The sequence below is a fragment of the Arthrobacter sp. 10T416 genome, from assembly GCF_056394165.1.
Window position 1 is genome coordinate 1 of sequence record NZ_JBFTHI010000009.1, and the last position, 112,413, is coordinate 112,413.

The window sequence follows — 112,413 nt, forward strand, 5'->3', positions numbered from 1 at the left end:
GGGGTGACCTTACCGACCAGGATGTCGCCGGCCTCAACCTCGGCACCGATGTGGATGATGCCGCGCTCGTCCAGGCCTGCCAGGACTTCCTCGGACACGTTCGGGATGTCACGGGTGATTTCCTCGGCACCAAGCTTGGTGTCGCGGGCATCGATCTCGTGCTCCTCGATGTGAATCGAGGACAGGACGTCCTCGGCCACGATCCGCTGGGACAGGATGATGGCGTCCTCGAAGTTATGGCCTTCCCATGACATGAATGCCACGAGCAGGTTCTTACCGAGGGCGAGTTCACCCTGGTCCGTTGCCGGGCCGTCGGCGATGATGCCGCCGACTTCCAGGCGCTGGCCTTCGTTGACCAGGACGCGGTTGTTGTAGCAGTTGCCCTGGTTGGAACGCGCGAACTTGTTGATCCGGTAGTTGGTCTCGGTACCGTCGTCGTTGAGCACGATGACGAGTTCAGCCGAAACCTCGGTGACCACACCGGCCTTCTTGGCGATGGTGACGTCACCGGCGTCGACAGCGGCGGCGCGCTCCATGCCGGTGCCGACGAACGGCGCCTCGGAACGGACCAGCGGCACAGCCTGGCGCTGCATGTTGGCACCCATGAGTGCACGGTTGGCATCGTCATGCTCGAGGAACGGGATCAGGGCGGTAGCCACAGACACCATCTGGCGCGGGGAAACGTCCATGAACTCGACGTCGGCGGCGGGGACCAGCACGGGCTCGCCTCCACCACCGCGGGCGCGGACCAGGACGGTCTCTTCGGCGAAACGCTTGTTCTCGTCGAGCGGCGCGTTGGCCTGAGCGATCAGGACCTCGGCCTCGTCGTCGGCGGTGAGGTACTGGACCTCATCGGAGACGACACCTTCGGAAACAAGGCGGTACGGGGTTTCGATGAAACCGAACGGGTTGATGCGTCCGTAGGAAGCCAGCGAACCGATCAGGCCGATGTTCGGGCCTTCAGGGGTTTCGATGGGGCACATACGTCCGTAGTGGGACGGGTGCACGTCACGGACTTCCATGCCGGCGCGGTCACGGGACAGACCACCCGGGCCAAGCGCGGACAGGCGGCGCTTGTGGGTCAGACCCGAGAGCGGGTTGTTCTGGTCCATGAACTGGGACAGCTGGGACGTTCCGAAGAACTCCTTGATGGCTGCCACGACGGGGCGGATGTTGATCAGGGTCTGCGGCGTGATGGCCTCGACGTCCTGGGTGGTCATCCGCTCGCGGACAACGCGCTCCATACGGGACAGGCCGGTGCGGACCTGGTTCTCGATGAGCTCGCCGACGGCGCGGATGCGGCGGTTGCCGAAGTGGTCGATGTCATCGATCTCGACGCGGAGTTCGTGGTCCTGGCCGTCGCGCTTGCCCGTGAGGGTCTTCTCACCGGCGTGCAGGGCTACCAGGAACTTGATCATGGCAACGATGTCTTCAACGTGCAGCACGGAGGCTTCCTTGTCACCAAGGGAGCGGTCGATGCCGAGCTTGCGGTTGATCTTGTAACGGCCAACCTTGGCCAGATCGTAGCGCTTGGAGTTGAAGTACAGGTTGTCCAGCAGGGACTGGGCAGCCTCGACGGTGGGCGGCTCGCCCGGTCGCAGCTTCCGGTAGATGTCCAGCAAGGCGTCTTCGCGGGTTTCGGTGGCGTCCTTCTCCAGCGTCGCGCGCATGGAGTCGTACTGGCCGAATTCCTCGAGGATCTGGCCTTCGGTCCAGCCGAGGGCCTTCAGCAGCACCGTGACGGACTGCTTGCGCTTGCGGTCGAGGCGGACACCGACCTGGTCGCGCTTGTCGATTTCGAGTTCGAACCAGGCGCCGCGGGACGGGATGATCTTCGCGGTGAAGATGTCCTTGTCGCTGGTCTTGTCGGCGGTGCGCTCGAAGTAGGCGCCCGGGGAGCGGACGAGCTGGGACACGACGACACGCTCGGTGCCGTTAACGACGAAGGTGCCCTTCTCGGTCATCAGCGGGAAGTCGCCCATGAACACGGTCTGCTGCTTGATTTCGCCCGTGTTGTTGTTCATGAACTCGGCCTTGACGTACAGCGGAGCCGAGTACGTAGCGTCCCGGTCCTTGCACTCGGCCATGGTGTACTTCGGGTCAGCGAACTCCGGCTCGGAGAAGCTCAGGGACATGGTGCCCTGGAAGTCCTCGATCGGGGAGATCTCTTCGAAGATGTCAGACAGGCCCGACGTGGTGGCGACGCTGAGGTCGCCCTCTTCGACGGCCTTCGCGACGCGTGCCTGCCAGCGTTCGTTTCCGACCAGCCAGTCGAAGCTGTCCGTTTGCAGGGCAAGCAGATTCGGAACGTCAAGCGGTTCGTGAATCTTTGCGAAGGAGAGCCGGCGGGTTGCACCGTCGGTGCTGTCGGCATTGATAGCGGTAGCGTTGTTTACATTAGAGGTGCTCGAGGCGACCAAGAGGGATCCTTCCACAGACCTTCAGGCGTTTTCAGATCTCCCCCGTTATGCACCCTGCGAAAGTGACTCCGCAGTGCTACCAATCCGGTTCCGCTATATGACCCGGGAACCCACGCTGACCATGCTGGTGCACGTTGTAGACGGCACATTGATGGAGCAGCTGTCAGGCTAAGCCCACCGCTATATGAAGGCTGAAGGTAAACAGGGAAGACGCAAATATCTACGATACGGCAAAGCAACCTACTTGTCTACCCCACTTGCGGCGTGAATGCAAGCACGTCCCCCGGCGCCGGCGCTCCCGCCCTCCCTGCCGAATAGCACCGTGACGGGGCTCACGATAGCCTTGAAGAACATCGTTAGAGATCGGAAGAGATAACCATGAACAACTCCGCGGACAACAATGATGTTGTCATCCTCGCAGCCGCCCGCACCCCCCAGGGCCGGCTCAACGGGCAGCTGGCCAGCTTCACCGCCGTCGAACTCGGTGCCCACGCAATCCGCGCCGCCCTTGCTGCCAGCGGAGTCAAGGCTGACCAGGTCGATTCAGTAATCATGGGCCAGGTCCTGCAGGCCGGCGCCGGGCAGAACCCGGCCCGGCAGAGTGCCATCGGGGCAGGCATCGGCTGGAACGTTCCCACCGTCACCATCAACAAGGTGTGCCTTTCCGGCCTTACCGCCGTGATCGACGCGGCCCGGCTGATCCGCAGCGGGGATGCCACCGTGGTGGTCGCCGGCGGCCAGGAGTCCATGACCCGGGCGCCGCACCTGCTGCCCGGCTCCCGGCAGGGCTGGACGTACGGTTCCATCCAGGCGCTCGACGCCGCCGCCCACGACGGCCTCACCGACGCCTTCGACGGCCAGTCGATGGGACTGTCCACGGAGAGCAAGAATGTCACCCTCGGCATCGACCGCGCCTCCCAGGACGAGGTGGCCGCGGCCTCGCACCAGCGCGCCGCATCGGCTGCGAAGGATGGCGTCTTCGACGGCGAGATCGCGCCGATCAGCGTCAAGCAGCGCAAGGGTGACCCCCTGGTGGTCAGCGCCGACGAGGGCATCCGTCCGGACACGTCGGTTTCCTCCCTGGCCGGGCTGCGTGCCGCGTTCGCCACGGACGGCACCATCACGGCCGGCAACTCCTCGCCGCTCTCCGACGGGGCAGCCGCCCTGGTCCTCACCTCGCGGCAGTTCGCCGAGGACCACGGACTGGAGTACCTGGCCGTGGTCGGCACGCCCGGACAGGTCGCCGGACCGGACAATTCGCTGCACTCCCAGCCGTCCAACGCGATCAAGAGCGCACTGGATAAGGCCGGATGGTCAGCCGCGGACCTGGACTTCATCGAGATCAACGAGGCCTTCGGCTCCGTGGCTGTGCAGTCCCTCAAGGACCTGGACTACCCGCTCGAACAGTGCAACATCCACGGCGGCGCGATTGCCCTGGGCCACCCGATCGGCGCATCCGGAGCACGGCTGGCCCTGCACGCGGCCCACGAGCTGAAGCGCCGCGGCACCGGCAAGGCCGCCGTGTCCCTCTGCGGCGGCGGCGGGCAGGGCGAGGCCCTCCTGCTGTACCGCGACTGATGACCGAACCCACGGCACACCCGGCTGCGGGGCAGGCTTCCGGCCCCGCAGCCGGTCTTCCTTCCGGGCACCACCACGGCGGGAGCACCGGCAGGAAACGCTTCCTCGCCGACGCCGCCGCACGCGGGATCACGGTGGAACTGGTGGAGCGGATGGCCGCGAGCAGCCTGGAGGAGGCCGCGGCCATCCTCGGCATCAGCCCCGGCGACATCGTGAAGTCCCTTGTGGTCAAGCACAAGGACGGCAGCTTCCTCTTCGCCCTTGTCCCCGGCGACCGCCAGATCTCCTGGCCCAAACTCCGCCAGCTGGTCGGAGTCAACAAGCTGTCCCTGCCCAGCGCCGACGTCGCCCTCGCTGCGACCGGCTACGAGCGGGGCACCATCACCCCGCTCGGCAGCACCACCGCGTGGCCTGTGTACGCGGACAGCACCATCGCCGGCCGCCGGATCTCGATGGGTGCCGGTGAGCACGGCTACAGCGCATTCGTCCACCCGGACGCACTGACCGCCGCCCTCGGCGCCGTCGTCGCGGACATCACCGATCCGGTCCAGTAACGACGTAGCCCAGCCCGGTTAACACGTGCCTGGCGCATCGACTGCTCCGTAGGTGCCGTTCTGGGCGCTGAAAACGGCGGTTACGGAGCAGTCGATGGGAGCTCAGTGCGTCAGGCTGTGACTGTCAGGGCTTGCCCGTTGACCGTGAGCCGCCAGTTGTCCTGGCTGAAGACCGAGGCGTCGAGCGTCCCACGGGCCACGACGTAGTCGATGATGCGCTGCCGGATCTCCTGCTGGCTGTTGGAGAGGACCGGAGCTGTCTTGACCGCGGGGAAGTTGCCGCCACCGCTCTGGCGGTAGTTGTTGATGGCCATGGCAAATTCCTTGTCCGCCGGCACGGGGGCGCCGCCGTAGGTGAGATTCATGATCCTGTCCCCCACCGGGCGGCCCAGGTCGATCTCGTAATTCAACGGCGCGTCCAGCCCGTACACGACGTCGTAGTTGTAATCCGGGGTGCCGTTCGGCGCGATGGCGGTGGCCGCGTTCGTGACGTCCTGGGCGCGCGCGGTAGTGCCGCTGACCGGCTTGAAGTACTGGGCCGACCACTCCAGGTAGGCCTTGACCTGCGCGCCCGTGACCTTGATGGAGAGCAGCGTGTTGTCGAAGATGTAGAGGCCCGCCACGTCGCGGATGGTCAGCGGGCCGGCCTTCACATCCACCGACCGGGAGAAGGCCGCCGCGATGGACAGCACCGGGAGTGCCGCTGCCGGGCCGTTGGCGAGTTCGGCTTTGATGGTGGCCGCCTGGACGTAGTTGATCGCATCGATCGCGGCGGAATCGCCCCAGCAGGCGGTGGCCGTGGACAGCGGCGCGGTGGAGGTGCCAATGACCTGGTTCACGTACTTCACGGTGGCCTCGTGCCCGGCCTGCACCGCGTTGACAACGGCGGGGTCCGGGTCCACGGTCTTGGCATCCAGCAGGTGTGAGTGGGCCGAGGCCACCTTCCACTCTCCGCGGTCCTTGACGAGGTCCAGATCGATGACGGCGACGCGCATGCCCCATTTGAGCGGCTCGGTCAGGAGAACCTGCCGGCCGGTGGCTTTGTTGGTGACGAACCGCTCTGGGATCTCCAGGTGCGCGTGCCCCACCAGGATGGCGTCAATCCCTGGAACCTCTTCGGCGAGCTGGGTGGACGCGTTCTCGGGGAACGGCAGCGCATCCCCGTAGGAGGAACCCGGGGTGGCGCCCGAGTGGCTGGAGACGATAACGACGTCAGCCCCGGCCGCCTTCATTTCCGGGATGACCGTCTTGGCTTCCTCGACGATGCCGTTGAAGTCGAGCTTGCCCTGCACGTTGTCGCGGTCCCAGAGCGCGCACCCGGGAGTCACGAAGCCGACCAGGCCCACAGTCACCCAGCCGTTCCCTGTCTTGACCCGCTTGAGGACGTACGGCGTGAATGCCCGCCCGCCGCTGACGGCGTCGTGGACGTTGGCGCCGAGCAACGGGAAATCAAGCTGCTTCTCCCAGGTCCGCAGCATGGGGATCCCGTAGTTGAACTCGTGGTTTCCGAGGGCGACGGCGTCGTAGCCCACGGCGTTCATGGCCAGGGCCATGGGGTGCTTGACGGTGTCGGAAATGGGGTTCACCTTGGCGAAGTAGTAGGCCAGGGGCGTGCCCTGGATGGTGTCACCGGAGTCTATGGTGAGGGTGTTGCCGGCGCCGCGTTCGGCCCGAACGGCCTTGATCAGGGTGGCCGCCTGGGCGATGCCGATCTTGTTGCCCGAGCTGTCCGAGTACGGAACGTCCTTGAAGTAGTCCCAGTTGAAGACGTTGTTGTGCAGGTCGGTGGTGCCCAGCACCGTGAGGGTGAACTGCTTCTTCCCGTTGGCGGGTGCTGCGTGGGCGGCCGGGGCCCCGGAGAGCGTCGCTGCGGCGGCGCTGCCGCCAACGAACGCCGCGGTGAGCATGGCGCGGCGGGAGAACGACGGGTTGGGATCGGTCATTGTATGAGCTCCTCAGGGGTTTCGCGGCCGGTCGGCACAAAGCCAAAGTCTAGGGCGGCTGCTGCGTCCTGAAAAGGAGAGCCCGCCATCATTTACGCAGGATTCACCTTCGGGCCGCCGTCTGCGCGGCAGTCCCGCGAAGCCTCCGGAACGCAGGAAACCCCGCCCACCGAAGTGGACGGGGTTTCCCGGGTGGAAAGCGTGAAGCCTTCCGGAACTGCGAGTGTTACTTGAGGGTAACGGTGGCGCCGGCAGCCTCGAGCTGCTCCTTGGCCTTCTCAGCAGCTTCCTTGGTGGCGCCTTCGAGGACAGCCTTCGGTGCGCTGTCAACCAGGTCCTTGGCTTCCTTGAGGCCGAGGGAGGTGATGGCGCGAACTTCCTTGATCACTGCGATCTTCTTGTCGCCAGCAGATTCGAGGACGACGTCGAAGTCGGTCTTCTCTTCGGCTTCTTCAGCAGCTCCGCCACCGGCCGGGCCGGCAACTGCGACAGCAGCAGCGGTAACTTCGAAGGTCTCTTCGAAGAGCTTGACGAACTCGGAGAGCTCGATGATGGTCAGTTCCTTGAAAGCTTCAATGAGCTCTTCGTTGCTGAGCTTCGCCATGGTGTGGCGTCCTTCCTATAGGTGGTGCTGGGCGGCCTGGGCCGTTGCTTCGCACCGGAGTCTTGGTTGAAAGAGAGTTAGTTCTCTTCGGTTGCTGCGGCCTCGGCCGGAGCTTCGGTCTCTGCTGCTTCTGCGGCCGGGGCTTCTTCAGCGGCGGGTGCTTCGGCAGCTGCCGGTGCACCGTTCTCTTCTTCAAGCTTGAGGCGCAGGGCGTCAATGATGCGTGCAGCAGCGGCAGCAGGAGCCTTGAGGATGCCTGCAACCTTGGCGAGCTGCAGCTCGCGGGACTCGAGTGCTGCCAGGGCAGCAACTTCGCTGGCGTTCAGTGCCTTGCCCTCGAAGTAACCGGTCTTGATGACCAGCTGCTTGTTAGCCTTGGCAAAATCCGTCAGGCTCTTGGCAGCTGCAACAGCGTCACCCTTGATGAACGCGATTGCAGTGGGGCCGGCAAGCTGGCCGTCGAATGCTTCGACGCCGGCTTCCTTGGCTGCAATGGCGGTCAGGGTGTTCTTGACGACCGCGAACTTGGTGTCCTGGCCGAGAGAAACACGCAGCTGCTTGAGCTGTGCAACGGTGAGCCCACGGTATTCGGTCAGGACAGCGGCGTTCGATTCCTTGAAATCGTTAGTGATCTCAGCTACTGCTGAAACCTTGGTAGGCGTTGCCATAACCCTCCTTCCGGGGATAGTGCCGGTATTCCGGGTCCCCTCAGGATCGCTAAAACTAAAAACGCCCCGCGCAGATGCACGGGGCTTGTCTCAACGCGGGTCAGCCGCGGAGCTTTGCTTCGTTCACCTGCGCCGGCCGCCCTGCGATGGGGGTCCTTCGTCCGGAAATCTACTTTGATCCCCCGCACACAACTGCAGAAGTGAGCGATGCTCAGGAGAGTGGATTTCCAACAACCGACGGTCTTTGGTTCCCCCAGCTTACGGGAAGGACCCCGGCAGCTCCAAATCGGCTCAGCTGACACTGGGCCCGAGGTCGGGGAGCTCCTTTTGCCAGATACCGGTGACCCCCGCGGTGGTGAAGCCGAGCTGCTGGTTGACGGTCAGCAGATACCGGTTCTCCGGCGCGTTCCAGGTGTACAGGACCCGGGCGTCCGGGAACTGTTCCGTGAGGCGTTCCATGTTGGCGACCTTGATCAGCAGCCCCAGTTTGTTCCCGCGGTGCTCGGCCAGGACCACGGTGTCATCCTGGAAGACGACGTCGGGGCGCAGCGCCAGCACGCTGATGGTGGTCAGGCCGGCCAGCGACCCGGTGGCAATGTGCTCGACGGCGGTGACCACCGTCCGGCGGCCCTGCGCGATGGCGACCTCTTCGGCCTCCCGGAGGATGCCGCCGTCGAAGACCAGCTCCTCATCGCCGGCCCCGGGAGAGCTGCCCTCCCCGGCCCGGTTTTCGAGGGCGACGACGGCCTCGAGCCACTGGTCCGGGCAGCGGTCCGTCCAGTGGTGCAGCCGGTACCGTCCGGCGTTGGCTTCCTCGGCTTCGGCCTGCAGGTCCGCGACCACCTTGCTGTCCAGCGGAAGGGCGCAGGAGCTGAACTGCTCGATGTGCTGGAGCGTGTACCCGGTGTGCTGCGCGAACTCCACCTCCCGGCTGTTCAGCGGAACAAACCCCATGCCGGAGCCGGGGATGAGCTGCCCGGCCGCGCTGTCCGCCAGGCTCGCCCCAGGGTGGTTTGTATCAATCAGGATGGTCCGCCGTCCCTCGTCCCGGGCCAGGTGCTCCGCGGCTTCCAGCAACTGCCGGCCCACGCCGCGGCCCTGGAACTCGGGCAGGATATCCAGGGTGAATTCGGCGAGGTCCAGGTTGTCCGCCAGGGGCAGGGCCACGTCAGCGGTGCCGACAATGACGCCGTCGACCTTGGCCACCAGGATGACCTGTCGCTCGTAGGGGTCCGCCATCTCCAACAGCTTCTCCAGCGGGGAGTAGGCGAGATCGTCGCTCCCCCACGTCTGCATGCGGACTTTGCGGCCGACTTCGACGGCGGCAAGGAAGTCCGCGGCATCCGGTCCGTCCAGCGAATCGGGGATCCAGAGCTGCTCGACCCGTACTTCCTCTGCCTTAGCGGGCATGTTCCCAGCCATCCTGCCGCCGTGCGTTCCGCCCGGCTTCCACCGGGCTGTCAAGCGTCAGCATATGCCCGTTGGGGCCCGCATTCCATGCCCCACGCGGGCCAGTTGCGGGCCGGGCCCGGCCGCGGGTTGTCACCCGGCTTGGGAAGCATTCTCCGGGGCGACGGAGCGTTGCCATTCCCCGTCCCAGCCCGCGGGCCGGAAGCCGAGGGCGATGTTGATCGCCAGCATGTGGCTGTTCTCGGCAGCGTTGAAGGTGGTCACCCGCTCCACGTCCGGAAAATCGGCCAGGCGCCGCAGATTGGCGATCTTGACCAGCATCCCCAGGCGGTGCCCGCGATGGCTGGCTGCCACCAGCGTGTCATCCTGTTCGGCGAGCCACGGTTTGCTGGGCGCGAGCTCCAGCACCGAGTACGCCGCGAGCTCTCCGGTCTCCACGTGCCGGGCCGCCGCCACCAGGGAGGTGTTGCCGGCCCGCTGCCAGGTGTCCTCCACGTGCCGGACGCGCGCGACGTCCCACGTCTCGGCGTCGAAACTGAGGCCGCCCATCGGGGCGTCCGTGCTCATTCGCGACATCAGTACGGCCAGCTGGGCGACGTACTCATCCGGGCAGCGGTCGGTCCAGGTCAGGAGCTCGTATCCGGCGGCCCTGGCCTGCGCCCCGCTCTCCAGCCCGTCCAGCCCTGGTGCCGCGGCGGCCACGTCCAGGCTGCTGAACCGTTCGACCTGCTCCAGCCGGTAGCCGGTGGCGGCCGCGAACCGCACGCCAGGCGCCGTTGCCGGCAAGGCGCCGGTGCCCGTCAGGGGCACGACAACGTCCGGACCGTCGGCGTCGAAGTCCGCCGGGTGTTCCGTGAAGGTCATCAGGGTGGTGCGGCCATCGCCGGCCGCGAGGGCCTCGGCATGTTCCAGCAGCGCCCGTCCAATACCGCGGCCGGTGTACTCGTTGAGTACGGCCACGTGCAGGAGTGCACTGCCGAGGTTTTCCTGCTGCTCGAACCTGACCCAGGACTTCGCTGCCATCTTGCCGTCGACGCGGACGAAGAACAGCCGCGTCCGCGTGTAGGCGTTGTCCCGCCAGAAACGCAGCCGGGCCGCGGCCGCCGACGCACGGTCCAGATTCCCCCACGTTTCAAGGGTCAGGGCGTCGCAGAGTTGCCCGAATTCCAGGAACTCCGCCGCGCCAAGTCCTTCAAGGGACTCGGGCAGGACCAGTGGCTCGATCAGATACGTCGATGCAGTCACCGGCCCAGCCTAACTGGCGCCCGAAAAGCAGAAAAGACCGCCCCGCGTGAGCGGGACGGTCTTTTCGTTACTTGCTGCTGCAAGCGGGTGAGGACTAGACCTCGGTCAGGACCTTGGTGACGTTGGGGTCAACCGAGATGCCCGGGCCGAACGTGGTGGCCACGGTGGCCTTCTGGATGTAGCGGCCCTTGGAAGCGGACGGCTTCAGGCGAAGGACCTCTTCCAGTGCTGCTGCGTAGTTCTCGGCCAGCTTGACGGCGTCGAAGGAAACCTTGCCGATGATGAAGTGCAGGTTCGAGTGCTTGTCGACGCGGAAGTCGATCTTGCCGCCCTTGATGTCGTTGACAGCCTTGGTGACGTCAGCGGTCACGGTGCCGGTCTTCGGGTTCGGCATGAGGTTACGCGGGCCGAGGACCTTACCCAGGCGGCCAACCTTACCCATGAGGTCCGGGGTGGCGACGGCGGCGTCGAAGTCGGTCCAGCCGCCGGCGATCTTTTCGATCAGGTCGTCGGAACCAACGAAGTCGGCGCCGGCTGCGATTGCGGCCTCAGCCTTGTCGCCGGTGGCGAAGACGAGGACGCGGGCGACCTTACCGGTACCGTGCGGCAGGTTGACGGTGCCGCGGACCATCTGGTCGGCCTTGCGGGGGTCGACGCCGAGGCGGAAGGCAACCTCAACGGTGGCGTCGAACTTGGATGGGTTGGTGTCCTTGGCGAGGGTCACTGCCTCGAACGGCGCGTAGAACTTCTCCGCGTCGATCTTGGCGGCGGCTGCCTCATATGCTTTGCTGCGCTTTGCCATGCTGCTTATTCTCCTTGTGCAGGTGTGGTCTGCGGACCGCGCTGGGCCCTGCCACAGTCGGGTCTCGGCCAGATGTTCCCGGCCGGGTTCCCGCTATTCAATGTTTAGGTGGTGCCGGCTGGCCGGCGGTGCTGACGGCGTCGTGATCGGTTTCCCGTCCCGTCGCATCAGCAAAAGGGAATTAACCCTCGACGGTGATACCCATGGAGCGGGCGGTGCCGGCGATGATCTTCGCGGCGCCTTCCAGGCTGGTGGCGTTGAGGTCTTCCATCTTGGTGGTGGCGATCTCGTTGACCTGGGCCTGGGTCAGCTTGGCAACCTTGACGGTGTGCGGGGTAGCCGAACCCTTGGCGACGCCTGCAGCCTTCTTGATGAGCTCTGCAGCCGGCGGGGTCTTGGTGATGAACGTGAACGAGCGGTCCTCGTAGACCGTGATTTCAACCGGAATAACGTTGCCGCGCTGGGCTTCCGTCGCAGCGTTGTACGCCTTGCAGAATTCCATGATGTTGACACCGTGCTGGCCAAGCGCAGGACCGATCGGCGGGGCCGGGTTAGCGGCACCTGCCTGGATCTGCAGCTTGATGAGGCCGGTGACCTTCTTCTTGGGAGCCAATGTAGGTCCTTCTCTCAAATACGTCCTGGGGCACAGGAGCGTGCCTCAGGTTGGTGGCCGCCATGGCGAGGCGGCCGGCCGCTCCGGGGCTGCTAAGCGGGCAGCCCGGGGCGAATTCTGTGGGTGGAGCTAGATCTTGCTGACCTGGTTGAACGCCAGGGTGACAGGGGTTTCGCGCTCGAAGATGGAAACCAGGACCACCAGGGTCTGGGACTCCGGCTTGATCTCGGAGATCGTGGCCGGAAGGGTCTCGAACGGACCTTCCTTGACGATGACGGATTCGCCGACTTCGAAGTCAACGGCCACGGGAACCTGGCTCTGCTTGTTGACCGGCTTGCCCTTCTCGGCCTGCTCTTCTTCGAAGACCGGGGCGAGCATGGAGAAGACCTCGTCGAGGCGCAGCGGCACGGGGTTGTGGGCGTTGCCCACGAAGCCGGTGACACCGGGGGTGTGGCGGACGGCGCCCCAGGAGGCGTCCGTCAGATCCATGCGGACCAGGACGTAGCCGGGGATGCGGACGCGGTTGATGACCTTGCGCTGAGCGTTCTTGATCTCCACGACTTCCTCCATCGGGACCTGGATCTCGAAGATGTAATCTTCCATGTCCAGGGTCTGGATGCGGGTCTCAAGGTTGGCCTTGACGCGGTTTTCGTAGCCGGCGTAGGAGTGTATGACGTACCAGTCACCCTCCTGGCGGCGGAGCTTGGCCTTGAACTCGTCGGCGGGGTCGACGTCGGCCGCGGCGGCTGCCGCTGCGAGGGCGTCGCCCTCTTCCTCGGTTTCGGCTTCCCCGGCGTCTACGGACTCGTCAGCAGTCTCGTCGGCGGCGTCGGATTCGGGCGCAGCAGATGCAGCCTCGGACTCGTCGCTGGCTTCCACCGCGGCGTCCTGGCTCTTATCCAGCTCAGTCTCAGTTACCTCGAGCTCCTGCTCAGACACTTGGTCTCCTGCTTCCTCATTGCCTAACATGCCTATTTAAATGACTCAATTCCGCACACCCCGCAGAAGCTCCGGATTTCCGGAGGTCCACGCGGTCTGCGGACCGGTCGCCTTAGCGGTCCGTGGCGCCTGTTCCGCCGAAGACCCAGCTCACTCCGGTCCCGAAGGCCAGGTCCAGCAGGGTGACGATCACCATCATGATGACCACGAACACCAGCACCACGAGCGTGTAGTTGATCAGTTCCGTGCGGGTGGGCGCGACGACCTTCTTCAGTTCGCCGATGACCTGGCGGACGAAGAGTGCGATCCGGGCGAAGAATCCTGCCTTGGGGGCATTCTTGGCGGGGCGGCCTTTGGAGCTGCTGGCAGCTGTTTCGGTCACCTGATCCTCACTCATCCTCGCAATGTCGGATACCCGGCTCTGAACTGAACCATGGTTGCTGCGCTGGTTCCGGTCATTCCCGGAACAGCTTGCGCAGGGCAGACAGGACTCGAACCTGCAACCTGCGGTTTTGGAGACCGCTGCGCTACCAATTGCGCCACTACCCTATGGATCGAAAACGGGTCAGACTGCCTTGTTCCGCAGGCTTCCCTGAGGCGCACGCCATCATCGTGTTTTCAACACCGGAGAACCAGTCTACGCAACAACTGCGTCCACGTCGAACCGGCTCCGTCCGGACCCCTGGCTGCGGGCTGAAACAACGTCCCGGAGGTCGCTTTCGCGCCTCGGGTCACATTCATACCCGGCACCCCGGAGGATCCGCTGAACAGCATAGAGTAGATTTCGTCGAATCCCACATCCAGCCACGAGCTGTACGCGAAGAACGGACCCGCAATGCCTGCCGCCCGCATTTCCCAGCGCATTTCCGCCATAGCCGAATCCGCCACACTGGCTGTCGATGCCAAGGCGAAGGCGTTGAAGGCGGCCGGCCGCCCGGTCATCGGCTTCGGGGCCGGCGAGCCCGACTTCCCCACCCCCGGCTACATCGTCCAGGCCGCCATCGAAGCCGCAGGCCAGCCGAAGTTCCACCGCTACTCCCCCGCCGGCGGCCTGCCCGAACTGAAGCAGGCCATCGCCGAAAAGACGTTCCGGGACTCCGGCTACAAGGCTGAGGCGTCCCAGGTCCTGGTGACCAACGGCGGCAAGCAGGCCGTCTACAACACCTTCGCCACGCTGCTGGACCCGGGCGACGAGGTGATCGTCCCGACACCGTTCTGGACCACCTACCCCGAGGCCATCCGGCTTGCCGGCGGCGTGCCGGTGGAGGTTTTCGCCGGTCCGGACCAGGGTTACCTCGTCACGGTGGACCAGCTGGAAGCGGCCGTCACGGACCGCACCAAGATCCTGCTCTTCGTGTCCCCATCCAACCCGACCGGTGCCGTGTACTCACCGGAGCAGGTCAAGGAAATCGGCCAGTGGGCGGCCGCCAAGGGCCTGTGGGTGGTCACCGACGAAATTTATGAGCACCTGACGTACGACGGCGTCCCGTTCACCTCGATCGCGACCGCCGCCCCCGAACTGGGCGACAAAGTGGTCATCCTCAACGGCGTCGCGAAGACCTACGCCATGACCGGGTGGCGGGTTGGCTGGATGATCGGCCCGGCAGACGTGATCAAGGCCGCCACGAACCTGCAGTCGCACGCCACGTCCAACGTCTCCAACGTTCCGCAGATGGCCGCCCTCGCTGCGGTCTCCGGTCCGCTCACCGCAGTGGATGAGATGAAGGTGGCCTTTGACCGCCGGCGGAAGGCCATCGTTGCCGGCCTTAACGCGATCGAGGGCGTGGACTGCCCCACCCCCAAGGGCGCTTTCTACGTCTACGCCGACATCCGCGCCCTGTTGGGCAAAGAGTTCCCTACCGCGAACGGCCCGGTCCGGCCTTCGACGTCGGCTGAACTGGCCGCACTGATCCTCGATGAGGTGGAGGTCGCCGTCGTCCCGGGTGAGGCATTCGGTCCGTCGGGTTATCTCCGGCTCTCCTACGCGCTGGGCGACGAGGACCTGGCTACCGGCGTCGGCCGTCTCCAGGACTTCCTCGGCAAGGCCAAGTAGCCGCCCCAAATCCCTGATGCGCTATCACTTTTGGTCCCTAAACCGCCGGAATAGGGACCAAAAGTGATAGCGCATCTTTGGGTTAGAGGAGGCGGCGCTGCGCGGCCCAGCGGGTCAGTTCGTGCCGGCTGGAGAGCTGGAGTTTCCGCAGGACCGCCGAGACGTGGGTTTCCACCGTCTTGATCGAGATGAACAGCTCCTTGGCCACTTCCTTGTAGCTGTAGCCGCGGGCGATCAGCCGCATAACCTCCAGTTCGCGGGCCGAGAGGCGGTCCAGCTCGTCGTCGGCGATGTCCGCGGGCGCCGTTCCGAAGGCATCGAGGACAAAGCCGGCCAGCCTCGGCGAAAAGACAGCGTCGCCGCCCGCGACCCTGCGCACGGCGTCGCTGATCTCGGCCCCGGAGATGGTCTTCGTGACGTACCCCCTGGCTCCGGCGCGGATTACCGAGACCACGTCCTCGGCGGCATCCGAGACGCTCAGCGCCAGGAACTTGGTGGTGGCCAGCAGCGGCGCCGAGCCGGCCAGGACGTCGCGGCCGCCGCCGCCCAGTCCGCCCGGAAGGTGGACATCAAGGAGCACGACGTCGGGGCGCGCCGCCGCGATAACGGCGACGGCTTCTTCCACTGTTCCGGCCTCGCCGACGACGTCGATGCCGGCGTCCAGGTCGGCCTTCAGTCCGGAGCGGAAGATGGCGTGGTCGTCAACGATCACCACACGCGTGGCCGCGGGCGGGTCCGCCGCCCCGTAGGTGCCCATGGGCTGGCTGCTCACTGTGTGTCCTCTCCGTTGGTTCCGGGCGCAGTGGTGCTGCTGCCGGCAGTTGCTCCGGTGCCCGCCGGGCCGGTGGCCGCGAGCGGCAGCCGGAGGCGCACCTCGGTGCCGTCGGCGCTGCTGGCGATGGCGGCCGTCCCGCCGTGGCGGCGCATCCGGCCGATCATGGATTCCCGGACGCCCAGCCGGTCGGCGGGAATCGATCCGGGGTCGAAGCCCGGGCCGCGGTCCTTGACGAAAACTTCCGCGGCTTCATCGGTGACTTCCAGGTAGACCGAGACCGCTCCACCGCCGTGGCGCGCGGCATTGAGCATGGCTTCACGCGCAGCCTGGACCACGGCTTCGAGGCGCTCGGTCATGGCGCAGTCCCCCACCGTGACGACGTCGACGGCGTGACCGAGGGAGTCTTCGACCTCGGCGGCCGCAGCCTTGATCCCGTCCGACAGCTGGCCCGCCCCCTGCTCGGGATCCCGGTACAACCAGCCCCGCAACTCCCGTTCCTGGGCGCGGGCCAGCCGGACGACGTCGTGCTCATTGCCGGCCCGGCGCTGGATCAGCGCGAGGGTCTGCAGTACGGAGTCGTGCAGGTGCGCCGCGATCTCGGCCCGCTCGGTGGCCCGCACACGGCCGGCGCGCTCGGCCTCGAGGTCGCGCCAGAACTTCAGCCCCCACGGCAGCAGCACCAGGGCAACACCGCCCAGCACGGCGACCGAGGCGAGGAGGGCCAGCCAGGTCTGTTCCCAGGACCCCGAACCGGAGACCATCAGCAGGACGCCCGCGATGACCAGCCCGAGTCCGGCTGCCAGCCGCGCCCAGCCGCCGGCCTGGTCCGCCTTGGTCTTATCCACGATGCCGGCTCGCCGGGTCTCGTCCAGCTGCATCCAGGCGATCGCGGCGCCGCCGAGGATGGCGGCCACGGGAATGAGCGTGCCCAGCGGGACGTCCACGCCCAGGAGCCGGGCAATCAGAATGGCCGCCGCCAGCAGGAGCCCGGCGCCGAGCAGGATTTCCTTGCCGTATTGCATGCCGGGGAACCGGCCGCGCCGGACGCCGGTGCCCCCGGCGCCTACGCTTCCCACCCCGGCGCTCCGGCCAGCGGCCGGTCCCTCCGCCACGGGTCCGCTCACGGCCGGGGCGATGGGCGACGCCGGCCGGCTGGCGTTGCGCTTGGCGCTCTCGTCCGCGGTGGGGACCATGATCCATAGCCACGCATAGAACGCGACGCCGGCCCCGCCGGCGAGCGCCGCCACCACCATGCCGATCCGTACCATCCGCACCGGCCAGCCCAGATGGACGGCCAGGCCGGCACAGACGCCGGCAATCACGCGGTCGCTGCTGCGGGCCAGCGGCGGGCGGGAAACGACTGTTGTCATGGATCAATCCAAACACGGACGGGGGTTTTCCGGAGCCGTTTTCCGGCCGAACCGGGGCCTACTCAGGGGCCGTTCAGGGTCTTCCCCAGTAGAGCCGGAACCGCGCAGGCGGCAGGATCGAAGTATGAACCCGCACAGTCCGCACCCAGATGAGGACCCGAACGCATCGGGCCGCCCGGACAGCTCGCCGGGCACCACTCCGGACGGCTCACCGGAATCCCCGCCAGCCGGCCCCCCGGGCGCGCCCGGCAGCGACTCCGCCACCGGACACACCGCCGGCCCCGCCGGCGATCCTTTCAGCAGCCCGACCGCTTCCGGCCCGGCCGCGCCCGGCGGCGCCTCCGGCGAGGCGCCACCCCTCTACCCGCCGGGCGGCCCGTACCCTGCGGCTCCCGGCAGCACCCCGCCGGCGTCGGCAGGTCACCCGCAGAATTTCTTCGACTGGATCCGCAGCCATGGGATGCACCGGGGCCGCGAGCGGTGGATCGGCGGAGTCGCCAGCGGGATCGCGCAGCGGTTCGGCGTCGACCCCCTGATCGTGCGCGGCATCCTGATCGTCCTCACGGTGTTCGCCGGCATCGGCGTCTTGCTCTACGGCCTGGCCTGGGCCCTGCTGCCCGAGCCCGACGGGCGTATCCACGTCCAGGAGGCGGCCGCGGGACGGTGGAGTTCCGGCATGACCGGCGCCCTGATCACCACCCTTCTCGGATTTCCCGGCCTGGGCGGCGGGGTCTGGGGCTGGAGCCACGGCGGCTTTGGCGGCTTCGCCTGGACAGTATTTTGGGTCGGCGGCGCCATCTACCTGATCTACTACCTCACCCAGCGCAACAAAGCCCGGCACGGCGGCACCCCCATGTACAGCCGCCCCGGGCCGGGCTGGGCGCCGGGCCCGGACGCCCCCGCCGACGGAACGGTCCACAGCGCCTACGGCCAGGCCCACCCGACGCTCCCGCTGGACGGACTGCCCGCACACACCCGGGCAGAGGCACCCGCTGGTGCCTCCGGCTGGTCGGCGCCTCCGGCTGGCGCCCCACAGCCGGCCGCCGGGAACTCCGGCGGCTACGGCGGCGGCTACGGAGCGGGGGGCTACGGCGGCGGAGCGTACGGTTCCGTTCCCCCCGTCCCGGCACCGGCCCCGAAGCCACGCCACCCCGGCCCGGGGGCTCCGGCCGTCGCGATCGCGGCGGGCCTGGCACTCCTGGTCGGCGGCGGCATCAAGGCGCTGGATGCCGTACACGCCATCAACCTCGGCACCGCCGGCAACGCCGTCGTCTGGGCCAGCGGAGCGGCCGTCCTGGGACTCGGAATCGTGGTCTCCGGGCTCCGCGGCCGGAGCGCAGGGATCCTCGGATTCTTCGCCGTCGTCGCACTGATCATCGGCGGGGTCTTCAACCTGGCCCCCAACGCCGACCGGGCACGGTTCCAACACGTCGACTGGAGCCCGACGAGCCTCGCCCAGGCAGCGGACGGCTTCGACATCACGGGCGGCAGCGGCACCGTTGATCTGACGCAGCTGAACCTGACCCCGCCGCTGGCCTCCGACGTCGTGGTCCGGCTCGATGCCACAGCCAGCAACGTCACGGTGGCCATCCCCGCCAACGTTCCCGTGCAGGTCCAGGCGGACCTGACCATGGGCAACCTGAACGACGGCGGGGGCAACCACGGCGGTATGACCACCCAGCACAACGACTACAACACGGACAAACCCGGTGGACGCCTGATCGTCAAAGTCTCGGGAACCCTGAGCAACATCACCGTGAAGGAAGGGAACTGACATGAGCGACTTCGACAGGCCGGCGGACGTGCCGGCCACGACGGCCGTTGATTCCGGCGCTCCGCGGGCGCGGGTGGGGACCGTGGTCTGGGGACTGATCGTGCTGGCCCTGGCCGCGCTGATCATCATCTCCCGGCTGGGCCTGGTGGCCCTGAATGGAACCTACGTGCTCATCGGGCTGATGATCGGGGCCGGCGCAGCCCTGGTGGTCGGCGGCCTCCTGTCCGCCCGCAGGCGTGACAAAGACCTGACAACAAGGAAGTCTTGAACCATGGATAAGTTCTTCAGCATCGTCCGGGGCTTCGGCCTGAAGCGCGGCCCGCAGCGCTGGGTTGGCGGCGTCTGCGGCGGGATCGCCGCCAAGCTGAACGTCGACGTCGCGTTCGTCCGGATCGCGTACCTGCTCTTCGCCCTGATCCCCGGGCCCGCATTCGTGTTCTATCTGGCGGCCTGGCTGATCCTGCCCGACCAGCGGAACGCAATCATCCTCGAGATCTTCCTCGAACGGCGCGCCGGCCGGCCCTGAGCCCCTCCCCGCGACCGAGCACCTGCGCACACGCACACCCGCGCACACAACAGTGCCCCCGCCATCCGGCGGGGGCACTGCCGCGTCAGGCGGGGGCACCGCTGGTCACGGTTTGTGTCCTTCCCCACATCCGCCAGTAGACTTCTACGTGAGCTCAGCGTGGCGCTCTGCCTGTAAACACCTTCGAACCAGGATTTGAGCCGAGACATGAAAATTGGAATCCTCACCAGCGGCGGAGACTGCCCCGGACTGAATGCCGTGATCCGCGGCGCCGTCCTGAAGGGCATCGCCGTCCACGGCCACGAGTTCGTGGGATTCCTCGACGGCTGGCGCGGCGTGGTCGAAGGCGACATCATCGACATCCCCCGCACCCTGGTCCGCGGCATCGCCAAGCAGGGCGGCACCATCCTCGGCACGTCCCGGACCAACCCGTTCGAGAACAATGGCGGTCCCGAGGTCATCAAGGCCAACATGGACCGCCTCGGCATCGACGCGATCATCGCCATCGGCGGCGAAGGCACCCTGGCGGCTGCCAAGCGGCTGACCGACGCCGGCCTGAAGATCGTCGGTGTGCCCAAGACGGTCGACAACGACCTCGACGCCACCGACTACACCTTCGGGTTCGATACCGCCGTCGAGATCGCCACCGAGGCCATCGACCGGCTGCGCACCACCGGCGAATCCCACCACCGGACCATGATCGCCGAGGTCATGGGCCGGCACGTGGGCTGGATCGCCCTGCACGCCGGGATGGCCTCCGGCGCCCACGCCATCCTGATCCCGGAGCAGCAGGCTTCCATGGAACAGATCACCGAATGGGTCGTCTCCGCCCACGAACGCGGCCGTGCACCCCTCGTGGTGGTCGCGGAAGGCTTTGTCCCCGAGGGCCAGGTGTCCCCGCACTCCGAGCGCGGGCTCGACACCTTCGGCCGGCCCCGCCTCGGCGGCATCGCCGAGCTGCTGGCCCCGGAGCTGGAGGCCCGGACCGGCATCGAGACGCGGGCCACGGTGCTGGGGCACATCCAGCGCGGCGGCGTTCCAACCGCCTTCGACCGGGTCCTGGCGACCCGCCTCGGCATGGCGGCCATCGACTCGGTCGTGGAACAGCGCTGGGGAACCATGGTCTCCCTGCACGGCACGGACATAGTCCACGTCGGGTTCGATGCCGCGCTCGGAAACCTCAAGAGCGTGCCCGCGAACCGCTATGAGGAAGCAGCCGTCCTCTTCGGCTAGGTCCCCGTCGCGGGGGCGCGCACCGCGGCTGGGTAGGGTTGAGGCATGACTCTTTCGCCCGGCTCCGCCGACATCATCCAGCTCGCGTGGGCCCGGCGGCTGGGGCTCGACGACGGCGCATTCGCCGCCGCCGCCGGCACCCGCATCAGCCGGGCCGATGACGCGGCGCGTTCACTGCAGTTTGTCCGCCTGTTTGGCAGTTCGGTGCTGGTCGGCCCCCAGTGGGCGCTGGACGCCGCTGCCGGGTACTCCGACGAGGAGCTSGCSCAGCACGTSACGCTGCTGACCATCACSCGCGGGCACGGCGGCCACGGGCTGGGCGCCGCCGCACTGTTTTTCGCCGACGACCTGCCATTGCAGCAGCCCTCCGAGGAACTCAACGTCTCGCACGGGAATCCCGAGGCGATCGAGCTTGAATCGCTGTGCCCGCCGGATGACGTCAACGAGGTGGGCCTCGCTGACCTCGAGCACCGCTTCACGATCATGCACATGGAGGACGGGCAGCGTACCCCGGTGGCGTGCGGCGCCTACACGGAGTGGGAGGGCATCCTGGCCCAGCTCGGTGTGCTGGTGGCCCCGGACTGGCGACGTCGCGGCGTGGGCGCCCTGGCCGCCTCGATCGCGGCCCATGAGGCGCTGGCTTCGGGCCTGACGCTGCAGTGGCGCTCGGATGTCAGCAACCAGGGTTCGCTGGCGCTGGCCCGGCACCTGGGCTTCACCCCCGGCGGCATCCAGACCAGCGTATTGCTGGGCTAGCCCCGGTTGGCCTCCGCGCCGTCGGCTACGCCGGCGTTGTCCGCGGCCGGGACAGACGCCGGGGCAGCGGCGGGGGCACCCCAGCCGCCCTGCGGCTGCGGTTTGGCGAAGAACAGCGCCACCGCCGCACCCAGCAGGATGACGGCCGCCGGCAGCATGATCGACTGGCCCATCGCCGTCGAGAACCCGGCATGCAACGCTTCGGGCAGCTGTCCGCCGAATTCCATGGGGCTCGACTGCCGGCCCGCTCCGCCGGGCGCCGGCGGGAGTTCCGCCGCGAGCCTGGACTGGATCAGCACGGCGATGGCTGCGCTGCCGAGCACCGCGCCGATCTGCCGCGTGGTGTTGTAGACACCGGAACCGGCGCCGGCCTGCCGCGGGGGCAGATTACGGGTGGCTGTGGAGCTCAGCGGCGCCCAAATGCCGGCGTTCGCGAACCCCAGCACCGCGCTGGGCAGCAGGAACAGCCAGATGGGGGTGTCCGGGTGCATCAGGGAGGAATTCCAGAACAGGGCCACGGACATCAGGACCAGACCGGACGCCGTAATGTACTTCGGGTTGACCCGGTCGATGATCTTGCCCACCACGGGTGCCAGGCCGCCGGAGATGACGGCCATCGGGACCATCATGAGGGCGGACTGCGTGGGGGTGAGGCCGCGCACGATCTGGTAGTAGAAGATCAGCGGCAGGCTGAAGGCGGTAACGGTGAAGCCGACGGTGGTGATGCCGACGTTGGCCAGGGAGAAGTTCCGGTCCTTGAAGAGACCCAGCGGGAGCAGCGGCTCGCCCTTGTTGAACCGCTGCCAGGCGACGAACGCGACCAGGACCACCAGGCCACCGATGATCAGGCCCCACACGGTGATAGGTCCGGTGATGGTGCCCCAGTCGTAAGTCTCGCCTTCCTGGATGCCGAACACCAGGAGGAACAGCCCGACGGCGCTGAGCAGGACACCGGGGATGTCGAACTTGTGCGGGTGCGTGCTGAGGCTGGGGACGAACCGCAGGGCAAGGATGAACCCGACGATGCCGACGGGGATGTTGATGAAGAAGATCCACTCCCAGCCCAGCCCGTCCACCAGGACGCCGCCGAGGATCGGCCCGACCAGGGTGGCGACACCGGCGGTCGCGCCCCAGATGCCCATCGCGGCACCGCGGCGGTCCGGCGGGAAGATCCGGGTAATGACCGCCATGGTCTGCGGCGTCATCATCGCGGCGCCCAGTCCCTGCAGGACGCGGGCCCCGATCAGCGTGTGCACGTCTCCGGAGAGGCCGCACCACAGCGAGGCGAGGGTGAAGACCACCAGGCCGGCGAGGTAGAGCTTCTTCGGGCCGAAGCGGTCACCGAGCCGGCCTGTGATGAGCAGCGGCACGGCGTAGGCCAGCAGGTAGGCGCTGGTCACCCAGATCACGGAGTTGATGTCCGCGTTCAGGCCTTCCATGATCTTGGGGTTCGCCACCGAGACAATGGTGGTATCGATCAGGATCATAAAGAACCCGATCACCAGGGACCAGAGGGCGGCCCACGGCCTGGCTACGTTTTCCATGCGGTTCCTTAAAGTGCGTGTTGCCTGGTTAAGAGTCGAAAACCGGCGGTTCGTGCCGGCCGGGTGGTGCCGGTCTAGCCGAGAAGCGTCAGGATATCGTCGCGGCCAAACATCTGCGCGGCTGCCCGCGCGGAGGGGCTGCCGGCGTCGGGATCGGCACCGGCGTCCATAAGCAGCTCCACCACGTCGGCGTAGCCCTTGAAGACGGCGCCGGCGAGCGGGGTCTGGCCGCGGTCGTTGGCCGTGGTGGCGTCGCCGCCGTGGGCCAGGACCAGCCGGACCGTGTCCGCATGGCCGTGGTAGGCGGCGAGCATCAGCAGCGAATCGCCTGCGGCCGTGGTCAGGGTCGCGGGGGCGCCGGCAGCCAGATAGCTGCCGAGGAGGGCGGAATTTCCCTCCCGTGCTGCGTCGAACAGCGTGTGGGCGAGGGCGACGGCCTCGTCGTCGGGGGCGGCCGTTGCGGAGTCCGGTGTCTCCCGGGCGCCGGTCATCGGGTCCCCCGCAGGAATCCGGTCTGCCGGCCCACAACCTGCCCGGCGTCGGGCGCAACGATCGGCTCCTGGGCCGCGGCGTACGGTTCCTCGCCGTCCATAACCGTCAGCTGCTCGTCCGGTGAGACGGAGCGCTTGATGACCGCCAGGGCCACGGGGCCCATTTCGTAGTGCTGCCCGACGGACGTCACGGTCCCGACCTTCCGGTCACCGGCGCGGACCTCGCTACCGACGGCGGGCAGCGTGTGCTGCGAACCGTCCAGCTGCAGGAAGACCAGCCGGCGGGGCGGGTGGCCCAGGTTGTGCACCCGGGCGATGGTTTCCTGTCCCTTGTAGCAGCCCTTGGCCAGGTGGACAGCGGTGCGCAGCAGGTCCAGTTCGTGCGGGATGGTCTTGTCGTCGGTCTCGGCGCCCCATCGCGGCCGCCACGCGGCGATGCGCAGCGCCTCGGCCGCGAGGACACCCGCCAGGGGCCGGTCCGCCACTGTCGCCCCCAGCGCGTCGGCCGGCACGAGGTACTCGAACCAGGGCCGCTCGAGTCCCGGGTGGGAGTCCTCCCCCACCACGGCGTACGAATAGCCGCCGGCTCCGACGTGCGGCCACGGGTCTTCCCAGACCAGCAATCCGGACCACTCGGGTACCGGCCGCGTGGATCCCACCACGGCCCACTCGGCGGAGACTTCGGCCACCTCGACCCGGAGCATGAACTTCATCCGGGTCAGCCACTCAGCCAGGGGCGCGGCCTCCGCGGCTTCGACGATCAGCCAGGTGGTGGCGCCATCGTCGAGCACCCGGGCGTCAAACTCGATGCGGCCTTGGACGCTCAGCAGCAGCAGCTCGGTGGACTGGCCCGGCGGCAGGGCCGTGAGCTGCTGCGAGCTCAGGGTGTTCAGCCAGCTGAGCCGGTCGGGGCCGGCCACGGTCACCACGCCGCGCTGGGAGAGGTCGACGACGGCGGTGCCGGCGGCCAGCGCGCGCTGTTCGCGCAGCGGCTCGCCGTAGTGGGCTGCGACGCCGGCATCCGGGCCCGCCCCTTCGACGGCTCCAGGGCGCGACAGCAGGGGGCTTTTGGTAGTCATATGAAGTAGAAGTCCTCAGCGCTCAGCGGTATTCCGGATTTTCGAAGTCGAATCGTGTCCCGGCTTTCCATGCCTCGGGCAAGTTGCCGTAGGCCGGGATGCCGCCGGCGTCCTTGAGCATCCTGGCCAGGTGCAGGAGGTTCCAGGTCATGAAGGTGGTGTTGCGGTTGGTGAAATCGCTTTCCGGTCCGCCGGAGCCGTCGTCCAGGTAGCTGGGTCCCGGTCCCACGGCACCGATCCAGCCGGCGTCGGCCTGCGGCGGAATGGTGAAGCCGACGTGTTGAAGGCTGTACAGGACGTTCATGGCGCAGTGCTTGATGCCGTCCTCGTTGCCGGTAATCAGGCATCCGCCCACCTTGGGGTAGAACGCCCATTGGCCTTTGGCGTTCAGCTGGCCGGAGTGTGCATAGAGCCGCTCGATAAGTTTCTTGGTCTGCGAGGAGTTGTCGCCGAGCCAGATGGGTCCGGCCACCACCACGATGTCCGCCTCCTGCACGGCCGGGTACAGCTCGGGCCACTCATCCGTGGCCCAGCCGTGCTCGCGCATGTCCGGGTAGACGCCGCTGGCGATGTCGTGGTCCACGGTGCGGATGACCCGGGTCGCCACGCCCTGTTTCGCCATGATCCGCCGGCTGACCTCGATCAGGCCTTCGGTGTTGGACGTTTCCGGGGACTTTTTGAGGGTGCCGTTGAAGAAAACGGCTTTCAGGTCGCTGTAGTCGGCCGGCTGGGCCGTTCGGGCGGCGGTGCCATTCGCTGTGTCATTCACTGTGGTGCTCCCTGCGTTAGCTGCGGACAACGGAAATCCAGTGAGACCCCGGCGCCTGGCCGGTCGGGGGTTTAGCCGATCTTGCTGAGGATGGCTGAAGCGTGGGCCTCGAGCCCGCCACCCGGTGTTGCGCCCTTGCCTGCGGCGACGTCCCAGCGCCACAGCAGCTTTCCCTCCACCAGCCCGAAGATCCGGGTTGCCGCGGTGTACTCCTTGGAGTGGCTGCCGCGCATCACCATGTCGGTGCTGAGCTGGATCTGCGGGCCCTTGATCTGGCCGTAGTACAGCTCGGAGATGCCGCCCGGGTGGGAGATGGAAACGGAAATGTCGAACCCGCCGTCGCTGTTGCGCAGTTCCTCGACCTCGTCCGCGCTCTTGAGCACGGGGACGATGTCGGCCGGGATGAGCCCGGGACCGCCGTCCTCATCGCGCTGCTTGCGCTCGAGCGCCCAGAATCCGGTCTCGACAGTGAGCGGACGGAGCTTGGTGCCCTGATCGTCCGTCAGCCACGATTCGGCCCGGTACTGCAGGTAGGGCAGGCCGTTGTGCGTGAAGGACACATGCTGGCTGAAGTGCTCCGAGTCCTCTTCGCCGGCACCTAACCGGCCGGTGCCCTCCCACTCACCAATGAGCCAGGACAACGGGACAATCTCGGGTGTCAGATCTGTAGGAATTTCAATCGGCACAGCAGCTACCTCTGGAAACTACGGGTTCTGGACGGGTATCGGGGAAGGTGTGTCTACTTCTGGCCCTTGAAAAGGCGGTACACCACAAAGCCGGCGAACCAGGCCATCGAGAGGCCGGCGACGGCGAGCAGGACAAGGAAGAAGATCTCAAATGCAAGTACGGACATGATGCCATCCTAACCCGTTAGTGAATGAGTAGTTTGTCTATGAAGTAGGCCAGCGAACCGACGGCGGAGACGGGCCCCAGACCCATGCCCAGCACTGCCCGAAGGTTCAGGGCCGAGCCGCGGATGATCACCAGCCGGCGGAAGCTGACCAGGACGGCGCCGATGACGATTCCGACCAGGGCGGCCGGCAGCACGGCAATGTCGGAGAGCACCAGGCCGGCCAGCGGACCCGCGAGGCCCGCACCTACGATGCCCAGTGGGGCGACGATCCTGTCGGGCCAGCGGATCAGGCCGGCCATGAGGGCAATCGCGGCGCTGATGGCGGCGATGAGCAGCATTTCCCGGACCCCGTTGAACCGCGAACAGGCGATCCAGCCGGCCCCCAGGCAGGACAGCAGGACGCCGGCGCAGGAGCCGAGGGTGGATTCCAGCCGCTGGGCCTGTCCGGTGCCGCGGATCAGTTGCATCACGAATATCGCCATCACCCCGGCGGCGACGAACGCCGGCGTCCAGTCCAGGAAGCCCGGGGCGGGCAGGTAGGTGGCTGCGACGGCTGAGCCGATTCCGGGCAGTCCGATCAGTGCGGCGAGGGTTTTCTTGGCGGGGATGCCGAGGAAGTGCGGCCAGCCGATACCGACGCACGCGGCTGTGATGACCGCGACGGCGAGCAGGACTTCCGGGCTGGAGTACGCCCCGGCGATGATGGCGGCCACCCCGGCGAGCCCGATGACGCCGACGCTCCACGACTTCATGGGTGCTCCCCCGGGTTTGCCCCCGGGGCATGCCCCGGAATGCGCCCCATCAGGGCGCCCTCGACGCGGTCCCCCACGATCACTTCAGCCACGATCAACCGGTACCTTCGCTCACTGCGGACCCACTCGGCCTGCTCGACTCCGCCGGGCTGTTGGCCCGACGGGTCAATCCTGCCTTATATGAACGATTTGTGTCGGAGGGGAACCAATTCGGAGCAACGGAACAGTGTCCGCAGGGGGTCATTTGGGTATACTCAAAGCTCAGCTACGCTTCCTCCGGCTGCCGCGGTCCAGGGCACCAACCGGAAGTCCAGTACCGGCCGGTGGAAGCCCGGCTCAGACGCCCAATGATGCGCGGACACCCCTTGGAGGAACCATGTCGCACATCCTGCTACTGACGAACAGCACCGGATCATCGGTGGACGTCCTGCCTGCGCTTGAGTTGCTCAACCACCGCGTGCACATCCTCCCGGCCGAACCCACGGCCCTGCTCGAAACCGACCCGTGCGACATCGTCCTGCTGGACGCCCGCAAGGACCTGGTGGGCGCCCGTTCGCTGACCCAGCTGCTGAAGGCCACTGGGCTTAGCGCTCCCCTGATGCTGATCCTGACCGAGGGCGGCATGGCTGCCGTGTCCTCGGCCTGGGCAGTAGACGACATCCTGCTCGAATCGGCCGGCCCGGCGGAGGTCGAGGCCCGTATCCGGCTCGGCGTCGCCCGGGCGCAACCGGACCAGGACGACACCCCCACGGAGATCCGGGCCGCCGGCGTCGTGATCGATGAGGCCAGCTACACGGCGAGGGTCAACGGGGCGGCCTTGAACCTGACGTTCAAGGAATTTGAACTGCTCAAGTATCTGGCCCAGCATCCCGGCCGGGTGTTTACCCGCCAGCAGCTCCTCACGGAGGTCTGGGGCTACGACTACTACGGCGGCACCCGCACCGTGGACGTCCACGTCCGGCGGCTGCGGGCCAAGCTCGGCGCGGACCACGAGAACCTGATCAGCACGGTCCGCAACGTCGGGTACCGCCTGACGCTGGTCCGGCAGCCGGATGAGGAACTCACGGAGGCCTAAGGCCACGGCTGATCCACAGGCGGTTCGCGACACGAAAAAGCCCCGGACCAATTGGTTCGGGGCTTTTTTGCGCCGCTTGGCGCTGCAGTGGAGGACATACGGGTCGAACGTATCGAGGCCACCCCAGTGGTGGATCCCCCTCAAACCAACTCAGCGTTTCGAAGCGCTCAGCCGGATCAGATAATGACTATACGTGCCCCGGGCGGATGCATCAAATCGGCCCGGGACCCACGCGCGTCGGCCCGGCTGGCGTATAGCCTTGCAGCATGAGTCCCGCGAACCCGGCAAACTGGCCCGTACTCACCTCGCAGGGGGCTGTCGATGAACAGCTGCTGCGGGACGTCACAACCCTGGTGGCGGCCGCCGAGGAGTCCGACGGCAACCCGCCGCTCTCCGAACAGACCCTCGTCACGCTCCGCGCCCCGCAGGCGGGCCCGCACACTGTCTTGGCGCTCGCCCTCTATTCCCCCGATTACTCCCGCGAGGATGCAGGGGCGTCCGCGGGGGGATCCGCGCCGCGGGGCAACGACCTGGCCGGGGTCGCCGTCGTGGTTGGGGAAGCGGACGGGACCGGGGTCCTGGAAGTTGCGGTCCACCCCAATTACCGCAACCAGGGCGTCGCGGACCGGCTGGTGGGGGAACTGCAGGAGGTGCGCGGCTTCGCGGGCCTGAAGGCCTGGTCGCACGGCAACCACGAGGCCGCCGCGGACCTGGCCGCCCGCTACGGCTACGGCGCCGTCCGCGAACTGTGGAAGATGCGGCTCGCCACGGCGGCCTCGGAACTTCCCGACGCGGCGCTGCCCGACGGCGTCGCCCTGCGCAGCTTTGTGCCCGGCCGCGATGAGGAGGCGTGGCTCGCGGTCAACCGGGCGGCTTTCGCCCACCACCCCGAGCAGGGGAACATGAGCCGCGCCGACCTCGACGCGCGCATGGCCGAGCCGTGGTTCGACCCGGCCGGGTTCCTGCTCGCGGTCGACGCCGGGGACAGGATCCTGGGCTTCCACTGGACCAAGGTGCACCCGCGGCACGGCGAGCACCCGGCGATCGGCGAGGTGTACGTCGTCGGCGTCGCCCCCGAGGCGCAAGGCACCGGACTCGGCAAGGCCCTGACCGTCGCCGGCATCAAACACCTGCAGCACCAGGGCCTGCACGCCGTCATGCTGTACGTCGACGCGGACAACATCCCCGCCGTCGCACTGTACCGGCGGCTGGGCTTCTCGCGCTGGGACGTCGACGTTATGTACGCCCCGCTCGAGGGCCGGTAGCCGCACCGGCGGCCGGCTCCCCGGCACGGCCGAAACCTGGGCTCGCCGGGAGCCGATTCCTTGTAAGGTTGAAGCTAAATCGCGCCAGCATTAGGAGAGACCATGCAACGGGAATCTGCCCGGACAGCCACGTCTGAAGCCGCTACGCGGGACAAAGCTGCGCGTCCTGTGCGTGCGCGGTTCGGTTCCTCCGAAGTGCCCGCCTCACGCGCCACCCAGGACCGGATCGACATCCCGGAGTTCGCGCCGAACCTGGAACCGGAAGGTGACATCAGCCCGGACCGATTCCTGGACCGGGAGCTGAGCTGGCTCGCGTTTAACTCGCGTGTGCTGGAACTCGCCGAGGATCCCAACTTGCACCTGCTCGAACGCGTCGGCTTCCTGTCCATTTTCGCGTCCAACCTCGATGAGTTCTTTATGGTGCGCGTGGCCGGCCTGAAGCGCCGCATCGCCACTGGCCTCGCCGTGCCCTCCCCCGCCGGCCAGAGCCCGATGCAGGTCCTCGAGCAGATCGGCGAGGCCGCACACCGGCTCGCGCAGCGGCACGCCCGCGTCTACGCCGAACAGATCCGCCCGGCGCTGGCCTACGAACACATCCACCTGATGCACTGGGAAGAACTCGACGACCAGGCCAAGGACCAGCTCAGCGCCATGTTCGCGGAGAAGGTCTTCCCAATCCTGACCCCGCTGGCCGTGGATCCGGCCCACCCGTTCCCGTACATTTCCGGGCTCTCGCTGAACCTCGCCGTGGTGGTCCGCAACCCGGTCAGCGACAAAGAGCTCTTCGCCCGCGTCAAGGTCCCGGACCAGCTTCCCCGGCTGATCTCCATCGACGGCCCGCGCGCCGGCTCCGTCCCCGGCCGGGTGGCACGCTTCATCGCCCTCGAGGAAGTCATCGCGGTCCACCTGGACCAGCTTTTCGCCGGTATGGAGGTCCTAGAGCACCACACGTTCCGAGTGACCCGCAACGAGGACGTCGAGGTTGAAGAGGACGACGCCGAGAACCTGCTGCAGGCGCTGGAAAAGGAACTGCTGCGGCGCCGTTTCGGGCCGCCGGTGCGCCTTGAGGTCACCAACGACATCAACCCCAACATCCGGGCGCTGCTGATCCGGGAGCTCGGCGTCGAGGAATCCGAGGTCTATTCCGTGCCGGCCCCGCTGGACCTGCGCGGCCTCTCCGTCATCGCCGGGATCGACCGCGCGGACCTGCACTACCCCAAGCACGTGCCGCACACCTCCCGGTACCTCAACGAGTCGGAGACCTCGAAGGCCGCCAACGTCTTCGCGGCCATGCGGCGGCGGGACATCCTGCTGCACCACCCCTACGATTCCTTCTCCACCTCGGTGCAGGCCTTCCTTGAACAGGCCGCCGCGGACCCGAAAGTGCAGGCCATCAAGCAGACCCTGTACCGCACCTCCGGCGACTCGCCGATCGTGGACGCCCTGATCGACGCCGCCGAGGCCGGCAAGCAGGTGCTGGCCCTGGTGGAGATCAAGGCCCGCTTCGACGAGCAGGCCAACATCTCCTGGGCCCGGAAACTGGAGCAGGCCGGCGTGCATGTGGTGTACGGCATCGTGGGCCTCAAGACCCACTGCAAGCTCTCCCTCGTGGTGCGCCAGGAAGTGGACGGGCTCCGCCGCTACTGCCACATCGGCACGGGCAACTACCACCCGCGGACGGCCCGCTACTACGAGGACCTCGGCCTTCTGACCGCCAACGAGCAGGTGGGCGAGGACCTGTCCAGGCTCTTCAACCAGCTCTCGGGCTACGCGCCCAAGTCCACGTTCAAGCGCCTGCTGGTGGCGCCACGGTCCGTGCGTTCGGGCCTGATCGACCGGATTGAAACGGAAATCAGGAACGCCCGCGCCGGCATCGCCGCCCGCGTCCAGATCAAGGTGAACTCGATGGTGGACGAAGCCATCATCGATTCGCTGTACCGCGCCTCGCAGGCCGGGGTGCAGGTGGACGTTATTGTCCGCGGCATCTGCTCGCTGCGCCCCGGCGTGCCCGGACTGAGCGAGAACATCACCGTCCGGTCGATCCTGGGCCGGTTCCTGGAGCACTCCCGCGTTTTCGCGTTCGCCAATTCCGGCGATCCCGTGGTCTATATCGGCTCGGCCGACATGATGCACCGCAACCTCGACCGGCGGGTCGAGGCACTGGTGCAGCTGAGCAGCGGCGATGACACCACCTACGTGCTCGACATGCTGCGCCGCTACATGGACCCGGGCACCGCCAGCTGGCACCTGGACCGCAGCGGCGAGTGGATCCGGCACCACCTCGCCGAAGACGGGACCGCCCTGCAGGACGTCCAGTCATGGCTGCTCGCATCGCGTTCGCGGCAGCGCCCGGCGAGCCTGCGCTGAGGCCGCCGGTTGTGAGCAGCGATTCCCTGGTCGCGGACCAGACCGACCATCCGGGTGAGCCGATCGCCGTCGTCGCGGCCGGTGCCCTGCCGTGGCGGGTCAACAAGGACAAGCTTGAGGTCCTGCTGATCCACCGTCCCCGTTACGACGACTGGTCGTGGCCCAAAGGCAAAATCGACCCCGGAGAGACCATTCCGGAATGCGCGGCCCGCGAGGTCGAGGAGGAAATCGGCCTCAAGGCGCCCCTCGGCATCCCGCTGCCGCCTATCCACTACCACGTGGCGGCCGGCCTGAAGGTGGTGCACTACTGGGCTGTCGACGTCGACGGCGCCGCGCTCCGGCCGGACGGCAAGGAGGTGGACAGCGTGATGTGGTGCGCCCCGGAAAAGGCTGCCGCCCTGCTGAGCAACCCCGGCGACCGTGCCCCGCTGGAGCACCTTGAGGCCGCCCATGCCCGCGGCGAACTGGATACCTGGCCGCTGCTGGTGGTGCGCCACGCCAAAGCCAAGCCCCGTTCCTCGTGGTCCAAGGCCGAGGGCGACCGTCCGCTGGCCGCCACCGGCGCCCGCCAGGCCCAGGCGGTGGGGCGGCTGCTGCAGGCGTGGAGCCCGTCGCGGGTGGTGACTAGCCCGTGGCTGCGCTGCGTGGCCACGGTGGCGCCGTACGCCAAGGCCGTCGACGCCAAGGTCAAACTGCACGAGTCGCTGACGGAGCACCTGCACGGGCGGAGCCCGCATAAAACCGCCAACGTCGTCGAGTCGCTCTTCGACAAGGGCCGCGCGGTAGCTTTGTGCACCCACCGGCCGGCTCTGCCGACGGTGTTCGCACAACTGGGCAAGCACATGAACTCCCGGCTGCGGGCGGCATTGCCGGCCAACGATCCTTACCTCTCCCCGGGGGAAATCATCGTCTGCCACGTCACGCATTCCAAGGGCAAGGTGGTGGCGGTCGAGCAATTCCGGCCGTTCGACGACTAGGTCCTTGACCCCGGGCAGCGCCAGGCCTAGTTTGTATCAAGTACTTGGTACATAACTAGGAATCTTGGGGGATTCATGCCGGGCGAGTTCTATTTTCCGTCGGCGACGCTGGTCGGCCCGATCATCGGCGCGGTGGTGGTCTACCTCCTGCTCCGCTGGGTGGTCTGGGCGCCGGACACCGGGACGTCGCCGGCGTCGGTCTCGCAGCACGCCCTCTGGGTGGGCGTCATCGGCTGGATGGCGAGCTCGCTGCAGGGGTCAATGAATCTCGGCATCATCCCCGCCAACTCCTCCGCCGGCAGCGTCCTGACAACCACTTGGGCGATCCTCCCCGCTCTGGCCTGGCCGGTGCTGGGATGCCTGGGGGTGCACGCGATTGGCCAGTTCAGCTATCCAGGGCCGCGGCGGTCGCGGCGGCAGACCGTGTTGTCGGTCCGGCGGATCCGGGACTTCCTGCCGCGCCGGCTCGCGGTGGCCACCGCCGTCATCTTTGCCGCCGCAGGGGCCCTGATCGCGACGGCAGCCACGCTCCCCGGCTTCGCCCCGGTGCCGGCCACGATGGTGGTCGACGGGCCATACACCCGCCAGACGGGCGGGGCAGACGGCCGGATCCCTGGGGTGGAACTGGCCGCCTGGCTGGGCGGATCCTTGGCCGTCCTCGCCGGGGGGACGCTGCTGGTGTTGTGGCTTATCGCCAGCCGCCGCCAACTCGAGGCCCTCGACGCCGCTGACAACGCCACGCTGCGCACCATCGCCATGAACCGTCTCCTCCGGACCGTCGCCACCATCGCCGCGGGCCTGGGCATCATCGCGGGGAACTTTGCGGCACATCCGGACCCGGCGGCCGGTGTGATGTCCTGGGTCAACCCGGCAGGCCTCGGCGGCATCGCGGTGCTGCTGGTCATGTGGGGCTGGCGGCCGCCGGTGCTGGCTGCCGCCGGGCTGGGGCCTCGAAACCGGCCGGTCGAAGGCCTCCAGACCGGTGGCCGGCACCCGGCGGCCCGGCTGGTCGCGTCGCTGGGCCCCCTGCTGGGCCTCGCGGCCGCCGTGCCGCTTCTGGCGGGCGTGTTCATCGTTCCCGGGCTGACGGCCGCCGCGGCCGGTTTCGGGATGGCCGGCTTCGCTACCCTGATGGCGGCCACCGTCCTGGTGGTGGTTGCCGCCGGGGAACTGCTCCTCCAGCACAACTATGGCGACCCCCGGGCGCCGCGCGACTGGCCGCGGCAGCCGGTCAGCCCCGCAATGCTGACCACCGGCGTCGTGGCCGTGCTGGTGCTGGCGGTGGCGCTGGGCGTTACCGCGGCGGGCCAGGCACGCCTGTACGGGAATGCGGACTGGGGCCCGCCGGCCCTGCTGGTTGCGGCCGGCGTCGTGGCTTCGGTGCCCGCGCTCCTGGCCGCACGATACCGCCGCGGAGTGCCGGACCTGGCCGTTGGCATGGACGCCGCGCTGCGAGCCGTCACCGTCCACCGGATCGTGCGGACGGTGGCGGCCCTGTTCCTCGCCCAGGCCGCCGTGCTCCTGCTGAGCCAGGGCCCGGCCTGGGCTGCAGTTTTCGCGGCCGAGTCCTTTGGCGAACCGCTGAACCCCGACGCCGGGTCGTGGTGGCCGGCCACCCTCGCCGGCGCGGTCCTCGGAACTGCGGCCACCGTCGTCGCCCTCATCCCCGTCACCGGCCCGGACCGCCTGCCGGCCGGGCCTGTGGCGCGGCGGGACAAAGAACCCGCGGCATGAGCGCCGGAATCACCGTCAACCTGCGCTCCGCCACCCCGCCCTACGAGCAGATCCGGGGCCAGATCGCCGCCCTGGTTGCCGCCGGGGCGTTGCCGCCGGGAACCCGGTTGCCCGCGGTGCGGCGGCTCGCCGCGGACCTCGGTATCGCGGCCGGGACGGTGGCCCGCGCCTACAAGGAGCTGGAGCAGTCCGGGCTCCTGGAAACCGGCCGGCGCAACGGGACCAGGGTTGCCGCCGCGGCGGCTCTCCCCGCTCCGGCCGGCGGCCCGGCGTCGTCGGCCACCGCGGAGGTCAGCGAGGCCGTCGACCGCCTGGTCGCGGCCGGCCGCCGCGCGGGGATGAACGACGGCGCCCTGCTGGCAGCAGTGCAGGCCAGGCTCGCCCTGCGAGACGGATACGGCCCCGGCGCGAGGACTCAGTAGACTGGAACGGTGAGCATCCCAACGCCCTACGAAGACCTCCTGCGCGATGTCCTGGAGCACGGCACGTACAAATCCGACCGCACCGGAACGGGCACACGCAGTGTGTTCGGCCGGCAGATGCGGTTCGACCTGGGCAGCAGTTTCCCGCTCATCACCACCAAGCGCGTCCACTTCAAATCCGTGGCTGTTGAGTTGCTGTGGTTCCTCCGCGGTGACAGCAACGTGAAGTGGATGCAGGACCAGGGCGTCACCATCTGGAATGAATGGGCAGGCGCCGACGGCGAACTCGGCCCGGTCTACGGGGTGCAGTGGCGCTCCTGGCCCACGCCTGACGGCGGCCACATCGACCAGATCGCGGAACTGGTGGAGAACCTCCAGGCCAACCCGGACTCGCGCCGCCACATTGTCTCCGCGTGGAACGTCGCCGAGCTGAAGAACATGGCCCTGCCGCCGTGCCACGCGTTCTTCCAGTTCTACGTCGCCGACGGCAAACTCTCCTGCCAGCTGTACCAGCGCTCCGCCGACACGTTCCTCGGCGTCCCCTTCAACATCGCCTCCTACGCCCTGCTGACCTGCATGCTGGCCCAGCAGACCGGGCTGGAACCGGGCGAGTTCGTCTGGACCGGCGGCGACGTCCACATCTACGAGAACCACCTCGACCAGGTCCTCACCCAGCTGCGCCGTGAGCCCTACGAGTACCCGCAGCTGAAGATCACCCGCAAGCCGGACTCCATCTTCGACTACACCCTCGAGGACTTCGAGGTGGTCGGCTACCAGCACCATCCCACGATTAAGGCCCCGATAGCAGTATGAGCAACGCAACCAGCGAACCCACCCAGTTCACCGAACAACTGCGCGGCTCCGTGACCGGGCTTGGCCTGGTGTGGGCACAGAGCAGCACCGGCGTCATCGGCCAGGCCGGGGCGATGCCCTGGCACCTGCCCGAGGACATGGCGCACTTCAGCCGGCTCACCACGGGGCACCCCGTCATCATGGGCCGTAAGACCTGGGAATCCTTCCCCGACAAGTACCGGCCGCTGCCGGGCCGGACAAACATCGTCATCACAAGGACGGAAAACTGGGGAACGACCCCGGAAGCCGCGGGGGCCCAGCCGGTCAAATCCCTCGACGATGCGCTGCTGGAATCCCAGTTCGCGCCGGGCCAGGAGATGGTCTGGATCATCGGCGGCGGCGAGATCTTCAACCAGTCGGTTGACCTTGCCGACGTCGCCGTCGTCACCACGATCGACACCGCCGCCGAGGGTGATACCTTCGCGCCGGAACTCGGCTACGAATGGACCGCATCCGCCAGCCTCCCGCCGGACGGGTGGCTGACCGCTGCGAACGGCACGCGCTACCGCATCACCCTCTGGCGCCGGACGGAGTCCAACTGATGTTGCGCAAGCCCGAAACCCTCTTTGTCCTGGGCTACATGCTGCTGCCGTTGTTGGCGCTGCTGTCCGCGATCGTGGGGCTGACCATGATCCTCGGCGGCAACAAGATCGCCGGCGCCATTGTGCTGGTCATCGTCACCCAGGTCTTCGCCTTCGGCGCCGTATTCGCCCTGCGGCGGCGCAAGAGCGCACTGCTGGCAGAGTCCGACGGCGAGTAGCGGCGACGGCGGCCGGTCCAGGGCCGCGGCCTCAGCGGCCGGATGGGGAGATCACCCCATCGCGCCATCACGGCGGCCGGGTTAGATTGGGGCCGGTCAGAATAATGGCCCGAGTGCGTTTGCTCAGAATGCACGAGGTCTTGGCGGCGGCCCGTTAGGCTGTTGCCCGTGAAGGGGGATGCCACCATGGCAGGAAACTTGTGGGGCGCTGACGTCGCGCAGTTGCGGATGCTGGCGCAAAATTTCGGCCAGACGTCGGAGACATTGCTGCAGCAGTCGACCGCCCTGACGTCGGCCATCAACAACAACACGTCGTGGAAGGGCGCCGACAGTGCCCGGTTCACCTCGGACTGGAACGGCAGCCACCGCGCCATCATCCAGCAGACCGCCCGGGCCCTCAAACAGGAATCCCGGCGGCTCATGACCCAGGCCGACGAGCAGGAGAAGGCCAGCAACGCCGCTCCGGGCTCCGGCGGCGGTCCGCTGGGGCCCCTGGGCCACGGGGGCGGGGCGTGGGCGGCGGCCGGCGGCATACTGGCCGGCGGCGTCGCGGGCCTCAAGGGGTTTATGGGGGTCCAGAAGAACATCAAAGCCCCCCTCACCCTGGCCAAGACGGTGGGCCAGTACGGCTGGGTACTGAAGAACCAGCGAGAGGGACTGGTCAAGGCGCTCTTCACCAAGGGCCGGCACCGGCTGGGCGGCCCCGGCTTCGAGATGCGCAACCTCTGGCAGACCACCGCAGGGAATAAGACCCTCGAGGGGCTGCTCAAAGATTCGTCCAAGGCGAGCCGCACCCTGAACGCCATCGACAAGGCCTCGGACGCCGCGTCGTTGAAAAACCTCAACAGCTTCATCAAGCCGCTGGACAAGCTCGGCGGCCTGGTCGCCGAGAAGCCCTGGCTTGGCGCCGGGAAGAGCTGGGAGTGGCTGGGCAAATCCGGCATCGCGCGCGGACTGGGCTGGGCCGGAGTCGGTTTCAACACTTTTGACTCCGTCTCCAAGTTCGCCGACGGCGACATCAAGGGCGGCGCGTTCAGCGCCGGCAAAGCCGCACTCGGTGTGGGCTGCTTCCTGCCGCCGCCCGCAGGGACCGTCTGCCAGGTCGCGAGCGTTGGAATCGCCGTCTACGAAAACTGGGACACCATCACCAGCGTGGGCAAGGACATTGGCGAGGGTGTGGTCAACGCCGTGAAGGATCCCGGCAAGTTCGTCAGCGACACCGCCAACAACGTCAAGGATGCAGGAAAGTCCGTGGCCAAGTTCTTCGGCTTTTGAGATTAGGAGACCCAGATGACCGTCCAGCACGAAATGACCCAGGAACCACGCCTCGGCGTCGATGTCATTGGCTTTGGCGTGGGCGAACTCGCCTACCTGCTCAACGTCTTCGAGGGCCCGGCCCGTGACCGCTCCGTCGGTGTTTTCCGGGCTGAGGAGCTCGTCGAGGACTCCACCCTGAACACCGCCGGCGCGTCATCCCTTCTGGCCCGGGACCTCGCCGTCGTCTCCGACGACGACGAGGTCGGGGTCAAAGGGGTGGCCGCCGCCGTCGCGACCGCCTTGGGCCAAGCGACGCGCTGGACCGAAATATCGCTGCTGACCGAGGACAGCATGGATAACGTGGTGCTGCTCGAAGCCCCGGACGTGTCCCTGATGCTTCAGCCGCGTGCCCTGGGCACCTGGTTCGCCTTCGCCCAGGACCCCACCATCAGCTCCGCGGAGGCCAGCCTCCGAGTGCTCCGGCAGCACGTCGACGAACACCCGGGCGGCACGGCGTATCTGGTGTTCAAGACGCTCCAGGACGAGAAGCACCTGCTGATCCGCCGCGACGGTGACAGCTGGGCCACCGGGGTGCCCGACTTCGCCACCGACGAGGTCGCCGAGAGTGCTCCGCTGGACGACGCCGGCGTGCTTGCCGCCATCAAGGAGTCCCGTGGGGAGGCGTGACCGGGACGTCCCCCAGGAGCCTGGTTACACAGCGCCGCCGCCTCCGGAGACGCCCATGAAGCACCGCCTGGCCGAAAACGGCGAGATCGTCAGCTATACCGACGAGGAATACGGGGTCCGCAAGGACGACGGTCTCGGCGTGATCAAGCCGGTGAACTCCTCCGGGGGACTGCTGTTCCTGTCCGTACTGATCACGGCCCTGTTCGGGCTGATGCTCTACGGCGTGGTCCAGATGGCCCTCACCGACCAGTGGCACATCATGGGCGAGATCTGGTGGATGTACGTTCTGGTCCTCATTCCGCTGTTCGCCGGCTGGGCCGGGTATTTCAAGGAACGCCGGGCCGAGAAGCTGCGGGCTGCCCGGAATCTTCCCCGGCCGGCCGAGTAACCACCTGGCGGTCCGCGCCGTGGCGTGACGTAACCGACTGCGGCCGGGCCGCCGCGAAGTCTAAACTGGCCCAATGACTACAGCAGCTACCCCGTCCGTCGGACTGGTCGGTTGGCGTGGCATGGTCGGCTCCGTCCTGATGCAGCGCATGCAGGACGAGGGCGACTTCGCCAACATCAACCCGGTCTTCTTCTCCACCTCGAACGCCGGAGGCGCCGCCCCGGACATCGCCGGCGCTGCTGCCGGTGCGGCCGGCAAGCTCGAGGACGCGTTCGACGTCGAAACGCTGGCGAAGCTGCCGATCATCGTGACCGCACAGGGCGGCGACTACACCAAGCAGGTGCACACCCAGCTGCGGGACCGGGGCTGGGACGGCCTGTGGATCGACGCGGCGTCCACGCTGCGCATGAACGATGACTCGATCATCGTGCTGGATCCGATCAACCGCGACGCCATCGACGCCGGCCTCTCCGGCGGCGTGAAGGACTACATCGGCGGCAACTGCACTGTCTCCTGCATGCTGATGGGCCTCGGCGGCCTGTTCAAGAACGGCCTGGTGGAGTGGGGCACGTCCATGACCTACCAGGCAGCCTCCGGCGGCGGCGCCCGGCACATGCGCGAACTGCTGAGCCAGTTCGGCACGCTCAACGCCGAGGTCAGCAGTGAATTGGACGACCCGGCGTCGGCCATCCTGGAAATCGACCGGAAGGTCCTGGCGCACCAGCGCACCGCGATCGACGCGACCCAGTTCGGTGTTCCCCTGGCGGGCTCGCTGATTCCGTGGATCGATGCGGACCTCGGCAACGGCCAGTCCAAGGAAGAGTGGAAGGCCGGGGTGGAGACCAACAAGATCCTGGGCACCACCGGGGCTGACCGCGTCATCATGGACGGCCTGTGTGTCCGGATCGGCGCCATGCGGTCCCACTCGCAGGCGCTCACCCTCAAGCTCCGTGAAGACCTCTCCGTCGCCGAGATCGAGAAAATTGTGGATGCGGACAACGAGTGGGCTTCCGTGGTGCCCAACACCAAGGAAGCCTCCATGGCGGATCTCACCCCGGTGGCAGCCTCCGGCACCCTGGACATCCCGGTGGGCCGGATCCGCAAGCTCGAAATGGGCCCGGAGTACATCAGCGCCTTCACGGTCGGCGACCAGCTCCTGTGGGGCGCGGCCGAACCCCTGCGGCGCATGCTCAAGATCGCTACCGGCAACCTCTAGGGCGCCCCCTCCCCCAGGAACCGCCGGTACTTCGCGGCCTGCAGCTCAAAGGATCGACGGGCTGCAGGCCGCAGGCCGTTAACGGCGTCGAACGGTTCCGGCACCACCGTCCGGCCGCGGGCATTTCCGGGCGCCGACCAGGTGCCGACGACGGCGCCGCCGGCCACGATGGTCTTCTTGAAAACACCGTTGCCGCCGGGGACAATCCTGTCCGCGTGTTCCGCGGCCAGCGCCACGGACCGGTCCATGTATCCCAGGAGGAACTCATCGAACCCCGGCAGCGCCAGTACGGAGCGCTGGCCGGGGACGGCGGCGTCGTCGAGCAGTGCTGCCGTCTCCGGCGAGAGCCAGTACTGTGTCCCGTCGAACTCCAGGCAGACCAGCTGGTCGCGGACGGCGGCCAGCGCCGCGCGGGTTTCGGTCAGGGGTATGCCGGACCACCAGGCGAAATCCCGTTCCGTGGCAGGGCCGTGGCTCCTGAAGTAGCGCAGCAGCCACTCGGCGATGCCTTCCGCGCGCTCCAGCTGGCGGGACTCCTTGACCCAGTCATCAAAGGCCACCACCAGCTGCTGGTTGCCTGCCAGGGGTCCCTGCACCAGCCACCCCTGCTGGCAGAGCATGGCCAGCAGGTGGATGCCGCGCTGGCCCTCCATGGACTGCCCCGCCCGCTCGAAGGCCTCGAAGAGCCCGGCCCGGCTGACCGCGGCCCCGCCGGTGACCCGGTCCAGCGCTGCTGCCGCTGCGGCGTCCACATCAGCGGCGGTGATTTCCAGCTCGCGGTGCCGCCCGGCCAGGCTTTTGATCAGGCGGCCAGAGGTTATCTCGAGGATCCATTTCAGATCCTCCGGTGCCAGCAGGTGGAGGGTGCCTCTCATCGGCCACGACCGGACTATCGTGCCGCCGTCCAGCGCCGCGCGGACATCGGTGACGCGCGAGCCCGGCACACGCTGCCCCACCGCCCACAGCGCGGCCTGCAGGTCCTGCGCCTGCATGGCGGTCATGGCCCGGACCGCGGCCTCGACGGAGCCGAAGCCGGGGCCGGACAATCCCTGCGAGACCAGCCGGAGCCGGCCCATAACACCCCGGCTCAAACGTGTGCGCACCACTGCTGCCATGCCATCATCCTAGGGCCGGGGTCCGACACTGCGGACGGGATGGCGGCCGCAACCGGCCCGGCAGCTTGGCCTGCGTCCCGGTTTCGGCCGCAAGTTCCAGTGCCCAGTGCCCTCCCAGCCTGCGCCCAGCCGCGTTGATTAAAGTGGATGCATGACTTTGGGAGATGTGTGGCCGCTGCTGCGGCCCGTGTGCAGGAGGCTCGCCCTGCTGGGCTGGGCCTCCAGCGCCGCGGGCATGGCGGCCGGACTGGCCGTCGCGATCGCCAGCGGCACCCGCCTCTCCCCCATGATGACCACCTTCCAGCTGGTATCCACGGTGTGCATGGTGGTGGCAGTTGCCAGCTTTGTCACCGCGGCCATGATGCAGCGGCGCCCGGCGTCGCGGGACTCTGCGTTTCGGAATGGTGGGCGGCGGGACGTCCCGCGGCGGGACACTGACGTGGACCCCGGCGCCGAGTTCCCGGCCACAGTGCACAGCTTCCTGCTCGGGTCCTTGGCCCTGCTGGCCGGTGCCGTGGCGTTCGCCTGCGCCGGACTCATGCTGCGAAGCGGCCCCAGCGCACAGTCGGTGGCGTTCTGCCAGGTATTCCTGCTGGGCGCCGCGGCGTCGGGTTTCACCTTTATGCTCTTCAGCAAGGTAGCCCCGCGCCGCGGCAGGCACTGAACCCGGCGGCGGCCGGCGTCGGCGTCGGTGGCGACGACGGTGGCAGGTCCTAGAGTCCTACCCCGATCAGCAGCGGCTCCGGGTGCAGTTCGATGCCAAACCGGTCCACGACGCCGCGGCGCACCTCGCGGGCGACCGCCAGCAGGTCAGCCGTGCTGGCGCCGCCGCGGTTGGTAATGGCGAGCGTGTGCTTGGTGGACAGTGAGGCGCGGCCGCCGGAGACGCTGTCAGGCTCAAGTCCGAATCCCTTGCCGAAGCCGGCCCTGTCGATCAGCCAGGCCGCCGAGAGCTTCGTCAGCCCGTCGCTGCCGCCCGGGTAGCGCGGGGCGTCGTCGGGCAGCGCAGCCGCCACCTCGGCCGGGACGATCGGGTTCGTGAAGAAGGACCCCGTGGAGTAGGTGTCGCGGTCTGCGGGATCCAGGACCATTCCCTTGGCGGCTCGGAGCCTGAGCACCTCGCGCCGGACATCGTTGGAGTAGGCGCGCTGGCCGGGTTCAACGCCGAGGGCACGGGCCAGCTCGGCGTAGCGGACCGGTGCACTCATCCGGCCCAGCGGGAGCTGGAATTCCACGGTGAGCACCACGTAGCGCGGGGACCCCTCCGTAGTGGCCTGCTTGAGGATGGAGTCGCGGTAACCGAACTTCAGCTCGGAGTTGGTGAAGGTCCGCACGGCGTTGCGCTGCCGGTCCCAGGTCCGGACGGCGGCAATGGTCTGGGAGACGTCGGCACCGTAAGCACCGACGTTCTGCACCGGGGTGGCACCGGTGGCGCCGGGGATCCCGGACAGCGCCTCGACGCCGGACCAGGCGTGCTTGACGGCGTGCTCCACAAGGGCGTCCCAGTTATGGCCGGCCTGGACCACCACGGCGACGCCGCCGCAGGAGTCCTCCGCGTTGACGGTGAAACCCTCTGACGCGATCTTCAGGACGGTGCCCGGGAATCCGTCGTCGCCGACCAGCAGGTTGGAGCCGCCGCCGATGATCAGTAGCGGCTCGCCGGCGTCGTCGGCCGCCCGGACAGCGTCGATGATCTCCGGCTCGGTCCGGGCTTCGACGTAGTTCGCGGCCGGGCCGCCGACGCCGGCCGTGGTCAGGGCGGAAAGCAGAGTTTGGGTCACCCCTCCAGCCTAGCCGGGTTCGGTGCGCGCCCGGACAGGCGATGGGTGGGCCCTACGCGGCTTTGCGGGCCACCGGGGAGAGCAGGAAGCTGACCACCAGCATCACCATCACGGCCAGCAGTGAGTGCAGGATACCGACGTGCTCGGCCAGCAGACCCAGCAGCGGTGGACCGCAGAGGAACGCCCCGTAGCCGATGGTGGACACCACCGAGACGCGCGCGGCGGCCTTGAGGGGGTCGTCCGCGGCAGCGGACATGCCAACCGGGAACCCCAGCGAGGCCCCAAGCCCCCAGACCGCGAGGGCGACGTACGCCAGCCAGGGAACCGGCGCGAAGACAAAGAGCGCCAGCCCGGCGACTGCCAGTGCCGCGCACCAGCGCATCACCGGAACCCGGCCGTACCGGTCCAGGACCACGGTTCCGACAAACCGGCCCACGGTCATAAACGTGACGAACAGGCCGTACCCGGCGGCCCCGGCGGCGTCGGACTGGCCGTGGCCGTCGGCCAGCGCCAACGCGACCCAGTCCCCGGCCGCGCCCTCGGCCAGCGCGAGCCCCAGGACCAGGACGCCGAGGAGCAGGGTCCGGCGGTCCCGCCAGGCCTGAGCGATCTGCCGCTTGTTATCCAGCGGCGCCTCGGGGCCCGGGCTGGCCTGGCTGATGATGGGCAGCGGGCCGGTGGACGGGTCCTCGAACGTGTCCGTGCCGGCCGGAGCGAAGGCTTCACCCTGCTCTACCGGTGTGATGTCGGCACGGAACCAGGTTGCGGCGGTGGCCACGGAGCCTGCCACCAGCAGGCCGACGGCGGCCAGGTGCCAGAACACTGGGATACCCGCGCCCGCGGCCCAGGCGCCCGCTCCGGCGCCGGCGACGGTGCCGAGGCTGAACGCACCGTGCAGCCGGGGCATGATGTGCCGCCGCACGGCGCGTTCGACGGCGGCGCCTTCCACATTGGAGGCGGTGTTCCAGCTGGCGGTGCCGAGTCCCACCACCACGAGTCCGGCCGCAACCGCCAGCGGGTTGACCAGCACGGACGTCCCGAAGCCGGCAAGGACCAGGCCCGCGCCCACCATGATGCTGCCGATCCGGATGGTCTGCTTGGAGCCAAAGCGCAGCACGATCAGCCCGGACGCGGACACGGACACGAAGGAGCCGAGCGTCATACAGAGCAGAAGCAGCCCGACGTTGCCGGGCGTGAGGTCGAGCCCGTCACGGATGGCCGGCAGCCTCGAGACCCAGCTGGCGAAAGCTATCCCGCTGAACGCGTAGGCGGCCACCACGGCATTGCGCCACCGCGTGACTTCGGCGGATTGTGGGGCGCGCACCCTCACGGCAGCATCATGGGCTCAGGCCAGCCTGACGACGGCCTGGGCCTTCATAAGGACTTTCTGGCCGCCCGCGACAACAGTGAGGTCAACCCGGACGGTGCCGGCGTCGGCGTCGAGCGCCCCCACGGCGCCGCTGACCTCGATCACCGCACCGGCGTCGTTGGAGCCCGTAGTGTCCGCCACCGGGACCGGCTTGCTGAAGCGGGTCTGGAAATCGACGACGGCGGCCGGGTCGCCGGCCCAGTCGGTCACCAGCTGGACGGCGGCACCCATGGTGAACATACCGTGCGCGATCACGCCGGGCAGGCCGACGCCGGTGGCGAAGTCGCTGTTCCAGTGGATCGGGTTGAAGTCCCCGGAGGCACCGGCGTACTTCACGAGGTCGGTGCGGGTGACCTCGATGGTGCGGCTGCCAACGGCCTGGCCGACGGTGAGTTCTGAAAGTGTGGGGCTCATGGTTACTGTCCCTCTCCGCGGACCAGGATGGATGAGGTGGTGGTGGCGACGGCGTCCCGGGCACCGGATTCCCCGCCGGCGACGGCGAAGATCTCCGAACGTGTGGTGATCATGGCGCCTCCCCCCATAGCGCGGACGCCGTCGACGTGCAGTTCGGCCACGAGGCGGTCGCCGGCCACGATGGGCCGGTGGTGGACGAAGCGCTGGTCCGCGTGGACCACCCGGGAAAAGTCGATGCCGGAATCCGGGTCCTCGATCAGCTGCGCGTCGGCGCGCTGCGCGACGATGATCGCGAACGTGGGCGGGGCGACGAGGTCCTGATGGCCGAGCGCCCGGGCGGCGTCCACGTCGAAGTGGGCGGGGTGCGTGGCCTTGACGGCGCGGGCGAACTCGCGGATCTTCTCGCGGCCGACGTCGTACACCTCTGCGGCAGGGTAACTGCGGCCCTGCAGGTCCGGATTGATAGTCATGGTTCCAGCCTAGCGCCCTGCCTCCGGATGGATTTCCGCGTTACACGCGGGGGCGGGGCGGGGTCTTGCATCCCAGCGATATGATGGAAACATCATTTCATCAATCCATGGTGCGGGTTTTCGCCGGACCGCCAGCCAGGAAGGGCGAAGGACCGCAGTGATTTCCTCCGCGCAGACCCCCTTGTACGAAATCAAGGCCAACTTGTTCAAGGCCCTCGCCCACCCGGCACGTATCCGGGTGCTGGAACTGCTGGCGGCAGCCCCGGACACCTCGGCGCAGGTCAGCTACCTGCTGGCCGAGACCGGACTGGAGGCCTCGCACCTGTCCCAGCATCTGGCCACGCTCCGAAGGCACGGTGTGGTGACCTCGGTCCGGACGGCCAACGCCGTGACCTACCGTCTGGCCCACCCGAAGGTTGCCGAGCTACTCGCCATCGCCAGGACCTTCCTGCTGGACAGCCTGGCGGATTCCGGCGAACAGCTCCGGCTGGCGCAGGAGTTGCCGGCCGCGCCCCTCCCGGGTTCCGCATCATGACCGCCGCGACGGCGACCGGGCTGGCGCGGGGAACCCGGGGATCTCTCATCCGGCTCCTGCCCTCCCGCCGTGATTACGACGGGCTGCGGGGCTCGTGGCGGACGGACCTGCTCTCCGGCGTCACCGTGGGCATCGTTGCCCTGCCACTGGCCCTCGCCTTCGGAGTCAGTTCCGGCGTCGGCGCGGAGGCCGGGCTCATCACTGCTGTAGTAGCCGGACTGGTGGCTGCCGTCATGGGTGGCTCACACGTCCAGGTTTCCGGGCCCACCGGTGCCATGGTGGTGGTGCTGGCCCCCGTCGTCGCCGTGCACGGCACCGGCAGCATCGCTCTGGTATCCGTACTGGCAGGACTCCTGGTCATCATCCTCGGTATCAGCGGCCTGGGCCGGGCCGTCGCGTACATCCCATGGCCGGTCGTGGAGGGATTCACCCTCGGGATCGCCGCCATCATATTCCTCCAGCAGGTGCCAATGGCCACCGGCACAGCGGGGGTGCCCGGCCACAACACCGTGCTGGCCGCCGTCGAGAGCGCCACCAAAGCCACGGCGCCCGCCGTGCTGCAGACCCTGGCCGTTGTGGCAGGCGTCGCCGCAGTGATGATGTTGCTGCCCCGGCTGAACAAGGCCATCCCGGCCAGCTTGGCCGCGGTACTTCTGGCCACGGTGGCCGCCGAGCTCCTAAACCTGCCCATTCCGCGGATCGGTGCCCTGCCGCACTCCCTGGCCGCGCCGTCCCTGCCGGCGCTGGATCCTGCGTCCTTGCCCGGGTTATTTGCGCCCGCCCTGTCCATCGCCACGCTCGCGGCCATCGAGTCCTTGCTGTCGGCCCGGGTGGCATCCGGCATGGTCGGCCCCGACGGCCGGCCCACCGGCACCTACAGCCCGGACCGCGAACTTACCGGCCAGGGCCTGGCGTCGGTGGCGGCGGGGTTCTTCGGCGGCATGCCAGCCACGGGGGCCATCGCCCGGACCGCCGTCAACGTCCGTGCCGGAGCGAAAACCCGCCTGGCTGCGGTGGTCCATGCCCTGGTGTTGCTGGCCATCATCTACCTCGCAGCAGGCCTGGTGGGCCGGATCCCACTGGCGGCCCTGGCCGGAATCCTGATGGTCACGGCCACCCGCATGGTCTCCCGGCAGACCGTGGCTGCGGTGCTGCGCTCCACCCGCGCAGACGCCTTCGTCTTTGTCCTGACAGCGCTGATCACAGTGGCGTTCGACTTGATCGTCGCGATTGAGATCGGGCTGGTCGCGGCCGCCGTATTCACGCTGCGCAAGTTCGCCTCGCTCAGCGGCGTGCAGCGCGAAGACATCCCGGGACCGACGGCACCTGGAGACGGACACATTGCCGTCCTCCGGCTGGACGGTGCCATGTTTTTCGGGGCAGCGGAGCGCGTCCTGCAGGAGATCAGCCAGGTCAAGGAAATCCAGGTGGCAGTCATCCGGCTCTCCCAAGTCCGGATGCTCGACGCGACCGGGGCGCACACACTGGTAGACGTCATCTCGGCCCTTGAATTGCGCGGCGTCACCGTCCTGCTCAAGGGTGTCCAACCGCAGCACCTGGACCTCGTGACCAACGTTGGCGTGATCCGGTCGCTGCGGCACCACAAGCATCTGTTCAACACCCTGGCGGACGCCGTGGAACACGCCCGCAGCCATGTGGCGCGGAACGCTGCAGCTAGCGCTTGAGGTTCTTCCGGATGGTCTGGCCGCGGACCACGATGCCGGCGATGTGCAGGATGAGGCCGAGGCCGATGACGCCGAGGGAGGCGAACGCCAGGCCCTGGTTGCCGGTATTGTTGCCGACCAGGTTCAGGATGATGCCCGCGGCGATCAACCCCATGGCGCTAAAAACGAGCACCTTGTAGGACGTTGGCGCGGCGGCCCAGAATTCGTTCAGCACCGTGCCAGTCTACCGGCGGCCGCGGGGCACCCCTCGACGCGGGTTGTTCCTGGCGCCCCGGATATTACCTGCCGACGCGGGAATACCCGGTGCGTCAGGGATTTCGCGCGTCGCCGGGTACTCTGCGGCTCAGAACAACGCCTGCTGGACGGCCGGGACCGCCGAGCCGTGGTCGCCCAGTTCGACGTTGCGGGCCTTCAGGGCGCCGAGGTTGACGACGAAGCCGAGGTCCGAGCCGTCGAGTTCGGCCAGAGCCACGCTGCCGCTCAGCGACGCGATAAAGAACCCGTGGGCGCCGGAGTGGAGGTCGTGCGGGTAGGCGTGCCGGTCCGCCGGGGCGCAGGCCTTGTCAGCCAGCGCGGGACGCTGCCACTGTTCGTCCACCACCGAGAATCCGCCGCTGTCGTCACCGCGCAGCAGGGCCCGGACCCCGGCCGCGTGCCGGGCATTCAGCTCGTCCAGCACGACGGCGGACGGCGGCGCGGTCAGGCCGGCGGCCTTGGCCGCCGAGCGGACCTGCTGCGGGAGCCCGGCGTCGCGCGTCACCCGGTCCTCCAGGACCCTGACCACCCGGCCGTCGGCGGCGCGGGCGACGTAGCGGGCGACGACGGCGCCCTGCTCCGCGAGCCGGTACCACTTCCGCAGGTCGGAGGCGGTGCCCACCTTGCTGGCGCCGTTGGCGAAGGTCGCGATGTAGAGCCAGTGCGGCTGCATCAGGTAGGCACGCAGCCCGGGCGGGACGCGGCCGCCGCGGTGGAAGTCGTGGATCAGCCTTGAATCGTCCAGGGCGAAGCACGCTCCGCACTGGGCACCGCGCACCGCCGCTGCCCGCTCCGGGCACACCACGTGGTCCCGGTCCGCGGGTCCGTGGACTTTGTGGTGCCCCAGGCATTGCTTACCGTCGGCGGCGGAGCGGAACCCCAGCCGGGTCCCGGCGTCGAGCGCGACGTCGGTGAAGACGCCGGCAGCGTCCTGCAGGCGCAGGACGGCCCGGCCCGCACCGGACGGCCCCGCAGGCAGCGGAGGCGCTCCGGCAAGTGCCGGGTGATCCCAAAAGACCCCGTGGACCAGATAGCGGGTATCGGTCACGGGGTCTCCTTGGTGGGACAGGGAACCGGCTACAGGGCCGGCTGCACCCCAAAGGCTACAGCGAGCTTCATGATCTTCTCGGCGCGGCCCAGGCGCGGCAGGTCGGACCCGTCCCGGATGACGCGGCCGTTGGCTTCGAAATCGGCCATAAAGTCCGTGGCCCAGGCGACATCGGACGGCGTGGGGCTGATGACCTCGTTGATCACGCTGGTCTGGTCGATCGCGAGGCAGAGCTTGCCGGTCATGCCCATCATCACCGTGATGCCGGTCTGCTCACGCAGGATCGGGTGGTTGGTGCCGACGGTGGGACCGTCAATGGGGCCCGGCAGGTTGCCGACGCGGCTGGCAACAACCAGCTTGGCGCGCGGGTAGGCCATCGCCTCGGGGGTGGCCGCCATGCCGGTGTCGCGGCGGAAGTCGCCGGAACCGAAGGCCAGCCGGAAGACGCCCTGGGCCTTGGCGATGTGGTTGGCTTCCTCGATGCCGACGGCGGACTCGACGAGCGCCACCACAGGGGTCTTGCCGTCCATGCGGTGGAAGCTTTCGGTGACCTGGTCCGCGGACTCGGTCTTGGCGAGCATCACGCCGAGCAGTCCCGGGGTGCCGCGGAGGCCGGCGAGGTCATCAGCCCAGAAGGGGCTGGTGGCGTCGTTGATCCGGACCCAGGCGCTGCCGCCGGCGGTCAGCCAGTCGACTACGTGCTCGCGGGCGGCGTCTTTCTGGGAGGGATCCACCGCGTCTTCGATGTCGAGGATGATCGCGTCGGCGCGGGACTCCGCCGACTGTCCGAAGAGTTCCGGCTTCATGGCGTTGACCAGCAGCCAGGAGCGGGCGATTTCGGCCGGGACGTTGCGCTGGGGCCGGACAATCCCGGCGGTGGTGATAGAGGTCATGACTCTACGCTAGCCGCCCGGGACCGCCCGCCGCCAAGTAATACCCCCGTTAAGGGCGACCAATACGACCAAAATCACGCTGGGACCCGTGCGGCGGGCGGCGGATGCGTCCGTCGCTAGGGAATGTTGCCTAGGGAATGTTGCTGCCCCGGGCGGTGATCCAGAGCCTGTACCACTCGGCCCGCGTCATGGCTGCGGCCACCCGCGCCGCGTCCGCGCAACCACGGATCCGGTCGGGATTGGCGCTGCCGATCACCGGGCTGATGCCGGCCGGGTGCTTCATCAGCCAGCCCAGCAGCACGGCCTCGCCGGTGGTGCCGGCCGCTGCGGCCATTTCGGCCACCAGTACCGCTGTGGCTTCCGCCGCGGCGCTCGGGTCTGAGCCCGCGGCCGCCCCGGTGTAGAGCCCGCGGGACAGGGCCCCGTAGGCCTGCAGGGCGATGCCGCGCCGGACGCAGTGCTCCACGGTGCCGTGCGGGAAGCTGTAGTCGGCGCCCTCCGCGTGGTTGACCAGCACGGTGCTTTCCAGCCAGGCCCGGGCCGAGAGGCTCATTTCCAGCTGGTTGGCCACCACGGGCACCTCGAGCCGGTCCTGCAGCAGTTCGATCTGCGGGGCGGACATGTTGGACACGCCCACGGCGCGGATCTTGCCCTCCGAGAGCAGCTGTCCGACGGCGGAGGCCACCTCGGCCGGATCCAGCAGCGGATCCGGGCGGTGCAGCATCAGCACGTCGACGTAGTCGGTCCTCAACCGGGCGAGGCTGCCCTCCACCCGCTCAAGGATGCCCTCGCGGCTCAGGTCGTAGTACGCCTCGAGGCCCTGTTCGTTGAGCCGGATCCCGCACTTGGTCTGCAGCCGGATCCGGTCCCGCAGGCCGGGGGTCCGCGAAAGCACCTCGCCGAAGACGGCCTCGGACTTGCCGTTGCGGTAGATGTCGGCGTGGTCGAACAGCGTGATCCCGGCGGCCAGGGCTGCGTCGACGGCGGCGGCCGCCTCGTCCACATGCGCGGACGAGTACGGCTCCGCCGCCCAGGTGCCGCCCAGGCCCATGCAGCCGTAGATCAGCTCCTGGGCCAGGTCCGGGCCGGCTCCGGCCGTTCCGACGGCCGGCCCGGACAGCGGGCTCACCGCAGCCAGACGGTGGTGTTGCCCGGGAGCAGCCGGCCGTCGACGGGGGCGCTGCTGACCAGCACCTCGCCGGCGGGCAGCTCGACGGCGTCGTCCCCGAAGTTGGTCACGGACTGCCAGCCGTCGTGGCGGCGGAAGTGCAGCACGTTGGCGTTGGCGGACTCCAGCCACTCCAGCTCTTCGGAGGCCTGCAGTTCGCGGCGCAGCTTCAGGGCCTTGCGGTAGAACTCCAGGGTGGAGCCTTCGTTCCCGTCCTGGGCGGCCACGGCGTACCGGGCGAACCAGGCCGGCTGCGGCAGGTGGGCGCCGCCGTCGCCGAACCCGAACGAGGTCCCCTCGGCAGCCCACGGCAGCGGCACCCGGCAGCCGTCGCGGCCGATCTCCACGCCCTTGTTGCGGAAGAACGTGGGGTCCTGGCGTTCGGTGTCCGGGATCTCGGCAACTTCCTGGAGGCCGAGCTCTTCACCCTGGTACAGGTATGCGGAGCCGGGCAGCGCCAGCATGAGCAGGGTCGCGGCGCGGGCGCGGCGCAGGCCGAGTTCGACGTCGAGTTCCTCGGCGGGGGCGCCGGCGAGGAGCCAGCCCTTGCCGTCCTGGCCCTTGGCGTGCCGTCCGCCGCCCTTGGGCAGGCCGTAGCGGGTGGCGTGCCGGACGACGTCGTGGTTGGAGAACACCCAGGTGGAGGATGCGCCGGACTCCACGGCCTCGCCCAGGTTGCGGGTGATGATCTCGCGGAACTCGTCGGCATCGAAGTCGGCCTGCAGGAGGTCGAAGTTGAAGGCCTGGCCCAGTCCCTCGGGGCTGGCGTAGCGGGCCCGGCGGGAAGCGTGCACCCAGGCCTCGGCGACGGCGGTGCGCGGCGGGTTGTATTCGTTGAAGACCTCGCGCCATTCGACGTAGATCTCGTGGACTTCGTCGCGGTCCCAGAACGGGTGCGAGCCGTCATCGAAGCCGTCGGTCCCGGAGTTCGCCTCGCTGAGCTCCACCTTGGAGAGCAGGGGCTCGGTGAGGTCCTTGGTCAGGGCGTGCGCCACATCAACGCGGAAGCCGTCAACGCCGCGGTCCGACCAGAAGCGCAGGGTCTTGAGGAAGTCGTCGCGGATTTCGCGGTTGGACCAGTTCAGGTCCGGCTGCTCCTTGGCGAAGATGTGCATGTACCACTGACCGGGGGTGCCGTCCGGCTCGGTGATGCGCTCCCAGGCCGGGCCGCCGAAGACGGATTCCCAGTCCGACGGCGGGATCTCGCCGTTCTCGCCCTTGCCATCACGGAAGATGTAGCGTTCCCGCGCTGCCGAGCCCTTCGGCGCCGCGAGTGCTTCCTGGAACCAAACGTGGCGGTTGGAGGAGTGGTTCGGGACGATGTCCGCGATCAGCTTGATGCCGGCGGCGTGCAGGGCTGCGGACATCTCGTCGAAGTCCGCCAGGGTCCCGAGCTTGGGATCGACGTCGCGGTAGTCATCGACGTCGTAGCCGCCGTCGGCGAGCGCCGACGGATAGAACGGGGAGAGCCAGACGGCGTCGATCCCCAGCTCCTTGAGGTACGGGACCTTGGCGGTGATGCCCTTGATGTCGCCCAGCCCGTCACCGTTGGAATCGGAGAAGCTGCGCGGGTAGATCTGGTACACGGACGCCTGGCGCCACCAGTTGGGGTCGGCAGCGAGGTCGGAACCGGACAGGGTTGCCAGCGTGGCGGTGTTCGACAAGGTGAATCCTTCGGGGCTGGGGAGCGGTACCTGGTACAGGCAGTGATTGGTAACAGCCTGTCTGATAATTTAGATAGAAGCTAAATCTATTGCCGGAACAATTATGGGTCGGTTATCACCGGGAGGTCAAGATTCCGAAGCCGCAGGCCGCCGCCACTCCCCAGCTGCTGCGCCGGGTCAACGCCCAGTCCGTCCTGGCCGCCATCCGCAGCACGGACGTGGCCACCGGGACCGATCTGATGGCCGGAACGGGCCTCACCCGCGCCTCGGTGATTGCCGTGTGCGAGGACCTGATCCGGCGCGGCTGGATCAGGGAACTGGACGCGCCGCGGAAGGGTGCGGGAGCCGGAGCCCTGCAGAAGGGCCGGCCGGCGCGGCGGTTCGAACTGCGGGCTCGGGCCGGCGTCGTCCTGGGCCTCGACATCGGCGCAGCCACCACCACCGCGGCGGTGGCTGACCTCCGGGGCACGGTGCTTGGCCGCGCCAGCGGAAGCTTCCGTGCCGCGGACATCCCGGCCGCGGAGCGGGTCAGCGTGGTGGACCGGGCCTGCCGGGAAGCGCTCGCGGCCGCGGGCGAGTCCCCGGGCAAGGTCCTGGCCGTCGGCGCCGGCATCGCCGCACCGGTGGACCGTGGCGGCAAGGTGCTGGCCGCCCAACATTTCTGGAGCCTGTTCGACGTCGGACTCCGCTCGGCCCTGCAGGACCTGCACGGCTGGACGGTGCTGCTGGAGAATGACGCCAACCTGGCCGCGCTGGGTGAACGCTGGCGCGGGTCCGGCGCCGGGGTGGATGACCTGGTGGTGCTCCTGGCGGGGGAACGGCTGGGCGCGGGCGTGCTGGAGTCCGGCCGGCTGCTGCATGGCCGGGCCGGCGGCGCAGGCGAGATGGGCTTCCTCGACATGGTCGACGGGGTAGGGTCCAGCGACGGGATCGCCAGCCTGGCGCGGCAATGGCAGGCAGCCGATGGTGGTCCAGCCAACGGGGGCGACGCCGGCGCCCGGCAGGTGTTCGAGGACGCCGCGGCCGGAGACCCCGCGGCCCTGGCGATCCTGGGCAGGCTTTCGGAGCGGATGGCCCGGGTGATCGCCGCGATTGCGAGCCTGCTCAATCCCGAGCAAGTGGTGATAGGCGGCGCCGTCGCGGATTCGGCCGGCGCCCTCGTGCCCGGCATCACCGCCGCGCTGCCGCGTTTCACCGCCACTCCCCCGCACGTGACCGTTTCCCCGCTCGGGGACAGGATCGTCACGGTGGGCGCTGTCCGGCACGCCCTGGACTTCGTCGAGGCCAACGCCCTGGAACTGGAACTGGCCGGTTAAGAGCTCTCCGGGCGGCGCGCAGCCCGCCGGAAGGCTTCCTCAAGATTCGGCAACGATTGGATACCCAAGTCGAAAGTTTGCCGCAGGTTTCCAATTATTCCGGCATGCCCTCCGTAGACTGACTGCAATTTGGTCTCTTGCGGCCGTTCAGCTGACCCGTCGGCTGGGCGGCGGTCTCATGAAAGATAAACGTGAACTCTTTACGGATGAAGACTGCGCTCTTTGCCGCACTTGTCCTTGCCCTGGTGTCGGCTCCCGCAACCGGTGTGTTGCCCGCATATGCCGAGACGGCGTCGTCGCCCTCCGCGAGCGCTGCTGCGACGCCGCCCGCGGGAGCGTCCGCAACGGCAACAGCGGCCCCGGCGGTATCTGCGGGGCCGACCCCGACGCCGGCAGCGACCACGGCTGCCCCGGCCGGGACGGTCCAGCCCGCGCCGGCACCGTCGGTCACAGCACCCGCCAGCCCCGCACCGTCAGGCACAGCACCGTCGCAGACCTCCGCTGAGGCGCCCGTTCCGGGCTCCAACGAGCCGTTCGTCGCGCACACGTTCGTTGACCCGCTCCCCACGGGCCGGAAGGGCCAGCCCGCCTCCGCCACCCCCACCGCGGGCCGGCTGAGCACGGAGTCCTACTCGCTGGCCCGGTCCGGCGACATCAAGATCCGCCTGGTTATGGTCCAGCTGGCCGACAAGAAGGCCACCATCCCGGAGTCCTCTGCCCGGGCCGCCATCACCACCACCAGCAATTACTGGAAGACCATGTCCAACAACCGGCTGTCGATGTCGGTTGCGTCGGTCGAGAGCAAGACCAGCAAGGCCACCTCGACCCAGCGTTACCCGGACATGATGAACACCATTGCCACGGAGCTCAAGTGGACGCCCAACCCCTACACCGCCCTGGTGGTCTTCGTTTCCACGCCTACGCTTTCCGACGGCGCCTACGGTGCCGGCTGGAGCTACAGCGGTACAAGCGGCCGCGTCATTATGCCGCTCCCGGCGTCCCTGACCAACAGCGTGCTGACCCACGAATTCGGACACGTGCTGGGACTCAATCATGCCCAGAGCCTGCAGTGCGGCAGCGGCGTCCAGGATGTTGCCACCAACTCTGACGGGACCTTCGCCGACTCCTCCTGCACCATCCGTGAGTACGGTGACAGCCTGGACCTCATGGGCGTCTCCCAGACTTCCCAGCCCACCATCAGCTCCACCCTGTGGGCCTATGGCGGTTTCGGCCGCGGCGACGAAATCGTTGACACAGGCGTCGCCAAGGACGTGAAGAACTACACCCTGACGGCATGGGCCGGAACGGCTGCACGACGCGCCATGAAGTTCACCGACCCGGTCAGCGGCGAGGTCTACTTCCTGGAGTTGCGGCTGCCGGTCGGCTACGACACCGCCAAAGCCGTGAACCTGAACAGCGGCGTCAAGGTCGTCCAGCAAATGGGGGCCTACTCGCTGTTGCTCCCGCCGGACACACGGGCCTTCGCCGGATACTACAACCCCCGCCAGGCCTGGCAGGCCGGGGAGACTTTCACCACCCACGCGGGTACGCGGGTCAAAATCAACTCGATCTCCAGCACCTCCGCCAGCGTCACCGTCACAGCCGCCAACGCCGTCAGCGGAGCGTTCCGGGACGCGTGGCTGCAGGCCGGCGGCGAGCCCGTCCTCGGCTACAGCACCAGCAACGTCACCTGCCCCTACGGTGCGGCAGCTACCACCACCTGCTACCAGTCGTTCCAGCGCGGCATTGTCTACAGCACCCCGGGCGTGGGCACCTACGCGGTCAAGACGGCGTACATGTCCGGTTGGCGGGACGCCGGCTGGCAGCAGGGCATTGGCTACCCCACCGGCGGCGAGAGCTGCGGGCTGTACGGCGGCGGCTGCTACCAGCCCTTCCAGAAGGGCAACATCTATTACTCCGCCGCGTCCGGCGCGCAGGCCGTGACCGGTGTGTACTGGAACGCCTGGCGGGCCGCCGGCTGGCAGCCGGGCATCGGCTACCCCACCGGCGCACCGTCCTGCGGGCTCTATGGCGGCGGCTGCTTCCAGCCCTTCCAGAAGGGCAACATCTACTACTCCACCGCGTCCGGCGCCCACGCCGTCACCGGCTCCTACTGGACCGCCTGGCGCGACGCCGGCTGGCAGCCCGGGATCGGCTACCCCACCGGCGACCCGACCTGCGGGCTGGCCGGCGGTGCCTGCTCCCAGGCCTTCCAGAAGGGGACCGTCTATTACGTGGCTGCGACGGGCGCCTATGCCGTGAACGGTGTCTACGCGACCGCGTGGACCGCGGCGGGGCAGCAGCCCGGCATCGGCTACCCCACCGGCGCACCGTCCTGCGGGCTCTACGGCGGCGGCTGCTTCCAGCCCTTCCAAAAGGGCAACATCTACTACTCCGCGGCCTCGGGGGCCCACGCCGTCACCGGCGTCTACTGGAACGCGTGGCGTGAAGCCGGTTGGCAGCCTGCCATCGGGTATGCCACCGGCGAGCCCGTCTGCGGACTGGCCGGCGGCGCCTGCTCCCAGGCCTTCCAGAAGGGCACGGTCTACTACACCCCGGCCACCGGCGCCCACGCCGTCAGCGGCGTCTACACGAACGCGTGGGCGGCCGCGGGGCAGCAATCCGGTATCGGCTACCCCATCGGCGCACCGTCCTGCGGGCTCTATGGCGGCGGCTGCTACCAACCCTTCGCCAAGGCCAACGTCTACTACACGCCGGCCACCGGCGCCTACGCCGTGACCAGCAGCTACTTCGAGTCCTGGCGCGCCGCAGGATGGCAGAAAGGCGTCGGCTACCCGACGGGCCCACAGCAGTGCGGCCTCTACGGCGGCGGCTGCTACCAGCCCTTCCAGACGGGCATCAGCTACTACACCGCCGCGACGGGCGCCAACATGGTGGGCGAGCCCTACCGCGAGGCGTGGCGCGTGGCCGGCTGGCAGGCCGGCGGGCTGGGCTATCCGGCCGGTGCCGCCGTCGCCTACAACGGCTACCGGACGGTCCAGTTCCAGGGCGGCTCGATGATCTACAGCTCCACCGGCGTCCGGGTGGTCCGCAAGTAGCCCGTCGCCCGGACCTCAATCGCCCGGCCGCTACTCCGGCATGATCATGGTGCGCAGGTCCAGCTGCCGCAGCACCCGGTCGGCAACCTCGGGGTCCATGTCGGGCTCATTCCGGGCGGCCACCACTTCCTGACGCGCCGCGTCCAGGGCGATGGTCTGCACGGCGATGGCAAGCTCCCGGCCGCGTTTGCGCTTCTCATCGACGCTTTCGTTCCGCAGGCTGCCGTCCAGCAGTTCGGCGTGCAGCCGCGTCATCCGTGCCTTGACCAGGGCCACCTTTTCCGGCGGCAGCTCTTTCATGAGCTCGTTGTCCTTGAGTGCCGCGACGGCGGCCTGCTGCGCCCGGGCGGCCAGCAACCGGGCCGCATCGCGCTCCACCGAGCCGTCTTCGGAGGCTTTCAGGACGCGCATCAGCCACGGCAGGGTCAGCCCGGGCAGCACGAGCGTGGTGAGCAGCACCGCGCAGGCGATCACCAGCAGCTCGCTGCGGGCCGGGAACGCCGTCCCGTCGGCCAGGGTGGCCGGGAGGGCCAGGGCCAGCGCCAGGGTGGCCAGCCCGCGCATCCCGCACCATGTCAGGATCAGCACTTCCTTGGCCGAGGTGGGACGCAGGGTGTTCTTCCTGGACCGGGCCAGGCCGGACATCATGGCCAGCCAGCCGAAGCGCACGGCAAACACCAGCACGCAGACCACGGCTGCGGTGCCAGCCATCCCGATGACGGCGGTGCCTTCATCGTGGATGACCTGCCGGATCTCCAGGCCCACCAGCCCGAAGGCCAGGCCGGTCGCGAGCAGCTCCACCACATCCCAGAAGGCGGTGCGGGTGACCCGCTCGGCAGCCTCCTGCGGTTTGGAGTGCCGCTGGATTTCCAGGGCTGTGACGACGACGGCGATCACCCCGGAGGCGTGCACCTCTTCGGCGAGGATGTAGGCGGCAAACGGGACCACGAGTGTCACGGCGCTGCGGGCCACCATGGAACTCACCAGCCGGGTAATGAGCCGGGTCAGCCAGCCCATGCCGATGCCCACACCGACCGCGAGGGCCGCGCCGACGGCGAACTGCAGGACCACGCCGGGACCCACCCGGGTGCCCGACACGGACGCCGCCACGGCGGCCTGGAAGATGACGATGGCGGCGGCGTCGTTGAACAGGCCCTCGCTTTGCAGGACGGTGATCAGCCGGCGCGGCATGTGCACCCGGCCGGCGATGGAATCCACAGCCACCGGATCGGGAGGCGCCACCATCGCTCCAAGGGCGATGGCCGCCGGGATGCCGATCCCCGGGATCATCAGCCACGCCGCGCCGGCCACAACGGCGGTGGACACCACCACCAGGGCCACGGCCAGCATCAGGAGCGTCCGCCAGCGGACCTTGAACACGGCCCAGGAACTGCGCTGGGCAGTCGCGAACAGCAGCGGCGGCAGGAAGATGGGCAGGATCAGTTCCGCCGGGATGTTGACTTCCGGGAAGCCCGGGATGAAGGTCAGCGACGCCGCGAGGATCAGCATCAGGACCGGGTACGGCAGGCGGAGCCGGTCGCCGAGGCCCACCGCCACCACTGTGGCGAGAAGCAGTCCGATGATCAGGGCCAACTGGTCCATGTGCACTCTTTCCCCGGGGTTACGGCGGCCGGGACCCGGTCATCGACGCGCCGGCCGCCCCCACTACCCTACTTGGGCTCCTCCGGGAGCCCCGGTGGCGCCTACTTCCCGGTGTCGAGGGCTGCGGCCAGCGGCAGCGTCCCGTCGCGGAACTCGATGGTCCGGCCGGCGGTCTGCGGCAGGCCCAGTACCGCGGCGGCGACGAGTGCCACGTTCGAGCGCGACGTGCCGGTGCCGTCCGAGGTGTCTGCCGGGTTGACGTCCAGGAGTCCGTTGCCGGGGCCGTCGGTGAGGGATCCGGGGCCAAGGATGGTCCAGTCCAGGCCGCTGCCGCGCAGGTAGGTGTCCGCGGCGGCCTTGGCCTCGGCGTAGGCGTGGAAGCTGTTGTCCGCCGGAACGCCGTGATCCGGGCCGGCCCCGAGGTAGGAAACCATCACGTAGCGCCGCACACCGGCCTGTGCCGCGGCGTCCATGGAGCGGATGGCCGCGTCACGGTCCACGGCGTAAGTGCGCTCCGGGCTGCCGCCGCCGGCACCGGCGGACCATACGACGGCGTCGTGGTCCTTCACGGCGGCGGCGATCTCCGCCGTCGTCGACTTTTCCACGTCCAGCACCAGCGGGGTGGCGCCGGTGGCGGCGACGTCGTCGCGATGGTCCGGGTTGCGGATGATGGAGGTGACCACCGCCCCGTCCTTGGAGAGAATGCCGGACAGTTCCAAAGCCACTTTTCCGTGGCCGCCGATGATTGCGATTCGCCTCATCGTCCCATTCTGTCCCACGCGCACCGTCCCCGCATCCGGGTTAAAACAAAAGGACCCCGCAGGCGGGGCCTGCGGGGCCATTCTGTAGCGGCGGGGAGGCTCGATCTCCCGACCTCACGATTATGAGTCGTGCGCTCTAACCAACTGAGCTACGCCGCCACGAATGAGAAAAACCTGCGTCAAGCCGGTCAAAAACCGCCTTGACGCAGGCCCTCATTCAGAGCCCCCCACCGGAATCGATCCGGTGACCTCGTTCTTACCAAGAACGCGCTCTACCACTGAGCTAGGGGGGCAACGAGTAAATACTCTACCGGAAGATTCGGCTCCCAACAAATCGGGCGCCCTCCCCCGCCCGCGACGGCAAAATCCGCGCCGTTCCGTGGATCTGCGGGGTCCCGCGGCAGGCGCAGGAGCCCCCTCGGAGGGGTTCGTGCCCGCGGATGTGACGAACCCGACGTGCCCGCCTCCCCAGGGGTCCGGACGGCGGCAAAACGGTTTTAACGCAGGACGGGCCGGCTCATAAAGAGCCGGCCCGTCCTGTCACTGCCTAGGACTTAGCAGTTACCACTTGTTGCGGGGCTTGAAGCCGCCCTCGTGGCGCGGCTTGCGGGTGTCCGTGCCGACGCTGCGCTCGTTGCGGTCGCTGTAGGAGCGGCCGCCGCGGTCTGCGGAGGAACGCTCGCCGTCGTTCTTGCGGAACTCGCGCTTGAAACCGCCGTTGCCCTTGAAGTTTCCGCTGCTGCCGGAGTAACCGCCACGCTCGCCCCGGTCCCCACCACGGTTGCCCTGGTAGGCGCCGCGGTCGCTGGAGGGCTTGCGGCCGTTGTCCAACTCGAGGTGGATCAGCTCGCCGCCGATCCGGGTGCGCGACAGGGCCCGCAGCTGCTCGGGGCTCAGGTCCGCGGGGAGCTCCACGAGGGAGTGGTCCGAGCGGATGTCGATGCCGCCGATCTGGGCCGAGGAGATGCCGCCCTCGTTGGCGATGGCGCCGACGATGGAGCCCGGCATCACGCGCTGGCGGCGTCCGACGGCGATCCGGTAGGTGGCGTTGCCCTCGGTCAGGGCGCGGGTCGGGCCGCGGGAGCCGAAGCCGTCCTTGGAGCGCTCACGCTTCTGGAATTCCGGAGCAGCGGGCAGTTCCTTGACCAGGAGCGGCTGGCCGCCCTGTGCCATCACGGCCAACGCGGCGGCGATCTCGGCTGCGGGGACGTTGTGCTCTTCCTCGTAGGACGCGATCAGGTCGCGGAACGCCGAGACGTCCTCGGAGGCGAGGGTCTCGGTGATCTTCTCCGCGAACTTGCCAAGGCGCAGGGTGTTGACCGTCTCTGCGGTGGGCAGGTGCATCTGCTCCACCGGCTGGCGGGTGGCCTTCTCGATGGAACGCAGCAGGTACTTCTCCCGCGGCGTCATAAAGAGGATCGCGTCGCCGGAGCGGCCTGCACGGCCGGTGCGGCCGATGCGGTGCACGTAGGACTCGGTGTCGTGCGGGATGTCGTAGTTGATGACGTGGCTGATGCGCTCGACGTCGAGGCCGCGGGCGGCGACGTCGGTGGCGACCAGGATGTCGATCCGGCCTTCCTTGAGCGCGTCAACGGTCCGCTCGCGCTGCTGCTGCGGGATGTCGCCGTTGATGGCGGCAGCCTGGAAGCCGCGGGCACGGAGCTTGTCGGCGAGGTCCTCGGTGGCCATCTTGGTGCGCACGAAGGCGATGACGCCGTCGAACTCTTCGACCTCGAGGATCCGCGTCATGGCGTCGAGCTTGTGCGGGCCCATGACCTGCAGGTAGCGCTGGCGGGTGTTGGCGCCGGTGGTGGTCTTGGACTTGACCTGCACCTCGGCCGGGTTGTTCAGGTACTGCTTGGACATCCGGCGGATCTGGCTCGGCATCGTGGCCGAGAACAGGGCAACCTGGCGGCCCTCGGGGGTCTGCTGGAAGATCTGCTCCACGTCGTCGGCGAAGCCCATGCGCAGCATTTCGTCGGCCTCATCCAGCACGAGGTACTGGAGTTCGGACAGGTCCAGGGAACCCTTGGCGATGTGGTCGATGACGCGGCCCGGGGTACCGACAACCACCTGGGCGCCGCGGCGCAGGCCGGCCAGCTGCGGGCCGTAGGCGGAACCGCCGTAGACGGGCAGGACGGTGAAGTCGTCAATGTGCTTGGCGTACGAGGTGAACGCCTCGGCGACCTGGAGCGCGAGCTCGCGGGTCGGGGCCAGAACCAGGGCCTGGGTCTTGCGGGACGGGCCGTTCAGGTCGTGGAGTTCGGCCAGGCGGGACAGTGCCGGCACTGCGAATGCTGCAGTCTTGCCGGTACCGGTCTGGGCGAGGCCCACAACGTCGCGGCCCTCAAGGAGCAGCGGAATGGTGGCGGCCTGGATCGGCGAGGGCTTCTCGTAGCCGACATCCTGCAGGGCTGCGAGGATGCGGGCATCGATGCCGAGGTCGACGAAGCGGATGCCGCCCTCGTCGTCGTCGTTCGTGGCGGGCTGGTCGGCTGCAGCAGCCGGTTCGGTCATCTCGACGTCGGCCGGGGTGTTCTCGGTGTCGACGGAGTGGTCCTGATTTTCGGGCATAGGGGAATCTTCCTCATCCATAGGGGCCAGGCGGCACAACCCGAGGTGAGCGGAGCCGCAGTACGCGTGACAGTAGGCGCCGGGCAAACGTTGACCGGCCGGTCACATAGAAGTCCGGCGCTTTCGCAATCCCATGGCAGGACTTCCCGCTGCAACTCTTGGCTGCTATCCCAGCAGTCTGTACAGCGTTTTCTTTAGCCGGCTCTCCCTATGAAAATGCCCGCATCACAGTAGCGGGCCCCAACACTTACCAGTCCTGCCTCAAAAATTGGGCAGGAATAAGGGATTTCCGGAGTGGGGGATGTTTCAAGTGTAGGGCATGCGGCGGCATAGGTGCCAACCGGGAGGCCCGACGGCGGCGGTGAGCTTGCGCACACCGGCCCGTGCCGCAGGGCTAGCCGCGCGCCTGGACCTTGGCGAATTCCTGCTGGTACTCCGGCTGCAGGCGGATCAGGCCGTCGGCGTCGGCGTCGCGCAGCGCTTCCATGTCCTGGACGGTGGGGGCGGTGAACCATTTGCCGATCGTTACCCCGTGGGCCGGGACGTACAGCCGGTGGATGTGGTCCCCGGCCTGGACGGATCCGGTGCGGACCACCCGCAGGTAGGTGCCCACCCGGCCTGCCTCGGTGAACCGCTTGACCCAGTGGGGTTCGTCCACCCGCCGCTGGAACGTGCTGCACGGCCGGCGGGGTGAGGTGACCTCGACCTCGAGGTCCAGGCCGATCTTCCAGCGTTCGCCGATCACCGCGTTGGTGGCGTCGATGCCGGCGACCCGGAGGTTCTCGCCGAAGTAGCCGGGCGGGACGTCGCGGCCGAGCTCCGCGGCCCAGTAGTCGGCGTCGGCCTGGGCGTACGCGTAGAGCGCCTGGTCCTCACCGCCGTGGTCCACCCGGTCCGCCTGGACGTCCCCGCGCAGGCCCAGCCGGTGGACCTTGACGGGCCCCTCCACGGGACGCTTGTCGATGGCGGTCACGCCCAGCCGGCCCTCGTCACTGAGCAGCTGGTGCACCCGGCAGACGGCGAGAACGGTAGCGGTGTCCATGGCACCAGTGTAGGCCCGCAGCGGTTGACGGGCTGGAGGCCGTTTCCGGGGCGCATGCGGCGCCGTTGCGGCGCGGGAGCCAGCCGCCGCGGAACGTAGGATGCTCCCATGAGCAGTGGTGGAGCAACAGACGTGTCCGATGTCCTGGCAATCGATTCCCTCCTGAGCGCCGCGGAGCTGGACGTGCGCGAAAAGGTCCGCGATTTCACCCGGCAGCGGATCCGGCCCGGCATCGCGCGCTGGTACGAGGACGGGGTCTTCCCGCTCGAGCTGGCTGCGGAACTGGGCGAGCTCGGTGTGCTCGGCATGCAACTGGAGGGCTACGGCTGCCCGGGCCGCTCCGCCGTCGAATACGGGCTGGCCGCGATGGAGCTCGAGGCCGGCGACTCCGGGATCCGCACCTTCGTCTCGGTGCAGGGGTCCCTCGCCATGACCGCCATCCATCTGTGGGGCTCGGAGGAACAGAAAACCCAGTGGCTCCCCCGGATGGCCGCCGGCGAACTGATCGGCTGCTTCGCCCTCACCGAACCGACGGCCGGCTCAGACCCCGCCGCCATGCAGACCTTCGCCCGCCGGGACGGCACCGGCGAGGACGCCGGCTGGATCCTGGACGGCGCCAAGCGCTGGATCGGACTCGCCTCCGTGGCCGATGTCCTGGTGGTCTGGGCCATGACCGACGACGGCGTGCGCGGCTTCCTCGTACCGGCCGGCACCCCCGGGGTCACGGCCACGCCGATCGGGCAGAAGCTGTCCATGCGTGCCTCGATCCAGTGCGATGTGGCGTTCGACGGCGTCCGGCTGGGGCCCGAGGCGCAGCTTCCTGCCGCGCGCGGGCTGCGCGGGCCGTTCAGTTGCCTGAACGAGGCGAGGTACGGAATCGCCTGGGGTGCGATGGGCGCGGCCCGGGACTCGTATGAGGCGGCGCTCCAGTACGCGCAGGACCGGCTGCAGTTCGGCAAACCGTTGGCCGGCTACCAGCTCACGCAGGAAAAACTGGTGAACATGCTGCTGGAAATCCAGAAGGGCACGCTGCTTGCGCTGCAGCTGGGCCGGCTCAAGGACGCCGGGAAACTGCGGCCGGAGCAGATCTCGCTCGGGAAGTTGAACAACGTGCGTGAGGCGATCGCGATTGCCCGCGAAGCCCGCACCGTCCTCGGCGGCAACGGCATCACCCTGGACTACTCGCCGCTCCGGCATGCCGCCAACCTTGAGTCGGTGCGCACCTACGAAGGCACCGACGAGGTCCACACCCTGGTCCTCGGCCAGCACATCACCGGGCTTGCCGCCTTCCGTTGAGCCGGAGTTGGCACGTCGCGGGAAACTCAGGCGGAGAAACCGCCGTCGGCCTTGACCAGCTGGCCGGACACCCAGCGGCCCTCGGGTGAGAGCAGGAACGCCACGGTCCCGGCCACGTCGGCGGGGGTTCCCAGCCGGCCGCCGGGCTGCCGCCGGGCCAGGTCTTCGCGCGTTTCAACGTCCATCCACCCGGTGTCCACCGGCCCCGGGTTGAGCACATTGGCGCTGATCCCCCGCGGGCCAAGCTCCCGGCCGGCCGCGATGACAATCCGGTCCAGGGCACCCTTGGACGCGCCATAGGGCAGGTTGAACGCGGTGTGGTCGCTGGTCAGGGCCACGATCGCGCCACCGTCCGCGGGCGCCTGCCGGGCAAAGGCCGCGATCAGCTGCCAGCTGGCCCGGGTGTTGACGGCGAAATGCCGCTCAAAGCTCTCCAGGCTCGTGTCGAGGATGCCGGAGTCCACGGACTCCGCGTGGCTGAGCACAAGGCCCTGCAGGACGCCGGCTTCGTCCGCGGCGGCGGCCATCAGCCGGTCCACGGCGTCCGGATCCTCGAAGTCGGCGGGTACGGCCACTACCGCCGCCCCGATGGCCTGCAGCTCGGCCGTGAGGCGTTCGACATCGTCCGGGCGGATCCCCCAGGGCATCCGTGCGTCGTACTCCTGCCAATACGTCAGCACCAGGTCCCAGCCGTCGGCGGCGAGCCGCCGCGCGATGCCGGCACCGATGCCGGCGAGCCGTCCGACGCCGGTCACCAGCGCCGTCTTGCGCTGCCCGGGCTGGGTGGCGGCAGTGGGTGCGTCCTGGCTCTCGGGCAGGGGCTGAGCGGAGACCATGGCCCCAGCCTAGCGTCGGCCTAGGCCGGGACCGGAACCGCGGCCTTCTTCCCGGCGTCCTTGCGGATGGTTGCGCTGATGACGGCGGCGATGGTGCACATGGCCGCGGCGGCGAACCATGCGTAGGTGTACTGTCCTGTCGCGTCGCGGACGGCACCGGCTGCCAGCGCCGCCGCGGCCGCGCCGAGCTGGTGCGCGGCGAAGACCCAGCCGAACACCACGCTGCCGTCCGCGCCGAACACCTGCCGGCAGATGGCGGCCGTCGGCGGCACGGTGGCCACCCAGTCCAGGCCGTAGATGACCACAAAGACGATCATGCTGGGCTGCACCTCGGCGCTGAGCAGGAGCGGCAGCACCAGCAGCCCGATCCCGCGGAACTGGTAGTAGACGGCGAGCAGGATCCGCGGATTGAAGCGGTCGGTCAGCCAGCCCGAGGCGATGGTGCCGATGATGTCGAAGATTCCGACGACGGCGAGCAGGCCGGCGGCCGTGGTTTCGGGCATCCCGTGGTCGTGCGCCGAGGGGATGAAGTGGGTGCCGATCAGGCCGTTGGTGGTGGCGCCGCAGATGGCGAAGCCTGCCACCAGCGCCCAGAAGGTCCGCACCTTGCTGGCGCGCTTGAGGACCTGCAGCGCACGGACGGCGGCGTTCCGGCTGGGCTCCCCGGAAGCCGTGGCGGCTGTCTCGGCGGCGCCGGCGTCGGCGTCATCCGCAACCGGTGTAGCGCCGTAAGGCTGCGCCCCGACGTCGGCCGGTGAGTTTTTCAGGAACTTCAGCACCAGCGGCACCACGGCCAGGGCGCCTGCGGCGATCAGCAGGGAGGCCTGCCGCCAGCCCGGGCTCTGGGCGAGGGCAGCGATAAAGGGGAGGAAGACCAGCTGTCCGGCGGCGCTGCCCGCGGTGAGGATGCCGATGACCAGGCCGCGGCTTTTGACGAACCAGGTGTTGGCGATGGTGGCGGCGAAGACCAGGGCCATGGACCCGGTGCCGAGCCCGATCAGCAGCCCCCAGGTCAGCAGGATCTGCCAGGACTGGTTGACCAGCACGGTCAGGGCGCTGCCGGCCCCGATCAGCACCAGCGCCACGGCAGTGACCGCGCGGATGCCGAAGCGCTCCATCAAGGCTGCGGCGAACGGGGCCGTCAGTCCGAACAGCACCAGGTTGATGCTGACGGCGGCGGAGAGGACAGTGGTGGACCAGCCGAACTCGGTCTGCAGCGGCACCATCAGCACGCCCGGGGCGGCCCGGAACCCTGCGGCGCCCACCAGCGCCAGGAAGGCGACGGCGGCGACCATCCAGGCCGGATGCAGGCGGCGCCGGGCCGTGGGTCGGGGGGTGGTCTGCTGTGCGCTCATGCTGCGGATCCGTCCGTGCTGGCCGCCGGTGCGGTGGCGAGGGGTACCGGCGCGGCGGTCCGGGTGAGGCTGTGCCAGCTAGTGTTGTCTGCGGTGAGCCGCTCCCCGCAGGCCGTACAGGTGTCGGCCGAGGTGGTGCGCTGGCCGCAGCCGCGGTGCACCACGTACATGTGGGCCTGGTCCGACGGCGCGGGCAGGTGCTTCTCGGCCCAGATCACGACGGCGTTCAGCACCGGGAGGGCGTCCTCACCCTTGGCGGTCAGCACGTACTCCTGGCGTTGCCGGCCGCCGTCGTCGTAGGGGCTGCGGGTGAGCAGACCGGCGTCGACTAGTGCCGCGAGCCGCCGGGTGAGGACCGAGTCCGCCGCCCCGAGCCGTGCCTTGATGGCCTCGAAGCGGCCGTTGCCGAAGAAGATTTCGCGCAGGACCAGCATGCCCCACGGGTCGCCGAGGATGTCGAGGCCCCGGGCCATGCTGCAGGTGCGCCCGGACCAGTCGGATCGAAGTGCCATGCCGTGAACCGTAGCTGACTTTCTTCAAGAAAGCCATACCTCGCGCCGAGTTGGCTAGGCCGCCAGGGCCGTGCGGGGCGGAGCTAGGCCGCCGGGAGCCCGTCCGCCCGCAGCGCGGCGCGGGACGGCCGGTAGGCCAGGGCCCAGTAGGCCAGCATCGCCGTCCCGCACACCACGCCCAGGCTGGCGAGCGTGAGCTGCCACTGGGTGACCGGGTCCTTGCCCCACTCGTGCGCCCCGGCCAGCACGGCCAGGTACTTCGGCGTGAGGTAGAACGCGACGGCGGACGCGGCCACGATGATCCAGCCGGCCAGCCGCATCCGGCCGTTGCGGGAGGGAACCCGGTGGATCGCGAAGCCCATGCACGGCAGCGCCACGGCCATCCAGACCCAGTGGTGCGACCAGGACACGGGGCTGATCAGGAGCATCAGCAGGGCGGTGGCGGACACCGCAACGAAGTTTTCGTCCGCGTCGACAGCCCACTTGATCACCAGCGCGGCCACGGCGGCCAGCGCCAGGGCCAGCACCAGCCAGATCATCGAGGTCAGGGTCGAATCCGGCAGTCCCAGGTGCAGCAGCAGGCCCTTGACCGAGAGGTTGTCCACGTACCCGGGACCGCCGATCCGTCCGGTATCCGGCAGGATCTTGGTCCAGAACGTCACCGAGGCCGCGGGCAGGAGGGCCCACGCGAGGCCGATGGAGCCGAAGAAGCCGGCGGCCATCCAGCCGAGGGCCTTGAAGTCGCGCCGCACCAGGAAGTAGAGGCCGAATGCGAGCGGCGTCAGCTTGATGCCGGCCGCGATGCCGATCAGCAGGCCCGCCGGCCAGCGGACTTCCCCGGCCCGGGATTTTCCGTACAGCGCGAAGTCGGCCAGGATCAGGCCCATCAGGATGATGTTGATCTGGCCGAAGTCGAAGGTGTCCCGCCACGGCCCCAGCAGCAGGATCGCCGCGGTGCCGGCCAGGGCGACGGCCCGGAAGCGCCAGTCCGCGACGGCGGCCCACCAGCCCCCCAGCCCGAAGTAGTGCCGGGTGAGCCAGGCGGAGACGACGCCGGCGCCGAGCAGCGCGGTCGAAATGAAGATCAGGCTGCCGGTGCCCTGGCCCAGGGCGGCCATGGCGGCGAAGATCAGCGCCGCGAACGGCGGGTACGTGAACGGGAGCCCGTCCCGGGGGGCGTAGAGCTCGTTGACGCCCGCCTCGCCGGTCTGCAGCACGCGGTTCCCGCCGTAGAAGTAGACCTCGAAGTCGTTCATCAACGGGATATACGCCGAGTACAGCACCACCAGGGCGGCGACGACGGCGGCCGCTCCGGCCGCCGTCGCAATCCAGCCGCGGGTGGTGGAGCCGGCTGCCCTGGACGTGACGGTCACCGGAGGCTAGCTGCCCGTCTGAATGCGCGCGAACGCCTGCTCAAGGTCCGCGATCAGGTCCTCGACGTCCTCGATGCCGCAGGAGAGCCGGATCAGGTTCTCCGGGACGGCCAGTTCGGTGCCCTTGACCGAGGCGTGCGTCATCTCGGAGGGGTAGTTCATCAGCGACTCGATGCCGCCGAGGGACTCGGCCAGGGTGAACACCGACGTGGACTCGGCCACGGTGCGTGCCGCTGCTTCGCCGCCCTTGAACTGCACGGAGATCATGCCGCCGAACTTCTTCATCTGCTTCTTGGCCAGCTCGTGGCCCGGGTGGGAGGGCAGGCCCGGGTACAGGACGGCCTCCACTTCGGGACGCTCCAGCAGCCACTCGGCCACTGCCTGCGCGTTGTCGCTGTGCCGGTCCATCCGCACACCGAGGGTCTTGAGCCCGCGGGTGGTGAGGAAGGCATCCATCGGGCCGGAGACGGCACCGACGGCGAACTGCACGAAGCCGATCTTCTCGGCCAGCTCCGCGTCATTGACGATGATCGCGCCGCCGACGACGTCGGAGTGGCCGCCGATGTACTTGGTGGTGGAGTGCACCACGATGTCGGCGCCGAGGGCCAGCGGGTTCTGCAGGTACGGCGAGGCGAAGGTGTTGTCCACCACGAGGAGGGCACCGGCGTCGTGCGCCACCTTGGCGAGCGCCTTGATGTCGGTGATTTTCATCATCGGGTTCGACGGCGTCTCCACCCACACGAGGCGGGTCTTGTTGGCGGCGACGGCCTTGGCGACGGCGTCGAGGTCGGACATGTCCACCGGGGTGTTGCCGATCCCCCACTCGCCCAGGACCCGGCTGATCAGCCGGTACGTGCCGCCGTAGGCGTCGTTCCCGAGCACAATGTGGTCGCCGGGACGGGTGAGGGCGCGGATCATCGAATCCTCCGCGGCCAGGCCCGAGCCGAAGGAGAACGCGGCGGTGCCGCCCTCCAGCGCGGCGAGCTGCTCCTGCAGCGCGTCACGGGTGGGGTTGGTGCCGCGGCCGTATTCGTAGCCGGCGCGGAGGCCGCCGATCCCGTCCTGGGCGTAGGTGGAGGAGAAGTGCACCGGGGGCACCACGGCGCCGGTGCGCGGTTCGAAGGCCTGGCCGGCGTGCACGGCGCGGGTGTTGAAGCCGGCGCTGGTCGTGGAAGAGCTTTCTGGCTGGGACATGGGACTCCTTGAACTTGTCAGTTGCTGAGGTAGGCGAGGAGGTCGTGGCGGGTCAGGATCCCCACCGGGGCGCCGACGAACGTCACCATAAGGGTGTCGGTGTCGGAGAGGAGCTCGCGGGCCGCGGAGATCGATTCGAGCGAACCGATGACCGGCAGGCGGGCCTCCATGTGCTCGGAGATCTTGTCGGTGAGGTTCGCCTCGCCGCGGAAGAGCTTGGCGGTCAGGGTGCGTTCGTCCACGGCACCGAGAACCTCGCCCATCACCACGGGCGGCTCCTGCGAAAGCACCGGGATGTGCGAGACGCCGTATTCGTTCATGATGTTGATGACGTCGCGGACGCTCTCGTTGGGGTGGATGTGCACCAGGTCCGGCAGCTCGCCGGTCTTGGCCTTGAGCACCTCGCCCACCGATGCCTCGTCGCCGCCGGACAGGAAGCCGTAGCTGCGCATCCACTGGTCGTTGAAGATCTTGGCCAGGTAGCCGCGGCCGGAATCGGGCAGGATAACGACGACGACGGCGTCCGCCGGCAGGTCCTTGGCGGCCTGCAGGGCGGCGACGACGGCCATGCCGGAGGACCCGCCGACCAGCAGGCCCTCTTCGCGGGCCAGGCGGCGGGTCATGGCGAACGAATCGGCGTCGCTGACGGCGATGACGTCGTCCGGCACCGCCTTGTCGTAGTTGGCCGGCCACATGTCCTCGCCGACGCCCTCAACGAAGTAGGGCCTTCCGGTGCCGCCGGAGTAGACCGAGCCGGACGGGTCGGCGCCGATGATCTTGACCACGCCGCCGTCGGCAGCGGAACGGTCCGCGGAGACTTCCTTGAGGTACCGGCCGGTGCCGGTGATGGTGCCGCCGGTGCCGGCGCCGATCACGCAGTGCGTGATTTTGCCGTCGGTGTCCTGCCAGATTTCCGGGCCGGTGGACTCGTAGTGGCTGGCGGGAGCGGCGGGGTTGGAGAACTGGTCCGGCTTGTAGGCGCCGGGGATCTCGGTGACCAGGCGGTCCGAGACACCGTAGTAGCTCTGCGGGCTGTCGGGGGCGACGGCGGTGGGTGTGACCACAACTTCGGCGCCGTAGGCCTGAAGTACGGCGCGCTTGTCCTCGCCGACCTTGTCCGGGACCACGAAGATGCAGCGGTAGCCCTTCTGCTGCGCGACGAGGGCCAGGCCCACCCCGGTGTTGCCGGACGTGGGCTCCACGATGGTCCCGCCGGGCTGGAGCTTTCCGCTGCGCTCGGCCTCTTCGATCATCTTGGCGGCGATGCGGTCCTTGATGGAGCCGCCSGGGTTCAGGTATTCSAGCTTGACCAGGACCGTGGCGGCGATGCCCTCGGTGACGTGGTTGAGTTTGACGAGCGGCGTGTTGCCGATGAGGTCCAGGATGGACTGCGCGTACTTCATAGGTACAAAGTTACCGTCTTTGCACCGGGGACCACGTCGCGGTGCCGCCGCCGCCCGGCAGGTGCGACGATTAGCCGGTGAAGAAACGGTCCTGGTGGAAGACGCTGCGGAGCTACCTGGTTCCGGGCGGCATGCTCGTCGTCGGCGCCCTGGCACTGGCCACCGGCCTGCTGCCCTGGCCCGCGTTCGAGGAGCTCACCGGCCGCACCGTCCCCGTGCTGGGATTTGTGGTGGCGATGTCCCTGGTCACCGAACTGGTGGACGACGCCGGGTTGTTCCGGACCGTCACGGACCGGCTGGCCGCACTGGGCCGCGGCCGGGTGCTCCTCCTGTGGTTCCTGGTGATCGCGCTGGCGACAGTGTCCACTGTGTTCCTGTCGCTGGACACGACGGCGGTGCTGGTGACGCCCGTCGTCGTCCTGCTGGCCGTCCACGCCCGGATTCCGCCGCTTCCGTTCGCCCTGACCACCATCTGGCTCGCCAACACGGCCTCGCTGCTGCTGCCGGTGTCCAACCTGACCAACCTGCTGGCCCAGTCGCGGCTGGGCCTGAGCCCGGCGGCGTTCGCATCGCTGGTGTGGGCGCCCGCGCTCGTCGGGATCCTGTTGCCACTGGTCCTGCTCTGGCTGGCGTTCCGCAAAGACCTGCGCGGCCGGTACGAGCCGCAGCCGGCCCACCGGGTGCGGGACAAGGTGCTGCTCTACTCCTCGGCCGGGGTGCTGCTGCTGCTCCTGCCGGCCCTGGTATCGGGGATTCCGGTCCAGTACCCCGCCGTAGCCGCGGCCGCGGCGCTCCTGGTGCTGTTTCTGTGGCGCCGCCGGTCGAGCCTGCGCTGGTCCATGATTCCGTGGCGGCCGCTGATGCTGACCGTCGGGCTGTTTATGGTGGTGGAGGCCCTGCACGCCAATGGCCTGGCCAGGGTCCTTGCCGGCGTCGCGGGTTCCGGGGACAGCCTCCCGGCCCTACTGCAGCTGGCCGGGCTCGGGGCTGGCGCGGCGAACGCGGTCAACAACCTCCCCGCCTACCTCGCGCTGGAACCGGTGGGCGGTTCGCCGGTGCGGCTCGCGGCCCTGCTGATCGGGGTCAACCTGGGCCCCCTCGTGAGCCCGTGGGCGTCACTGGCGACCCTGCTGTGGCACGAGAGGCTGCGCGCCCTCAACGTCGAGATCCGCTGGGGCGGCTTCGCTTTGGCCGGCCTGGCCGCCGTCGTCCTGACCGTCCCGGCGGCGGTGGTGGTCCTATGGCTGGCCAGCGGCATGCACTAGGCAGCCGCGCTCAGGCGCCGATGTCGTTGCCGGCACTCCCCGCGGGCGCGTCTCCGGGGGCCTCCCCCGCGTCGGGTACGTTCTGCCACAGCCCCACCACGTTGCCTTCGGTGTCCTTGAAGTACGCGTTCCAGCCCATGCCGGGGACCTCCATCTTTTCCCGGTGAACTGAACCGCCGAGGGCCACGATCTGCCGCAGGGCGTCGTCAATGTCCTCGACGTCCACGGTGACCACCGGCGTGGTCAGATCCGAGCGGCGGAACAGGCCGCCGTTGATCGATCCGGCCACGGCGGGCCGGCCGTCGTCGCCCATCGGGGTGGTCATCGCCAGGCTGTAGTCCATCTCCGGCATAACCTGGAAACCCCAGCCGAACACCGAGGTGTAGAACTCCCGGGCGCGGTTCTCGTCGTCCGCGGGAAGTTCAAAGTGCACCACTCCACCAGCCATCACACTCTCCTGACCGCTATCGGCTCCGCACCCGGGGCGGGCACGGACATCCATGCATCAGCCGGATTCTAGTCCCGCCCGGCACTCCCGGATAAGGGCCGCCCGGCACGGGGCCGCACGCAGCCGCGGCCCTTGGCGGATGCTCCGGCCGTCGGCCCGTCGTGGGATCATAGTCCGGTGACTTCAGCAGAACTTCCCGCCTGCGCCCCTGCCGCGGCGGACGCTTCTCTGCGCTGGCATCCGGGCGGGCCGTTCGACCTGATGCAGACCCTCGGAACCCTGCGCCGGGGCCACGGCGATCCGTCCATCCGGGTCGCCCCGGACGGCTTCTGGATGGCGTTTACGACGCCGGCAGGCCCGGCGACGCTCCGCCTGGCGTCCGGCGGCCCTGCGGCTGCGCCCTGGGTTGAGGCCCGCGCCTGGGGGCCCGGGGCGGCGGAGGCGATCGGCGCCGTTCCGCGGCTGCTGGGGCGCGACGACGACTGGAGCGCCTTCGACGAACCCGGCTTCCACGCCACACTCCCCCGCATGGTGGTCGAGGCCCGGCGCCGGAACCTCGCCCTCAGGCTTCCCTCCACGGGCCGGATGGTCGATGCCCTGGTGCCCACCATCATGGAGCAAAAAGTCACGGTGATCGAGGCCCGCCGCGGTTACCGCTACCTGGTGTACCGTTTCGGAACCCCGGCCCCCGGTGCGGGTACCGTAGCCCCGGTCGGCTTGCTGCTCCAGCCCACGCCCGCGCAGTGGTTGCGGATTCCGTCGTGGGAGTGGCACAAGGCCGGGGTTGGCCCGCAGCGGTCGGCCACCATCATGCGGGCCCTGCGGTCCGCGGCCGCCCTGGAGCGACTGGCAGAGCTCCCCGCCGCGGAAGCGGGCGCCAAGCTGCAGACCATTCCCGGCGTCGGCGTCTGGACGGCCGCCGAGGTGGTGCAGCGCACGCACGGGTGCCCGGACTCCATCGCGGTGGGCGACTACCATCTGGCGGCCTACGTCGGCGCGGCACTGACCGGGCGCCGGACCGACGACGCGGGGATGCTGCGGCTCCTGGCTCCCTGGGCCGGGCACCGCCAGCGCGTGGTGCGGATGATCGGCCTCAGCGGATTCCGCAAACCCGTCTTCGGTCCGCGGATGACCATCCAGGACCACCGCGCGCACTAGACCGGGCGCTTCGGGCCGAGAGCCCGCCCTGCCTCCACTCCGGGGCATCCATCCCGGGGGGACTACAGATGCAGCCGGGCCACGGCCTCCTGCCGCATATCCACCTTGCGGATCTTCCCGGAGACCGTCATCGGGAAACTGTCCCGGACGTCGACGTAGCGCGGGATTTTGTAGTGTGCGAGCTTGCCGCGGCAGTAGCCAGCAAGGGCCGCGGCATCCAGCGGCGCAGCCCCGGGCTTGAGGATGATGCAGGCCATCAGTTCCTCGCCATAGGTGGCATCCGGGACGCCGATCACTTGGACGTCCTGGACGTCGGGGTGGCTGTAGAGGAACTCCTCGATCTCGCGCGGGTAGATGTTTTCGCCGCCGCGGATCACCATGTCCTTGATCCGGCCCTCGATGACCAGGTAGCCGTCCTGGTCCATCCGGGCGAGGTCCCCGGTGTGCATCCAGCCCTCGGCGTCGATGGCCTCGGCGGTCTTGTCCGGCTGGTTCCAGTAGCCCTGCATCACGGAGTATCCGCGGGTGCACAGCTCGCCGATTTCCCCGCGCTGGGACGTCTCCCCGGTGGCCGGGTCCACGATCCTGCTCTCCAGGTGCGGCATGGTCCGGCCTACGGTCTCGGTGCGCTGGGCCATGGTGTCGCCGTCGCGCGTCATGGTGGACACGGGCGAGGTCTCCGTCATGCCGTAGCAAATGGCGACGTCGCGCATGTTCATCTCCGAGATCACCCGGTTCATCACCTCGATGGGGCACAGCGAGCCCGCCATGACCCCGGTGCGCAGCGTGGAGAGGTCGTAGCTGCTGAAATCCGGGAGGGCGAGCTCGGCGATGAACATGGTGGGCACGCCGTACAGCGACGTTCCGCCGAAGTCCTGCACGGATTCCAGGGCGGCGGCCGGCGTGAATCCGCGGCCCGGGATGATGGTGGCCGCACCGTGGCTGAAGGCTGCAAGGTTGCCGATCACCATCCCGAAGCAGTGGTAAAAGGGCACCGGCAGCACCACGCGGTCGTGCTCGGTATACGCCAGCAATTCACCGATGGAGTAGCCGTTGTTGAGCAGATTGTGGTGCGTGAGCGTGGCGCCCTTGGGGAAGCCGGTGGTGCCGGAGGTGTACTGCAGATTGATGGGGTCGTGCGGGGTGAGCTCGGCCATCCGCGCTTTGAGTCCGGAGTGCGCGACGTCGTCCGCCCGCCGCAGCAGTTCGGCGAATGTTTGTTCCGCGCTGCTCTCCGGGTCCCCGGCGGTGAGGCCCGGCAGCCCGCCGTCGGGCAGGAACACCAGTTCGTGCAGTTCAGGGCACGCGGCCAGGGCCTGCCGGGCCATGGCGGTGTAGTCGCTGTTTTTGTCCGACGGCGCCGCGACCAGCATGCGCATGCCGTTTTGTTTGACCACGAACTCGAGTTCGTGGCTGCGGTAGGCCGGGTTGACGTTGACCAGGATCGCCCCGATCTTCGCCGTGGCGTACTGCAGGATGGTCCATTCGGCGCAGTTCGGGCTCCAGATGCCCACCCGCTCGCCCTTGGCCACGCCGACCGCCAGCAGCGCACGGGCCAGCCGGTCGACGTCGTCGTTCATCTTGGTGTAGCTCCACCGGCGGGCTTCCCCGCCGGGAACCGCGGCGGCCTCGATCAGGGCGTCGTGGAAGGGGAACCGGGCGACGATCCGCTCGAAGTTCTCGCCAATGGTCTCATCGAGCAGCGGGACGTCAGTGTCCCCGGCTGTGTACGCAAGCATGGTGCGACGCTACCAACAGGCGGCCGGCAAGAGAAGGGTGAAGCGTGGAAGTCCTAGGAAATCTTCCCGCCGGTTTCCGATGACAACGCGGCCGTTCGGTAGGGTGAAAGGCATGAGCGCACCCATTGACCTGCTGGCCACTTTCATCCCCAACGAGGGCGAATTCTTCCGCGTGAAGCTCGCCCTGGAAATCGCCATCGACGAGGTGGTCAACGAGCCCGGCTGCCTGCGCTACGAACTCACCGAAGCGACCGAGGACAAGCTGGTCCTCACCGAACAGTGGGCCTCCCAGGAAGACCTGGACAAGCACTCCAAGGGCACGGCGGTGCAGGACCTCAACGAGTCGCTGAGCGCGCTGCTGGCCGAGCCGGTGAAGCTGGAAAAGCTCTAGGCTCCCGAAACTCCAACAAAAACGCGGGGCCACTCCGCGCCGGCAGTCCCTCTCGGGACGGGCGCGGGGTGGCCCCGCGGTGTTGGGTCGTGGCCCGGGGCGTCGGCCCGGGATCCGAGTCCCGGGACTAGGCGTCCGGGATCTGCGTGCCGTCCTGCGGGGTAGCGGCGGCCTCGGCTTGGGAGCGGGCCACGTGTGCGTGGACTTCCTCCATGTCGAGGGCCTTGACGGCGTCGACAACCTGCTCCAGCTGCTGGGCATTCAGCGCGCCGGGCTGGGAGAACACCAGCACCTTTTCGCGGAAAGCCATCAGCGTGGGGATGGAGGTGATACCGGCCTCGGCTGCGAGCTGCTGCTCCGCCTCGGTGTCCACCTTGGAGAACACCACGTCCGGGTGCTTCTCCGAGACGGCCGAGTACGTGGGGCCAAACTGCTTGCACGGGCCGCACCATTCGGCCCAGAAGTCTACGAGGACAATGTCGTTGTCCTCGACGGTCGATGCGAACTGTTCACCTGTAATGTCTACGGTTGCCATGGTTCAACGGTACGCGAGGCGCCTGCGAAAGTCCCCCGCGTTTCGCTGTTGGCACATCCCTGCCGGACTAGGCCCAGGCGTGCGGGGCAGCGCGGCGGGCGCCCGGCAGCGCGTTGGTTTCCCGCCATTCGTGGATCCAGGCGGGCAGCTCCAGGTCCGCCGGCGGGGCGCCGAATTCGCGGATGATCTCGTCCTGGCTGACCGGCTTTCCCTTGCTGACCAGTCGGGTGGCGATGTGGGCACGCGCGTAGATTTCGCCGTCCACCACCATGCGCTGTTCGAAATAGATCGCCTTCTCATCCAGCCCGATGATCCTGGTCTCGATGGAGTACTGCTGCCAGAGCTGCAGGGAGCGCCTGAATGCGATGGTCTCCCCCGCGGCCATCGGCGTCCAGCCGCGCCGGCGCATCGCCTTCCAGATGCCGCTGCGCGCCATCAGGTCGAAACGGCCCAGGTCCATCAGGGAAAAATACATGCCGTTATTGACATGCATGGCGATATCGATGTCCGTGGGCAGCACGCGCAGCGGCAGCGAGGACGCGTCCCAGATGCTCAGTGGCGGGCGCCGCGAGGACGTGAGGAGCAGGAGGAGGGTGCGCAGAAGCAGGTGCATGAACAACATGTTACCCGTCAGTAACAACGGGCGGCAAGGGTGATCTTGCCGGACTCAGCCGGCGCTGAGGACGGCTACGGCCGCCTTGTTCCCGGCGCCCCGGATGGACCAGCAGTTCCCGGTGCCGATGACCTCCATGTCCGCCAGGTCCGCGTGCCGGAGCACTAGGGCCGTGTTCTCGTCCACCGCCACTGCCCGGTCCACGAGTCCGCCAGCCACGGCAGCCACCGCCCGGCTCAGGGTTCCGGCCTGCGCGGCATGGACATCCACGGCGAACGGGACCAGCCCCAGCCCGTCGCGAACCTCCAGCTCGTCGAGTCCTTCGGAGCACTCCTCCGAGCAGACCTCGACGCCGCGGAGCCGGTAGCCGCCTACCAGCGCATGCTGCGGCGCGATCATGGCACCGGCCGAGAAGCCCAAGTAGGCCACACCGTCCGCGGCCGCAGACCGGATGGCCTGAGCCGAACCCTGCAGGCCGGCCAGATACTCGGGCGTCGGGCCGCCGCCGACGACAATCCCGTCGACGCCGTCGAACATCCCAGGGTCAGCCGGTTCGTGGGAGCGGATGAGGACCGGCGCCACCTCGCAGCCCAGGCGGGAATGCAGCGGCTCCAGGTAGGCGGGCAGGAAGTACTCCGCGCTGCCTTCGCGGTCAAAGAGCACGACGGCGACCCGGGCGGTGCGTCCGCCTGCGCGGCGCCGAACGCCGTCGGCGAAGCGGTCGAAAACGACCGGAGTTGTGACGGTATCCGGTCCGCCGCCGGCCAGGATGATGTTCATGGGTATTACGGTACCCGCCGGGCCTTCGCCTCAGTCGGCCGCGATCAGCTCCACTTCGAAGCCGTCGGAGTTGACCAGGTAGGCGGCAAAGTGTTCCGGGCCGCCGGCATGGGGGTACGTCTCCGGGAACAGTTCGGTCCAGCCGCGGGCCGGGGCGTCCGCGGCCACGGCGTCCACCTGCGCCCGGGTCCCGGCCCAGAACGCCAGGTGGTTCAGCCCGGGAGCGGTGCGGTGATGGGCCCGGCCGCTCAGGTCCGGTGACTCCTCAACCACGATGTACGTGGGCCCGCGCCGCCAGCTCCGCCCGTGCGTCCAGTCCTGGTGCTGGTCATAGCCGAGCCGGGCCAGCAGCCAGCCCCACTCCTCCCGCGCACGGCCCAGATGGGGTACCCACAGCTCGACGTGGTGCAGGGCACCGAACGATTCGACAGTCACCGTCAGAGTCTCCCATGCGGCCCGGGTCTGGCCCCGGCGCGGTGACCGTCCCTCAGTCCAGGATGCGCTGGAACAGGACGTGGTCCTGCCAGGCGCCGGCGATCTGCAGGTAGTCGGGGGCGAACCCGATTTCCCGGAACCCGGCCCGCTGCAGCACCTTCTGCGAGGCGGCATTGTGCGGCAGGGTGGCTGCCTGGAGGCGGTGCAGCCCCAGTTCGGCACGCGCGGCCGCCACAACGTGGGCGACGGCGGCCGAGGCAATGCCCCGGCCGGACAAATCCCCATCCACCCAGTACCCGAGGTTGGCGCTAAGGAACGGTCCGCGCACGATCCCGCTCAGGGTCATGGTGCCCACGGCACGGTCACCGGCCACCAGGATCCACGGGACCGCTGCGCCGTCGGCGAACTCGTCGAGCTTTGCGCCGATGCTGGCGCGCTGGCCGTCCGTGGTGAAGAACCCGTCCGGACGGACGGGTTCCCAGGGCGCCAGGTGGTCACGGTTGCGCCGGTAGGCGGCGCCCAGCAAGACCGCGTCGGAGACGCGGAGCGGCCGGATGCTGATCCCGCCGGGCAGCTCCGCCGCCAACGGGTCACGCGGGTCACGCGGGTCATCGGGGAAAGGCATACCCTCATCCTCGCACCGCGACCGACGGCGGCCGGCCCGCCTTCAGGTGGGCCTAGCCGGCCGCCGGCTCTTCGGTGCCGGCGAGCGCCACGATCATCCGCTCCATCCGGGCAACGCCGGCGAAGCGGCCGGCGTTGTCGGTCACCAGGAGCATGTCGAACCGTTGGTTCCGCGGCCTGGTCATCGAGCGGGCGAGCGCCTGGCTGAGCGGGGTATCAAGGTTCACCCGCATCCCCGGGCTCACCACCCCCAGGGCGGAAGCACCGGCGTCGAGCACCGCCACGGGCCGCAGATGGTCACCCAGCAGCACCACGGCCTCCAGCGCGGGGTTCCCGGCAAAGGCCTCGGCCGCCTGGGTGACTCCTGCCGCCGTCGTCGCCGGCTCGACGACATCGCGGATGACTGTTTTGTGGGCCACGGGCCGGGTGCTGGCCAGGCGGTGGGCCAGGTCCAGGTCGATGCCGGCCCACGGCGGCGCGGGCCGGGCGAGGTGGTATCCCTGAACGAGGGGCACACCCAGGGCCACCAGCGCGTCGAGTTCCTCGGCCCGTTCCACACCCTCGGCGAGGATCCACGCATCCACACGGCTCGCAAACGCGCCCAGCATGTCAATCAGGGCCCGCTTGGCCTCATCGCGGTCCACGTCCTGGATCAGGGCGCGGTCGATCTTGATCATGGCCGGCCGCAGGGCCAGCAGGTGGCGCAGTCCCGCGTAACCGGCTCCGGCGTCGTCGACGGCGATCAGCGCGCCGGCCGCCCGCAGCTGGTTCAGGTCCGGTTCGAGTTCCACGTAGGACTCGATCGGGGTCTGCTCCGTGAGCTCGACGATGAGGCCGTCCAGCCTGCCCTCGTCGCGCCAGACGCTGCGGATACATTCCGAGGTCAGGAGCTCCGGTGAGACGTTGACGGTCATAAAGCAGTTCGGCGGCAGCGCGGGCCGGGCCTGGAGTGCCGTCCGGAGGGCCGCCGCTTCCAGCTCGGCGGCCCTGCCGTTCCTGCGGGCGGCCGCGAACCACACTTCGGGGTTCTTCTCCGTGTAGCCCGGGAAACGCGCCAAGGCCTCATAGCCCACCACTGTGCCGCGCGCGGTATCAACAATGGGCTGGTAGGCCGCGGCCAGGCCTTCGCCGCGGCAGGCCGCGGTGAGGTTGGCGTCCCAGTCAGGCCGCCCCTCTGCGCCTGCTCCGGCGGGCCCGCCGCCGGCAGTCGGTATCAACTAACCGGGACGATGGCTTTGTGGACCGATTCCACGAGTTCGGCGGGCAGCTCGGTCAGTCCGTGCACGGCAGCCGCGTGGGCGCCCACCTGGACGAGGATTTCGTCCTCGGTGCTGCAGACCCAGCGGGATTCACAACCCGGTACGACGTCACCACATGCAAAAGACTTCACTTCAGCTCCTCAGGCTCAACTGTTAACGCGCCAACCCTACTCCGCAGTAACGTCAAAGCCGGCCAACCTCGCGGGCCCATATGTTGGGGTGTCGCGGGGAGGGCCGACGGCGGGGCCGGTTCAGGTGGCGAGGGGCAGCGCTTCCTCGCAGAGGGCAGGTTGGGCAAGCCACTCCAGGGCTTCATCACTGGAGGTGAAATAGCGTTGCGGGCAGTCGTTGCCGCGGCGCATCCAGGCGGCGACCACCCGGTCCACGTTGGATTCGCCTACCAGGGCCACGGAAGAGACAAACCGGCTCTCCAGGTAATGGTTGCGGGCACCGGCCGTGAGTTTGACGTCGCTGATGTCGATCATCAGGGGCAGCATTCGGCCCGCGCTGATTTTCATGATCGCGAGGACCGATTCGGCGGCGTCGGCTGTTTCGAGCACTGTCCCGCCGGCCCAGACCAACTGCAGGATTCCGCTTTCGTCCAGGGTGAGCGTGCCCTTGCCGGATGCCAGAACTATGTCCATGTGTTTCCCTTCCTGCGCCAGAGTAGCGCCTCCGTAGCGAAATAGTGACGTTGACCACTTTTCCCGACACGAAAATGACGTTTCGGCCCCCACCAGGCCTGCGTTGCGCCTCCCGTCCGGCGAGCGGATCGCGTAGGGTGCGGCCATGGACATCATCCTCGTTCCCGGTTTTTGGTTGGACGCATCGTCATGGTCGGAGGTCACCCCGCCGCTGGAGGCCGCGGGGCATCGGGTCCACCCGTTGACCTTGCCCGGACTGGAGGCGGCCGACGCACCCCGCGGGGGTATCGGCCTGCAAACGCACATCGACGCCGTCGTCACCGCAGCGGACAGCATCGCGGGTCCGGTGGTGCTGGTGGGCCATTCCGGCGGTGGCGCGATCATCCACGGCGCCGTGGACGCGCGGCCGGACCGCGTAGCCCGCGCCATCTACGTGGACAGCGGACCGCTGGGGGAAGGCGGAGTGGTGAACGATGAACTGCCGGCCGACGGCGACGACGTTCCGCTGCCGCCGTGGGAGCTCTTCGACGACGAGGACCTGGTGGATCTGGACGAGGAACTGCGCGCCGCCTTCCGCGCCCGCGCCATCCCGGAGCCCAAGGGTGTGGCCTATGACAAGCAACGGCTCCACGATGAGCGCCGCTACAACGTCCCCGCCACCATCATCGCCTGCGAGTTCCCCTCATCCATGCTGCGCGAGTGGATTGCAGCGGGCCATCCGTTCGTGGCCGAACTCTCCCGCATCCGCGACGTCGACTACGTGGACCTGCCCACCGGGCACTGGCCGCAGTTCACCAAGCCCGCGGAACTGGGGGCGGCCATCCTTGCCGCGGTGGAGCGGACTCCGGCCGCCCCGTAGCCGCGGGGGTTGGTCGGCCCCGTGCCCTTCGAGGCGGGCGCCGGGCAGCTGCCTGCCGCCGTCGGACCCCTGGGCCGCCGTCAGGCAAAGAAAAAGCCTCCGGAACCGTGTGGTTCCGGAGGCTTTTCCAAGGGTGGCAGATGAGGGATTCGAACCCCCGTAGGCGTTGCCAGCTGATTTACAGTCAGCCCCCTTTGGCCGCTCGGGTAATCTGCCGAACTTCAAAAGAAGATCACTCGCGGCTTCCGTCATTGGAGCGTCTGTTTCCAGTCCGTTCCGCTTCCAGCAACCGCGGGCAAGACAACTTTACAGAACTTCCGCCGAAGAATCGAATCGGCGCCGCGGGGCCCGTCCCGGCCCGGAATATCAGGCTTCGCCGAGGATGCGGCCGGCCAGTTTGGCCTCGAACTTGGCCGCCTGCTCGGGCGTGATCTGGTTCAGCTGCACGGCCCGGGCCAGGTCGGCCTGCACGCCGTCCATACGGGAAGATGCAGCCGCGGCCGGGCTCAGGATGATGGAGGCCGCCACCGCCGCAGCGGCCACGGTCGTCACCGCCGTCGTCAGGGAACCCGCGGCGGCGGCGGTGGTGCTGGTGACGTACTGGACGGCCTTGCGGTGCATGTGCGTTGCCTTTCGAGCGGCTTCTACGACTCGTACAACTCTGCCGAACGAAGCTTCGTTCCCACTTTGGTTCAGCTATGAGCCGACTGTGAAGAAACGGCCGCCCGCCCGCACACCCGCTTCCCCGCCATCCGTACTAGGCTGGAATGCAGAAAACACCGCCCTTCGGCAGGGTGCCCCACCAACCATCAGGAGGACAGTCATGGCAGGCGAATCCACATTCGACGTCGTCAGCAAGGTCGACAAGCAGGAGGTCGCCAACGCGCTGAACCAGGCGCAGAAGGAACTCGCGCAGCGTTACGACTTCAAGGGCGTCGGCGCCGAGGTCGACTTCAGCGGCGAGAAGATCCTGATGAAGGCCAACTCCGAGGAGCGGGTGCTGGCCGTGCTTGACGTGCTGCAGTCCAAGCTCATCCGCCGCGGCATCTCGCTGAAGTCCCTCGACACCGGCGAGCCCTTCCCCTCCGGCAAGGAGTTCCGCCTCGAAGCCACCATCAAGGAAGGCATCGCGCAGGACCTGGCGAAGAAGATCAACAAGCTGATCCGCGACGAGGGCCCGAAGTCGGTCAAGTCCCAGATCCAGGGCGACGAGCTGCGGGTGACGTCCAAGTCCCGCGACGACCTCCAGGAGACCATGGCGCTCCTGAAGAACTTTGACGAGGCCGACCTGCAGTTCGTGAACTTCCGCAGCTAGGGTCCGTACCCCTCGACGCGCAAAAAGGCTGGCGCTACCGGTATTCCGGTAGCGCCAGCCTTTTTCTGCGTCGCGGGACAGAAGGCGCGTCGGCGGCCACGGGGCGCGTCCGCAGGTGCCGGCGGGCCGAGATCAACCTGAGGCCTACCCCAGCGGACGCCCGGCCATCCCCTCGAGCCGGCTGATCCGCTCCCCCATGGGCGGGTGGGTGGAGAACATCCGGGCCAGGCCGCCGCCGCGGAACGGGTTGGCGATCATCAGGTGCGAGGCGTTCACCAGGCGCTGGTCCTGCGGCAGCGGCGCGAGCTGCACGCCCTGCTCGATCTTGCGAAGGGCGGAGGCGAGCGCCAGCGGATCGCCGGTCAGCGCGGAACCGTCCTCGTCGGCGTCGTACTCCCGGGTCCGGGAGATGGCCATCTGGATCAGCGACGCGGCAAACGGCGCAAGGAGGGCCATGGCCAGCAGCGCGATCGGGTTGGCGTTCCGGCGGTCGCCGCCGCCGAAGAACAGCAGCATCTGGCCAACCGAGGTGATCACGCCGGCGACGGCGGCGGCCACCGACGAGGTGAGGATGTCCCGGTTGTAGACGTGCATCAGCTCGTGGCCGAGGACGCCGCGGAGCTCGCGGGCGTCCAGCAGCTGCAGGATGCCCTGGGTGCAGCACACCGCGGCATTCTGCGGATTCCGGCCCGTGGCGAAGGCGTTCGGCGCCATGGTCGGGGAGATGAAGATCCGGGGCATGGGCTGGTTGGCGCGGGCCGAAAGTTCCCGGACCATCTGGTGCAGCTGGGGCTCCTCGGCCTCCGTCACCGGATAGGCCTGCATGGACCGGATGGCGATCTTGTCACTGTTCCAGTACCCGTAGGCGGTGGTGCCCACGCCGATCAGCGCCATGATCCAGATGGGCGCCGAACTCCGCATGCCCGTCGCGATCAACGCCCCGAGGCCCAGCAGCACCGCCCAGAGCACGCCGAACAGGGCCGCCGTCTTCAGTCCGTTGTGATGGTTGTGCACTGATCCTCCCAAGCCGTGCTGCGGTCGGGTGTCCGCGCGGAGCACCCACCTAGGAAACGAACCGCTACGGAACCGGGTTCCGCGCGTCATACTTCAGGAAGCCGGACTGCCAGCGGGCCACAAGCCAGGCCACCACGGCACACAGCAAGCCGCCGGCCAGCAGCACCCAGCCCTCACTGAGGAGCTTAGTCGCACCGCCGGCCAGCATGTCGCCGATCCGGGGACCGCCCGCAACCACCACCACAAAGACGCCCTGCAGCCGGCCGCGGAGGTGGTCCGGCGTGGCCGACTGCAGGATGGTGGTGCGGAAAACGGCGCTGACGGAGTCGGCGATGCCGGCCAGCGCGCAGCACACCGCGGCGGGGACCAGCCACAGGGTCACACCGCCGGCCCCGGAGCGGCCCGCCAGTACGACGACGAGCCCCAGCCCCGCGATCGAGGCGCCCCAGCCCATCACGGACCAGACCACGGCCGCGCCCTGCGCACGGACTCCCCCGAGGGGCCCGGAGAAGAGCCCGGCAAGGAAGGCGCCGACGGCGGTCGAGGCGAGCAGCACACCGACCGTGGCCTCGCCGCCGCCGATCATCAGGGCGCCGATGGCAGGCAGCAGCGCGCGGGGCTGGGCGAGGATCATCGCCACCAGGTCGATCACAAACGTCATCCGCAGGTTGGGGCGGGTGCCCAGGAATCGGAAGCCCTCCACCACGGAGCGCAGGCCGGCCCGGTGCGACTCCCGCCCCGGCGGCATCGGCGGCAGCTTCAGCAGGGCCCAGACCACGAAGGCGAAGCTGGCCACGTCGATGGTGTAGGTCCAGGCGAACCCGACCGTGGCGACCAGCACGCCGGCCAGCAGCGGACCGGCGGTCATGGTCAGGCCGAAGATCATCATGCTCAGGGCGTTGGCTGCGGGCAGGAGTTCCTTGCGGACCAGGACCGGGATAATGGCGCTGCGGGCCGGCTGGTTGATTGCCTGCGCACCGCTCTGCACCGCGACCAGGGCGTACAGCAGCCAGACGTTGCCCAGGTGCAGCCAGGCCTGCAGCGCGAGCCCGACGGTGGTGAGCCACAGGACGGCGGAGGCGAGCAGGGCCACCTTGCGCCGGTCGTGGGCATCCGCGATGGACCCGCCCAGCAGCCCGCCAATCACCAGCGGAACCAGGGCGAAGATGCTCAGCAGGCCCACGTAGAGGCTGTCCTGGGTGAGCCGGTAGACCTCCAGGCTCACGGCCACGAGGGTGAGCTGGCTGCCCAGGGCGGAAGCGGCTGATCCCAGCCAGAGGCGGCGGAACGCCGGACTTTCGCGTAACGGCGTGATGTCCGCCAAGAATTTCCCCACCCGGCAACTCTAGTGGGACGCCCGGCCGAAATAAGCGCGCCCTTATTGTGAACAACTAAGAATAAGTGTTTGAATGGGGCCATGACGGATTCCGCGGACAGCAGCGAGGCATGGGCCACGGCCCTGCGCGCCCACGGCCGCCGCGTGACCAAACAGCGGCTGGCCGTGCTGGCCGCCGTCGCACGCCATCCGCATTCGCCGGCGGACGCCATCCTCGCCGCCGCCCGCGAGGAGCTGCCGGAACTGACCGCCCAGTCGGTGTACGTCGTCCTCGGCGACCTGACCGGGCTGCAGATGCTGCGCCGCTTCGAGCCGCCGCACTCCCCGGCCCTCTATGAGACGCGGGTGGGCGACAACCACCACCACGCCGTCTGCATCAGCTGCGGCCGCGTCGAGGACGTGGACTGCGCCGTCGGCCATGCGCCGTGCCTCACCCCGCACTGGGATGCCGGTTCCAAGCCGATGACCATCCAGATTGCGGATGTCCTGTACCAGGGCATTTGCGAGGACTGCCAGCGCACCCAAACACTTTCCGCCGACCGTAACTAAGTTAGAACCCGAAATAGGAGAATGATGACTCAGAACATCTCTGCGCCCGCAGTATCCACGACCCAAGCCGGTGCCCCTGTCACCTCCGACGCGCACTCGCAGTCCGTCGGCGCCGACGGCGCGATCATCCTGACCGACCACTACCTCGTGGAGAAGCTCGCCCAGTTCAACCGCGAGCGCGTGCCGGAGCGTGTGGTGCACGCCAAGGGCGGCGGCGCGTTCGGTATCTTCAAGACCACCGACGACGTTTCCCGCTACACCAAGGCCGCCCTGTTCCAGCCGGGCACCGAGACGGACATGCTCATCCGCTTCTCCTCCGTCGCCGGCGAAAACGGCTCCCCCGACACCTGGCGCGACCCCCGCGGGTTCGCCGTGAAGTTCTACACCACTGAGGGCAACTACGACCTCGTCGGCAACAACACCCCGGTGTTCTTCATCCGCGACGGCATCAAGTTCCCGGACTTCATCCACTCGCAGAAGCGCCTTCCGGGCACGCACCTGCGCGATGCCGACATGCAGTGGGACTTCTGGACCCTCTCCCCCGAGTCCGCCCACCAGGTCACCTGGCTCATGGGCGACCGCGGCCTGCCGGCTTCCTGGCGTGAAATGCAGGGCTACGGCTCGCACACCTACCAGTGGATCAACGCCGCGGGCGAGCGCTTCTGGGTCAAGTACCACTTCAAGTCCAACCAGGGCGTGAAGTCCATGAGCGGCGACGACGCCGAGGCACTGGCCGGCTCGGACGCGGACTTCTACATCCGCGACCTGCAGGAGAACATCGCCGCCGGCAACTTCCCCTCCTGGGACCTGCACGTCCAGGTCATGCCGTACGAGGACGCCAAGACCTACCGCTTCAACCCGTTCGACCTCACCAAGGTGTGGCCGCACAGCGACTACCCGCTGATCAAGGTCGGCACCATGGAGCTGAACAAGAACCCGGAGAACTACTTCGCGCAGATCGAGCAGGCCACCTTCGCGCCGTCGAACTTCGTGCCGGGCATCGCCGCCTCCCCGGACAAGATGCTGCAGGCCCGCATCTTCTCCTACGCCGACGCGCACCGCTACCGCGTGGGCACCAACCACGCCCAGCTGCCGGTGAACCTGCCCAAGAGCCAGGTCAACAACTACAGCCAGGACGGCGCCGGCCGGTACCACTTCAACGCCCCCTCCGTGCCGGTGTACGCCCCGAACTCCTTCGGCGGCCCCGCTGCCGTGGAGCCGCAGTCCCCGGCCGGCGGCTGGGAGCACGACGGCGAGCTGACGCTCTCCGCGCACTCCCTGCACGCTGAGGACAGCGACTTCGGCCAGGCCGGCACGCTGTACCGCGAGGTGTACGACGACGGCGCCAAGGCCCGCCTGCTGGACACCATCACCGGTGCGGTGAGCGGCGTCAAGAGCGCGGCCATCCGGGAACGTGCCATCCAGTACTGGACCAACGTCGACGCCGAACTCGGCGCCAAGCTGCGCGCCAACCTGGGTGCCGGCCAGGTGGAGTCCGACGCCGAGGCCGCCAACAAGGTCTAATCACCGCCACAACAAACGCCCCGCCACGGACTCCGTGGCGGGGCGTTTGGCGTTATCCACATGGCCGGGGATTCTGCTCGCCTCCGCGGACGGCGGCTCCGTAGGATTTGACCATGAGCGCATTTACAGGCATTCCGGCGGACGCCTTCCGGTTTTACGCCGACCTCGAAGAGAACAACAACCGCGACTGGTGGCTGGAGCACAAGCCTGTGTACGACGCCGCCGTGAAGGAACCGCTGACCCTGCTGCTGGCCGAGCTGGAGCCGCGTTTTGGCCCGGCAAAGCTCTTCCGGCCCAACCGGGATGTGCGGTTCTCGGCGGACAAATCGCCGTACAAGACCGCGCAGGGCGCCTTCGCGGCGCTGGACGAGGGCGTGGGTTTCTACCTCCAGCTCAGCGCCGACGGGCTCCTGGTCGGCGGCGGATGCCACACGTCCACGCCGGCCCAGGTGGCACGCTTCCGCGGCGCTGTGGACGCTCCCGCCAGCGGGGAGGCCCTCCAGGCGATCGTGGCCAAGGTCGCCGACGCCGGCTACGAGGTCGAGGGCGAGCAACTCAAGACCGTGCCGCGGGGCTTCGCGAAAGACCATCCCCGGGCGGAGTTGCTGAAGCACAAGTCCCTCACGGCCGGTGTGAACCTTGGCCAGCCCGGCTGGCTGGCCGGCCCAGGCGCCGTGGAGGAGGTGGCCAGGCGCTGGGAGGACCTGCGCCCGCTGGTGGAGTGGGAAGGCCGCTACGCCGCCCCCTGACGGTTACGCCGGGGCCCCGATGCCCGGGACGACAAACGCCGGGGCGGCACGGACCCGCCGGAGTTTCCAGCGGATTTGTGCGGCCCCGGCGTTGTCAATTCGGGCGGACGCTGATGCGCGGCCGTCTGCACCGGCTCAGGAGCGGGTGAAGGAGTCCTCGTCCTCGGTGGCGGCGGCCGGCCCGGTGTGGTCCGTGACCTGGTGGTCCGGGCTGTTGACGGCCGTCTTTGCCTCCGCAAACTTCTCGTTGAGGCGGGAGTGCCGCTTGCCGTAGGCGAAGTAGATCACAATGCCGATCACCAGCCAGATGGCGAAGAAGATCCAGGTTTCGACGGCCAGGTTGGTCATCAGGTACAGGCACAGCACGGCCGAGACCACGGGCAGCACCTTGCCGAACGGCACCCGGAACGCGGGCTTCAGGTCCGGGCGCTTCCGGCGGAGGACCAGGATGCCGAGGCTGACCATCACGAACGCGGAGAGCGTGCCGATGTTGATCATTTCCTCGAGCAGGTCCACGTTGGTGAGACCGGCCACCAGGGCCACGGCGGCGCCGCAGATGATCTGGAGGCGTGCCGGCGTCGCCCGGATGGTGCTGGTCTTCGAAAGGGACCGGGGCAGCAGGCCGTCGCGACTCATGGCCATCACCACACGGGAGAGGCCCATGAGCAGCACCATGATCACCGTCGTGAGGCCCACAAGGGAGCCGAAGGCGATGACCTTGGCGGCGTCGGTGTTGCCCACAGCTTCGAACGCGGTGGTCAGCGTGGGGTTCTTCGCCTCGGCCAGCTTGGTGTAGGAGACCATGCCGGTCAGGGCGAGCGAGACCAGGATGTAGAGCACGGTGACGATCGCCAGGCCGCCGAAGATGCCGCGCGGCAGGGTCTTCTGCGGGTTCTTGACTTCCTCTGCGGAGGTCGCGACGACGTCGAAGCCGATGAAGGCGAAGAACACCAGCGCTGCGCCGGCGAAGATGCCCAGGGTTCCGTACTGCGCGGGGGCGGCGCCGGTGAGAAAGCCGAAGAAGGACTGCTTKAGCACGTCGGTGGCTCCGGTGCCGCCGGTGGGCTCGGAGGCGGGGACGAACGGGGTGTAGTTCTCGAACTTCACGTAGCTGAAGCCGACGACGATCACGAAGAGCACCACGGCGATCTTGATCAGCGTGAACACGTTGCCGACGCGGGCGGACAGCTTTGTCCCCAGCACCAGCAGCACGGTAAACACGGCGACAATGAGGAAGGCGCCCCAGAACAGGTCCACGCCGCCCACTGAGATCGACGGCGGAACGTCCAGGCCCATCAGCGCGAAGACCTTGCTGAGGTAGATGCCCCAGTACTTGGCGATCACGGCGGCCGCGGTGAAGAGCTCCAGGATCAGGTTCCAGCCGATAATCCAGGCGAGGACCTCGCCCATGGTGGCGTAGGTAAAGACGTAGGCCGAGCCCGCCACCGGGATGGCCGTGGCGAATTCGGCGTAGCACATGATGGCGAGGGCGCAGGTGACAGCGGCGATCGCGAAGGAAATGGTGACAGCCGGGCCGGCGAAGTTGGCGGCAGCCTTGGCCCCGACCGAGAAGATACCGGCGCCGACAGCAACGGCGACGCCCATGATCATCAGGTCCCAAGTACTGAGCGAGCGCTTCAACTTGCGTCCGGGCTCATCGGCGTCCGCAATCGACTGCTCGATGGATTTGGTCCGGAAAAGGTTCATAGGAAGTCCAAAATTTCGGTAGCTGGTGGGGAAACAGACCTATTAAGGATAGTGTCCATCCACTGGACGGCCGCTTTTATCCCACTATGTGAGACGCCGGGCCGGCGCCGAACGCGGACCGGGGCGGCTAGGCGGGCCAGTCCATCAGGGTCGAACGGATCAGGAAGCGCTTTCCCTCGGGCGCTTCCACGGAGAAACCACTGCCGCGGCCGGTCACGACGTCCACCGTCAAGTGCGTGTGGCTCCAGTAGTTGAACTGCTCCTTGGACATCCAGAACTCCAGCGGCTGGGGCTGGAGCCCGTCCGAAATATCGAACAGGCCCAGGAGCACGTCCGAGTCGCCGGTGAGGAACTCCCCCGCCGGGTAGCACATGGGGGACGACCCGTCGCAGCATCCGCCGGACTGGTGGAACATCAGCGGGCCGTGCTGGAGCCAGAGTTTGCGCAGCAGCTCCACGGCCTCGGGGGTAAGGGCCACCCGGGAAAAGTCCTCGCCGGGCTGCGTCACGGCGGCGTCGAGCCTGCTTTGGGTCATCGTGGCTGCTCCTGGAAATGGGGGTGGCGCCGGGTTTGGCGGGTGGCGGATCAGAAGAGGAACGGGGACCTGCGCGGCGGGGCGGACCTGTCCGGTCCGCCCCGCTGCGCGGGCCGCGCGGGTTTAGAAGAAGCCGAGCTTGTTCTCGTTGTAGCTGACCAGGAGGTTCTTGGTCTGCTGGTAGTGGTCCAGCATCATGGCGTGGTTCTCGCGGCCGATGCCGGAGGACTTGTACCCGCCGAACGCGGCCCCGGCCGGGTAGGCGTGGTAGTTGTTGACCCACACCCGGCCCGCCTGGATTTCGCGGCCGGCACGGTATGCGACGTTGCCGTTGCGGGACCAGACGCCGGCGCCGAGGCCGTAGAGGGTGTCGTTGGCGATGCCCATGGCGTCGTTGTAGTCGCTGAAGCGGGTCACCGAGACCACCGGGCCGAAGATCTCCTCCTGGAAGATCCGCATCTTGTTGTGGCCTTCGAAAATGGTGGGCTGGACGTAGTAGCCGCCCGCCAGGTCGCCGGASAGCTCGGCGCGGGCGCCGCCGGTCAGSGCCTTGGCGCCCTCCTGCTGKCCGATGTCGATGTAGGAGAGGATCTTCTCGAGCTGGTCGTTGGAGGCTTGGGCGCCGAGCTGGGTGGCGGTGTCCAGCGGGTTGCCCTGGATGATCTTCTGGGTGCGGGCCAGCGCGTCGGCCATGAAGGAGTCGTAGATGCCTTCCTGGACCAGGGCGCGGGACGGGCACGTGCAGACTTCACCCTGGTTGAAGGCGAAGAGCGTGAAGCCTTCCAGGGCTTTGTCGTAGAAGGCGTCGTTGGTGTCGGCGACGTCGTTGAAGAAGATGTTGGGGCTCTTGCCGCCGAGCTCCAGGGTGACCGGAATCAGGTTCTGGGACGCGTACTGGCTGATCAGGCGGCCGGTGGTGGTCTCGCCGGTGAAGGCGATCTTGCGGATCCGGGGGCTGGATGCGAGCGGCTTCCCGGCCTCCACGCCGAAGCCGTTGACCACGTTGACCACGCCGGCGGGCAGCAGGTCGCTGATCAGTTCCATCAGCACCAGGATGGAGGACGGTGTCTGCTCGGCGGGTTTGAGGACGACGGCGTTACCGGCGGCCAGCGCCGGAGCCAGCTTCCAGACGGCCATCAGGATGGGGAAGTTCCACGGGATGATCTGGCCGACGACGCCGAGCGGCTCGTGGTAGTGGTAGGCGGTGGTGTCGTCGTCGAGCTGGGAGAGCCGGCCCTCCTGGGCGCGGACGGCCGACGCGAAGTACCGGAAGTGGTCGGCGGCGAGCGGGATGTCGGCGTTSARGGTTTCGCGGATCGGTTTGCCGTTGTCCCAGGACTCGGCGACGGCGAGCATCTCGGTGTTCTCGTCGATCCGGTCGGCGATCTTGTTCAGGATGGCTGCGCGCTCGGCGACGGAGGTTCTGCCCCACGAGGGCGCCACCTTGTGCGCGGCGTCAAGCGCGAGTTCGATGTCCTCTGCGGTGCCGCGGGCCACCTCGCAGAAGGCCTTGCCGGTCACCGGGGTGATGTTTTCGAAGTATTGGCCCTTGACCGGGGCGACCCATTCGCCGCCGATCCAGTTCTCGTAGCGGTCCTTGAAGGTGACCTTCGAACCATCGGTACCGGGCTGTGCGTAGACGGTCATTGCGAGCTCCTTTGCTGTGCAAGATGGGTGGCGGGAGCGGCACAGGTGTCCTGCGGCCGCCGCTGGCACCAGCCTAGGAGCGCCGGGGTTGCAAGAAGGTTGCAACCCTGTGAGCCGGATCACGCCGCCCGGCAGACCCCCGGCACGGACCCTTCGGTGCGGGCGCGGGGCCGCGTGGGTGACCTCGTGGTCAGGCGCTGAGTTCGGCTTCGAGCCGTTCGAGGTCCGCGACGACGGCGGCCCGCTTGGGTGAGCGCGGCGGCAGCAGCTTCAGCGCGGCAGTCCTGACCTCGACGTCGTCCCCGGCTTCCGGAAGCTCGGCGTACTTCAGCAGCGACTCGGCGCTGCCGTCGGTGAGCACGGCCTCCCGCAGCAGGGACGAGACCCGGTGGCGGAGCGCGGTGATCCCCGGCGCCTCGGAGCGCGGCAGGACGGAGCCCCGGTAAATCTCGAGCGCGATCCGGTGCGCGCCGCGCTGCAGGCAGCTGAGGACCTGGCCGGAATCCGGGACCAGGTCCAGCGGCAGCCGGTAAGGGCGGGACTCCGGGACGGCGTCGGGGGTGAGTTGCTGCAGGACCTTCCGCAGCCGCACCATCTCGGCACGCAGGGTCATGGTGGAACCGTCACGCGGGTAGAGCAGGGCGCTGAGCTCCTCCGCGGTCAGGCCGTCCGGGTGGGTGCTGAGCAGCGCCAGGATCTCGCTGTGCCGTGCGGAGAGTGTCACGGTGCGCCCGTCGATACTGAGCAGCGCCTGGTCGCGGCCGAGCAGTTGCAGGCTGTTCCGGTAGAGGCTGCCGGGAGCGGGCCGGCCGGTCCGCCGTTCGGCACCCGCGGGGGCCGCCGCGGTCCCGGGGGTCCGGCGCCGGCCCGGTGCGGCCTGCCGGGCGGCAGCGAGCTGGAGCCGCTCCACCCGCAGGTGCGCCTGGGCCGCGGCGACGGTCGCCTCAACGAGGGACAGGGTGTGCGGCGCGACGGCGGATTCGGTGCCCGTGATGTCGACGACGCCGAGCAGCGCGCCGGAGTCGGGATCGTGGAAGGGCACGGCGGTGCAGCTCCACGGGTGCACGGAGCGCTTGTAGTGTTCGGCGCCGGCGATCTGGATGCCGCGGCCCAGGGCCAGCGCGGTGCCGGGGGCGCTGGTTCCCACAGTGGCCTCGGACCAGTCGGCACCGGGGACGAACATCATCCCTTCGGCGCGGCGCTGCATTGCCGGGTCGCCCTCGACCCAGAGCAGCCGGCCCACCTCGTCCCCCACAGCCACGAGCATCCCGCTGTCATGGCTGGGCAGAACGAGGAGCTTGTGGATGACGGGCATGATTGCGGCCAGCGGATGCTGCCGGCGGTATTCCTCAAGTTCCTCGCGGTCCATGGCCAGCGGGGCTTCGGGATTGTCCGGGTTGGCGTGCAGCCGGGCGGAGCGTTGCCAGGATTCGCGGATCAGGCTGCGGAGCCCGGGGAGCGGTTCCCCGCCCAGGCCGAGGGATTCCAGGTGCTCATGGCCGGCGCGGGCCTGCTTCTGGCGCAGTTCCGGGCTGACTCCGTTGCCGGAACCGCGCAGGGCTGCCTGCTCGACCGGATTCTTCATTGAACTCCCACCTGAAGGGCACCCTCGGCTGCGCACCGCGTTCTGCGCACGACGGCGCACGGGAGGCGGCGCCGTCCCCCGAGTCTACGGGGCGATTCGGGCCCCCGCCAGAGGATCCGCGGGGTACCCGTCGACGCGCCTCACGCCCCTCGACGCGCAAATTACCCCTCGACGCGGTAATACCCGGTGCGCCAGGGGATTTGCGAGTCGAGCGGCAGGATGCGCCGCGGCAGGGAGGCTCAGTCCCGGGAGATCCGGATCATCTCGTCCCGCGGCACAACCTTGATGCGTTCGCGGACGACGCCGTCGACCCCTTCGGGCGCGGTCCAGGCCGCGCCGAGGGCGAGCTCGTGCGCGTCCAGCTTGTTCCAGCCTTCCCAGGTGGTGTACTGGATGCCGCGTTCGTCGAGCAGGTCGATGATGGCCTGCGGGTCCGGGTTCTGCGCCGGCGGAAGGGTCAGCCGGTCCTCAAGCAGGAAGCCGATGGTCTCGAGGGCGTCGCCCTTGGTGTGGCCGATCAGCCCCACGGGGCCGCGCTTGATCCAGCCGGTGGCGTAGATGCCGGGCACGGTGTTGCCGTCGGCGTCCAGCACCCGGCCGCCCTCGTTGGGGATGACACCGCGCCGGGCGTCGTAGGCCAGTTCGTCCAGCGGGGACCCGTGGTACCCGATGGCCCGGTAGACGGCCTGGACCGGATAGTCGACGAACTCGCCGGTGCCCTTGACGTTGCCCGTGCCGTCCAGCTGCATCCGCTCAAACTTGATGCCGGTGACGGCGCCGGGGTGCGCGGCGTCGTCGTGGATTTCCACCGGGTTGTGCAGGAAGTGCAGGTGCAGCCGGCGGGACGACGGCTCTTCGGCCTCGGCGTGTTCCTCGACCAGCCAGTTGCCCAGGGTGTTGACCATGGTCTTGATCTGGTTGTTGGTGCGGATTGCCTCGTCGGAGGCTTCGTCAAACTCGAAGTCCTCCGGGTAGAGCACGATGTCGACGTCGTTGGCGTGGCTGAGTTCGCGCAGTTCCAGTGGGGTGAACTTCACCTGCGCCGGCCCGCGGCGGCCGAAGACGTGGACGTCCGTGACCGGCGAATCCTTGAGGGCGCGGTACACGTTGTCCGGGATCTCGGTGACCAGCAGGTCGTCCGCGTGCTTGACCAGCATCCGGGCGACGTCGAGGGCCACGTTGCCGTTGCCGATCACGGCGATTTCCTTGGCCTCCAGCGGCCAGTCCCGGGAGACGTCCGGGTGGCCGTCGTACCAGGAGACAAAGTCGGCGCCGCCGAAGGAGCCCTCAAGATCGACGCCGGGGATGTCCAGGTCCGCGTCCTTGATGGCGCCGGTGGAGAAAATCACGGCGTCGTAGAAGGCGCGGAAATCGTGCAGGGTCAGGTCCCGCCCGTACGTGACGTTGCCGAGGAAGCGGATGTCGCCGCGGTCCAGGACCTTGTGCAGGGCATTGACGATGCCCTTGATGCGGGGGTGGTCCGGCGCCACGCCGTAGCGGATGAGGCCGTAGGGCGCGGGGTAGGCCTCGAACAGGTCGATGCTGACTTCGAAGTCGCCGTCCTTGACCTCGTTGGACTTGGTCAGGATGTCAGCGGCGTAGACACCGGCCGGTCCTGCGCCGACGATCGCGACGCGGAGGGGACGTTTGGACGGAGATTCGGCCGTGTTGGACACCAGGAGCCCTTCTGAGTCATAGCGGGTGCGCCGGAAGTAACAGCGCACAGTCCCCTATTCTAAATGTCCCCGCGCCGTGCCGTGCCCGGCGGCAGGAATAGCCGCCCGGAGGGTGGTGTTATTGGTCTTGTGTCTATCTCCGACGGCTCCCCCGTTTCCGCAGCCTTGACGTCCCCGGCCGACGCCGCTCCCGCCCCGGGAGCCGCCCCCGTCGCGGGCAGCTCGTCCGCGACGGTGTCGGAGCTGAAGGCCGTGGACAAGGACACGACGACGGGAATCCTGTTCGGGATCGGCGCTTACGGTTTGTGGGGCCTGCTTCCGCTGTACTTCTTTGTGCTGCAGCCGGCCAGCGCCGTCGAAATCGTGGCCAACCGTGTGGTGTGGTCCCTGCTCTTCTGCGTCCTGCTGATCACCGTAACCCGCACCTGGCGGGTGATCGGGGCCGCGTTCCGGAACCGGACCGTGATCGGCCCGCTCGGCCTGGCGGCCGGCCTTATCGCCGTGAACTGGCTGACCTACACGTACGGCGTGACCACGGGCCAGGCCGTCGAGACGTCGCTGGGCTACTTCATCAACCCGCTCGTTTCGGTGCTGCTGGGCGTCTTTGTGCTGAAGGAGAAGCTCCGCCCGCTGCAGTGGGCCGCCGTCGGGATCGGCTTCGTCGCCGTCGGTGTCCTGACCTACTCCTACGGCAAGCTGCCGTGGATCGCCCTGACCCTGGCCTTCAGCTTTGGGCTCTACGGCTTCGTGAAGAAACGGGTGGGACCTCGGGCGGATGCGATCACCAGCCTCTCCGTGGAGACCATCGTGCTCTCCCCGCTCGCCGGCGTCACCATGATTGTCCTCGCCACCACCGGGGCCGCGTCCCTGACCACCCAGGGCGCAGGACACTTCTGGCTACTCGTCGCCTCCGGCGTCATCACGGCCGTTCCGCTGCTGTTCTTCGGCGCGTCCGCCCGGCGGCTGCCGATGACCACCATCGGGCTGCTGCAGTACTTCGCCCCGGTGCTGCAGTTCATCGTGGCCCTGGTGGTCTTCAAGGAAGCCATGACCCCGGAGCGCTGGATCGGGTTCGGCGTCGTCTGGCTCGCACTGCTGCTGCTGACCGCGGACATGCTGCGGACCGCCCGGAAGAATTCCGTGACGCGCCGGCTGGCCCGGGCCGCCGCCTAGGCGAACGCACCCGGCGGCGGCGCCGGTTCAGTACTCCGGGCCCTTAGTCTTCCGGGCTTGAGTCGATGCGCTCGTAGTCGCGCGGCACCACGACCATGGGCACGGGGAGGGCCCGCAGGACCTTGTTGGCCGTGCTGCCGATAAAGAGCTTGTTCTTCTCCGCCAGGCGCGACGAGCCCACGATCAGGATCTCGGCGTCGTCCCATTCCAGGTCATCGATAGCCTCCTCGATGGTGCGGCCGTGGGCCACCTCGACGCTGGCGTGGTGGCCTTCGGGCAGCCGCTCGGCCGCGGCCTTGAGGACCGTGTTGGCGTGGACGTGCGCGGCGTTGACGTTTTCGCCGCCGTCGCCCTCGGCGTCGAGCTCCACCAGCGATACCAGCCGTAGCGGCACGCCGCGGCGGCCGGCCGAGGCAATCGCAACATCAATGGCTGCCTCCGCGCCGGTCCGTTCCCCGACGGCAAGGGTCAGCCGGGTGATGGCGTCGGTGTGCCGGTAGCCGCGGGGCGCCAGGGCCACCGGCACCGGGGAGGCGTGCAGCAGGGCGTTGGCCACACTGCCCACGCTGTACCGCTTGAAGAGCCCGTTGCTCGCCGCACCCACCACGATCAGGCCGGCCCGGTACTCCTTGGCGGCGTCGATCAGGCCGGCGGCGAAGGAGTCCGCCTGCCGCACGTGGAAGCGGGCCTCCAGGCCCTCGGGGACCAGGGCCAGTCCCTGCCGCTCGGCCGTGAGCACGGACTGCTCGGCGACGCTGACGCGGTTTCCCTGCGGATTCAGCGCGACGTACGGGGTCTTGCGGTCCACCACGTGGACCAGGTCCAGATGGGCGCCCTGGGCGCGGGCCATGGCCGAAGCCAGCGCAACGGCGTCGGCGCCGCGGTCGTTGGGTGTGTAGCCAACTACGTATCGCATGTAAGAACCCCTTATGGGTCTGGGGCAGAATCCAGCTTGGCTCCGGGGGTCCGGGCGACGTCGGCCGGTCTGCGTTCCTGCAGTGGTAGGAACGACTCTAGCCCAGCGCTGCCGCGAATTGTGGGTAACTTTCGGCCCCCGGACGCGGACGAGCCGCGGACTGGTCAGTCCGCGGCTCGTGGGCGTGGCGTCCGGGTATCCCCGGGTGTGGTTCAGGCGTTGGCGCGGACCGCCGCGGCGAGGACCTCGAGGCCGTCCAGCAGCAGTTCGTCGCTGATGACCAGCGGCGGCAGGAGCCGGATGACGTTGCCGTAGGTGCCGCAGGTGAGGATGATGACACCCTCCTTGAGGCAGGCGGCGGCCACGGCCTTGGTCAGCTCTGGGTTGGGTTCCTTCGAACCGGCCTGGACCAGTTCCACCGCGAGCATGGCGCCGCGGCCGCGGATGTCGCCGACCACGGAGAGCTCGGAGGCGAGTTCGCGCAGCTTGCCGACGGCGAGCTCCTCGATGTGGCGGGCACGGGCGTTGAGGTCGTACTGCTCCATCGAGCCGATGGCGGCCAGCGCAGCGGCACAGGCCACCGGGTTTCCGCCGTAGGTGCCGCCGAGGCCGCCCGGGTGGACGGCGTCGAGCAGGTCGGCGCGGCCGGTGATGGCCGAGAGCGGCATGCCGCCGGCGATGCCCTTGGCCATGGTGATGATGTCCGGGACGACGCCTTCGTGGTTCACGGCGAACCATTCGCCGGTGCGGCAGAAACCGGACTGGACCTCATCGGCGATGAAGACGATGCCCTTGTCCTTGGCCCAGGCGGCCAGTGCGGGCAGGAAGCCCTCGGCCGGGACGATGAAGCCGCCCTCGCCCTGGATCGGTTCGATGATGATGGCGGCCACGGATTCGCCGCCGATCTGCTTCTCGATCATGGTGATGGCGCGCTTGGCGGCCTCGGCACCGGTGATCTCCGGGTTCTCCTCGCGGAACGGGTAGCTCATCGGCATGCGGTAGACCTCGGGCGCGAACGGGCCGAAGTTGGTCTTGTACGGCATGGCCTTGGCGGTCAGGGCCATGGTGAGGTTGGTGCGGCCGTGGTAGGCGTGGTCGAAGGCGACGACGGCGTCCCGGCCGGTGGCGAGGCGGGCCACCTTGATGGCGTTCTCCACGGCTTCGGCGCCGGAGTTGAACAGCACCGTGCGCTTCTCGTGGTCGCCGGGCGTGAGGCGGTTCAGCTGCTCGGCGACGGCGACGTAACCCTCGTAGGGCGTGACCATAAAGCAGGTGTGGGTGAAGTGCTCCACGGCCTCCTTGACGGCGCCGACGACGGCGGGGTCTGAGGCGCCGACGCTCGTGACGGCGATGCCGGCGCCGAGGTCGATGAAGGAGTTGCCGTCAACGTCCTGGATGATGCCGCCGTCGGCGTCGGCGACGTACACCGGGACGCTGGAGGCGACGCCGGAGGCGACGACGGCTTTGCGGCGTTCGGTCAGGGCGACGGACTTGGGGCCCGGGAAGTCGGCCTGGACGCGGCGCTTCTGCTCAAGACGGAAGCTGATGTCGTGTGCGGTGGTGGTCATGGGGAGGCCTTTCTGGGCGGGAAACGGGCGGCCGGGCCCGGCAGCGGCGTCAATCGACGGGGCTGCCCGGCGGCGGCGGGAGTGGCAGGGTGGGGTCGCTGGGCGGAGCTCTAAGCGTCCAGCGCGCTCATAACGTGCTTGATGCGGGTGTAGTCCTCAACCCCGTACATGGACAGGTCCTTGCCGTAGCCGGACTGCTTGAAGCCTCCGTGCGGCATCTCGGCCGTGAGGAGGATGTGAGTGTTGATCCAGACGGCACCGAAGTCCAAATCGCGGCTGACGCGCATGGCCGTGCCGTGGTCCGTGGTCCAGACGCTGGAGGCCAGGGCGTATTCGACGTCGTTGGCCAGCTCGATGGCCTCCGCCTCGGTGCTGAACTTCTGCACCGTGATGACCGGGCCGAAGGTTTCCTTCTGCACCACGTCGTCGGTCTGCTTGGCGCCGGTGATGATGGTGGGTTCGAAGAAGAAGCCCTGCTCCCCCGCGCGGTGGCCGCCGGTTTCGATCCTGCAGTTTGCCGGCAGGTGCTCCACGACGGAGGTGACCGCGTTGAAGTGGTTCACGTTGTTCAGCGGACCGAAGTAGTTGTCCTCGTCGTTCTGGGAGCCCGTGTGCAGGGTCTTGGTGTGCTCCACCATGGCGGCAACGACGTCGTCGTGGACGGAGTCCTCAACCAGCACCCGGGTGATGGCGGTGCAGTCCTGGCCGGCGTTGAAGAAGGCGAACTCCGCGATGGCGGCGGCGCTCTTTTTGATGTCGGCGTCCTTGAAGACAATGGCGGGCGCCTTGCCGCCGAGTTCGAGGTGCGCTCGCTTGAGGCCCTTGGCCGCGCCGGAGGCGACGGCGATCCCGGCCCGGACGGAACCGGTGATGGAGACCAGGCCGGGGACCTTGTGTTCGACCATCATGGCGCCGGTCTCGCCCGTGCCGAGGACGACGTTCAGGACACCGGCCGGGAGGATGTCGCCGGCGAGGCGGGCCAGGACCAGGGTGGACTCCGGGGTGGTGTCCGAGGGCTTCAGGACCACGGTGTTGCCCGCGGCGAGGGCGGGGCCGATCTTCCAGATCGCCATCAGGAACGGGTAGTTCCACGGGGCCACCTGGGCCACGACGCCGATCGGTTCGCGGCGCACGTAGGAGGTGTGGCCCTCAAGGTATTCCCCGGCGGACTTGCCTTCCAGGAGGCGGGCAGCACCGGCGAAGAACCGCAGCTGGTCGGCGCCGGCGGCGACTTCCTCGGCGGCGATCAGGGACCGGACCTGGCCGGTGTTGCGGTGCTGGGCTTCGACCAGTTCGTCGCTGTTGGCCTCGACGGCGTCGGCGAGCTTGAGCAGCATCAGCTGGCGCTGGGCGGGGGTGACGTGCTTCCAGCTGGCGAAGGCGTCCTTCGCGGCGGTCATGGCGGCGTCGACGTCGGCCTGCACGGACACCGGCGACTTGGCCACGACGTCGCCGTTCGTCGGGTTCACGATGTCCAGCAGGGCGGTGCCGGCGGGGGTGACGAATTCGCCGTTGATGAAGTTCTGCAAGGTTTGAACCACGGTGTACAACCTCTTTCGTGCTGGCCTGGAGCAGGCAGGTAGGAAGGATCTGCGACTGCTCCGAGCCTATGCCACGGGGCCAAGGCGGGGAATAGGCAGCTGCACACCGTCTGCGGCAGACTTTAGTGCGGTTGACCAGCCCCCGGTTATCCTCTTTTTATGGCCATTTCACTCGCCGCCCTGCTGGGGGTGCCGTCCCTCAAGCTGACGAAGTCCGGGCTCGCGGAGACCACCTGGCACCAGGACATCCACTGGGTCGCGGTGACCGAGCAGGAAGACCCGCAGCGCTTCCTGAACGGCGGCGAACTGATCCTCACCACCGGGATGCGGCTCCGGACCGCGCCCGAGCAGCGCCGCTTTGTCCGCCAGGTCCAGCGTGCAGGCGCGGTGGGGATCGGCTTCGGCATCGGGCTGACCCACGACGCCGTGCCGCCCGCCCTGATCGCGGAGGCCAACCGCTGGGGATTGCCCGTGGTGGAAGTGCCGTACGAGACGCCCTTCATCGCGATCGGCAAGCTCGTGGCCGATGCCCAGTCCGCGGACCACTACGCCAAACTGGAACGCCTGATCGCCGGGCACCAGGTGCTGGCCCGGGCGCTGCTGACCGGCGGCGGCCTCAGCGAGCTGCTCAAGCACCTCGGCTCCATGCTGCGCACCGAAATCGTCCTGACCCAGTTCACGGCGCAGCTCTACAACAGCGCTGCGGGCAGTCCGGCCCCGACGGCGGAGGGCTGGGCGTCGTACCCCATCCCGACCGGCCGGCGCGACGCCTGCACCCTGTGGGTGCGGCATCCGTTCGAGGACTCGGGGATTGTGGGTTATGCGCAGAACCTGATCAGCGTCGAGCTCAACAACATGGTCAAACAGCGCCAGGCCCAGCGAGCCCTTGCCGGGCAGGTGCTGGAGGACGTCATCCACGGGACGCTCGACGCTACCGAGGCCACCCGGCGCCTGGCCGGCATCGGAGTCAACAGCACCCGCAAGAACGTGGTCCTGCTGGCGGAATCGGCGGCCCATACCAAGCAGCTGGGCAGCAGCTCTCTGCCGCAGCCGCTGCCGGCGGCGGTGACTGCCGTCGTCGGCAAGGACCTGGTGGTGCTGGTCAACGACGACGGCAGCGGCGCGAGTGCCCTGGCCCGGAGCCTCAGCGACCACCTCGCCGAGGCCGGAATTCACGCCACGATCGGCATCGGCGGGGCCTACACCAAACCGAACGGCCTGCGCTGGAGCTATTTCGAGGCGCGCGACGCCGCGAGCCACGGCCTGCCCGTCAACGAGCCGGAGCGGTTGAGCCTGACCTCGCTATTGCTGGCCAGTGAGGACGTGCCGCTGGCGGACATGGCCAACGAGTCCCTGAACCCGCTCCGGCAGTTTGATGCTGCCCACGGCGCTGAACTGATGACCACCCTGGAGAGCTACCTGGGCAACAACGGGTCGGTCGCCGCAGTGGCCGAGGAGCTGACCCTGCACCGCAACACGGTGCGCTACCGGCTGGCCCAGATCACTGAGTTGACCGGTTACGACCCCGCCCAGACCGCGGACCGGGTGCAGCTGTGGCTGGCCCTGGCCGTGCAGCGGCTCAGCTCCCGGCACCCGCGCTGAGGCACTTCCCGGGGCCCGGGAGGGCCGTGTCACTGGGCGAGATCTTCGCCACTAAAGGCCGGGGCTGAAACGTCAGACGTCTAACCTTTAGGAATGGTTAGCAACACTGCGGCACCCGTCGCTTCACCGCCCGTTCAACCGGCGACCCCCCGCCCGCGCGGCGTGGTGGTGGCCGGCGTCGTGGCACTTGTCCTGATCGGGCTCAACCTGCGCGCCGGCATCACCGGGGCTGCGGCCCTGTTCCACGAACTGCAGCAGGTCCTCGGCTACGGGCCGCTGATCGCCGCACTGCTCCCCTCGATCCCCACCCTGTGCTTCGCCGTGGCGGGGGCCGCCACCTCCTGGCTGACCCGGCACCTGGGCCTCGAAAAGGCCATCCTGCTCTCGCTGGCCATGCTCGCCGGGGGCCTGCTGCTGCGCGGTGTCCCCTCCACCGGGATGCTGCTGGCCGGCACCGTGGTGGGCATGTCCGGCCTGGCGGTGTGCAACGTCGCGATGCCGTCCTTCATCCGCACCCACTTCGCCGACCGGACATCCCTGATGACGGCCGTGTACACGGTGACAATGACCACCGGCGCCACAGTGGTGGCCATGCTGATCGTCCCGGCGGCCCAGCAGCTCGGGTCGCCGTCGGCCGGCCTGGGCACCATCGGCATCCTGGCGCTGTCCGCGTGCCTGGGCTTCCTGCCGATTGCCGTGCACGCGCACCGCAACGCTCCGGCAGCCAAGGCCGGCCGGATCTCGCCGTGGCCGTTGCTGCGGACCCGCACCGGAGTGCTGATCACGCTCGGCTTCACGGTCCAGGCGCTCCTGGCCTACGCCGTGCTGAGCTGGTTCCCGTATCTGCTGGCCACCCGCGGCCTAACCACTTCCGAGAGCGGGCTGATGTTCGGCCTGATGCAGCTGGTCTCGGTCCCTGCCGGAATGATCCTCGTCGCCATCGGCTCCCGCCCCCGGAGGCTGCGCCTGGCCTTCCACCTGGCGACGATGACGATGGCACTGGGAGTCCTGGCGATGCTGGTCCTGCCTGTTTCCTGGGCAGCGCTGACGGCCGTCCTCCTCGGCTTCGGGCTCGGGATCTTCCCGTTGGTCATGGTGATGATCAGCCGCAGCGGCCGGACGCCGGCAGAGACGACGGCGCTCTCCACCGTGGCCCAGTCGGCCGGCTACCTGCTGGCTACCGTCGGCCCGTTCGGCATGGGACTGCTGCACAGCGCCACAGGCGCCTGGACGCTCCCGCTGGCACTGCTGTTCGCCATCGCCCTGGGCCAGATCGCCGTCGGGCAGCTGCTCACGGCAGGAGCTGGCCGGCACCCTGCCGGACGGGCGGCAACAAAGGCCGGAACACCTAAGGAAGCCGGGCAATGAAGACACCGGGCGCACCGCACCGGGCTCCGCTGGCCGAAGAAGTGACCGCCAAACTGCGCGCCTCGATCCACTCCGGGGAGTGGCCGCTGCAGCAGCGGATTCCCGCCGAGCCGGAGCTGATGGCGGCTCTGGGAGTCTCGCGGGGGACACTGCGGGAGTCCATCAAGGCCCTCGCCCACAGCGGGATGCTGGAGGTCCGGCAGGGTGACGGAACGTACGTGCGCGCCACCAGCGAAATCTCCGGCGCGGCGCAGCGGATGTACCAGGACCATTCCCAGGCCCACATCCTGGAGGTCCGGGTGGGCCTGGACACCCAGGCCGCCCGGCTCGCGGCCCGCCATGCCACCGACGCGGATGTCACGGCGATGCGGATTCTCCTGGCGCAGCGCAGCGTGGCCTGGCTGGCTGGCGACTTCGCCGGCTGGGCGCAGGCGGATTGGGACTTCCATGTCATGGTGGCGCAGGCGTCAGCCAACCCGCTGCTGCACGAGCTCTACGTCAGCTTCGGCGGGGTTTTCCATCGGGACCTGCTCCGCCAGCAGCGCCGGGACGGCTTCAACGGGCTCCCCGATGAGGGGCACGGGGAGCTGGTGGACGCCATCGCCGGCCGTGACGAAGCCGCCGCCGTCGAAAGCGTCCACCGCAACCTTGATGCCTGCGCGGACTGGATCCGGTCCGTCTAGCGGGACAGGCCCTTGAAGACGTTCTTGGGCCGCTGCATTTCGCCGTGCTTGGCGCCGAGGACAACAACCCAGCCGGCGAAGACCGGAATGGCCCACTGCAGGATCTTCAGCTGCTGCTGCGCGGAACGCAGCTCGTCGGAGGCGCCCGGCTTGGGCTCGGTGGCGCCTTCGGCTCCCTCGGCCGCAAGCTTCTCCACCTTGGCGCCCTGCATGCCGGCGTAGAGGGTGACGGCGGCGCCGGCCAGGGTGACCACCGATTTGTAAATGCTCAGCCGGGTGACTCCGTCCTGCTTGGCCATCCGGCCCTTGTTCTCCCACATGATCGCGAGACCGGAGAGGAAGTGCGCGCCGAAGGCCGCCGTCTGGTACGGGGCCCATTTCTTCCAGCCGAGGCTGGAGAGGCGGGTTCGCTCGGCGGGATCCTTGGCCTCTGCCGTGGCGCCGTTCAGCCCAATGGCGCCCATCAGCGAACCGCCGAACCAGGCGCCGGCGGTGAGGTCGTGGATGGATCGGGCTACGAGGTTACCTGACATAGTGAGCTTCCTATCGTGCGACGTCGAATTCGAAAGTGGTGCCGCCAGCTGCGGGCACGCACCACGGACATAGTAAGCACACTTAGCACCAAGGCGGAAGCGCGGGCCTGCGGCGCGTAAGCTCGTGGCCATGGGAGAACACCGTTGAGCAAAGACCTGCCGGGTGGTGCCGCGGCGCACTCCCCCGAGGCCGCCATCGGGGAAGCTGCCGACGCCGCCGAGGCCGCCTCCAACAGCAAGGTGCTGGACGTCATCGCCCGCTGGGGCTTCGCTGTAATGGCACTGCTCCACGTGGTAATCGGCGCGATCGCGGTCGCGCTGGTGCTCGGCGCGCCGGGCCAGGCCGAGCCGACCGGCGCAATTGAGCAGCTTGCCGCGAACCCGTGGGGACCTGCCGTGATGTGGCTGTGCTGCGTCGGATGCGCGGGTCTGGCATTGTGGCAGCTGAGCGAGGCCACCCTGCGGGCCCGGCGCCTGCCGCGCGGCCAACGGCTGGGCAAGCTGGTCTCCTCCGGCTTCCTGGCGATCGCGTACGGCAGCATCGGCTTCACTTTCGCCAACTTCGCCCTGGGCTTCCGCAGCGATTCGGGCGAGTCCACCGCCGCGTTCAGCGAGGCCCTGATGAACCGACCCCTGGGCGCTCCGCTGCTGGTCGGCCTGGGCCTGACGGTGGGCGGGATCGGGATTTACTTTGTGGTCAAGGGCCTGGGCAAGAAGTTCAAGGAAGAGCTGGCGCATTTCGAGGGCACACACCGCGGCCATCTCATCAGCGTCCTCGGTGTGGCCGGGCACGTAGCGAAGGGGCTGGCCCTGGTGCTGACCGGCCTGCTGTTTGTGATGGCGGCGGTGACCCACGACCCCGGGTCCTCCACCGGGCTCGACGGCAGCCTCAAGGCGCTGCAGCACCACCCCTTCGGCCCGTACCTGCTCCTGGCGATCGGCGCCGGGTTTATGGCCTACGGGGCCTTCGCGCTGGTCCGCGCCCGGTTCGGCCGGATGTAGCCCCGGCCGGATGTAGCTCCGCTCAGCGGAGCGGGACGACGTCGCCCTCCTGGTACAGCAACGCCCTGACCTCCGATTCGGCCGAGTCCCGGCGCTTCGGGTCGATGGTTTCGCCGGCCGCGAAGTGGTCCAGCAGCCGCGGGTCCACGTAGCTCTTCCGGGCGATCGACGGCGTGTTGCCGAGCACCGCGGCGGCGTCCACCATGGCCCGGCTGATGGCCCGCTTCCGGGCCGAGACCTTGGCCTGCGGTCCGCTGTCGGCAAGGCTGATGGCCGCCGCCACGGTCCCGCGCAGGGTACGGAAGTCCTTCGCAGTGAAGTCGCCGCCGGTGCGCTCCTTGACGTACTCGTTGATCTCGGCGCTGGTCACCGGGTGCCAGCTGCGGCCGTTTTTGTAGGCCAGCAGGCGGGCGTTGCCGCCGCGGCGCTTCAGCGAGCGGACGACGGCGGCGAGGTCGGCGTCGTCGATCCTCGACTCCCAGGTTTTCCCGCTCTTGGCGGGGAAGCTGAGCCGGAGTTCGTCGTTGCGCAGCTTGACGTGGGCGCACAGCAACGTGGCCAGGCCGTGGCTGCCGTTCTCGTTGGTGTACCGCTCCGAGCCGACACGCAGCGATCCGGTGTCCAGCATCCGGAAGGCAGCCGCCAGTACCCGTTCGCGGGTGAACCCGTCGGTGCGCAGATCCAGGGTCACCAGCCGGCGTGCGGAGGGCAGGGTTTCGGCGAGCTGCAGGGAGCGGTCGAACTTCAGCCGGTCTTTCCGCTCCCGCCAGCTCGGATGGTAGATGTACTGGCGCCGGCCGACGGCGTCGACGCCGGTGGCCTGGATGTGGCCGTTCTCGTAGGGCGCGATCCAGACGTCGGTCCACGCCGGCGGGATGCCGATGCTCTCCAGTCGCTCCCGGACCGGGCCGGCCGGCAGGGTTGAGCCGTCCAGGTCCTTGTAGCTGAACCCGGTTCCGGCCGGAACCCGGCGGTAGCCGCGGCCGGACGCGTTGCTGTGACGGAGCCTCATCGGCCGGTTCCTGGGTGCCTGGCGGTGTCCATGACGGTAAGCCTACTGACTACCTGCCGGGAATGCCGCCTTCCCGACGCGGCGAAGGGCGCGGCGGGGCGCCTAGACCTCCGCGGCAACCCCGCCGCGGGAAATCTCCACCATGTCGCCGCGCGGAACCACCTTGATGCGTTCGCGCTGGACGCTGCCGGTTTCGGCGCTGGCCTTTTCCCCGAGCGAGCGCTCGTGGGCATCCAGCGCCAGCCAGCCTTCCCAGCTGGTGTACTGCACCCCGCGGCCATCCAGCAGCCCGACGATGGCCTCCGGTGCGGGCGCCGCGGCCAAGGGCAGGGTTTCGCGGTCTTCCAGCAGGTAGGTCACGGTTTCCAGCGCGTCGCCCTTGGTGTGCCCGATCAGGCCGACCGGACCGCGTTTGATCCAGCCGGTGGCGTAGATGCCGGGCACGTGGGCGCCGGCGGCGTCCAGCACCCGGCCGCCGTCGTTCGGGACCACGCCCCTGCTGTGGTCGAACTCGACCTCAGGCAGGGCGGAGCCGAAGTAGCCGATGGCACGGTACACGGCCTGGACCGGGTAGTCGACGAACTCCCCGGTGCCGCGGGCGTTGCCGGTGCCGTCGAGTTCGGTGCGCTCAAACTTGATCCCGGCGACGCGGCCGGGGGTGGCGGCGTCGTCGTACACCTCGACTGGGCTGTGCAGGAAGTGCAGGTGCAGCCGGCGGGAGGCGGTCAGCTCGGAGAGGTCCTCGGGCTGCTCGGCGATCCAGTTGGTGAGCGTGCCCACCATGGTCTTGGTCTGGTTGTTGCCCTGGATCTGCCGGTCCGATTCGGCGTCGAATTCGAAGTCCTCGGCGTAGAGGATGATGTCCACGTCCTTGGAGTGGGACAGTTCGCGCAGCTCCAAGGGCGTGAACTTCACCTGGGCCGGTCCGCGGCGGCCAAAGACGTGGACGTCCGTGACCGGGGAGGCCTTGAGACTGGCGTAGACGTTGTCCGGGATTTCGGAAACCAGGAGGTCGTCGGCGTGCTTGGAGAGCATCCGGGCGACGTCCAGGGCCACGTTGCCGTTGCCGATCACGGCGACTTCCTTGGCGTCCAGCGGCCACTCGCGGGGCACGTCCGGGTGGCCGTCGTACCAGGAGACGAAGTCGGCGCCGCCGTAGGAGCCCTCGAGTTCGATGCCGGGGATGTTCAGGTCCGCGTCCTTGATGGCGCCGGTGGCGAAGATGACGGCGTCGTAGTGGGTGCGGAGGTCCTCGAGGGTGAGGTCGGTGCCGTAGTCCACGTTGCCGAAGAACCGGATGTCGCCGCGGTCCAGGACCTTGTGCAGGGCGTTGACGATGCCCTTGATGCGGGGGTGGTCAGGGGCCACGCCGTAGCGGATCAGGCCGTAGGGCGCCGGGTAGCGGTCGAAGAGGTCGATGCTGACCGTGAGTTCGCCGCTCTTGACGGCCTCGCTCTTGGTCAGGATGTCTGCGGCGTAGACACCGGCGGGGCCGGATCCGACGACGGCGACGCGCAGCGGGCGGGCGGCAGTTCCTACGGGGGTGTTCGTTGACACGGCTGTGTTCCTTTGGTCTTCTGCATCCGTTGCTCCGTACGTGCCCTTTCAGGTCTGAAAAGGGCCGTTTCGGAGCAATCGACGGGGTTAGGGGGTCAGTACGCGGGCTTTGGCAGTGCGGGGCTCGTTCGGGGAGGTAGTGCTGTAGTCCGCGGTCTTGAAGTGCGACGGCGCGAACGGACTGACCCGGACCACGTCGCCAATCACGATCACGGCAGGGTTCGCGACGCCGGCCGCCTCCGCCTGATCCGCGATGGTCCCGAGCGTTCCAATGGTCACCCGCTGATTCGGCAGGTAGCCATTCTCTACGATGCCAACAGGGGTCCCGGCTGGCAAACCGGCGCGTCCCAGCGAGGCCGCGGAATCGCGGAGCTGGCCCACGCCCATGAGCAGGATCACGGTGTGGTCGGCCCGGGCGGGAACCTCGGAGAGCTCCTCGTGGCCGGTGACCACGCTGAAACCTTTGGCGAGGCCGCGGTGCGTGACCGGGATTCCGGCGGCGGCCGGCACGGAGACGGCGGACGTGACTCCGGGAACCACTTCGACCTCGACGCCGTGGTCCCGGCAGTGCTCGGCCTCCTCGCCGCCGCGGCCCAGGACATAGGGATCGCCGCCCTTGAGCCGGACCACCCGGTGGCCCTGCCGGGCTTCATCGACCAGGATCTTGTTGATCTCGGCCTGCGGGACGGGGTGGTGGCCGGGGGTTTTGCCGACCTCGATCACCCGGACGTCAGGCGCCAGTTCCGCCAGCAGTTCCCGCGGGCCGAGCCGGTCGGCGACTACGACGTCGGCCTGGCCCAGGAGCCTGCGGCCGCGGACGGTGATGAGTCCGGTGTCGCCGGGCCCGCCGCCGACGAGGGCCACGGTGCCAGTTCCGGTGCCGGCACCTGCCCCGGCGCCTCCGCCGGGCGTGCCGGGCCTGTGCCGCCGCAGCGGCAGGTCCCCGGAGTCCAGGGCGGTAGCAACGGCGTCCCGCAGGGCCATGGCGCGGCGCGGGTCTCCCCCGGCGTTGACCGCGATCTTGACATCATCAACGACGGCGACGGCGGGCGTCCAGGCCGCGGAGGCTTCGTGGTCGGAGGCGTTGACGCACCAGATGCGCTGGGCTTCGGCGTCGGCGGCAACCCTCGCGTCGACGTCGGCGTCGCCCGTGGCCGTCTGCACGAACCAGGCGCCGTCGACGTCGGAGCTCCGGTAGGCACGCGGCTGCCAGTCAAGGAGGCCGGCACCGGCGAGGTCGTTCAGGGCGGGGCAGGCGAGCGGGGCGACCACTGTGACGAGGGCGCCGGCGTCGAGCAGCCCCTTGGCGCGGCGGGCGGCGACGGGTCCGCCGCCGACCACCAGCACCGGGCGGCCGAGCAGCCGCAGTGCCGTGGGGTAAATGTCCTGAATTGCCATGCATCGACGATAGGGCGGCGTCATCGGCCGGAACAACGGTCCGGAAACACCAGTTCACGCAGGGTAACGGGGCGTCACATGGGTGGGTGGGCCGAAGCGGGCGCGGGCCGGGCCGAGGCAGGCACGGGCGCAGGTTCGGGGCACTTTGACGGCCCGAGCAGCCTCGCGGGGCAGAAATGACGGCGTGTCCGCGTCAATGTGCCCCTGCCGTGCAGGTCTGCGGGAGCACAAGGAGCGACCTCGCCGGCCACGGCCGGTCAGTGTCGGCGCTCACCCTTACAATAACTCCGACCGGGCTAGCCGGTCTCAAATGGGGGAAGGGGACTTAGTTGTCTCTGCATAGAAGTGTCCTTAATCGGACGCGTCCTGGCGGCATGACCAGGACAGTAGCCACGGCCGGGAGCATCGCACTGCTCGCCGGTCTTTTGATGGCTCCGGCAGCACAGGCGCTGCCGATGGAGACCAGCACGGTTTCGGACCAGCCGACTCCTGCCCCGGTGGTACCGCCGGGCGAGACGACGCCGGCGGTTGATCCGCCCGCTGCTCCGGAAAACATCAGTCCGCCGGTCATCGAGGGCGACCCCGTTGCCGGTGGAACTCTCACCTCAACGGGGGGCCAATGGAGCGGCGCCGGCTGGATCAAATACCGCTGGATCATCGACGGCGTCACGGTTCGAGCTGCCGACCACCCGGTCGGCGAGGGTGACACGTTGCCGATTGATCCGTCGATGGCAACCAAGTCGGTTCAACTGACAGTGCTTGCCTCGCTGGAAGCGCAGGGGGCCGGCACCGAACAGTCCGCCTCACCGGTAACTGTCCGTTCAGGGGCATTTGTGGGGGCCGGCTGGAACACCGCCGTCGCCGGCAAGCCGGTCGTCGGGCAGTCGCTGTCGCTGAGTGGGCCCACCTGGAGCAATGCTGTACCGGGCGCCGTAGCTGGCTACCAGTGGTATCGCGGATCTAGCTCCATCGCCGGCGCGACGGGCCCCAGCTACATTGTCGCCGCCGCCGACGTCGCGCAAAAGCTATGGGCCAAGGTGACGCTGTCCGCACCTGGCTTCACGTCCGTAGAATTCACCTCCGCCCAAGTCACCGGCGGCAACGGGAGTTTCTCGGCGGCGCCGGTCCCGACCGTCAGTGGTGTCGCCAGGGTGGGCCAGGTGCAGGGTGCCAACGCCGGCACGTGGACGCCGACTGGTGCAACATTGTCGTACCAGTGGTACCGCGGAACGGGAGCCATCTCGGGCGCCGTCAGCCGCACGTACACCACGACGGCTCTCGATTACGGCAAGTCGCTTAAGGTCAGGGTGAGGGCAACCAAGCCCGGTTACACAACGCTGGACCGTTTCTCGGCTGCTCGCTCGATTGCAGCCGGCACGATTGCGGCCACGAAGTCACTGGCAGTAACCGGAACCCACCGCTACGGGCAGACAGTCAGAGTTTCCCAAGGGTGGACGCCCGGTTCGACTATCCGTTACCAGTGGTATCGGAACGGCGTCGCCGTCAGGGGCGGGACCGGTTCCGCCCTTTATCTGAGCAGCGGCTACATCGGTGCCCGGGTGAATGTGAAAGTGACAGTATCCAAAGCCGGATACACCACACGATCCGCTGCAACCCGGTCGATCACCGTCGGCAAGGCACTCATTAGTCTCCGGACGGCGCCGAGGGTCACCGGTGCAACCTCTCTCGGGGCGACCCTGACAGCCTACGTGGGCACCTACTCGCCGGCCCCGTCGGCCTACTCCTACCAGTGGTACCGCAATGGCGTCGCGATCTCAGGCGCCCGCTACCGCACGTACCGGCTGTCGTCGGCGGATAATGGCCGTTCCATCACGGTCCGCGTGTCCGCGAGTCGGACGTACTCTGAAACGCGGGTCACCATGAGTCCGGCGCTGAAGGTCCCCGTATGGCCGGTGACCGTCCTCAGGGGCGACGGTACTTACAGAGTGGGTACGAGCATCAAGCCGGGGTTGTACAAGGCGACGGGGACCGGTAGCGGATGCTACTGGGAGAGGCTCAACGGGTTCTACGGCAGCCTGGACGAGATCAATGCCAACTACTTTGGTACCGCCCGAACATATGTCCAGATCGCCCCTGGTGACGTCGGATTCCGTACCTCTGGCTGTGGCTCATGGACCACCGTTCCGTCAACCGGGGCCAGGTCCACCCGAGTTACGGCGGACGGTACCTACCGAGTCGGCATCGACATTTTGCCAGGGACGTACTACGGGTACGGCGCCGGAGACTCCTGCTATTGGGCGACACTCAGCGGATTGGGGGGCAGCTTTGAAGAGATCATCGCGAACGACTTTGGTCCGGCCCGGACGATCGTGACAATCCCTTCGGGTGCCAAAGGTTTCGAGGTCCACGGCTGCGGCACCTTGACCCGCGGCTGACGGTACGCAACAGAGAGCCCGACGGCGAGTTTCGCCGTCGGGCTCTCTGTTCAGTCCGGCCAAAAACCTACCGCGTGCTGCCGGCCAGCAGTCCCCTGCGCCGGAGCAGGCGCTTCTCGATCGGGCCGAAGACCAGCAGTTCGATAAGGATTCCGACGCCGAGGATCAGCAGGATCGCGGCCATCACGATGGTCATGTCGGACAGGACGCGGCCCTGGTCCAGCATCGAGCCAAGGCCGAAACCGATGGTGCCGCCCACGGCGATGATCTCAGCGGCCATCAGCGAGCGCCAGGAGAACGCCCAACCCTGCTTGAGTCCGCCGAGATAGCCCGGCAGCGCCGCCGGCAGGATGATGTGCAGGGCCAGTTGGAGGCGGGAGGCGCCCAGGACCTTGCCGACACTCCGGTATTGCGGCGGGATCTGATCGACCCCCGAGATCAGCCCGTTGATGATCGAGGGGATGGCGCCCATAAAGACCACGAAATAGACGGTGGCGTCGGTGATGCCGAACCAGAGGATGGCGGCCGGCACCCAGGCGACCGACGGCAGGACCTGCAGCCCCGAAATCAGTGGACCAAAGGCGCGCCGCAGGGGTGCCACCTGGGCCAGCAGCAACCCCACCGGGGTGGCGATGACCACGCTGATCAGGAAGCCGGCCACTCCGCGCTGCAGCGATGTCCACACCGCCTCCTGGAGTTTGCCCTCGCCCCAGAGTGTGCCGATCTGGCCCACGACATCCAGCGGCCCCGGCACAACGTCGCGGCGTTTGAAACCCAGCGACACGTACAGCTGCCACAGGATCACC

Annotated in this window: 105 protein-coding genes and 4 tRNA genes (1 of these 109 only partly in view); 41 read left to right on the plus strand and 68 right to left on the minus strand. The window is 68.5% G+C overall.

Annotated features, from left to right (window positions below):
• Positions 1-2,420: DNA-directed RNA polymerase subunit beta (rpoB, locus tag AC1DBE_RS10650; protein ID WP_476970489.1), on the minus strand; the 2,420-nt coding region annotated here is incomplete at its 3' end.
• Between the two features lie 378 nt (positions 2,421-2,798).
• On the opposite strand from rpoB, the gene AC1DBE_RS10655 reads away from it, so the two are divergent.
• Positions 2,799-3,998, plus strand: a complete 1,200-nt coding sequence (locus AC1DBE_RS10655) for an acetyl-CoA C-acetyltransferase (protein WP_476970490.1) — start codon at positions 2,799-2,801, stop codon at positions 3,996-3,998.
• Positions 3,998-4,552, plus strand: coding sequence for an aminoacyl-tRNA deacylase (locus AC1DBE_RS10660; protein WP_476970491.1), 555 nt, complete (start codon positions 3,998-4,000; stop codon positions 4,550-4,552). Before AC1DBE_RS10655 ends, AC1DBE_RS10660 begins: the two co-directional genes overlap by 1 nt.
• A gap of 110 nt (positions 4,553-4,662) precedes the next feature.
• Here AC1DBE_RS10660 and AC1DBE_RS10665 read toward each other — a convergent pair whose 3' ends face one another.
• From AC1DBE_RS10665 to AC1DBE_RS10710, 10 genes are all read right to left on the minus strand, one after another.
• A complete protein-coding gene (locus tag AC1DBE_RS10665) occupies positions 4,663-6,495 on the minus strand; it encodes a bifunctional metallophosphatase/5'-nucleotidase (RefSeq protein ID WP_476970492.1) in 1,833 nt (610 codons plus the stop codon).
• 226 nt (positions 6,496-6,721) lie between these two features.
• Positions 6,722-7,099: a 50S ribosomal protein L7/L12 gene (gene rplL, locus AC1DBE_RS10670; protein WP_476877797.1), complete on the minus strand. Its 378-nt coding sequence runs from the start codon at positions 7,097-7,099 to the stop codon at positions 6,722-6,724.
• Positions 7,100-7,176: 77 nt separating this feature from the next.
• Entirely contained in the window at positions 7,177-7,767 is a 591-nt protein-coding gene (rplJ, locus tag AC1DBE_RS10675) for a 50S ribosomal protein L10 (protein WP_138768559.1), read from the minus strand.
• Between the two features lie 291 nt (positions 7,768-8,058).
• The gene (locus AC1DBE_RS10680) at positions 8,059-9,177 is read right to left on the minus strand and encodes a GNAT family N-acetyltransferase (protein ID WP_476877798.1); all 1,119 of its coding nucleotides are present in this window, start codon (positions 9,175-9,177) and stop codon (positions 8,059-8,061) included.
• Positions 9,178-9,309: 132 nt separating this feature from the next.
• Positions 9,310-10,422: a GNAT family N-acetyltransferase gene (locus tag AC1DBE_RS10685; RefSeq protein ID WP_476970493.1), complete on the minus strand. Its 1,113-nt coding sequence runs from the start codon at positions 10,420-10,422 to the stop codon at positions 9,310-9,312.
• Positions 10,423-10,516: 94 nt separating this feature from the next.
• Positions 10,517-11,224: a 50S ribosomal protein L1 gene (rplA, locus tag AC1DBE_RS10690; RefSeq protein ID WP_476862376.1), complete on the minus strand. Its 708-nt coding sequence runs from the start codon at positions 11,222-11,224 to the stop codon at positions 10,517-10,519.
• A gap of 181 nt (positions 11,225-11,405) precedes the next feature.
• The gene (gene rplK, locus AC1DBE_RS10695) at positions 11,406-11,837 is read right to left on the minus strand and encodes a 50S ribosomal protein L11 (RefSeq protein ID WP_018773647.1); all 432 of its coding nucleotides are present in this window, start codon (positions 11,835-11,837) and stop codon (positions 11,406-11,408) included.
• Positions 11,838-11,966: 129 nt separating this feature from the next.
• Positions 11,967-12,776: a transcription termination/antitermination protein NusG gene (nusG, locus tag AC1DBE_RS10700; RefSeq protein ID WP_476970494.1), complete on the minus strand. Its 810-nt coding sequence runs from the start codon at positions 12,774-12,776 to the stop codon at positions 11,967-11,969.
• 112 nt (positions 12,777-12,888) lie between these two features.
• Entirely contained in the window at positions 12,889-13,173 is a 285-nt protein-coding gene (gene secE / locus AC1DBE_RS10705; protein WP_476970495.1) for a preprotein translocase subunit SecE, read from the minus strand.
• 79 nt (positions 13,174-13,252) lie between these two features.
• A tRNA-Trp gene (locus AC1DBE_RS10710) sits at positions 13,253-13,325 on the minus strand.
• A 286-nt stretch (positions 13,326-13,611) separates the two neighbouring features.
• Between AC1DBE_RS10710 and AC1DBE_RS10715 the strand changes: the two genes are divergently transcribed.
• Positions 13,612-14,829, plus strand: coding sequence for a pyridoxal phosphate-dependent aminotransferase (locus AC1DBE_RS10715; RefSeq protein WP_476970496.1), 1,218 nt, complete (start codon positions 13,612-13,614; stop codon positions 14,827-14,829).
• 82 nt (positions 14,830-14,911) lie between these two features.
• Here AC1DBE_RS10715 and AC1DBE_RS10720 read toward each other — a convergent pair whose 3' ends face one another.
• The gene (locus AC1DBE_RS10720) at positions 14,912-15,586 is read right to left on the minus strand and encodes a LuxR C-terminal-related transcriptional regulator (protein WP_476970584.1); all 675 of its coding nucleotides are present in this window, start codon (positions 15,584-15,586) and stop codon (positions 14,912-14,914) included.
• Positions 15,587-15,597: 11 nt separating this feature from the next.
• Positions 15,598-16,974 (minus strand): ATP-binding protein, encoded by a 1,377-nt coding sequence (locus AC1DBE_RS10725; protein WP_476970497.1) that lies wholly within the window; start codon positions 16,972-16,974, stop codon positions 15,598-15,600.
• Between the two features lie 124 nt (positions 16,975-17,098).
• Here AC1DBE_RS10725 and AC1DBE_RS10730 point away from each other — a divergent pair, with 124 nt between their 5' ends.
• From AC1DBE_RS10730 to AC1DBE_RS10750, 5 genes are all read left to right on the plus strand, one after another.
• A complete protein-coding gene (locus tag AC1DBE_RS10730; protein ID WP_476970498.1) occupies positions 17,099-18,748 on the plus strand; it encodes a PspC domain-containing protein in 1,650 nt (549 codons plus the stop codon).
• A gap of 1 nt (position 18,749) precedes the next feature.
• The gene (locus AC1DBE_RS10735; RefSeq protein ID WP_476877806.1) at positions 18,750-19,016 is read left to right on the plus strand and encodes a hypothetical protein; all 267 of its coding nucleotides are present in this window, start codon (positions 18,750-18,752) and stop codon (positions 19,014-19,016) included.
• 3 nt (positions 19,017-19,019) lie between these two features.
• The gene (locus tag AC1DBE_RS10740; RefSeq protein WP_476970499.1) at positions 19,020-19,274 is read left to right on the plus strand and encodes a PspC domain-containing protein; all 255 of its coding nucleotides are present in this window, start codon (positions 19,020-19,022) and stop codon (positions 19,272-19,274) included.
• A gap of 207 nt (positions 19,275-19,481) precedes the next feature.
• Positions 19,482-20,507 carry a 6-phosphofructokinase gene (locus AC1DBE_RS10745; protein WP_476970500.1) on the plus strand — a complete coding sequence of 342 codons (1,026 nt, stop codon included), beginning with the start codon at positions 19,482-19,484 and terminating at the stop codon, positions 20,505-20,507.
• Between the two features lie 45 nt (positions 20,508-20,552).
• Positions 20,553-21,263, plus strand: coding sequence for a GNAT family N-acetyltransferase (locus AC1DBE_RS10750; RefSeq protein WP_476877809.1), 711 nt, complete (start codon positions 20,553-20,555; stop codon positions 21,261-21,263).
• Here AC1DBE_RS10750 and AC1DBE_RS10755 read toward each other — a convergent pair.
• The 6 genes from AC1DBE_RS10755 to AC1DBE_RS10780 all read right to left on the minus strand — a co-directional run bounded on the left by AC1DBE_RS10755 (position 21,260) and on the right by AC1DBE_RS10780 (position 26,751).
• Complete coding sequence (locus AC1DBE_RS10755) at positions 21,260-22,807, minus strand: DHA2 family efflux MFS transporter permease subunit (protein WP_476903115.1); 1,548 nt, start codon at positions 22,805-22,807, stop codon at positions 21,260-21,262. The genes AC1DBE_RS10750 and AC1DBE_RS10755 overlap by 4 nt on opposite strands.
• A gap of 74 nt (positions 22,808-22,881) precedes the next feature.
• Positions 22,882-23,298 carry an ankyrin repeat domain-containing protein gene (locus AC1DBE_RS10760; RefSeq protein WP_476970501.1) on the minus strand — a complete coding sequence of 139 codons (417 nt, stop codon included), beginning with the start codon at positions 23,296-23,298 and terminating at the stop codon, positions 22,882-22,884.
• Positions 23,295-24,377, minus strand: a complete 1,083-nt coding sequence (gene ygfZ / locus AC1DBE_RS10765) for a CAF17-like 4Fe-4S cluster assembly/insertion protein YgfZ (protein WP_476970502.1) — start codon at positions 24,375-24,377, stop codon at positions 23,295-23,297. The genes AC1DBE_RS10760 and ygfZ overlap by 4 nt, the downstream gene beginning before the upstream one ends.
• A 22-nt stretch (positions 24,378-24,399) precedes the next feature.
• Entirely contained in the window at positions 24,400-25,146 is a 747-nt protein-coding gene (locus AC1DBE_RS10770) for a flavodoxin family protein (RefSeq protein WP_476970503.1), read from the minus strand.
• A 71-nt stretch (positions 25,147-25,217) separates the two neighbouring features.
• On the minus strand, positions 25,218-25,832 hold the full coding sequence (locus tag AC1DBE_RS10775) for a nitrobindin family protein (protein WP_476877814.1): 615 nt from the start codon (positions 25,830-25,832) through the stop codon (positions 25,218-25,220).
• Between the two features lie 184 nt (positions 25,833-26,016).
• A complete protein-coding gene (locus AC1DBE_RS10780) occupies positions 26,017-26,751 on the minus strand; it encodes a permease (RefSeq protein WP_476970504.1) in 735 nt (244 codons plus the stop codon).
• 376 nt (positions 26,752-27,127) lie between these two features.
• On the opposite strand from AC1DBE_RS10780, the gene AC1DBE_RS10785 reads away from it, so the two are divergent.
• The 13 genes from AC1DBE_RS10785 to asd all read left to right on the plus strand — a co-directional run bounded on the left by AC1DBE_RS10785 (position 27,128) and on the right by asd (position 39,751).
• Entirely contained in the window at positions 27,128-27,826 is a 699-nt protein-coding gene (locus AC1DBE_RS10785) for a winged helix-turn-helix transcriptional regulator (RefSeq protein ID WP_476877816.1), read from the plus strand.
• Between the two features lie 266 nt (positions 27,827-28,092).
• Positions 28,093-29,091 (plus strand): mycothiol synthase, encoded by a 999-nt coding sequence (mshD, locus tag AC1DBE_RS10790; RefSeq protein ID WP_476877817.1) that lies wholly within the window; start codon positions 28,093-28,095, stop codon positions 29,089-29,091.
• Between the two features lie 102 nt (positions 29,092-29,193).
• Positions 29,194-31,458 carry an RNA degradosome polyphosphate kinase gene (locus tag AC1DBE_RS10795; protein ID WP_476970505.1) on the plus strand — a complete coding sequence of 755 codons (2,265 nt, stop codon included), beginning with the start codon at positions 29,194-29,196 and terminating at the stop codon, positions 31,456-31,458.
• Between the two features lie 11 nt (positions 31,459-31,469).
• The gene (locus AC1DBE_RS10800; RefSeq protein ID WP_476877819.1) at positions 31,470-32,435 is read left to right on the plus strand and encodes an NUDIX hydrolase; all 966 of its coding nucleotides are present in this window, start codon (positions 31,470-31,472) and stop codon (positions 32,433-32,435) included.
• 75 nt (positions 32,436-32,510) lie between these two features.
• A complete protein-coding gene (locus AC1DBE_RS10805; RefSeq protein ID WP_476970506.1) occupies positions 32,511-34,169 on the plus strand; it encodes a hypothetical protein in 1,659 nt (552 codons plus the stop codon).
• Entirely contained in the window at positions 34,166-34,591 is a 426-nt protein-coding gene (locus AC1DBE_RS10810) for a GntR family transcriptional regulator (RefSeq protein WP_476970507.1), read from the plus strand. The genes AC1DBE_RS10805 and AC1DBE_RS10810 overlap by 4 nt, the downstream gene beginning before the upstream one ends.
• 9 nt (positions 34,592-34,600) lie before the next feature.
• The gene (locus tag AC1DBE_RS10815; protein WP_476877822.1) at positions 34,601-35,404 is read left to right on the plus strand and encodes a thymidylate synthase; all 804 of its coding nucleotides are present in this window, start codon (positions 34,601-34,603) and stop codon (positions 35,402-35,404) included.
• Positions 35,405-35,517: 113 nt separating this feature from the next.
• The gene (locus tag AC1DBE_RS10820) at positions 35,518-35,985 is read left to right on the plus strand and encodes a dihydrofolate reductase (RefSeq protein ID WP_476970585.1); all 468 of its coding nucleotides are present in this window, start codon (positions 35,518-35,520) and stop codon (positions 35,983-35,985) included.
• On the plus strand, positions 35,985-36,203 hold the full coding sequence (locus tag AC1DBE_RS10825; protein ID WP_476970508.1) for an NF038396 family protein: 219 nt from the start codon (positions 35,985-35,987) through the stop codon (positions 36,201-36,203). Before AC1DBE_RS10820 ends, AC1DBE_RS10825 begins: the two co-directional genes overlap by 1 nt.
• Positions 36,204-36,389: 186 nt before the next feature.
• Positions 36,390-37,478 carry a WXG100 family type VII secretion target gene (locus tag AC1DBE_RS10830; RefSeq protein ID WP_476970509.1) on the plus strand — a complete coding sequence of 363 codons (1,089 nt, stop codon included), beginning with the start codon at positions 36,390-36,392 and terminating at the stop codon, positions 37,476-37,478.
• Between the two features lie 15 nt (positions 37,479-37,493).
• Positions 37,494-38,147 (plus strand): hypothetical protein, encoded by a 654-nt coding sequence (locus AC1DBE_RS10835; protein ID WP_476970510.1) that lies wholly within the window; start codon positions 37,494-37,496, stop codon positions 38,145-38,147.
• 55 nt (positions 38,148-38,202) lie between these two features.
• Positions 38,203-38,535, plus strand: a complete 333-nt coding sequence (locus tag AC1DBE_RS10840) for a hypothetical protein (protein ID WP_476970511.1) — start codon at positions 38,203-38,205, stop codon at positions 38,533-38,535.
• A gap of 73 nt (positions 38,536-38,608) precedes the next feature.
• A complete protein-coding gene (asd, locus tag AC1DBE_RS10845; RefSeq protein ID WP_476877828.1) occupies positions 38,609-39,751 on the plus strand; it encodes an aspartate-semialdehyde dehydrogenase in 1,143 nt (380 codons plus the stop codon).
• Here asd and AC1DBE_RS10850 read toward each other — a convergent pair.
• Positions 39,748-40,866 (minus strand): winged helix DNA-binding domain-containing protein, encoded by a 1,119-nt coding sequence (locus AC1DBE_RS10850; protein ID WP_476970512.1) that lies wholly within the window; start codon positions 40,864-40,866, stop codon positions 39,748-39,750. The genes asd and AC1DBE_RS10850 overlap by 4 nt on opposite strands.
• Positions 40,867-41,017: 151 nt before the next feature.
• Here AC1DBE_RS10850 and AC1DBE_RS10855 point away from each other — a divergent pair, with 151 nt between their 5' ends.
• A complete protein-coding gene (locus AC1DBE_RS10855; RefSeq protein ID WP_476970513.1) occupies positions 41,018-41,530 on the plus strand; it encodes a hypothetical protein in 513 nt (170 codons plus the stop codon).
• Between the two features lie 49 nt (positions 41,531-41,579).
• On the opposite strand, the gene AC1DBE_RS10860 is transcribed toward AC1DBE_RS10855, so the two are convergent.
• From AC1DBE_RS10860 to AC1DBE_RS10875, 4 genes are read right to left on the minus strand one after another with little or no spacing between them, the layout of a single operon-like run.
• On the minus strand, positions 41,580-42,647 hold the full coding sequence (locus AC1DBE_RS10860) for a UDP-N-acetylmuramate dehydrogenase (protein WP_476970514.1): 1,068 nt from the start codon (positions 42,645-42,647) through the stop codon (positions 41,580-41,582).
• A gap of 52 nt (positions 42,648-42,699) precedes the next feature.
• A complete protein-coding gene (locus AC1DBE_RS10865) occupies positions 42,700-43,977 on the minus strand; it encodes an MFS transporter (RefSeq protein WP_476970515.1) in 1,278 nt (425 codons plus the stop codon).
• A 15-nt stretch (positions 43,978-43,992) separates the two neighbouring features.
• Positions 43,993-44,430: a MaoC family dehydratase gene (locus tag AC1DBE_RS10870; protein ID WP_476970516.1), complete on the minus strand. Its 438-nt coding sequence runs from the start codon at positions 44,428-44,430 to the stop codon at positions 43,993-43,995.
• 2 nt (positions 44,431-44,432) lie between these two features.
• Positions 44,433-44,900 (minus strand): FAS1-like dehydratase domain-containing protein, encoded by a 468-nt coding sequence (locus AC1DBE_RS10875; RefSeq protein ID WP_476970517.1) that lies wholly within the window; start codon positions 44,898-44,900, stop codon positions 44,433-44,435.
• A gap of 157 nt (positions 44,901-45,057) precedes the next feature.
• Between AC1DBE_RS10875 and AC1DBE_RS10880 the strand changes: the two genes are divergently transcribed.
• On the plus strand, positions 45,058-45,435 hold the full coding sequence (locus AC1DBE_RS10880; protein ID WP_476877835.1) for an ArsR/SmtB family transcription factor: 378 nt from the start codon (positions 45,058-45,060) through the stop codon (positions 45,433-45,435).
• Positions 45,432-47,120, plus strand: a complete 1,689-nt coding sequence (locus AC1DBE_RS10885; RefSeq protein WP_476970518.1) for a SulP family inorganic anion transporter — start codon at positions 45,432-45,434, stop codon at positions 47,118-47,120. The genes AC1DBE_RS10880 and AC1DBE_RS10885 overlap by 4 nt, the downstream gene beginning before the upstream one ends.
• Here the strand turns inward: AC1DBE_RS10885 and AC1DBE_RS10890 are convergent.
• From AC1DBE_RS10890 to AC1DBE_RS10910, 5 genes are all read right to left on the minus strand, one after another.
• The gene (locus AC1DBE_RS10890) at positions 47,110-47,334 is read right to left on the minus strand and encodes a DUF3188 domain-containing protein (RefSeq protein ID WP_476970519.1); all 225 of its coding nucleotides are present in this window, start codon (positions 47,332-47,334) and stop codon (positions 47,110-47,112) included. The two genes, AC1DBE_RS10885 and AC1DBE_RS10890, sit on opposite strands and share 11 nt — an antisense overlap.
• A gap of 129 nt (positions 47,335-47,463) precedes the next feature.
• Positions 47,464-48,423 carry a DUF2797 domain-containing protein gene (locus AC1DBE_RS10895; RefSeq protein ID WP_476970520.1) on the minus strand — a complete coding sequence of 320 codons (960 nt, stop codon included), beginning with the start codon at positions 48,421-48,423 and terminating at the stop codon, positions 47,464-47,466.
• A 29-nt stretch (positions 48,424-48,452) separates the two neighbouring features.
• A complete protein-coding gene (locus AC1DBE_RS10900) occupies positions 48,453-49,316 on the minus strand; it encodes an HpcH/HpaI aldolase/citrate lyase family protein (RefSeq protein WP_476903119.1) in 864 nt (287 codons plus the stop codon).
• Between the two features lie 130 nt (positions 49,317-49,446).
• Entirely contained in the window at positions 49,447-50,436 is a 990-nt protein-coding gene (locus AC1DBE_RS10905; RefSeq protein WP_476970586.1) for an aldo/keto reductase, read from the minus strand.
• 5 nt (positions 50,437-50,441) lie between these two features.
• Positions 50,442-52,148 (minus strand): glycoside hydrolase family 13 protein, encoded by a 1,707-nt coding sequence (locus AC1DBE_RS10910; protein WP_476903120.1) that lies wholly within the window; start codon positions 52,146-52,148, stop codon positions 50,442-50,444.
• A gap of 89 nt (positions 52,149-52,237) precedes the next feature.
• On the opposite strand from AC1DBE_RS10910, the gene AC1DBE_RS10915 reads away from it, so the two are divergent.
• Positions 52,238-53,464, plus strand: a complete 1,227-nt coding sequence (locus AC1DBE_RS10915) for an ROK family protein (RefSeq protein WP_476970521.1) — start codon at positions 52,238-52,240, stop codon at positions 53,462-53,464.
• 206 nt (positions 53,465-53,670) lie between these two features.
• The gene (locus AC1DBE_RS10920) at positions 53,671-56,523 is read left to right on the plus strand and encodes an LGFP repeat-containing protein (protein WP_476970522.1); all 2,853 of its coding nucleotides are present in this window, start codon (positions 53,671-53,673) and stop codon (positions 56,521-56,523) included.
• A gap of 30 nt (positions 56,524-56,553) precedes the next feature.
• On the opposite strand, the gene AC1DBE_RS10925 is transcribed toward AC1DBE_RS10920, so the two are convergent.
• The 6 genes from AC1DBE_RS10925 to AC1DBE_RS10950 all read right to left on the minus strand — a co-directional run bounded on the left by AC1DBE_RS10925 (position 56,554) and on the right by AC1DBE_RS10950 (position 62,502).
• Entirely contained in the window at positions 56,554-58,125 is a 1,572-nt protein-coding gene (locus AC1DBE_RS10925) for a Na+/H+ antiporter (RefSeq protein ID WP_476970523.1), read from the minus strand.
• 101 nt (positions 58,126-58,226) lie between these two features.
• A complete protein-coding gene (locus tag AC1DBE_RS10930) occupies positions 58,227-58,886 on the minus strand; it encodes an SDR family oxidoreductase (protein WP_476970524.1) in 660 nt (219 codons plus the stop codon).
• A gap of 85 nt (positions 58,887-58,971) precedes the next feature.
• A tRNA-Met gene (locus AC1DBE_RS10935) sits at positions 58,972-59,045 on the minus strand.
• Between the two features lie 62 nt (positions 59,046-59,107).
• Positions 59,108-59,179 (minus strand) — tRNA-Thr (locus tag AC1DBE_RS10940).
• Between the two features lie 268 nt (positions 59,180-59,447).
• Positions 59,448-61,460, minus strand: a complete 2,013-nt coding sequence (locus AC1DBE_RS10945) for a DEAD/DEAH box helicase (protein ID WP_476970525.1) — start codon at positions 61,458-61,460, stop codon at positions 59,448-59,450.
• A gap of 394 nt (positions 61,461-61,854) precedes the next feature.
• The gene (locus tag AC1DBE_RS10950; protein WP_476970526.1) at positions 61,855-62,502 is read right to left on the minus strand and encodes an MOSC domain-containing protein; all 648 of its coding nucleotides are present in this window, start codon (positions 62,500-62,502) and stop codon (positions 61,855-61,857) included.
• A 108-nt stretch (positions 62,503-62,610) separates the two neighbouring features.
• Here AC1DBE_RS10950 and AC1DBE_RS10955 point away from each other — a divergent pair, with 108 nt between their 5' ends.
• Complete coding sequence (locus AC1DBE_RS10955; RefSeq protein ID WP_476970527.1) at positions 62,611-63,798, plus strand: acyl-CoA dehydrogenase family protein; 1,188 nt, start codon at positions 62,611-62,613, stop codon at positions 63,796-63,798.
• 26 nt (positions 63,799-63,824) lie between these two features.
• On the opposite strand, the gene AC1DBE_RS10960 is transcribed toward AC1DBE_RS10955, so the two are convergent.
• The 6 genes from AC1DBE_RS10960 to AC1DBE_RS10985 all read right to left on the minus strand — a co-directional run bounded on the left by AC1DBE_RS10960 (position 63,825) and on the right by AC1DBE_RS10985 (position 70,471).
• Positions 63,825-64,634, minus strand: coding sequence for an SDR family oxidoreductase (locus tag AC1DBE_RS10960; protein ID WP_476970528.1), 810 nt, complete (start codon positions 64,632-64,634; stop codon positions 63,825-63,827).
• Between the two features lie 20 nt (positions 64,635-64,654).
• Positions 64,655-65,989 (minus strand): MFS transporter, encoded by a 1,335-nt coding sequence (locus AC1DBE_RS10965; protein ID WP_476970529.1) that lies wholly within the window; start codon positions 65,987-65,989, stop codon positions 64,655-64,657.
• Positions 65,986-66,501 carry a winged helix-turn-helix transcriptional regulator gene (locus AC1DBE_RS10970; protein ID WP_476970530.1) on the minus strand — a complete coding sequence of 172 codons (516 nt, stop codon included), beginning with the start codon at positions 66,499-66,501 and terminating at the stop codon, positions 65,986-65,988. Before AC1DBE_RS10970 ends, AC1DBE_RS10965 begins: the two co-directional genes overlap by 4 nt.
• Positions 66,502-66,584: 83 nt before the next feature.
• Positions 66,585-67,874: a glycosyltransferase 87 family protein gene (locus tag AC1DBE_RS10975; protein ID WP_476970531.1), complete on the minus strand. Its 1,290-nt coding sequence runs from the start codon at positions 67,872-67,874 to the stop codon at positions 66,585-66,587.
• A 6-nt stretch (positions 67,875-67,880) separates the two neighbouring features.
• Positions 67,881-69,068: a cystathionine gamma-synthase gene (locus AC1DBE_RS10980; RefSeq protein WP_476970532.1), complete on the minus strand. Its 1,188-nt coding sequence runs from the start codon at positions 69,066-69,068 to the stop codon at positions 67,881-67,883.
• A gap of 17 nt (positions 69,069-69,085) precedes the next feature.
• On the minus strand, positions 69,086-70,471 hold the full coding sequence (locus AC1DBE_RS10985; RefSeq protein ID WP_476970533.1) for a cystathionine beta-synthase: 1,386 nt from the start codon (positions 70,469-70,471) through the stop codon (positions 69,086-69,088).
• A gap of 131 nt (positions 70,472-70,602) precedes the next feature.
• Between AC1DBE_RS10985 and AC1DBE_RS10990 the strand changes: the two genes are divergently transcribed.
• Complete coding sequence (locus tag AC1DBE_RS10990) at positions 70,603-71,736, plus strand: SLC13 family permease (RefSeq protein ID WP_476970587.1); 1,134 nt, start codon at positions 70,603-70,605, stop codon at positions 71,734-71,736.
• A gap of 10 nt (positions 71,737-71,746) precedes the next feature.
• Here AC1DBE_RS10990 and AC1DBE_RS10995 read toward each other — a convergent pair whose 3' ends face one another.
• Positions 71,747-72,184, minus strand: a complete 438-nt coding sequence (locus AC1DBE_RS10995) for a VOC family protein (RefSeq protein ID WP_476970534.1) — start codon at positions 72,182-72,184, stop codon at positions 71,747-71,749.
• Between the two features lie 177 nt (positions 72,185-72,361).
• On the opposite strand from AC1DBE_RS10995, the gene AC1DBE_RS11000 reads away from it, so the two are divergent.
• Entirely contained in the window at positions 72,362-73,342 is a 981-nt protein-coding gene (locus tag AC1DBE_RS11000; RefSeq protein WP_476970535.1) for a DNA-3-methyladenine glycosylase family protein, read from the plus strand.
• 62 nt (positions 73,343-73,404) lie between these two features.
• On the opposite strand, the gene AC1DBE_RS11005 is transcribed toward AC1DBE_RS11000, so the two are convergent.
• Complete coding sequence (locus AC1DBE_RS11005) at positions 73,405-75,081, minus strand: AMP-binding protein (RefSeq protein ID WP_476970536.1); 1,677 nt, start codon at positions 75,079-75,081, stop codon at positions 73,405-73,407.
• 112 nt (positions 75,082-75,193) lie between these two features.
• On the opposite strand from AC1DBE_RS11005, the gene AC1DBE_RS11010 reads away from it, so the two are divergent.
• Positions 75,194-75,472, plus strand: a complete 279-nt coding sequence (locus tag AC1DBE_RS11010) for a putative quinol monooxygenase (RefSeq protein ID WP_476970537.1) — start codon at positions 75,194-75,196, stop codon at positions 75,470-75,472.
• Between the two features lie 127 nt (positions 75,473-75,599).
• On the opposite strand, the gene trxA is transcribed toward AC1DBE_RS11010, so the two are convergent.
• From trxA to AC1DBE_RS11050, 8 genes are all read right to left on the minus strand, one after another.
• Positions 75,600-76,007 carry a thioredoxin gene (trxA, locus tag AC1DBE_RS11015; RefSeq protein WP_476879527.1) on the minus strand — a complete coding sequence of 136 codons (408 nt, stop codon included), beginning with the start codon at positions 76,005-76,007 and terminating at the stop codon, positions 75,600-75,602.
• Positions 76,008-76,074: 67 nt separating this feature from the next.
• On the minus strand, positions 76,075-76,620 hold the full coding sequence (locus tag AC1DBE_RS11020; RefSeq protein ID WP_476970538.1) for an acyl-CoA thioesterase: 546 nt from the start codon (positions 76,618-76,620) through the stop codon (positions 76,075-76,077).
• Positions 76,621-76,674: 54 nt separating this feature from the next.
• Positions 76,675-77,400: a Type 1 glutamine amidotransferase-like domain-containing protein gene (locus tag AC1DBE_RS11025; RefSeq protein WP_476970539.1), complete on the minus strand. Its 726-nt coding sequence runs from the start codon at positions 77,398-77,400 to the stop codon at positions 76,675-76,677.
• Positions 77,401-77,430: 30 nt separating this feature from the next.
• Positions 77,431-77,835 carry a VOC family protein gene (locus AC1DBE_RS11030; protein WP_476879530.1) on the minus strand — a complete coding sequence of 135 codons (405 nt, stop codon included), beginning with the start codon at positions 77,833-77,835 and terminating at the stop codon, positions 77,431-77,433.
• Positions 77,836-77,887: 52 nt separating this feature from the next.
• Positions 77,888-78,460: a GNAT family N-acetyltransferase gene (locus AC1DBE_RS11035; protein ID WP_476970540.1), complete on the minus strand. Its 573-nt coding sequence runs from the start codon at positions 78,458-78,460 to the stop codon at positions 77,888-77,890.
• Between the two features lie 52 nt (positions 78,461-78,512).
• Positions 78,513-79,676 carry an EAL domain-containing protein gene (locus AC1DBE_RS11040; protein WP_476879532.1) on the minus strand — a complete coding sequence of 388 codons (1,164 nt, stop codon included), beginning with the start codon at positions 79,674-79,676 and terminating at the stop codon, positions 78,513-78,515.
• The gene (locus AC1DBE_RS11045; protein ID WP_476903126.1) at positions 79,673-79,849 is read right to left on the minus strand and encodes a DUF1059 domain-containing protein; all 177 of its coding nucleotides are present in this window, start codon (positions 79,847-79,849) and stop codon (positions 79,673-79,675) included. Before AC1DBE_RS11045 ends, AC1DBE_RS11040 begins: the two co-directional genes overlap by 4 nt.
• Positions 79,850-79,969: 120 nt before the next feature.
• Positions 79,970-80,362, minus strand: coding sequence for a DUF7793 family protein (locus AC1DBE_RS11050; RefSeq protein WP_476880274.1), 393 nt, complete (start codon positions 80,360-80,362; stop codon positions 79,970-79,972).
• 145 nt (positions 80,363-80,507) lie between these two features.
• On the opposite strand from AC1DBE_RS11050, the gene AC1DBE_RS11055 reads away from it, so the two are divergent.
• Positions 80,508-81,221 (plus strand): alpha/beta fold hydrolase, encoded by a 714-nt coding sequence (locus tag AC1DBE_RS11055; protein WP_476970541.1) that lies wholly within the window; start codon positions 80,508-80,510, stop codon positions 81,219-81,221.
• Positions 81,222-81,355: 134 nt separating this feature from the next.
• On the opposite strand, the gene AC1DBE_RS11060 is transcribed toward AC1DBE_RS11055, so the two are convergent.
• A tRNA-Tyr gene (locus AC1DBE_RS11060) sits at positions 81,356-81,437 on the minus strand.
• A 150-nt stretch (positions 81,438-81,587) separates the two neighbouring features.
• The gene (locus tag AC1DBE_RS11065; RefSeq protein ID WP_476970542.1) at positions 81,588-81,842 is read right to left on the minus strand and encodes a hypothetical protein; all 255 of its coding nucleotides are present in this window, start codon (positions 81,840-81,842) and stop codon (positions 81,588-81,590) included.
• Between the two features lie 202 nt (positions 81,843-82,044).
• Here AC1DBE_RS11065 and AC1DBE_RS11070 point away from each other — a divergent pair, with 202 nt between their 5' ends.
• A complete protein-coding gene (locus tag AC1DBE_RS11070; RefSeq protein ID WP_476880277.1) occupies positions 82,045-82,536 on the plus strand; it encodes a YajQ family cyclic di-GMP-binding protein in 492 nt (163 codons plus the stop codon).
• A gap of 144 nt (positions 82,537-82,680) precedes the next feature.
• Here AC1DBE_RS11070 and htpX read toward each other — a convergent pair whose 3' ends face one another.
• Positions 82,681-83,550 carry a zinc metalloprotease HtpX gene (htpX, locus tag AC1DBE_RS11075; RefSeq protein ID WP_476970543.1) on the minus strand — a complete coding sequence of 290 codons (870 nt, stop codon included), beginning with the start codon at positions 83,548-83,550 and terminating at the stop codon, positions 82,681-82,683.
• A 64-nt stretch (positions 83,551-83,614) separates the two neighbouring features.
• Positions 83,615-84,886 carry an MFS transporter gene (locus AC1DBE_RS11080; RefSeq protein ID WP_476970544.1) on the minus strand — a complete coding sequence of 424 codons (1,272 nt, stop codon included), beginning with the start codon at positions 84,884-84,886 and terminating at the stop codon, positions 83,615-83,617.
• Positions 84,887-84,967: 81 nt separating this feature from the next.
• Here AC1DBE_RS11080 and AC1DBE_RS11085 point away from each other — a divergent pair, with 81 nt between their 5' ends.
• The 3 genes from AC1DBE_RS11085 to AC1DBE_RS11095 all read left to right on the plus strand — a co-directional run bounded on the left by AC1DBE_RS11085 (position 84,968) and on the right by AC1DBE_RS11095 (position 87,708).
• A complete protein-coding gene (locus AC1DBE_RS11085) occupies positions 84,968-85,435 on the plus strand; it encodes a Fur family transcriptional regulator (RefSeq protein WP_476970545.1) in 468 nt (155 codons plus the stop codon).
• A 24-nt stretch (positions 85,436-85,459) separates the two neighbouring features.
• A complete protein-coding gene (locus tag AC1DBE_RS11090) occupies positions 85,460-86,959 on the plus strand; it encodes a catalase (protein ID WP_476970546.1) in 1,500 nt (499 codons plus the stop codon).
• Between the two features lie 113 nt (positions 86,960-87,072).
• On the plus strand, positions 87,073-87,708 hold the full coding sequence (locus AC1DBE_RS11095; protein ID WP_476970547.1) for a DUF2461 domain-containing protein: 636 nt from the start codon (positions 87,073-87,075) through the stop codon (positions 87,706-87,708).
• Between the two features lie 135 nt (positions 87,709-87,843).
• On the opposite strand, the gene AC1DBE_RS11100 is transcribed toward AC1DBE_RS11095, so the two are convergent.
• The 5 genes from AC1DBE_RS11100 to AC1DBE_RS11120 all read right to left on the minus strand — a co-directional run bounded on the left by AC1DBE_RS11100 (position 87,844) and on the right by AC1DBE_RS11120 (position 94,858).
• Positions 87,844-89,415 carry an APC family permease gene (locus AC1DBE_RS11100; RefSeq protein WP_476970548.1) on the minus strand — a complete coding sequence of 524 codons (1,572 nt, stop codon included), beginning with the start codon at positions 89,413-89,415 and terminating at the stop codon, positions 87,844-87,846.
• A 127-nt stretch (positions 89,416-89,542) separates the two neighbouring features.
• The gene (locus AC1DBE_RS11105) at positions 89,543-89,950 is read right to left on the minus strand and encodes a DUF779 domain-containing protein (protein ID WP_476903129.1); all 408 of its coding nucleotides are present in this window, start codon (positions 89,948-89,950) and stop codon (positions 89,543-89,545) included.
• A gap of 123 nt (positions 89,951-90,073) precedes the next feature.
• Entirely contained in the window at positions 90,074-91,597 is a 1,524-nt protein-coding gene (gene exaC, locus AC1DBE_RS11110; protein WP_476970549.1) for an acetaldehyde dehydrogenase ExaC, read from the minus strand.
• Between the two features lie 190 nt (positions 91,598-91,787).
• Positions 91,788-93,182 (minus strand): helix-turn-helix domain-containing protein, encoded by a 1,395-nt coding sequence (locus AC1DBE_RS11115; RefSeq protein ID WP_476970550.1) that lies wholly within the window; start codon positions 93,180-93,182, stop codon positions 91,788-91,790.
• Between the two features lie 239 nt (positions 93,183-93,421).
• A complete protein-coding gene (locus AC1DBE_RS11120; protein WP_476878746.1) occupies positions 93,422-94,858 on the minus strand; it encodes an FAD-dependent oxidoreductase in 1,437 nt (478 codons plus the stop codon).
• A gap of 135 nt (positions 94,859-94,993) precedes the next feature.
• On the opposite strand from AC1DBE_RS11120, the gene rarD reads away from it, so the two are divergent.
• A complete protein-coding gene (gene rarD, locus AC1DBE_RS11125; protein WP_476970588.1) occupies positions 94,994-96,031 on the plus strand; it encodes an EamA family transporter RarD in 1,038 nt (345 codons plus the stop codon).
• A gap of 43 nt (positions 96,032-96,074) precedes the next feature.
• Here the strand turns inward: rarD and AC1DBE_RS11130 are convergent, their stop codons facing one another.
• The 3 genes from AC1DBE_RS11130 to AC1DBE_RS11140 form a co-directional block, all read right to left on the minus strand.
• Positions 96,075-96,947: a universal stress protein gene (locus AC1DBE_RS11130; protein ID WP_476878744.1), complete on the minus strand. Its 873-nt coding sequence runs from the start codon at positions 96,945-96,947 to the stop codon at positions 96,075-96,077.
• A gap of 212 nt (positions 96,948-97,159) precedes the next feature.
• On the minus strand, positions 97,160-98,515 hold the full coding sequence (gene gabT, locus AC1DBE_RS11135) for a 4-aminobutyrate--2-oxoglutarate transaminase (RefSeq protein WP_476878743.1): 1,356 nt from the start codon (positions 98,513-98,515) through the stop codon (positions 97,160-97,162).
• Between the two features lie 110 nt (positions 98,516-98,625).
• Positions 98,626-100,056 (minus strand): gamma-aminobutyraldehyde dehydrogenase, encoded by a 1,431-nt coding sequence (locus AC1DBE_RS11140; RefSeq protein WP_476970551.1) that lies wholly within the window; start codon positions 100,054-100,056, stop codon positions 98,626-98,628.
• Between the two features lie 159 nt (positions 100,057-100,215).
• On the opposite strand from AC1DBE_RS11140, the gene AC1DBE_RS11145 reads away from it, so the two are divergent.
• The 3 genes from AC1DBE_RS11145 (at position 100,216) to AC1DBE_RS11155 (ending at position 103,709) form a co-directional block, all read left to right on the plus strand.
• A complete protein-coding gene (locus AC1DBE_RS11145; RefSeq protein ID WP_476970552.1) occupies positions 100,216-101,658 on the plus strand; it encodes a PucR family transcriptional regulator in 1,443 nt (480 codons plus the stop codon).
• Between the two features lie 93 nt (positions 101,659-101,751).
• Positions 101,752-103,026 carry an MFS transporter gene (locus tag AC1DBE_RS11150; RefSeq protein ID WP_476970553.1) on the plus strand — a complete coding sequence of 425 codons (1,275 nt, stop codon included), beginning with the start codon at positions 101,752-101,754 and terminating at the stop codon, positions 103,024-103,026.
• Positions 103,023-103,709, plus strand: a complete 687-nt coding sequence (locus tag AC1DBE_RS11155) for a FadR/GntR family transcriptional regulator (protein WP_476970554.1) — start codon at positions 103,023-103,025, stop codon at positions 103,707-103,709. Before AC1DBE_RS11150 ends, AC1DBE_RS11155 begins: the two co-directional genes overlap by 4 nt.
• Here AC1DBE_RS11155 and AC1DBE_RS11160 read toward each other — a convergent pair.
• Entirely contained in the window at positions 103,706-104,242 is a 537-nt protein-coding gene (locus AC1DBE_RS11160; RefSeq protein ID WP_476878738.1) for a hypothetical protein, read from the minus strand. The two genes, AC1DBE_RS11155 and AC1DBE_RS11160, sit on opposite strands and share 4 nt — an antisense overlap.
• A 144-nt stretch (positions 104,243-104,386) precedes the next feature.
• Here AC1DBE_RS11160 and AC1DBE_RS11165 point away from each other — a divergent pair, with 144 nt between their 5' ends.
• Positions 104,387-105,244: a DUF1206 domain-containing protein gene (locus tag AC1DBE_RS11165; RefSeq protein WP_476970555.1), complete on the plus strand. Its 858-nt coding sequence runs from the start codon at positions 104,387-104,389 to the stop codon at positions 105,242-105,244.
• A 22-nt stretch (positions 105,245-105,266) separates the two neighbouring features.
• On the opposite strand, the gene AC1DBE_RS11170 is transcribed toward AC1DBE_RS11165, so the two are convergent.
• From AC1DBE_RS11170 to cobA, 3 genes are all read right to left on the minus strand, one after another.
• Positions 105,267-106,256 carry a DNA topoisomerase IB gene (locus AC1DBE_RS11170; RefSeq protein ID WP_476970556.1) on the minus strand — a complete coding sequence of 330 codons (990 nt, stop codon included), beginning with the start codon at positions 106,254-106,256 and terminating at the stop codon, positions 105,267-105,269.
• A gap of 102 nt (positions 106,257-106,358) precedes the next feature.
• The gene (locus AC1DBE_RS11175) at positions 106,359-107,813 is read right to left on the minus strand and encodes an FAD-dependent oxidoreductase (protein WP_476970557.1); all 1,455 of its coding nucleotides are present in this window, start codon (positions 107,811-107,813) and stop codon (positions 106,359-106,361) included.
• 87 nt (positions 107,814-107,900) lie between these two features.
• On the minus strand, positions 107,901-109,211 hold the full coding sequence (gene cobA, locus AC1DBE_RS11180; protein WP_476970558.1) for a uroporphyrinogen-III C-methyltransferase: 1,311 nt from the start codon (positions 109,209-109,211) through the stop codon (positions 107,901-107,903).
• Between the two features lie 455 nt (positions 109,212-109,666).
• On the opposite strand from cobA, the gene AC1DBE_RS11185 reads away from it, so the two are divergent.
• The gene (locus AC1DBE_RS11185) at positions 109,667-111,607 is read left to right on the plus strand and encodes a hypothetical protein (RefSeq protein ID WP_476970559.1); all 1,941 of its coding nucleotides are present in this window, start codon (positions 109,667-109,669) and stop codon (positions 111,605-111,607) included.
• A 67-nt stretch (positions 111,608-111,674) separates the two neighbouring features.
• Here AC1DBE_RS11185 and AC1DBE_RS11190 read toward each other — a convergent pair whose 3' ends face one another.
• Positions 111,675-112,413: the 3' portion of an ABC transporter permease gene (locus AC1DBE_RS11190; protein WP_476970560.1), read on the minus strand. It continues 200 nt past the right edge of the window; the window shows 739 of its 939 coding nt (coding positions 201-939); its start codon lies beyond the right edge, outside the window; its stop codon occupies positions 111,675-111,677.

Bases quoted from the DNA above. Each gene is read 5' to 3' on its own strand.
- AC1DBE_RS10655 (WP_476970490.1), top strand. From the start codon at position 2,799: ATGAACAACTCCGCGGACAACAATGATGTTGTCATCCTCGCAGCCGCC.
- AC1DBE_RS10660 (WP_476970491.1), top strand. From the start codon at position 3,998: ATGACCGAACCCACGGCACACCCGGCTGCGGGGCAGGCTTCCGGCCCC.
- AC1DBE_RS10665 (WP_476970492.1), bottom strand. From the start codon at position 6,495: ATGACCGATCCCAACCCGTCGTTCTCCCGCCGCGCCATGCTCACCGCG.
- rplL (WP_476877797.1), bottom strand. From the start codon at position 7,099: ATGGCGAAGCTCAGCAACGAAGAGCTCATTGAAGCTTTCAAGGAACTG.
- rplJ (WP_138768559.1), bottom strand. From the start codon at position 7,767: ATGGCAACGCCTACCAAGGTTTCAGCAGTAGCTGAGATCACTAACGAT.
- AC1DBE_RS10680 (WP_476877798.1), bottom strand. From the start codon at position 9,177: ATGCCCGCTAAGGCAGAGGAAGTACGGGTCGAGCAGCTCTGGATCCCC.
- rplA (WP_476862376.1), bottom strand. From the start codon at position 11,224: ATGGCAAAGCGCAGCAAAGCATATGAGGCAGCCGCCGCCAAGATCGAC.
- secE (WP_476970495.1), bottom strand. From the start codon at position 13,173: ATGAGTGAGGATCAGGTGACCGAAACAGCTGCCAGCAGCTCCAAAGGC.
- AC1DBE_RS10715 (WP_476970496.1), top strand. From the start codon at position 13,612: ATGCCTGCCGCCCGCATTTCCCAGCGCATTTCCGCCATAGCCGAATCC.
- AC1DBE_RS10720 (WP_476970584.1), bottom strand. From the start codon at position 15,586: ATGGGCACCTACGGGGCGGCGGACCCGCCCGCGGCCACGCGTGTGGTG.
- AC1DBE_RS10725 (WP_476970497.1), bottom strand. From the start codon at position 16,974: ATGACAACAGTCGTTTCCCGCCCGCCGCTGGCCCGCAGCAGCGACCGC.
- AC1DBE_RS10730 (WP_476970498.1), top strand. From the start codon at position 17,099: ATGAACCCGCACAGTCCGCACCCAGATGAGGACCCGAACGCATCGGGC.
- AC1DBE_RS10735 (WP_476877806.1), top strand. From the start codon at position 18,750: ATGAGCGACTTCGACAGGCCGGCGGACGTGCCGGCCACGACGGCCGTT.
- AC1DBE_RS10740 (WP_476970499.1), top strand. From the start codon at position 19,020: ATGGATAAGTTCTTCAGCATCGTCCGGGGCTTCGGCCTGAAGCGCGGC.
- AC1DBE_RS10745 (WP_476970500.1), top strand. From the start codon at position 19,482: ATGAAAATTGGAATCCTCACCAGCGGCGGAGACTGCCCCGGACTGAAT.
- AC1DBE_RS10755 (WP_476903115.1), bottom strand. From the start codon at position 22,807: ATGGAAAACGTAGCCAGGCCGTGGGCCGCCCTCTGGTCCCTGGTGATC.
- AC1DBE_RS10760 (WP_476970501.1), bottom strand. From the start codon at position 23,298: ATGACCGGCGCCCGGGAGACACCGGACTCCGCAACGGCCGCCCCCGAC.
- ygfZ (WP_476970502.1), bottom strand. From the start codon at position 24,377: ATGACTACCAAAAGCCCCCTGCTGTCGCGCCCTGGAGCCGTCGAAGGG.
- AC1DBE_RS10780 (WP_476970504.1), bottom strand. From the start codon at position 26,751: ATGAAGTCGTGGAGCGTCGGCGTCATCGGGCTCGCCGGGGTGGCCGCC.
- AC1DBE_RS10785 (WP_476877816.1), top strand. From the start codon at position 27,128: ATGTCGCACATCCTGCTACTGACGAACAGCACCGGATCATCGGTGGAC.
- mshD (WP_476877817.1), top strand. From the start codon at position 28,093: ATGAGTCCCGCGAACCCGGCAAACTGGCCCGTACTCACCTCGCAGGGG.
- AC1DBE_RS10795 (WP_476970505.1), top strand. From the start codon at position 29,194: ATGCAACGGGAATCTGCCCGGACAGCCACGTCTGAAGCCGCTACGCGG.
- AC1DBE_RS10805 (WP_476970506.1), top strand. From the start codon at position 32,511: ATGCCGGGCGAGTTCTATTTTCCGTCGGCGACGCTGGTCGGCCCGATC.
- AC1DBE_RS10810 (WP_476970507.1), top strand. From the start codon at position 34,166: ATGAGCGCCGGAATCACCGTCAACCTGCGCTCCGCCACCCCGCCCTAC.
- AC1DBE_RS10820 (WP_476970585.1), top strand. From the start codon at position 35,518: ATGCCCTGGCACCTGCCCGAGGACATGGCGCACTTCAGCCGGCTCACC.
- AC1DBE_RS10825 (WP_476970508.1), top strand. From the start codon at position 35,985: ATGTTGCGCAAGCCCGAAACCCTCTTTGTCCTGGGCTACATGCTGCTG.
- AC1DBE_RS10830 (WP_476970509.1), top strand. From the start codon at position 36,390: ATGGCAGGAAACTTGTGGGGCGCTGACGTCGCGCAGTTGCGGATGCTG.
- AC1DBE_RS10835 (WP_476970510.1), top strand. From the start codon at position 37,494: ATGACCGTCCAGCACGAAATGACCCAGGAACCACGCCTCGGCGTCGAT.
- AC1DBE_RS10840 (WP_476970511.1), top strand. From the start codon at position 38,203: ATGAAGCACCGCCTGGCCGAAAACGGCGAGATCGTCAGCTATACCGAC.
- asd (WP_476877828.1), top strand. From the start codon at position 38,609: ATGACTACAGCAGCTACCCCGTCCGTCGGACTGGTCGGTTGGCGTGGC.
- AC1DBE_RS10850 (WP_476970512.1), bottom strand. From the start codon at position 40,866: ATGGCAGCAGTGGTGCGCACACGTTTGAGCCGGGGTGTTATGGGCCGG.
- AC1DBE_RS10855 (WP_476970513.1), top strand. From the start codon at position 41,018: ATGACTTTGGGAGATGTGTGGCCGCTGCTGCGGCCCGTGTGCAGGAGG.
- AC1DBE_RS10870 (WP_476970516.1), bottom strand. From the start codon at position 44,430: ATGAGCCCCACACTTTCAGAACTCACCGTCGGCCAGGCCGTTGGCAGC.
- AC1DBE_RS10875 (WP_476970517.1), bottom strand. From the start codon at position 44,900: ATGACTATCAATCCGGACCTGCAGGGCCGCAGTTACCCTGCCGCAGAG.
- AC1DBE_RS10885 (WP_476970518.1), top strand. From the start codon at position 45,432: ATGACCGCCGCGACGGCGACCGGGCTGGCGCGGGGAACCCGGGGATCT.
- AC1DBE_RS10900 (WP_476903119.1), bottom strand. From the start codon at position 49,316: ATGACCTCTATCACCACCGCCGGGATTGTCCGGCCCCAGCGCAACGTC.
- AC1DBE_RS10920 (WP_476970522.1), top strand. From the start codon at position 53,671: ATGAAGACTGCGCTCTTTGCCGCACTTGTCCTTGCCCTGGTGTCGGCT.
- AC1DBE_RS10925 (WP_476970523.1), bottom strand. From the start codon at position 58,125: ATGGACCAGTTGGCCCTGATCATCGGACTGCTTCTCGCCACAGTGGTG.
- AC1DBE_RS10930 (WP_476970524.1), bottom strand. From the start codon at position 58,886: ATGAGGCGAATCGCAATCATCGGCGGCCACGGAAAAGTGGCTTTGGAA.
- AC1DBE_RS10945 (WP_476970525.1), bottom strand. From the start codon at position 61,460: ATGCCCGAAAATCAGGACCACTCCGTCGACACCGAGAACACCCCGGCC.
- AC1DBE_RS10950 (WP_476970526.1), bottom strand. From the start codon at position 62,502: ATGGACACCGCTACCGTTCTCGCCGTCTGCCGGGTGCACCAGCTGCTC.
- AC1DBE_RS10955 (WP_476970527.1), top strand. From the start codon at position 62,611: ATGAGCAGTGGTGGAGCAACAGACGTGTCCGATGTCCTGGCAATCGAT.
- AC1DBE_RS10960 (WP_476970528.1), bottom strand. From the start codon at position 64,634: ATGGTCTCCGCTCAGCCCCTGCCCGAGAGCCAGGACGCACCCACTGCC.
- AC1DBE_RS10965 (WP_476970529.1), bottom strand. From the start codon at position 65,989: ATGAGCGCACAGCAGACCACCCCCCGACCCACGGCCCGGCGCCGCCTG.
- AC1DBE_RS10970 (WP_476970530.1), bottom strand. From the start codon at position 66,501: ATGGCACTTCGATCCGACTGGTCCGGGCGCACCTGCAGCATGGCCCGG.
- AC1DBE_RS10980 (WP_476970532.1), bottom strand. From the start codon at position 69,068: ATGTCCCAGCCAGAAAGCTCTTCCACGACCAGCGCCGGCTTCAACACC.
- AC1DBE_RS10990 (WP_476970587.1), top strand. From the start codon at position 70,603: ATGCTCGTCGTCGGCGCCCTGGCACTGGCCACCGGCCTGCTGCCCTGG.
- AC1DBE_RS10995 (WP_476970534.1), bottom strand. From the start codon at position 72,184: ATGGCTGGTGGAGTGGTGCACTTTGAACTTCCCGCGGACGACGAGAAC.
- AC1DBE_RS11005 (WP_476970536.1), bottom strand. From the start codon at position 75,081: ATGCTTGCGTACACAGCCGGGGACACTGACGTCCCGCTGCTCGATGAG.
- AC1DBE_RS11010 (WP_476970537.1), top strand. From the start codon at position 75,194: ATGAGCGCACCCATTGACCTGCTGGCCACTTTCATCCCCAACGAGGGC.
- trxA (WP_476879527.1), bottom strand. From the start codon at position 76,007: ATGGCAACCGTAGACATTACAGGTGAACAGTTCGCATCGACCGTCGAG.
- AC1DBE_RS11020 (WP_476970538.1), bottom strand. From the start codon at position 76,620: ATGCACCTGCTTCTGCGCACCCTCCTCCTGCTCCTCACGTCCTCGCGG.
- AC1DBE_RS11025 (WP_476970539.1), bottom strand. From the start codon at position 77,400: ATGAACATCATCCTGGCCGGCGGCGGACCGGATACCGTCACAACTCCG.
- AC1DBE_RS11035 (WP_476970540.1), bottom strand. From the start codon at position 78,460: ATGCCTTTCCCCGATGACCCGCGTGACCCGCGTGACCCGTTGGCGGCG.
- AC1DBE_RS11050 (WP_476880274.1), bottom strand. From the start codon at position 80,362: ATGGACATAGTTCTGGCATCCGGCAAGGGCACGCTCACCCTGGACGAA.
- AC1DBE_RS11055 (WP_476970541.1), top strand. From the start codon at position 80,508: ATGGACATCATCCTCGTTCCCGGTTTTTGGTTGGACGCATCGTCATGG.
- AC1DBE_RS11065 (WP_476970542.1), bottom strand. From the start codon at position 81,842: ATGCACCGCAAGGCCGTCCAGTACGTCACCAGCACCACCGCCGCCGCC.
- AC1DBE_RS11070 (WP_476880277.1), top strand. From the start codon at position 82,045: ATGGCAGGCGAATCCACATTCGACGTCGTCAGCAAGGTCGACAAGCAG.
- AC1DBE_RS11085 (WP_476970545.1), top strand. From the start codon at position 84,968: ATGACGGATTCCGCGGACAGCAGCGAGGCATGGGCCACGGCCCTGCGC.
- AC1DBE_RS11090 (WP_476970546.1), top strand. From the start codon at position 85,460: ATGACTCAGAACATCTCTGCGCCCGCAGTATCCACGACCCAAGCCGGT.
- AC1DBE_RS11095 (WP_476970547.1), top strand. From the start codon at position 87,073: ATGAGCGCATTTACAGGCATTCCGGCGGACGCCTTCCGGTTTTACGCC.
- AC1DBE_RS11105 (WP_476903129.1), bottom strand. From the start codon at position 89,950: ATGACCCAAAGCAGGCTCGACGCCGCCGTGACGCAGCCCGGCGAGGAC.
- AC1DBE_RS11115 (WP_476970550.1), bottom strand. From the start codon at position 93,182: ATGAAGAATCCGGTCGAGCAGGCAGCCCTGCGCGGTTCCGGCAACGGA.
- AC1DBE_RS11130 (WP_476878744.1), bottom strand. From the start codon at position 96,947: ATGCGATACGTAGTTGGCTACACACCCAACGACCGCGGCGCCGACGCC.
- gabT (WP_476878743.1), bottom strand. From the start codon at position 98,515: ATGACCACCACCGCACACGACATCAGCTTCCGTCTTGAGCAGAAGCGC.
- AC1DBE_RS11145 (WP_476970552.1), top strand. From the start codon at position 100,216: ATGGCCATTTCACTCGCCGCCCTGCTGGGGGTGCCGTCCCTCAAGCTG.
- AC1DBE_RS11150 (WP_476970553.1), top strand. From the start codon at position 101,752: ATGGTTAGCAACACTGCGGCACCCGTCGCTTCACCGCCCGTTCAACCG.
- AC1DBE_RS11155 (WP_476970554.1), top strand. From the start codon at position 103,023: ATGAAGACACCGGGCGCACCGCACCGGGCTCCGCTGGCCGAAGAAGTG.
- AC1DBE_RS11160 (WP_476878738.1), bottom strand. From the start codon at position 104,242: ATGTCAGGTAACCTCGTAGCCCGATCCATCCACGACCTCACCGCCGGC.
- AC1DBE_RS11170 (WP_476970556.1), bottom strand. From the start codon at position 106,256: ATGAGGCTCCGTCACAGCAACGCGTCCGGCCGCGGCTACCGCCGGGTT.
- cobA (WP_476970558.1), bottom strand. From the start codon at position 109,211: ATGGCAATTCAGGACATTTACCCCACGGCACTGCGGCTGCTCGGCCGC.
- AC1DBE_RS11185 (WP_476970559.1), top strand. From the start codon at position 109,667: ATGGAGACCAGCACGGTTTCGGACCAGCCGACTCCTGCCCCGGTGGTA.